At 44.0% G+C, this 115,343-nt stretch carries 102 protein-coding genes and 1 pseudogene (2 of these 103 running past the window's edge); 52 read left to right on the forward strand and 51 right to left on the reverse strand.

The genetic code is table 11. The features are described 5' to 3' along the window. On the reverse strand, positions 1-235 hold the 5' portion of the coding sequence (locus K7R10_RS01080) for an FAD-binding and (Fe-S)-binding domain-containing protein (protein WP_224482831.1). Its footprint begins 2,672 nt before the window's first position; only the first 235 of its 2,907 coding nucleotides appear in the window; it begins with the start codon at positions 233-235; its stop codon lies off the left edge, out of view. Between the two features lie 68 nt (positions 236-303). Here K7R10_RS01080 and K7R10_RS01085 point away from each other — a divergent pair, with 68 nt between their 5' ends. Continuing rightward, positions 304-804 (forward strand): porin family protein, encoded by a 501-nt coding sequence (locus tag K7R10_RS01085; RefSeq protein WP_224482832.1) that lies wholly within the window; start codon positions 304-306, stop codon positions 802-804. 117 nt (positions 805-921) lie between these two features. Next, on the forward strand, positions 922-2,031 hold the full coding sequence (locus tag K7R10_RS01090; RefSeq protein ID WP_224482833.1) for a TlpA disulfide reductase family protein: 1,110 nt from the start codon (positions 922-924) through the stop codon (positions 2,029-2,031). A 58-nt stretch (positions 2,032-2,089) separates the two neighbouring features. On the opposite strand, the gene K7R10_RS01095 is transcribed toward K7R10_RS01090, so the two are convergent. Both K7R10_RS01095 and K7R10_RS01100 read right to left on the reverse strand, forming a co-directional pair. After that, positions 2,090-2,776: an SIMPL domain-containing protein gene (locus K7R10_RS01095; protein ID WP_224482834.1), complete on the reverse strand. Its 687-nt coding sequence runs from the start codon at positions 2,774-2,776 to the stop codon at positions 2,090-2,092. Between the two features lie 53 nt (positions 2,777-2,829). Beyond that, the gene (locus K7R10_RS01100) at positions 2,830-3,477 is read right to left on the reverse strand and encodes a rhomboid family intramembrane serine protease (protein ID WP_224482835.1); all 648 of its coding nucleotides are present in this window, start codon (positions 3,475-3,477) and stop codon (positions 2,830-2,832) included. Positions 3,478-3,532: 55 nt separating this feature from the next. Here K7R10_RS01100 and K7R10_RS01105 point away from each other — a divergent pair, with 55 nt between their 5' ends. Then, positions 3,533-4,426 carry a lysophospholipid acyltransferase family protein gene (locus tag K7R10_RS01105; protein ID WP_224482836.1) on the forward strand — a complete coding sequence of 298 codons (894 nt, stop codon included), beginning with the start codon at positions 3,533-3,535 and terminating at the stop codon, positions 4,424-4,426. Positions 4,427-4,428: 2 nt separating this feature from the next. Here the strand turns inward: K7R10_RS01105 and glmM are convergent, their stop codons facing one another. Beyond that, entirely contained in the window at positions 4,429-5,820 is a 1,392-nt protein-coding gene (gene glmM, locus K7R10_RS01110; RefSeq protein ID WP_224482837.1) for a phosphoglucosamine mutase, read from the reverse strand. Positions 5,821-5,896: 76 nt separating this feature from the next. Between glmM and K7R10_RS01115 the strand changes: the two genes are divergently transcribed. The 7 genes from K7R10_RS01115 (at position 5,897) to K7R10_RS01145 (ending at position 16,052) form a co-directional block, all read left to right on the forward strand. Further along, a complete protein-coding gene (locus tag K7R10_RS01115; protein WP_224482838.1) occupies positions 5,897-6,481 on the forward strand; it encodes an acyl carrier protein phosphodiesterase in 585 nt (194 codons plus the stop codon). Positions 6,482-6,540: 59 nt separating this feature from the next. After that, positions 6,541-8,229 (forward strand): gamma-glutamyltransferase, encoded by a 1,689-nt coding sequence (gene ggt, locus K7R10_RS01120; RefSeq protein ID WP_224482839.1) that lies wholly within the window; start codon positions 6,541-6,543, stop codon positions 8,227-8,229. A 9-nt stretch (positions 8,230-8,238) separates the two neighbouring features. Next, positions 8,239-8,955, forward strand: a complete 717-nt coding sequence (locus tag K7R10_RS01125) for a hypothetical protein (RefSeq protein ID WP_224482840.1) — start codon at positions 8,239-8,241, stop codon at positions 8,953-8,955. Then, positions 8,952-9,857, forward strand: a complete 906-nt coding sequence (locus K7R10_RS01130) for an ATP-grasp domain-containing protein (RefSeq protein WP_224482841.1) — start codon at positions 8,952-8,954, stop codon at positions 9,855-9,857. The genes K7R10_RS01125 and K7R10_RS01130 overlap by 4 nt, the downstream gene beginning before the upstream one ends. A gap of 79 nt (positions 9,858-9,936) precedes the next feature. Then, a complete protein-coding gene (gene uvrA / locus K7R10_RS01135; protein ID WP_224482842.1) occupies positions 9,937-12,801 on the forward strand; it encodes an excinuclease ABC subunit UvrA in 2,865 nt (954 codons plus the stop codon). Between the two features lie 175 nt (positions 12,802-12,976). Further along, positions 12,977-15,163: an amino acid permease gene (locus tag K7R10_RS01140; RefSeq protein WP_224482843.1), complete on the forward strand. Its 2,187-nt coding sequence runs from the start codon at positions 12,977-12,979 to the stop codon at positions 15,161-15,163. Between the two features lie 199 nt (positions 15,164-15,362). After that, entirely contained in the window at positions 15,363-16,052 is a 690-nt protein-coding gene (locus K7R10_RS01145) for an LOG family protein (protein ID WP_224482844.1), read from the forward strand. A gap of 59 nt (positions 16,053-16,111) precedes the next feature. Here K7R10_RS01145 and K7R10_RS01150 read toward each other — a convergent pair whose 3' ends face one another. The 3 genes from K7R10_RS01150 to K7R10_RS01160 all read right to left on the reverse strand — a co-directional run bounded on the left by K7R10_RS01150 (position 16,112) and on the right by K7R10_RS01160 (position 20,483). Further along, positions 16,112-18,697, reverse strand: a complete 2,586-nt coding sequence (locus tag K7R10_RS01150; RefSeq protein WP_224482845.1) for a phosphoenolpyruvate carboxylase — start codon at positions 18,695-18,697, stop codon at positions 16,112-16,114. 81 nt (positions 18,698-18,778) lie between these two features. Next, entirely contained in the window at positions 18,779-19,258 is a 480-nt protein-coding gene (locus K7R10_RS01155; RefSeq protein ID WP_224482846.1) for an Lrp/AsnC family transcriptional regulator, read from the reverse strand. A gap of 76 nt (positions 19,259-19,334) precedes the next feature. Beyond that, entirely contained in the window at positions 19,335-20,483 is a 1,149-nt protein-coding gene (locus K7R10_RS01160; RefSeq protein ID WP_224482847.1) for a M14 family metallopeptidase, read from the reverse strand. 314 nt (positions 20,484-20,797) lie between these two features. Here K7R10_RS01160 and K7R10_RS01165 point away from each other — a divergent pair, with 314 nt between their 5' ends. The 3 genes from K7R10_RS01165 to K7R10_RS01175 are packed head-to-tail and all read left to right on the forward strand — an operon-like array spanning position 20,798 to position 22,439. Then, positions 20,798-21,232, forward strand: a complete 435-nt coding sequence (locus tag K7R10_RS01165; protein ID WP_224482848.1) for a helix-turn-helix domain-containing protein — start codon at positions 20,798-20,800, stop codon at positions 21,230-21,232. A gap of 5 nt (positions 21,233-21,237) precedes the next feature. Then, positions 21,238-21,618: a hypothetical protein gene (locus K7R10_RS01170; RefSeq protein WP_224482849.1), complete on the forward strand. Its 381-nt coding sequence runs from the start codon at positions 21,238-21,240 to the stop codon at positions 21,616-21,618. Between the two features lie 2 nt (positions 21,619-21,620). Next, positions 21,621-22,439, forward strand: coding sequence for a TerC family protein (locus K7R10_RS01175; protein ID WP_224482850.1), 819 nt, complete (start codon positions 21,621-21,623; stop codon positions 22,437-22,439). Between the two features lie 10 nt (positions 22,440-22,449). On the opposite strand, the gene K7R10_RS01180 is transcribed toward K7R10_RS01175, so the two are convergent. Continuing rightward, positions 22,450-24,555 carry an acylase gene (locus K7R10_RS01180; protein ID WP_224482851.1) on the reverse strand — a complete coding sequence of 702 codons (2,106 nt, stop codon included), beginning with the start codon at positions 24,553-24,555 and terminating at the stop codon, positions 22,450-22,452. A gap of 148 nt (positions 24,556-24,703) precedes the next feature. Here K7R10_RS01180 and K7R10_RS01185 point away from each other — a divergent pair, with 148 nt between their 5' ends. Genes K7R10_RS01185 through K7R10_RS01195 form a run of 3 tightly spaced genes read left to right on the forward strand, consistent with a single transcriptional unit; the run spans position 24,704 to position 28,287 of the window. Beyond that, complete coding sequence (locus K7R10_RS01185) at positions 24,704-25,150, forward strand: MgtC/SapB family protein (RefSeq protein ID WP_224482852.1); 447 nt, start codon at positions 24,704-24,706, stop codon at positions 25,148-25,150. A 9-nt stretch (positions 25,151-25,159) separates the two neighbouring features. Next, positions 25,160-25,879: a protein-L-isoaspartate(D-aspartate) O-methyltransferase gene (locus K7R10_RS01190; protein ID WP_224482853.1), complete on the forward strand. Its 720-nt coding sequence runs from the start codon at positions 25,160-25,162 to the stop codon at positions 25,877-25,879. A 59-nt stretch (positions 25,880-25,938) separates the two neighbouring features. Further along, the gene (locus K7R10_RS01195) at positions 25,939-28,287 is read left to right on the forward strand and encodes a spermidine synthase family protein (RefSeq protein ID WP_224482854.1); all 2,349 of its coding nucleotides are present in this window, start codon (positions 25,939-25,941) and stop codon (positions 28,285-28,287) included. An 11-nt stretch (positions 28,288-28,298) separates the two neighbouring features. On the opposite strand, the gene K7R10_RS01200 is transcribed toward K7R10_RS01195, so the two are convergent. The 4 genes from K7R10_RS01200 to K7R10_RS01215 form a co-directional block, all read right to left on the reverse strand. Further along, positions 28,299-30,914, reverse strand: a complete 2,616-nt coding sequence (locus K7R10_RS01200; protein WP_224482855.1) for a DNA gyrase/topoisomerase IV subunit A — start codon at positions 30,912-30,914, stop codon at positions 28,299-28,301. 40 nt (positions 30,915-30,954) lie between these two features. Further along, positions 30,955-32,808, reverse strand: coding sequence for a DNA topoisomerase IV subunit B (locus tag K7R10_RS01205; RefSeq protein ID WP_224482856.1), 1,854 nt, complete (start codon positions 32,806-32,808; stop codon positions 30,955-30,957). 202 nt (positions 32,809-33,010) lie between these two features. Further along, positions 33,011-34,102 (reverse strand): redox-regulated ATPase YchF, encoded by a 1,092-nt coding sequence (gene ychF, locus K7R10_RS01210; RefSeq protein ID WP_224482857.1) that lies wholly within the window; start codon positions 34,100-34,102, stop codon positions 33,011-33,013. Between the two features lie 89 nt (positions 34,103-34,191). Next, complete coding sequence (locus K7R10_RS01215; RefSeq protein ID WP_224482858.1) at positions 34,192-34,545, reverse strand: 4Fe-4S dicluster domain-containing protein; 354 nt, start codon at positions 34,543-34,545, stop codon at positions 34,192-34,194. 78 nt (positions 34,546-34,623) lie between these two features. Between K7R10_RS01215 and K7R10_RS01220 the strand changes: the two genes are divergently transcribed. From K7R10_RS01220 to K7R10_RS01270, 11 genes are all read left to right on the forward strand, one after another. Continuing rightward, a complete protein-coding gene (locus K7R10_RS01220; RefSeq protein WP_224482859.1) occupies positions 34,624-35,685 on the forward strand; it encodes an acyl-CoA reductase in 1,062 nt (353 codons plus the stop codon). A 266-nt stretch (positions 35,686-35,951) separates the two neighbouring features. After that, positions 35,952-37,913 (forward strand): helix-turn-helix domain-containing protein, encoded by a 1,962-nt coding sequence (locus K7R10_RS01225; RefSeq protein ID WP_224482860.1) that lies wholly within the window; start codon positions 35,952-35,954, stop codon positions 37,911-37,913. A 182-nt stretch (positions 37,914-38,095) separates the two neighbouring features. Further along, positions 38,096-40,084, forward strand: coding sequence for a helix-turn-helix domain-containing protein (locus K7R10_RS01230; RefSeq protein ID WP_224482861.1), 1,989 nt, complete (start codon positions 38,096-38,098; stop codon positions 40,082-40,084). 220 nt (positions 40,085-40,304) lie between these two features. Beyond that, on the forward strand, positions 40,305-40,808 hold the full coding sequence (locus K7R10_RS01235) for a hypothetical protein (protein WP_224482862.1): 504 nt from the start codon (positions 40,305-40,307) through the stop codon (positions 40,806-40,808). A 252-nt stretch (positions 40,809-41,060) separates the two neighbouring features. Continuing rightward, entirely contained in the window at positions 41,061-42,125 is a 1,065-nt protein-coding gene (serC, locus tag K7R10_RS01240; protein WP_224482863.1) for a 3-phosphoserine/phosphohydroxythreonine transaminase, read from the forward strand. 26 nt (positions 42,126-42,151) lie between these two features. Continuing rightward, positions 42,152-43,105, forward strand: coding sequence for a D-2-hydroxyacid dehydrogenase (locus K7R10_RS01245; RefSeq protein ID WP_224482864.1), 954 nt, complete (start codon positions 42,152-42,154; stop codon positions 43,103-43,105). 275 nt (positions 43,106-43,380) lie between these two features. Further along, positions 43,381-43,851 carry a DUF6146 family protein gene (locus tag K7R10_RS01250; RefSeq protein WP_224482865.1) on the forward strand — a complete coding sequence of 157 codons (471 nt, stop codon included), beginning with the start codon at positions 43,381-43,383 and terminating at the stop codon, positions 43,849-43,851. 26 nt (positions 43,852-43,877) lie between these two features. After that, positions 43,878-44,186: a DUF6787 family protein gene (locus tag K7R10_RS01255; RefSeq protein WP_224482866.1), complete on the forward strand. Its 309-nt coding sequence runs from the start codon at positions 43,878-43,880 to the stop codon at positions 44,184-44,186. Positions 44,187-44,237: 51 nt separating this feature from the next. Then, positions 44,238-44,540: a hypothetical protein gene (locus K7R10_RS01260; RefSeq protein WP_224482867.1), complete on the forward strand. Its 303-nt coding sequence runs from the start codon at positions 44,238-44,240 to the stop codon at positions 44,538-44,540. A gap of 57 nt (positions 44,541-44,597) precedes the next feature. Then, on the forward strand, positions 44,598-47,006 hold the full coding sequence (locus K7R10_RS01265) for a TonB-dependent receptor (protein ID WP_224482868.1): 2,409 nt from the start codon (positions 44,598-44,600) through the stop codon (positions 47,004-47,006). Positions 47,007-47,021: 15 nt separating this feature from the next. Further along, positions 47,022-47,561: a type 1 periplasmic binding fold superfamily protein gene (locus K7R10_RS01270; protein WP_224482869.1), complete on the forward strand. Its 540-nt coding sequence runs from the start codon at positions 47,022-47,024 to the stop codon at positions 47,559-47,561. Between the two features lie 55 nt (positions 47,562-47,616). Here K7R10_RS01270 and K7R10_RS01275 read toward each other — a convergent pair whose 3' ends face one another. The 3 genes from K7R10_RS01275 to msrA are packed head-to-tail and all read right to left on the reverse strand — an operon-like array spanning position 47,617 to position 49,109. Further along, positions 47,617-47,910 carry a hypothetical protein gene (locus tag K7R10_RS01275; protein ID WP_224482870.1) on the reverse strand — a complete coding sequence of 98 codons (294 nt, stop codon included), beginning with the start codon at positions 47,908-47,910 and terminating at the stop codon, positions 47,617-47,619. 49 nt (positions 47,911-47,959) lie between these two features. Continuing rightward, on the reverse strand, positions 47,960-48,556 hold the full coding sequence (folE, locus tag K7R10_RS01280) for a GTP cyclohydrolase I FolE (protein WP_224482871.1): 597 nt from the start codon (positions 48,554-48,556) through the stop codon (positions 47,960-47,962). Beyond that, positions 48,546-49,109: a peptide-methionine (S)-S-oxide reductase MsrA gene (msrA, locus tag K7R10_RS01285; RefSeq protein WP_224482872.1), complete on the reverse strand. Its 564-nt coding sequence runs from the start codon at positions 49,107-49,109 to the stop codon at positions 48,546-48,548. The genes folE and msrA overlap by 11 nt, the downstream gene beginning before the upstream one ends. A gap of 188 nt (positions 49,110-49,297) precedes the next feature. Here msrA and K7R10_RS01290 point away from each other — a divergent pair, with 188 nt between their 5' ends. Both K7R10_RS01290 and K7R10_RS01295 read left to right on the forward strand, forming a co-directional pair. Next, complete coding sequence (locus tag K7R10_RS01290) at positions 49,298-49,960, forward strand: ABC transporter ATP-binding protein (protein WP_224482873.1); 663 nt, start codon at positions 49,298-49,300, stop codon at positions 49,958-49,960. A gap of 13 nt (positions 49,961-49,973) precedes the next feature. Then, on the forward strand, positions 49,974-50,747 hold the full coding sequence (locus K7R10_RS01295) for a TIGR02757 family protein (protein ID WP_224482874.1): 774 nt from the start codon (positions 49,974-49,976) through the stop codon (positions 50,745-50,747). A gap of 9 nt (positions 50,748-50,756) precedes the next feature. On the opposite strand, the gene K7R10_RS01300 is transcribed toward K7R10_RS01295, so the two are convergent. Then, positions 50,757-52,556, reverse strand: a complete 1,800-nt coding sequence (locus K7R10_RS01300) for a cytochrome-c peroxidase (RefSeq protein WP_224482875.1) — start codon at positions 52,554-52,556, stop codon at positions 50,757-50,759. 79 nt (positions 52,557-52,635) lie between these two features. Continuing rightward, the gene (locus K7R10_RS01305; protein WP_224482876.1) at positions 52,636-54,189 is read right to left on the reverse strand and encodes a PhoX family protein; all 1,554 of its coding nucleotides are present in this window, start codon (positions 54,187-54,189) and stop codon (positions 52,636-52,638) included. A 300-nt stretch (positions 54,190-54,489) separates the two neighbouring features. Between K7R10_RS01305 and K7R10_RS01310 the strand changes: the two genes are divergently transcribed. From K7R10_RS01310 to K7R10_RS01340, 7 genes are all read left to right on the forward strand, one after another. Then, entirely contained in the window at positions 54,490-55,980 is a 1,491-nt protein-coding gene (locus K7R10_RS01310; protein ID WP_224482877.1) for a S10 family peptidase, read from the forward strand. 4 nt (positions 55,981-55,984) lie between these two features. Beyond that, entirely contained in the window at positions 55,985-56,824 is an 840-nt protein-coding gene (locus K7R10_RS01315) for a patatin-like phospholipase family protein (protein WP_224482878.1), read from the forward strand. Between the two features lie 32 nt (positions 56,825-56,856). Beyond that, entirely contained in the window at positions 56,857-58,788 is a 1,932-nt protein-coding gene (locus tag K7R10_RS01320; protein WP_224482879.1) for a BatA domain-containing protein, read from the forward strand. Then, complete coding sequence (locus tag K7R10_RS01325) at positions 58,785-60,044, forward strand: dihydroorotase (RefSeq protein WP_224482880.1); 1,260 nt, start codon at positions 58,785-58,787, stop codon at positions 60,042-60,044. The genes K7R10_RS01320 and K7R10_RS01325 overlap by 4 nt, the downstream gene beginning before the upstream one ends. Then, entirely contained in the window at positions 60,034-60,363 is a 330-nt protein-coding gene (locus K7R10_RS01330) for a DUF4870 domain-containing protein (protein WP_224482881.1), read from the forward strand. Before K7R10_RS01325 ends, K7R10_RS01330 begins: the two co-directional genes overlap by 11 nt. An 18-nt stretch (positions 60,364-60,381) precedes the next feature. Beyond that, positions 60,382-61,041 (forward strand): alpha/beta hydrolase, encoded by a 660-nt coding sequence (locus K7R10_RS01335; protein WP_224482882.1) that lies wholly within the window; start codon positions 60,382-60,384, stop codon positions 61,039-61,041. Between the two features lie 95 nt (positions 61,042-61,136). After that, positions 61,137-62,183, forward strand: a complete 1,047-nt coding sequence (locus K7R10_RS01340) for a lactonase family protein (protein ID WP_224482883.1) — start codon at positions 61,137-61,139, stop codon at positions 62,181-62,183. On the opposite strand, the gene K7R10_RS01345 is transcribed toward K7R10_RS01340, so the two are convergent. Next, a complete protein-coding gene (locus K7R10_RS01345; protein ID WP_224482884.1) occupies positions 62,184-63,101 on the reverse strand; it encodes an AraC family transcriptional regulator in 918 nt (305 codons plus the stop codon). A gap of 217 nt (positions 63,102-63,318) precedes the next feature. Between K7R10_RS01345 and K7R10_RS01350 the strand changes: the two genes are divergently transcribed. The 3 genes from K7R10_RS01350 (at position 63,319) to K7R10_RS01360 (ending at position 66,340) form a co-directional block, all read left to right on the forward strand. Further along, positions 63,319-64,842 carry an aldehyde dehydrogenase family protein gene (locus tag K7R10_RS01350; protein WP_224482885.1) on the forward strand — a complete coding sequence of 508 codons (1,524 nt, stop codon included), beginning with the start codon at positions 63,319-63,321 and terminating at the stop codon, positions 64,840-64,842. Between the two features lie 9 nt (positions 64,843-64,851). Continuing rightward, positions 64,852-65,232, forward strand: coding sequence for a DUF779 domain-containing protein (locus K7R10_RS01355; RefSeq protein ID WP_224482886.1), 381 nt, complete (start codon positions 64,852-64,854; stop codon positions 65,230-65,232). A gap of 124 nt (positions 65,233-65,356) precedes the next feature. Beyond that, positions 65,357-66,340 (forward strand): YitT family protein, encoded by a 984-nt coding sequence (locus K7R10_RS01360; RefSeq protein ID WP_224482887.1) that lies wholly within the window; start codon positions 65,357-65,359, stop codon positions 66,338-66,340. 6 nt (positions 66,341-66,346) lie between these two features. On the opposite strand, the gene K7R10_RS01365 is transcribed toward K7R10_RS01360, so the two are convergent. The 5 genes from K7R10_RS01365 to K7R10_RS01385 all read right to left on the reverse strand — a co-directional run bounded on the left by K7R10_RS01365 (position 66,347) and on the right by K7R10_RS01385 (position 71,464). Then, complete coding sequence (locus tag K7R10_RS01365; RefSeq protein WP_224482888.1) at positions 66,347-67,273, reverse strand: alpha/beta hydrolase family protein; 927 nt, start codon at positions 67,271-67,273, stop codon at positions 66,347-66,349. A 1-nt stretch (position 67,274) separates the two neighbouring features. Further along, the gene (locus K7R10_RS01370) at positions 67,275-68,972 is read right to left on the reverse strand and encodes an N-acyl-D-amino-acid deacylase family protein (protein WP_224482889.1); all 1,698 of its coding nucleotides are present in this window, start codon (positions 68,970-68,972) and stop codon (positions 67,275-67,277) included. 74 nt (positions 68,973-69,046) lie between these two features. Then, the gene (locus K7R10_RS01375; protein ID WP_224482890.1) at positions 69,047-70,447 is read right to left on the reverse strand and encodes a short-chain fatty acid transporter; all 1,401 of its coding nucleotides are present in this window, start codon (positions 70,445-70,447) and stop codon (positions 69,047-69,049) included. Then, positions 70,444-71,256, reverse strand: a complete 813-nt coding sequence (locus tag K7R10_RS01380; RefSeq protein WP_224482891.1) for a phosphodiester glycosidase family protein — start codon at positions 71,254-71,256, stop codon at positions 70,444-70,446. Before K7R10_RS01380 ends, K7R10_RS01375 begins: the two co-directional genes overlap by 4 nt. A 7-nt stretch (positions 71,257-71,263) precedes the next feature. Beyond that, on the reverse strand, positions 71,264-71,464 hold the full coding sequence (locus K7R10_RS01385) for a hypothetical protein (protein ID WP_224482892.1): 201 nt from the start codon (positions 71,462-71,464) through the stop codon (positions 71,264-71,266). 221 nt (positions 71,465-71,685) lie between these two features. On the opposite strand from K7R10_RS01385, the gene K7R10_RS01390 reads away from it, so the two are divergent. Beyond that, a complete protein-coding gene (locus K7R10_RS01390; RefSeq protein WP_224482893.1) occupies positions 71,686-71,943 on the forward strand; it encodes a hypothetical protein in 258 nt (85 codons plus the stop codon). A gap of 105 nt (positions 71,944-72,048) precedes the next feature. Here the strand turns inward: K7R10_RS01390 and K7R10_RS01395 are convergent, their stop codons facing one another. The 10 genes and pseudogenes from K7R10_RS01395 to K7R10_RS01435 form a co-directional block, all read right to left on the reverse strand. Further along, complete coding sequence (locus tag K7R10_RS01395) at positions 72,049-72,663, reverse strand: class I SAM-dependent methyltransferase (RefSeq protein WP_224482894.1); 615 nt, start codon at positions 72,661-72,663, stop codon at positions 72,049-72,051. Positions 72,664-72,712: 49 nt separating this feature from the next. Then, a complete protein-coding gene (locus K7R10_RS01400) occupies positions 72,713-73,954 on the reverse strand; it encodes a serine hydrolase domain-containing protein (protein ID WP_224482895.1) in 1,242 nt (413 codons plus the stop codon). Positions 73,955-74,101: 147 nt separating this feature from the next. Continuing rightward, positions 74,102-75,214 carry a lipid II:glycine glycyltransferase FemX gene (locus tag K7R10_RS01405; RefSeq protein ID WP_224482896.1) on the reverse strand — a complete coding sequence of 371 codons (1,113 nt, stop codon included), beginning with the start codon at positions 75,212-75,214 and terminating at the stop codon, positions 74,102-74,104. A gap of 244 nt (positions 75,215-75,458) precedes the next feature. Beyond that, a pseudogene (locus K7R10_RS01410) lies at positions 75,459-76,946 on the reverse strand (penicillin acylase family protein); the annotation flags it as partial. 15 nt (positions 76,947-76,961) lie between these two features. Continuing rightward, positions 76,962-77,624, reverse strand: coding sequence for a penicillin acylase family protein (locus K7R10_RS15310; RefSeq protein ID WP_370631290.1), 663 nt, complete (start codon positions 77,622-77,624; stop codon positions 76,962-76,964). A gap of 99 nt (positions 77,625-77,723) precedes the next feature. Then, a complete protein-coding gene (locus tag K7R10_RS01415) occupies positions 77,724-77,996 on the reverse strand; it encodes a DUF4242 domain-containing protein (RefSeq protein ID WP_224482897.1) in 273 nt (90 codons plus the stop codon). Positions 77,997-78,176: 180 nt separating this feature from the next. Further along, a complete protein-coding gene (locus K7R10_RS01420) occupies positions 78,177-78,866 on the reverse strand; it encodes a cyclase family protein (protein ID WP_224482898.1) in 690 nt (229 codons plus the stop codon). 13 nt (positions 78,867-78,879) lie between these two features. Continuing rightward, positions 78,880-80,619 carry a M14 family metallopeptidase gene (locus K7R10_RS01425; protein ID WP_224482899.1) on the reverse strand — a complete coding sequence of 580 codons (1,740 nt, stop codon included), beginning with the start codon at positions 80,617-80,619 and terminating at the stop codon, positions 78,880-78,882. A gap of 126 nt (positions 80,620-80,745) precedes the next feature. Then, positions 80,746-81,519 (reverse strand): zinc-dependent peptidase, encoded by a 774-nt coding sequence (locus K7R10_RS01430; RefSeq protein ID WP_224482900.1) that lies wholly within the window; start codon positions 81,517-81,519, stop codon positions 80,746-80,748. Between the two features lie 75 nt (positions 81,520-81,594). Continuing rightward, complete coding sequence (locus K7R10_RS01435) at positions 81,595-81,957, reverse strand: hypothetical protein (protein ID WP_224482901.1); 363 nt, start codon at positions 81,955-81,957, stop codon at positions 81,595-81,597. 261 nt (positions 81,958-82,218) lie between these two features. On the opposite strand from K7R10_RS01435, the gene K7R10_RS01440 reads away from it, so the two are divergent. Then, the gene (locus K7R10_RS01440; protein WP_224482902.1) at positions 82,219-84,195 is read left to right on the forward strand and encodes a hypothetical protein; all 1,977 of its coding nucleotides are present in this window, start codon (positions 82,219-82,221) and stop codon (positions 84,193-84,195) included. Between the two features lie 56 nt (positions 84,196-84,251). On the opposite strand, the gene K7R10_RS01445 is transcribed toward K7R10_RS01440, so the two are convergent. Together K7R10_RS01445 and K7R10_RS01450 are read right to left on the reverse strand one after the other, a co-directional pair. Beyond that, positions 84,252-84,653, reverse strand: coding sequence for a hypothetical protein (locus tag K7R10_RS01445; protein ID WP_224482903.1), 402 nt, complete (start codon positions 84,651-84,653; stop codon positions 84,252-84,254). 116 nt (positions 84,654-84,769) lie between these two features. Then, positions 84,770-85,171 carry a nuclear transport factor 2 family protein gene (locus K7R10_RS01450; RefSeq protein WP_224482904.1) on the reverse strand — a complete coding sequence of 134 codons (402 nt, stop codon included), beginning with the start codon at positions 85,169-85,171 and terminating at the stop codon, positions 84,770-84,772. 153 nt (positions 85,172-85,324) lie between these two features. Between K7R10_RS01450 and K7R10_RS01455 the strand changes: the two genes are divergently transcribed. From K7R10_RS01455 to K7R10_RS01470, 4 genes are all read left to right on the forward strand, one after another. Next, complete coding sequence (locus tag K7R10_RS01455; protein ID WP_224482905.1) at positions 85,325-87,298, forward strand: hypothetical protein; 1,974 nt, start codon at positions 85,325-85,327, stop codon at positions 87,296-87,298. Between the two features lie 492 nt (positions 87,299-87,790). After that, a complete protein-coding gene (locus K7R10_RS01460; protein WP_224482906.1) occupies positions 87,791-89,056 on the forward strand; it encodes an efflux transporter outer membrane subunit in 1,266 nt (421 codons plus the stop codon). Between the two features lie 10 nt (positions 89,057-89,066). Continuing rightward, positions 89,067-90,260: an efflux RND transporter periplasmic adaptor subunit gene (locus K7R10_RS01465; protein WP_224482907.1), complete on the forward strand. Its 1,194-nt coding sequence runs from the start codon at positions 89,067-89,069 to the stop codon at positions 90,258-90,260. Between the two features lie 9 nt (positions 90,261-90,269). Further along, on the forward strand, positions 90,270-93,410 hold the full coding sequence (locus tag K7R10_RS01470) for an efflux RND transporter permease subunit (RefSeq protein WP_224482908.1): 3,141 nt from the start codon (positions 90,270-90,272) through the stop codon (positions 93,408-93,410). Positions 93,411-93,450: 40 nt separating this feature from the next. Here the strand turns inward: K7R10_RS01470 and K7R10_RS01475 are convergent, their stop codons facing one another. Then, positions 93,451-94,092, reverse strand: a complete 642-nt coding sequence (locus K7R10_RS01475) for a class I SAM-dependent DNA methyltransferase (RefSeq protein WP_224482909.1) — start codon at positions 94,090-94,092, stop codon at positions 93,451-93,453. Between the two features lie 149 nt (positions 94,093-94,241). On the opposite strand from K7R10_RS01475, the gene K7R10_RS01480 reads away from it, so the two are divergent. Then, positions 94,242-94,748 carry a cupin domain-containing protein gene (locus K7R10_RS01480; RefSeq protein WP_224482910.1) on the forward strand — a complete coding sequence of 169 codons (507 nt, stop codon included), beginning with the start codon at positions 94,242-94,244 and terminating at the stop codon, positions 94,746-94,748. A gap of 16 nt (positions 94,749-94,764) precedes the next feature. On the opposite strand, the gene K7R10_RS01485 is transcribed toward K7R10_RS01480, so the two are convergent. The 4 genes from K7R10_RS01485 to K7R10_RS01500 all read right to left on the reverse strand — a co-directional run bounded on the left by K7R10_RS01485 (position 94,765) and on the right by K7R10_RS01500 (position 98,877). Further along, a complete protein-coding gene (locus K7R10_RS01485) occupies positions 94,765-96,087 on the reverse strand; it encodes an adenylate/guanylate cyclase domain-containing protein (RefSeq protein WP_224482911.1) in 1,323 nt (440 codons plus the stop codon). A gap of 225 nt (positions 96,088-96,312) precedes the next feature. After that, the gene (locus tag K7R10_RS01490; RefSeq protein WP_224482912.1) at positions 96,313-97,053 is read right to left on the reverse strand and encodes a DUF4397 domain-containing protein; all 741 of its coding nucleotides are present in this window, start codon (positions 97,051-97,053) and stop codon (positions 96,313-96,315) included. Continuing rightward, positions 97,050-98,309 carry an APC family permease gene (locus tag K7R10_RS01495; protein ID WP_224482913.1) on the reverse strand — a complete coding sequence of 420 codons (1,260 nt, stop codon included), beginning with the start codon at positions 98,307-98,309 and terminating at the stop codon, positions 97,050-97,052. The genes K7R10_RS01490 and K7R10_RS01495 overlap by 4 nt, the downstream gene beginning before the upstream one ends. A 139-nt stretch (positions 98,310-98,448) precedes the next feature. Further along, positions 98,449-98,877 carry an FKBP-type peptidyl-prolyl cis-trans isomerase gene (locus K7R10_RS01500; protein ID WP_224482914.1) on the reverse strand — a complete coding sequence of 143 codons (429 nt, stop codon included), beginning with the start codon at positions 98,875-98,877 and terminating at the stop codon, positions 98,449-98,451. A 186-nt stretch (positions 98,878-99,063) separates the two neighbouring features. Here K7R10_RS01500 and K7R10_RS01505 point away from each other — a divergent pair, with 186 nt between their 5' ends. Beyond that, positions 99,064-100,302 (forward strand): APC family permease, encoded by a 1,239-nt coding sequence (locus K7R10_RS01505; protein ID WP_224482915.1) that lies wholly within the window; start codon positions 99,064-99,066, stop codon positions 100,300-100,302. Positions 100,303-100,309: 7 nt separating this feature from the next. On the opposite strand, the gene K7R10_RS01510 is transcribed toward K7R10_RS01505, so the two are convergent. The 6 genes from K7R10_RS01510 to K7R10_RS01535 form a co-directional block, all read right to left on the reverse strand. Next, entirely contained in the window at positions 100,310-100,792 is a 483-nt protein-coding gene (locus K7R10_RS01510) for a GyrI-like domain-containing protein (RefSeq protein ID WP_224482916.1), read from the reverse strand. Positions 100,793-100,865: 73 nt separating this feature from the next. Continuing rightward, on the reverse strand, positions 100,866-101,636 hold the full coding sequence (locus K7R10_RS01515) for a hypothetical protein (RefSeq protein WP_224482917.1): 771 nt from the start codon (positions 101,634-101,636) through the stop codon (positions 100,866-100,868). A 101-nt stretch (positions 101,637-101,737) separates the two neighbouring features. Next, positions 101,738-102,484 (reverse strand): class I SAM-dependent methyltransferase, encoded by a 747-nt coding sequence (locus K7R10_RS01520; RefSeq protein WP_224482918.1) that lies wholly within the window; start codon positions 102,482-102,484, stop codon positions 101,738-101,740. A gap of 43 nt (positions 102,485-102,527) precedes the next feature. Next, on the reverse strand, positions 102,528-103,421 hold the full coding sequence (locus tag K7R10_RS01525) for a DUF808 domain-containing protein (RefSeq protein WP_224482919.1): 894 nt from the start codon (positions 103,419-103,421) through the stop codon (positions 102,528-102,530). Between the two features lie 71 nt (positions 103,422-103,492). After that, positions 103,493-104,473, reverse strand: a complete 981-nt coding sequence (locus K7R10_RS01530) for a metallophosphoesterase family protein (RefSeq protein ID WP_224482920.1) — start codon at positions 104,471-104,473, stop codon at positions 103,493-103,495. A 56-nt stretch (positions 104,474-104,529) separates the two neighbouring features. Beyond that, complete coding sequence (locus tag K7R10_RS01535) at positions 104,530-104,943, reverse strand: VOC family protein (protein WP_224482921.1); 414 nt, start codon at positions 104,941-104,943, stop codon at positions 104,530-104,532. A gap of 273 nt (positions 104,944-105,216) precedes the next feature. Between K7R10_RS01535 and K7R10_RS01540 the strand changes: the two genes are divergently transcribed. Continuing rightward, positions 105,217-105,702, forward strand: coding sequence for a hypothetical protein (locus tag K7R10_RS01540; protein WP_224482922.1), 486 nt, complete (start codon positions 105,217-105,219; stop codon positions 105,700-105,702). Between the two features lie 270 nt (positions 105,703-105,972). Continuing rightward, positions 105,973-107,058 (forward strand): SMP-30/gluconolactonase/LRE family protein, encoded by a 1,086-nt coding sequence (locus tag K7R10_RS01545; protein ID WP_224482923.1) that lies wholly within the window; start codon positions 105,973-105,975, stop codon positions 107,056-107,058. A gap of 77 nt (positions 107,059-107,135) precedes the next feature. On the opposite strand, the gene K7R10_RS01550 is transcribed toward K7R10_RS01545, so the two are convergent. Genes K7R10_RS01550 through K7R10_RS01560 form a run of 3 tightly spaced genes read right to left on the reverse strand, consistent with a single transcriptional unit; the run spans position 107,136 to position 108,883 of the window. After that, positions 107,136-107,579, reverse strand: a complete 444-nt coding sequence (locus K7R10_RS01550) for an SRPBCC family protein (RefSeq protein ID WP_224482924.1) — start codon at positions 107,577-107,579, stop codon at positions 107,136-107,138. A 26-nt stretch (positions 107,580-107,605) separates the two neighbouring features. Further along, on the reverse strand, positions 107,606-108,100 hold the full coding sequence (locus K7R10_RS01555) for a hydrolase (protein WP_224482925.1): 495 nt from the start codon (positions 108,098-108,100) through the stop codon (positions 107,606-107,608). Between the two features lie 18 nt (positions 108,101-108,118). Then, entirely contained in the window at positions 108,119-108,883 is a 765-nt protein-coding gene (locus K7R10_RS01560; protein WP_224482926.1) for an MBL fold metallo-hydrolase, read from the reverse strand. A gap of 83 nt (positions 108,884-108,966) precedes the next feature. Between K7R10_RS01560 and K7R10_RS01565 the strand changes: the two genes are divergently transcribed. Next, the gene (locus tag K7R10_RS01565) at positions 108,967-110,430 is read left to right on the forward strand and encodes a nucleotidyl transferase family protein (RefSeq protein WP_224482927.1); all 1,464 of its coding nucleotides are present in this window, start codon (positions 108,967-108,969) and stop codon (positions 110,428-110,430) included. A 74-nt stretch (positions 110,431-110,504) separates the two neighbouring features. On the opposite strand, the gene bcp is transcribed toward K7R10_RS01565, so the two are convergent. Next, a complete protein-coding gene (gene bcp, locus K7R10_RS01570; RefSeq protein WP_224482928.1) occupies positions 110,505-110,960 on the reverse strand; it encodes a thioredoxin-dependent thiol peroxidase in 456 nt (151 codons plus the stop codon). Positions 110,961-111,015: 55 nt separating this feature from the next. Here bcp and K7R10_RS01575 point away from each other — a divergent pair, with 55 nt between their 5' ends. Further along, complete coding sequence (locus K7R10_RS01575) at positions 111,016-111,678, forward strand: endonuclease III domain-containing protein (RefSeq protein WP_224482929.1); 663 nt, start codon at positions 111,016-111,018, stop codon at positions 111,676-111,678. 216 nt (positions 111,679-111,894) lie between these two features. On the opposite strand, the gene K7R10_RS01580 is transcribed toward K7R10_RS01575, so the two are convergent. Beyond that, positions 111,895-112,476: an RNA polymerase sigma factor gene (locus K7R10_RS01580; RefSeq protein WP_224482930.1), complete on the reverse strand. Its 582-nt coding sequence runs from the start codon at positions 112,474-112,476 to the stop codon at positions 111,895-111,897. Positions 112,477-112,711: 235 nt separating this feature from the next. On the opposite strand from K7R10_RS01580, the gene uvrA (K7R10_RS01585) reads away from it, so the two are divergent. Continuing rightward, positions 112,712-115,343, forward strand: the 5' portion of a protein-coding gene (gene uvrA / locus K7R10_RS01585; RefSeq protein WP_224482931.1) for an excinuclease ABC subunit UvrA. It continues 149 nt past the right edge of the window; the window shows 2,632 of its 2,781 coding nt (coding positions 1-2,632); it begins with the start codon at positions 112,712-112,714; the stop codon falls past the right edge of the window.

A 115,343-nucleotide genomic window follows, 5' to 3' on the forward strand; every position in this document is an offset into this window, starting at 1 on the left:
CCACCTGACCGGCCAGCGATGTACCGGCGGTTCTGGGAATGAGTGAAATACCGTTTTTTCGGGCAAAACCGATCAGCGATTTCAGGTCATTTCTGGATTTTGGAATAGCTACGGCGAGGGGAAGTTCGCGGTAAACTGAGGCGTCTGTGGCGTAAAGATTCTTATATAGGTCGTCGAAATATAACGCTCCCTCAAGGCGGGATTGTAGTACTTTTAGAGCTGCTTTATGATGCATTTAACAAGCAATAAAATAAATAATGTTAATTTTAGTTTCGAAAGTAAACAAATCTAAATCAAATCTACATGAAACGTTTTATTTTATTTGGCCTTCTACTGGTAGGCGCAACCATGGGTCTTAAAGCCCAGGATATTTCAAAGCATGCCTTGGGTCTTCGATTGGGAGACAGTGATGGATTCGGTGCAGAAATCTCCTATCAGCTGGGACTCAACCCGGCCAACAGACTGGAATTCGATCTGGGTTGGAGAGACAGTAATGATTATGACGCCTTTAAACTGACCGGTCTCTATCAATGGGTTTTCCCTCTTGATGGAAACTTTAACTGGTACGTAGGTGCCGGTGGTGGTCTGGGAAGCTACGATTATGATGATGATCGCTTTGACCCTGCTTTTGATTTTGACGACAGCGGTTCTTTTTTCTTTGCTGCAGGAGATATCGGGATAGAGTACAATTTCAACATTCCTCTTCTTTTATCACTTGACTTCCGTCCGGAACTTGGTTTCGGTGATTTCAATGATGATTTGGATTTCGATATCGCGTTGGGTATACGATACCAGTTCAATTGATCATAAATAATAATATGATGTTAAAGCCTTCGGTATTCCGGAGGCTTTTATGTTAATAGGCTTTTCCCTTTGACGGGAAATTTTAACTTTGTGCGAAATCATAAAATAAATTACTGAATGAAAAAAATTGCTAGTATTCTTTCGCTGGTCACCCTGATTGCCTGTGGTAAGGCCGAGAAAGATCAATATACGGTAAGCGTGAACGTTTCAGGTATCGAAGACGGTAAGAAGGCTTATCTCCAGAAGATGGGCGAAAACAATCAGCCCGTGATGGTCGATACTCTGGAAGTTACCAACGAAAGTTTCACCTTCTCAGGAAAAGCGACTCAGCCTGAAATGCACCTGCTTTATATCGAAGGTGTTCAGGGAGGGCTGCCCTTTATCATTGAAGAAGGAAATATTGCAGTAACGGCCTACAAAGACAGCATCAATATGTCTAAGATCGCCGGAACACCTTCAAATGAAGACCTGAGCAGTTTTATGGCCAACAACAGTTCAATCAGACAGAAGGTGTCAGATATTCGGGCTAAAGCCATGGAAGCACAAAGAGCTGGTGATACTGTAACGCTGAACGTTTTAAGCGAAACCTTCGCCGAAGTTCAGGAGGAAGCCAGAGAGTACGGAAATACTTTTGTTAAGGAGAATCCTGATTCTTATGTATCCCTGATACTTCTGCAACAGATCATTCAGCAAAAGAGTGCTGAAGCTGAAGAAATTCAAACTATGTATGAGGCCATCGATCCGGAGTTGAAGAAAACCACACTCGGACAACAGGTGGGAGAAACCATTGAAAATCTTTCGCGTCTTTCTGTAGGTGCAGAAGCACCCGATTTTTCCGGCCCTACACCTGATGGAGATACACTTTCTTTAAAGGCATCGCTTGGAAAGGTGACCATTCTTGATTTCTGGGCTGCCTGGTGTAAGCCATGCAGGGCAGAGAACCCGAACCTGGTTGCTTTGTATAAGGAATATCATGACAAAGGTCTGAACGTAGTCGGGGTTTCTCTTGACCGTACCAAGGAGGCCTGGGAAAAAGCGATAGAAGAAGATCAACTTCCCTGGAACCACGTATCAAACCTGCAGTTCTGGCAGGATCCCATAGCCAGGCTTTACAATATCACATCCATTCCGGCTACCTTTATTCTTGATGAAGAAGGGCGAATCATTGCCAAAGATCTGAGAGGAGAAGCCTTGAATGCGAAGATAGAAGAACTGTTGGGTTCTTAATCGTAACCATATAAGCGTAAAAAAAGCATCGGTTTTCCGATGCTTTTTTTTTTGGCTTTTAGGAACTATACGAAAATATCACCTCGATCTCTGCTCTTACCTCCAGTTCTCCGGGTGCTATCGACTCTTCAGATTTCCCCATAGCATCAGCCGAAGAACGCATCATGGCTTCCTGCCTTATGATAACGGGGGTACCATGATGAATTTCCTGAATATGAACAGGCTGCCCCAGCGTCAGACCGAATGATTCGGCATAGACTTCGGCTTTTTCCAATGCATTGTTCACAGCGGCCTTTCTGGCATTTCGTTGCAGTTCCTCCATTTTTGAACTCTCAAAACTCAACTGACTGATCTCATTCACACCATTTTCCAGCAGCACATCATTGAGGCGAACATATGTTCTGAGATCTTTCAAATGCAGGCGAAACTGTTGCTCGGCGATATACTGATATTCTTTTTCATTGTAGTCATATTGCTTACGCAATGCGACCCGGGTGGTGGCATAATCTTTTGCATCTATTCCGAGAGATTTGATTGCCGCTATGAGGTCGTTAGCCTGGGCATCGTTACTTTTCTTTACATTCCCGGGGTCTTTTCCGGATGTGATGATCGAAAAGCTCAGGCTGGCCTGGTCAGGTGCCGCTTTAATAGTAGCTTCCCCCCTAAGTTGTAATTTTCCCGGTTCCTGGGCAGCGACCGGCATGCACATTAAAAAGGAGATCAGCAAGAAATAGAATGGTTTCATAAAAACAGGATTTTTAAGTTACAGGGAACATGAAGTCAAATCCTGTGCCAAAATCAGATTTTACCTGTCTTTTCAAGTATGAAAAGTATTACGATCGGAATTGCCAATAATATCACCATCAATGGTTCTTCGGTAATCAGCGAGGGTCTGAAGAACAGGGTGGCGATATAACCGCCAACCGCGCCACCAAAATGAGCGGTATGACCAATATTCCCCAGGCGATTCTTCATTCCGTATATTGAGTAAAGCAGGTACCCGATACCAAAGATATAGGCAGGAATAGGGATCGGAATAAAAAAGAACATGAGTTTCATTCCCGGCTGAAGAAGGATAGCTGCATACAACACTCCCGTTACAGCACCGCTGGCGCCAACTGCGCTATAGTGGTATTCATCTTTATGAAAGAAAATAGCCAGCAGGCTGCCAAAAAGCAGGCTTATGATGTAGATGAGAACAAATTTGGGATCACCAAAATTCCTGACAACTATCGGGGCAAAGAAGTAAAGGGTGATCATGTTGAAAAGCAGGTGGGTGAAATCTACATGTAAAAAACCTGACGTAATTGTTCTGATCTGCTCTCCCCTTCTGATCGCTCCTATGTTGAACTTATAGCGTTCAAAAAAAGAAAAGTCGTTAAATCCTTTAAGTGAGGCAATAACATTGGCAGCTATTATTATGATCGTAGCAATGCTTAAATTCATGTTTGTTCAATGGTTTAGCCTCAAATATAGCTATATTTGCCCAAAAAATTCAGGCATGCAATTATTGGCTTATTTAGCGGTTTATCCCTTTATATGGTTTATCTCTATCTTACCTTTTCGCCTGCTGTATGCTCTTTCAGATTTTCTGTGCTTCCTTATATACAGGGTGATAGGTTACCGAACCAAGGTGGTCAGACGTAATCTTACCCTTACTTTCCCGGAAAAGACCGATGCTGAGATAAAAGAGATAGAAAAGCGATTCTATTCGCATATGTGCGATCTTTTCCTGGAAATGGTAAAAACCCTTACCATTTCTAAAAAAGAGATCAGCAAGCGATTCACCTTTAAAAATATCGACCTTTTTAAACAGTATGAAGATCAGAACCGGAGCATTATGCTGATGGCGGGTCATTACGCGAGTTATGAGTGGTTGGTATCCATGGCCAGCCAGATGAACCATGAAGGTTATGTGATCTATGCCCCCCTCTCAAATAAATATTTCGATAAACTGGTTCAGCGAATTCGAAAGAAGCATGGGGTACAGCTTGTTTCCCGCTATGACACTATGAAACTGATGAGAAAACATCAAAAGGAAGGTACGCTGGGGGTTTACGGTTTTGCCAATGATCAGTCACCACAACCCCATAAGACGCATTATTGGCGTAAATTTCTTGGAATAACTGTACCGGTGCATACCAACGCAGAGCGTATCGCAAAAGATATGAACCTGGTAGTCATGTTTATCGATATTCAAAAGGTGAAACGAGGATACTACCAGGCCACTTTCAAATTGATTACAGAGGCACCTGACCTTTACCCGGATTACGAGATCACCGATATCTTTACCGAAATGCTGGAAGAACAGATCAGAGAAAAGCCGGAATACTACCTCTGGACTCATAATCGGTTCAAGCACAGCGATAAGGTTCCGGCCAAATTCAAGTCTTAAGATCAGCCTTTGGCGGCAATCTCTTCGAGCTCCTTTATAAAACGATCAGCCAGCTCATCAGCTGCCTGCTGTGACTGAGCCTCCGTGTATACCCTTATGATGGGTTCGGTATTTGATTTTCTCAGATGCACCCAATTTTCGGGAAAGTCGATCTTGACTCCGTCTATCGTAGTAATATCCTCGTCTTTATACTTGTTTTTCAAACTCACCAGGATCGCATCCACGTCAAGTTCGGGTGTGAGCGTAACCTTTTTCTTGCTCATGTAATACGAAGGGTAACTTGCCCGTAATTCACTGACTTTGATCTTCTTCTCTGCCAGGTGCGTCAGAAACAAGGCTGTTCCAACCAGAGCATCCCTTCCATAGTGACTGTCGGGGTATATAATTCCGCCGTTTCCCTCACCTCCGATCACGGCCTGTACCTCTTTCATTTTGGCCACTACATTCACTTCTCCTACGGCTGCTGCGTGATAGGTACCTCCATGCTTCTCGGTAATATCTCTCAGAGCACGTGAAGAAGACAGGTTGGAAACCGTATTGCCAGGATTTTTGCCCAGGATATAATCTGCGCAGGCCACCAAAGTGTATTCTTCTCCGAACATTTCCCCGTTCTCGCTGATAAATGCAAGGCGATCCACATCAGGATCAACTACGATACCAAGATCGGCCTTTTCAGCCGGTACTTTCTCCATGATCGCGGTAAGGTGTTCTTTTAAGGGCTCTGGATTATGCGGGAAGTTCCCGTCGGGGTTGCAGTACAGTTTGACAACTTCCACCCCTAATGCCTTCAGCAGGGCCGGAATAGCGATCCCTCCAGAAGAGTTCACCCCATCGACCACAATTTTAAAGCCCGCTTCCCTGATCAGATCGGCATTCACCCATTCAAGATCCAATACTTCGTCAATGTGAATGTCGATATAAGCATCATTCTGATGTATCTCTCCCAGATCTTCTACCGGGGCAAAATCAAACTCTCCTGATTCGACCAGCTCAAGAATGCGTTCCCCCTGGGCGGCATTAAGAAATTCACCCTTTTCGTTCAGCAGTTTAAGAGCGTTCCACTGAACCGGGTTATGACTGGCAGTAAGAATAATTCCCCCGTCTGCTTTTTCCTGCGCAACAGCGATTTCCACCGTGGGAGTGGTCGAAAGACCGAGATCGGTTATATGAATGCCCATCCCGCTCAGGGTGGCAGACACCAATTGCTGTATCATGGGGCCCGAAGGCCTGGCATCTCGGCCAATAACAACGGTTAAATCATCCTTATCATGATATTCGCGGAGCCATTGACCATAGGCTGCAGCAAATTTAACGGCATCTGTGGGGGTCAGGTTCTCCCCTGCTTTTCCTCCGATGGTTCCCCGTATTCCGGAGATCGATTTTATTAAGGTCATTCTGAGATTTTATGGTTCCCTGCAAATATACGAAGCTGAGAAACCTATCTTACGTTTGATTTTGTAAATTTCAGCGATGAACTTTCTGGCCCATATCTATTTATCTGGTGATGACCCCGGAATTACCGTTGGTAATTTTATGGCAGACAGTATTCGTGGCAGAAAATATCTGAATTATCCGGAACCCATTAAAAATGGGATTCTTCTGCACAGGGCGATAGATACATACACCGATAAGCATCACGTTTTCAGGCAAAGCACCAAAAGGCTGCACGCAAATTACAGTCATTACAGCGGTGTGATTGTTGATATATATTACGATCATTTCCTGGCTGCCAACTGGTCCCGTTACAGCGAGATCCCGCTTGAAGAATTTGCCGGCTCTTTCTACCGTTTGCTTCAGGAGTATGAAGACTGGCTAACGAGCCAGGCAAAAAGAATGATGCCATATATGATCGCCGATGACTGGCTGAGCAGTTATGCCCATCTTGAAGGAATCGAAAAGGTTTTTCAGGGTCTGAACCGGCGTACCGCCTATAAATCAGGCATGAATCATGCTACAGAAGATCTCAGAGCCCATTACGATTTGTTCGAGCAGGAATTCTTTGAATTTTTTGAAGACCTGCAGGCCTACAGTCAGGAATTCAGGAAAAACCTTTAAGGCTTTTGAAAAGTTATTTATTTTAGAATTTCATAATTAAGAATACTACTATCAGAAATATGAGAAAAATCGGAATCTATCTTCTCGCAGCCACCCTTATGGTAAGCGGCTGCCGCCGTGAAAAGGAAAAGATTACAGGCCTGGTTGCAGAACAGGCGATGGTTGTGACGGCTCGTGAAGAAGCCTCGGCTATCGGTTTGAAAATGATTCAGAAGGGAGGAAATGCTTTTGATGCCATGGCTGCTACAGAATTGGCTCTAGCTGTTGCCTATCCTTTCGCCGGAACCCTGGGTGGAGGTGGCTTTATGGTTTATCGCATGGCCGATGGAGAGACCGGCGCTTTAGACTATAGGGAAAAGGCTCCTATGGCCGCCCACCGGGACATGTATCTCGATTCTCTGGGGAACGTGATCGATGGAATGAGTCGCACCGGTGCAACGGCAGCCGGAGTTCCTGGTGTTGTGGCCGGGGTGTTTGCTGCTCACGAAAAATTCGGAAGCCTGCCTATGTCTGTGATCATGGATGAAGTTATCGCCCTTGCCAAAAGAGGGGTGGTCGTAACAGAAAAACAGGAAAAAAGACTGGAGAATTACCGGGAGGAAATAATCGAAGTTAGCGGTGATACCGTGCTGTTCGCCCAAGCGTTCAAAGCAGGAGATACCATAAGATATGATGCACTGGCAAAAACTCTCTCTGTTATAAAGGAACAGGGTAAAGACGGTTTTTACCGGGGGGAAATTGCAGAAGAACTGGCTTCCTTTGTACAAAAAAACGGCGGCTTTATCACTGAAGAAGACCTGGCGGCCTATGAGGCTGTGTGGCGCGACCCGGTGAGCTTTCAGTATAAGAACCTGAAAGTGATATCCATGCCTCCTCCAAGCAGCGGAGGTATTACACTGGGGCAGATTATGGGAATGATTGAACCCTACGAGTTATCTGAAATGGGACATAATGAACCCGAAAGCATACAACTGATCGTTGAGGCCGAGCGAAGGGCTTACGCCGACAGGAATCATTACCTGGGCGACCCTGATTTTGTGACCATACCCAGGGAGGAACTGTTGAATAAAAACTACCTCAAAGACCGAATGGCCGGCTTCAGCCTGGAACGGGCAACGCCTTCCGAAGAAATAGAAGAAGGGAAGATCATGTTTGCTGAAAGCATGGAAACCACCCATTATTCGATCGTTGACAATCAGGGAAATGCGGTTTCTGTAACGACCACCCTTAACGGGGCCTATGGATCAAAGCTTTACCATGATGACCTGGGGATTTTTCTTAATAATGAAATGGATGATTTCAGCTCAAAGCCCGGAGTGCCGAATATGTTCGGACTCATTGGAGGCGAGGCCAACAGCATAGCCCCGGGAAAGCGAATGCTAAGCAGCATGACACCTACCATAGTTGAAAAAGACGATGATTTATTCATGGTGGTGGGATCACCGGGAGGTTCTACCATCATTACCACTGTCTTACAGGTAATCCTGAATGTCTATGAGTACGAAATGGGAATGCAGGAGGCAGTGAACCAGCCGAGATTTCACCACCAGTGGCTGCCTGATGTCGTGCTGTTCGAACCTGACAGTTTCGAACCTGAAACCTTAAGAACCCTTGAAAAACGGGGGTATCATATTAATGAAGATCGCTCACCCATTCTGGGAAAAGTGAATGCCATACTCGCCCTGCCCGACAACAGGCTTGAGGGAGGTGCTGATCCGCGTGGCGATGATAAAGCCGCAGGCTATTAACAATTGTCTATGAAAATTCTAAAAAAGATCGGAGTCGTACTCCTTCTGGTGCTCTTTGCAATGATCATTGGTTTCGTCATTTATAATGAACCCCTGCCGGAAGGAACCGAATCAGACCAGGCTGAAGTACTGGCACAGCGAATGTTACGCACACTCAATCATACCAACTATGAGAAAACCGGTACACTTACCTGGTCTTTCCCGGGAGGGCACCACTACAGATGGGATAAAACCCGGCAGCAGGCAGAGGTGGCCTGGGATGATAACCGGGTGATCCTGAACCTGAACAATTACGACAAAAGTGAAGTTTATCAGAATGAGGTTCGAATCTATACCGAGCCCAGAGAGGAACTCATAGAAACCGCGGTTTCCTATTTTAATAACGATTCTTTCTGGGTAGTGGCTCCTTTTAAGATCTATGATAAAGGGGTGGTGAGAAAGTATGTGACTCTTGATGACCCAGAGCTGGAAGGTTTATTGGTTACCTATACCACCGGGGGAAATACCCCGGGAGATTCGTATCTATGGATGATCGATCAAAACGGATTCCCGGTGGCTTATAAAATGTGGGTTCAGATCATACCCCTGGGCGGCCTTAAAGCCAGCTGGGATGATTGGAAGCTTATGGAGTCGGGAATATATCTCCCTCAATCACATAAGATAGGCCCCTTTTCCCTGAAGATAGATAACCTGAAAGCCTTTCCTGAAGAAAAGAATCGTTCATGAATCAGGGTGCCTGCACTTATGACGTGGTTATTCTCACAGATGATCGCTATGTCAATCCTGCCGAACTAAATGCGTACACCAACAACGTTCTGAAAGAAGACATGCTGGTGCAACAGGCCCTGGAGGCAAAAGGGTTGAAGGTGAGCAGAAAATCTTGGAGCGACCCTAATTTTAACTGGAACTCAGCCGGTAAATGCCTATTCAGATCGACCTGGGATTATTTTGAACGCTTCGATGAATTCAGTACCTGGCTGAAAAAGGTAAACGGGCAAACCGAATTATGCAATCCTGAACATATCATACGATGGAATCTTGACAAACACTATTTGAGAGACTTGGAAGGCAAGGGTATACGCATCGCTCCCACCCTCTTTCTGGAGCGTGGCAGAAAGGAAGGCATCAAGGATTTGATGCTTGCTGCCGGATGGGAAAAATGCGTGTTAAAGCCATGTATTTCAGGTGCCGGCAGACATACGTATCTCATAACGGAAGAAACAGCCTCAAATTATGATACCCTACTGCATTCGCTGCTGAAAAATGAATCCATGATGTTACAGGAATTTCAGCATCAGGTGGTCAGGCAGGGTGAAATATCCATTATAATTATCGATGGAAAGGTGACTCACGCAGTGCTTAAAAAGGCACGGCCCGGGGAGTTTCGCGTTCAGGATGATTTTGGGGGCACTGTCACCCTTTATGAACCTACTAAGCAAGAGATCGATTTTGCTCTGAAGGTAATGGAAGCTGTTGATCAGCCGCTTCTTTATGCACGGGTTGATATATTCAGGGATAACACAGGAGAACCGGCACTGGCAGAACTGGAATTGATCGAACCCGAACTGTGGTTCAGGCTTCATCCCGGGGCTGCAGAGACGCTGGCGATGGGAATCGACAAATTTTAATGTTTGATTAACAGGCTGGTCTCTTACCTCCTTTCTGATTTAAACAGCAATATCGTAACTTCGCAGTTTTCAGATTGCTATGACCAAATTCGAAGAAAATATAGAGGTTAAAGGTGCGAGAGTACATAACCTGAAAGATATAGATGTAACCATTCCGCGTGAAAAACTGGTAGTGATCACAGGGCTTTCAGGCAGCGGAAAGTCATCACTGGCGTTCGATACGATTTATGCAGAAGGCCAGCGAAGATACATCGAAACCTTTTCTGCTTATGCCAGGCAGTTCCTCGGCGGACTTGAAAGACCCGATGTTGATAAGATCGACGGTCTTTCTCCTGTAATCGCCATCGAACAAAAGACCACTTCAAAATCTCCACGCAGTACCGTAGGAACCATCACCGAGATCTATGACTTCCTGAGACTCTTGTATGCCAGAGCCGGCGATGCTTACTCATACAAGACCGGTGAAAAAATGGTGAGCTACAGCGATGAGGCGATCAGGAGCCTGATCCTCTCTGAATTCAGCGATAAAAGGGTCAATATATTGGCTCCGGTGATCAAAAGCCGTAAAGGGCATTATCGCGAACTCTTTGAACAGATCGCTAAACAAGGCTTTGTCAAGGTTCGGGTCGATGGTGAGATCAAAGACCTGGAACCGGGTATGAAACTTGACCGCTATAAAACCCACGATATTGAGATCGTGATCGATCGCCTGCAGGTGGGTAAGGGCGAGGAAACCGAAAAGCGCCTGAATGAAAGCATCAATACGGCTATGTATCACGGTGACGATGTGATGATGGTACTCGAACACGGTGCCGCTGAGCCCCGATATTTCAGCCGTAACCTTATGTGTCCCACCACGGGAATATCGTATCCCAACCCCGAGCCCAACACCTTTTCTTTCAATTCACCCAAAGGCATGTGTCCTGAGTGCAACGGCCTCGGAAAGATTCACGAAGTAAACCTGAACAAGATCATACCTGATGAAGGTCTGAGCATCAAATCAGGTGGTATTGCCCCCCTTGGTAATTATAAAAAATCATGGATCTTTAAACAGCTGGAGGTGATAGCTCAGAGATATGACTTCGATCTGGCTGATCCTATTGAGAAAATTCCTGAGGAAGCCATGAAGGTTATTTTGTATGGTGGAAAGGAAAAATTTTCAGTGCCTTCCAAAGCACTGGGTATTACCCGGGATTACAGTATTGATTTCGAAGGAATTATAAGTTTTATCAAGAATCAGTTCGATGAAAGCAAATCGACCTCCATCAGGCGCTGGGCAAAAGGCTTTATGGATCGTGTCAACTGTCCTTCCTGTGAAGGGTCAAGGCTGAAAAAATCATCTCTTTATTTCAGGATCGGTGAAAAGAATATCGCCGAACTGGCCGACATGGATATCGTAGAGTTATCTGAATTCTTCGAAGAACTGCCAGGGAGCATGAGCGAGAAGCAGTTTAAGATAGCAGAGGAGATTCTTAAAGAGATCAATGCACGAATTCAATTCCTCCTCGATGTTGGCCTGGACTACCTCTCTTTAAACAGAAGTTCAAAATCCCTTTCAGGAGGCGAGGCTCAGAGAATCAGGCTGGCTACTCAGATCGGCTCACAACTGGTGGGTGTACTGTACATACTCGATGAACCAAGTATAGGTCTGCACCAAAGAGATAATGATCGTTTAATCCGGTCACTGGAATCTTTAAGGGATATAGGAAACTCAGTGATCGTGGTGGAACACGACAAAGACATGATACTCAGGGCAAACCATGTGATCGATATAGGCCCCCAGGCCGGGCGACATGGCGGGGAAATTATTTATGAGGGAAGTCCGCAGGAAATGATTGACCGTGAAACTATGACAGCGGCCTATATTACTGGAAAGAAAAGCATTGAGATACCTGAAGAGAGAAGAAAAGGCAACGGGAAAACGCTTAGCCTGTATGGTTGTACCGGAAACAATTTAAAGAATATCGATGTCGATTTTCCCCTGGGGAAAATGATCGGTGTAACAGGAGTTTCGGGAAGCGGAAAGTCGACACTGATCAATGAAACCCTCTACCCTATTCTCAACACTCATTTTTTCAATGCTGTAAAAAAACCCATGCCGCATAAAAAGATCGAAGGGATGGAGCATATCGACAAGGTGATCGATATTAATCAGCAGCCTATCGGAAGAACTCCCAGGTCAAATCCTGCCACCTATACCGGGGTGTTCAGCGAGATCAGAACCCTTTTCACCAAAACACCTGAGGCTATGATCAGGGGATACAAGCCCGGACGCTTCAGCTTCAATGTCAAGGGAGGTCGCTGTGAAACCTGTCAGGGTGCAGGACTCAGGGTGATAGAAATGAATTTCCTGCCTGATGTTACGGTCGAATGTGAAACCTGCCAGGGGAAAAGATTCAACCGTGAAACCCTGGAAATACGATACAAAGGGAAATCGATAGCCGATGTGCTTGATATGACCATTAATGAAGCGGTACAATTCTTTGAAAATATTCCCAAGATATACCGGAAGCTTAAAACCATTCAGGATGTGGGACTGGGGTATATCACCCTGGGGCAACAATCCACAACGCTTTCCGGAGGTGAGGCTCAAAGGGTCAAACTGGCTACCGAACTATCGAAAAAAGACACAGGAAACACCTTTTATATTCTTGATGAACCCACAACAGGGCTGCACTTTGAAGATATCAGGGTGCTTATGAACGTGCTTAACAAACTCACCGATAAGGGGAACACGGTTCTTATAATAGAACACAATCTCGACGTGATCAAAATGGTAGATCACATTATCGATATCGGCCCTGAAGGTGGGAAAGGTGGCGGAGAGGTTATTACAACGGGAACACCCGAAGAAGTCGCTCAGTCAGAAGATAGCTTTACAGCCACGTATCTTCAGAAAGAACTGGAAAATGAAAACGCAGTCTCAAAATCATCTGCCTCCTGAGAGATTTGTATAGCGGGCAGCAATCTGACCGATTGCTCCAGGCAGATTTTGACGTCTTTGTATTCAGTTTTTGAGCAAAAGTGTCGTTTACAGAACCGCGCTGATTTACAGCGGTTTCCAATCTCAAAATCGGAAAATATTGGTTAAATTGTAGTTAAATCAAATTTCCGGAGTCTTGGCATCAAATAACGACCACCAAAAATTCAGCACTTTCAAAGGGGTATTCGTACCCACACTACTCACCATACTTGGTATCATCTTATTCTTAAGACTTCCCTGGGTGGTTGGTAATGCCGGGGTGGGCGGTGCGATCCTGATTATAGTGATATCGATACTGATCACTTTTCTGACCAGTCTTTCCCTGTCATCGATCATCTCAAACATACGCATAGGCTTTGGCGGAGCCTTTGCGATCATCTCCCGTTCGCTTGGCCTGGAGATCGGGGGAAGTATTGGGATCCCTCTGTATCTTTCACAAGCGATTGCAGTAGCCATGTATATTTTCGGTTTCAGGGAAGGATGGGTATGGATCTTCCCGGACCATAATCCCTTGCTGGTCGATTTGGCCGTCTTTATAGTGGTTTTTGTAGTGGCCTATCTGAGTACGGCCCTGGCCTTTAAAATCCAGTATTTCATACTTGCTGTCATAATTATAGCGCTGGCTTCTATAGTCATCGGTTTCTTCCAGGTGGAGAACCTCACCCAGCCCAAGATCATCGGAGACTTTGTGCAGGCTAAGGAAGGGAGAATGATCGGTGCTAATTTCTGGCTTGTTTTTGCGGTATTCTTCCCTGCTGTTACCGGGATCATGGCAGGATTGAACATGTCTGGTGATCTGAGAAATCCAAGACAGAGCATACCGCAGGGAACTCTCTGGGCCGTGGGTCTCACCGCCATAGTGTATATCGTACTGGCTATCATGGTGGGATATATGGGTGAAGTAGATGAATTGGTCAACAACTATACTTTTTTTGTAGATAATGCCTTTATTCCCACCCTTGTACTGATCGGGTTGCTGGGTGCCACCTTTTCTTCTGCCCTCACCTCTTTTGTGGGTGCCCCACGTATACTTGAGGCCATAGCCAGAAAGAATATTTTACCCTTCTCCGGAAAGCTTAAAAAAAGAAATAAGAAAGGAGAGCCCGCTGCAGCAATTGTTCTGAGTGGCGGGATCGTTCTCATCGGCCTGCTTATCAGGGAGCTGAATCTCATCGCCCCCCTGATCACCATGTTCTTTCTGATCACCTATGCGATGATCAACCTGGTGGTTCTAATCGAACAGAGCCTCTCGCTGCCGAGTTTCAGACCGACATTCAGTATTCCCATCATCATTCCTTTCCTGGGAACAGTTGGTTGTATTTTTGTAATGTTCGTGGTAAACCCTGTCTTTTCCCTGATAGCCATAGTGGCCGTCATAGCGATCTATATTTACCTGATGCGAAAACGCCTGAACTATGACGGAGGTTATGCCCGTAGCGGTTTGTTCACCGCTCTTGCAAAATGGGCCACCGAACGTTCGATCTCATATAGCGGAAAGAACGAGCCCCGATCCTGGCAACCCGATCTACTCGTACCGGTAAAAGAACCCAGGGAATTGAGATCTTCGTTCAGACTGCTGTATGCCATCATTCATCCCAAGGGTTCTCTGAAAGTAATCGGTATAGGGGTTGACCCCATGCTGAGACGTATGAAACGTGAGATCCCGAGAGTGATGCAGGAACTTAAGAATACCGGCGAAACGGTGAGTTATTCTTTTATCGAGAATGACCAGTTCGCTAAAAGTGTGACGATCGGGATAGAAGCTCTGGATGCCGGCTATTTCAAACCGAATTCGGTTTTTTTGAGAATCGACTCCCGGGTAAAGGAGTATGATTCTTATGCCACTATCATCAGAAAGGAAGTCTCCGAAAACAGGGGTGTATTGGTGTATATTCCTTTCGCACAGGTGGGTCTCGGACTGGAAAGAACCATCAATGTTTGGTTAAAGGAGGTGCCTGATAACTGGCAGGAAAGCAATGAACTGGGCAATAACGACCTTGCTGTTCTTATGGCGCTGTTGATCATTAAGAACTGGAATGGCGAACTGAACATCATATTGGAACAACGGGAGGAAGAAAATGAGGACGATGGTTATAAAATGCTCGAAACCCTGCAGGATAATGCCCGTTTACCTAAAAGGATCGACAGGTTCGTAATCAAAGAATCGGCAAAGGAAAAATGGCGAAAGGTACCAAGGGCCGATCTGAGCATTGCCCCCTTTCATACAGAAAGCGAACTTTCTGATCTGCTGACCGTAGTAAGAAACCATCGCTCCTCTTTTCTATTCACTGCTGATTCCGGAAAAGAAAACGTACAGTTATAATTGGGAGACACCTCACTCAGGTAACCATATAGATTCTGATCAATCTGCAGGATCAGCTAAACTCGCTCTTGATTTTTAGTATCTTTAACAGCCGGTCAGCAAGGTTACGAGAGTAAATTTCATCAAATAAAATGAGCCTCCAGACTTGATGTCGACCGTTATACTAATTTCGCATTAACCTTAAATAATTCAGTGATACGTGAGAAAAGAAAGCAGCCATAAAGGATGGAATGAGATAAAGACCAATGACTCATGGGCCATTTTTAAGATTATGGGAGAATTTGTCAGCGGCTATGAAAAATTGAGCGAGATCGGACCATGTGTGTCAATATTCGGTTCAGCCCGAACCAAATCAGATCATCCCAATTATAAACTTACCGAAGAGATCGCAAAGAAGATTGTCGAGTCCGGATATGGAGTCATTACCGGTGGTGGACCCGGCATTATGGAAGCCGGTAACAAAGGTGCACATTTAGCCGGAGGAACTTCGGTGGGCCTGAACATCGACCTGCCCTTCGAACAACATGACAATCCTTATATCGACCGCGATAAAAATCTGAATTTCGATTATTTTTTTGTGCGAAAGGTGATGTTTGTGAAATATTCTCAGGGCTTTGTAGTAATGCCAGGGGGCTTTGGTACCCTCGATGAACTGTTTGAAGCCATCACCCTGATACAGACCGACAAAATCGCTAAATTTCCCATCATTTTGGTTGGAACTGATTTCTGGACAGGCTTATTAGACTGGGTAAAGGTCACTCTGTTGAGTAAATACGCCAATATCAGTGAAGGAGATCTTGACCTGATCTCAATCGTTGATACGCCACAGGAAGTCATCGATATACTGAACAGTTTCTACAAAGAGTTCAACCTGGCTCCGAATTTCTAAAAAAAAAAGCCACAACCCTAATAAAAAAGGGTGTGGCTTAATTTATTTAAAGCAATACTTTAAGCAGAATTACGGCTGGCATTGATGTTTCCAAAGAGCGACCGGGTCACCATATTTTCAAAAACACGAATTTTTTCCGGATCTGCATCTTCAGATCTACGAAGGTGTTGCAGCTGGAGCAGCGCAAATTGCTGAATGGTAAGTAAGGGTAAAACGATCTTTTCTCTGACAGCGATCGAAGCTTTCATCGACCTCGAGTCTTCCATCAGTTCTTCGTAACCGGTTACCTTCAGTATCATTTCCTTACTGCGCTCGTATTCTTCATAGATGATCTGCCAGAATTCACCGAATTCCTTATCATCTTTCATATAAGCGGTGAGTTTGAAGAATGATTTTGTCAGGCTCATCATACTGTTCTCCAGGAGAGTTCTGAAAAAATCAGAATTCTGATAGAGATGTATGACCTTATCCAGTTCTCCCGCATCTTCGAACTCTTTGATAGCGGTACCCACGCCGTAGAATCCGGGCACGTTTTGTTTCAGCTGACTCCAGCTTCCTACAAAGGGGATGGCCCTTAGATCATCGAAATTCAGTTTATCTGATTTCCCTCTTTTTGAGGGACGGCTACCGATATTGGTCTTCGCATAGTACTGAAGGGTACTCATGCGTTCCAGATAAGGAAGGAATTTCGGGTGTTTTTTGAATTCTGTGTACTTTTCATAGCTGATCTCAGCCAGACGGGTCATGGTCTTTCGGTCATTTTTATCAAACTCCTGTTCCTTGTCTTTGAATACAGCATTGACCGCTCCCGAACTTATCAGTTGTTCCAGGTTGTACTGACAGGAATCCAGGGTTCCGAAATTAGAACTGATGGTTTGTCCCTGAATCGTAAGCTGCACCTCTTCGTTTTCAACAGTAGGGCCTAAGGACGCATAGAACTGGTGTGTCTTACCTCCTCCCCTGGCCGGTGGTCCGCCGCGACCGTCGAAGAATATTACTTTGATATCGTGCTTGCGGGATACCGTGGTAAGCGCTTCTTTTGCCTTAAAGATGCTCCAGTTGGCCATCAGGTACCCGCCGTCTTTCGTTCCATCTGAAAAACCAAGCATGATGGGTTGTTTATTCCCTCTTCTCTTCAGATGCGCTGCATACGTCTTGTCTGAATAGAGCGCTTCCATTACCTTATCGGCCCCCTGCAGGTCATCGACGGTTTCAAAAAGAGGCACCACATCAACATCAGGTTCTTTCCAGTCACACAGTCTGATCATGGCAAAGACCTCCATCACGTTGAGCATATCCCGGTTATTACTGATGATATACCGGTTACACCCCTGTTCTCCGTTGTTATTCTGAATGGTTTTGATCGCGTAGATCGACTCAAGGGTTTTCCGCGCCATTTCATGTTTGAAAAGATTCGGATTCAGCTTGCCCTCTACTTTGGCGAGAACCTTGATCTGTTTTTCCTTTGAAAGCTTTTCATAATCAGGCGGGAAAATATCCAGACCGAGATCCCTTGATTCCTTTACAATATTGGTGAACACATCATGATGCACCCTGGAATCCTGGCGTATATCGAGACTGGCGAAATAGAAACCGAAGAGTTTCATTTTATTCAGCAGGTCATCCACCTCACTTACGAAAAGCGACTGATGCCGCGTAACAAGTATTTCCCTGACCTCCTTCAGGGTATTGATCGACTCTTCAGCAGTAATAGTGGTTCTTCCGTTTTCAAGGAAAATATTTTCATAAAGTTTTGATTCCAGATCGGTGATCAGCTCTTCCACCATTTTGAAGGTCAGCCTGCGACGCAGTTTCCTGACATCTCGGTAATAGTTTTTCAAAATGGTACTTCTTAAACGATCGGCCACCTTTAGGGTGATCTCTGTTGTGACAAAAGGATTTCCGTCCCGATCACCTCCCGGCCAGAATCCCAGATTTAGCACCTGGTTTTCAAGTTCATCCCGCTGGAAAAGATTTTGATCGATATAGTTGTAAATAGTACTTATCGATTGATAGAACACATTTTCAAGATACCATATCAGGCTTACGGCTTCATCGTAGGGCGTTGGCTTTTCCTTCTTAAAAAAGGGGGTTTTGCCCAATTGAGCCAAAAGCTTTTTAATATAAACCAGGTCATTCTGGCGAATGGCTTCAGAAAGGTCTGTAATGATCCCCAGAACAGAACCGGGATAGAATTGGGTCGGGTGTGCCGTAAGCACCGGTCTCACCTTAAAATGACGAAAGAACTCTTTGAGTCGCTCCTGCTTATTGCTCCCTTCGGCCTCCTCCTTGATATTCCGGAGCGTTCCGCGGCCATCCATGTTATTAACCACAGGGAAAGCAGCATCTTCAATAGCATCAAAAAGTACAACCTGTCTTTCTATATACTGAATAAACCTGAATAACAGGTCATAGCGTTCTTCGTCATTGGGGTTTTCCAGATATTTCGAAAAGAACTGTTCTACGATCTCTTCAGGGTTATTATTGGCTTCATACCCCTTTTCACAGATCTCAGTGAACAATGGCAACATCACCCCTGTGTTGGTGATCTCATCGAAGGGAAGGGTGATGAAAATACTGTTGTATATCTGGTACTTAGAAAGCACATGTTCATTGAATCGTTCTATCTTTGGTTTTCGAAGCATAGTATATTTTTTAAAAATTAAAAAGCCCTCTCAGGCATATTAGCTGAGAGGGCTGAAATTCGTTAAAATTCCCAGTCAGCTTTATAAATTGCTGAAAATTGTATGCATGAGTCTTTTCTTATCGTTCAGACTCTCTTCAAGGGAAATCATTGTCTCTGTGCGACTTACGCCGTCAATGTCATCGATTTTGAAGATGATTTCTTTGGCATGTTTGGTGTCTTTAGCTCTGACCTTGCAGAAAATATTAAATTTCCCGGTTGTGATATGAGCTACGGTAATATAAGGAATCTCACTTAATCTCTCCAATACAAATTTGGTCTGGTGTGTCTTTTCCAGAAAGATACCTACATAGGCTATGAAAGAGTACCCCAGTTTCACATAATCAAGTGTCAGGGAAGATCCCTTGATGATGCCTGCATCTTCCATTTTTTTAACCCTTACGTGCACTGTACCGGCTGAGATCAGCAACTTCTTTGCTATATCTGTAAAAGGCGTTCGGGTGTTGTCGATTAACATGTCAAGGATCTGATGATCAACCTCGTCTAGTTTAAATTTCGCCATTATTTTTAATAATCTTTAATTAAAACACAAATTAACTAAGAAAATCGCAAATTATAACTAAATAAGCTGTGGTTTTTTACCGAAAACGATGTAGTAACATTGAATTATTCTCAAAAACCTCCTCTAGGAAGTCGGGAGTGATCTCTGCCGCCGCTCTGGATTCCATCCTGATCAAATCTGAAGAGACCTCAGAATGCCCGTATTTGTCATTCAAAGAACCAAAATCGGCCAGTTCGGGCCTAAAGATGATATTGTTGTTTTTCTTGACTTCTTTTAACTGTATTCCCAGGTTGACCTCCTCCCCCTCACTGAACCGGTATCCAGTGATGATCAGATCGTAGAATCGTTTTTCATTTTCGGGTATGGAAAAATAAGCTGTATGAGGAACCTGCAACGACTTTATCTCTATAAAGCCTTCCAGTAGCCGAACCAGGCTCATAGCTACATATTTGCGTGTATTTTCACGCATATAATCCCCGGGAAAATGACCTGCTTCGAACAAAATGGTGGGAATACCAAGAGACTGAAACTGGTCACCCACACAATTATCGTTAAATGCGTCGTCATATCTCCCTACGCATCCCGGGATAAATTTCTCAAGGTACTCTCTCATAAGTGCGATAAGCCTCATACTTTGCTTGCGAACCTCTGTTACACTTCTGTCAGGATCGACCGATGGCGAAAGAAATGATACAGTTGCCGGCTTGCGTGCACTACCTGCGCTAAAGATCGTACGCTGATCATGCAGGTTTAAACAAAGTTGCGGATTAACCAGGTCAAGGGCTTTTCTGAGAAACCGGCTTTCCGGCTGTGTCAGATCTTTGGCATCCCTGTTCAGATCTACTCCGTTTGCATTGAACCGTGTATAGGCATTGGCTCCGTCAGGGTTTAAAACGGGGATAAAATAAAAGCTGATGTTTGATTCGAAATAATCTCTGAAGGCCTCATTCTGACGTATAAAATACAAGAGATCAAGAAGCGCTTTCGTGGTGGTGCTTTCATTCCCGTGCATTTGAGACCAGGCCAGTATACGACGTTCACCAGAACCTATACGATAGAGATATAAGGGTTCATCCTCTACAGACTGTGCCTGCAATTCCGGGTTCAGGAAGTCAAAAATTTGAAGAGCCTTGTAGATTTCGGAAGATGGTAAATAACGCCCGTATACTTTCGGGTGTCTGAAATCATTCTCATATCCTTGTTCAAAGTATGTGGTGTGTGTCATATATGTTACAAAGGTAAACAAGCCTTCAGTTACAATTGTAAACGAAAGAAATTGACAAATGTAAACCTATTTAAAGCGTTGGTGATAATATTAAAACGGGGTACTGTTACATTCGTAAACACTTGAGCAGCAATGTCTTCGATATATCGCTAATTTTAGTTTATTAATTTGATAATCAATAAGTTAGGTGTGCTTATTTAAAGCTGCTATTCAAATATTTAACTAGTGTTTGTTAGTGATTTATCTACTATTTACAATTGTAATTATTTATTTTATTACATTTGTAACATACTAACGCGCTTAATTTGTTTACAATGGTGAACAGTGATGAATTTACAACCCGACTGGAAAAAATACTTGAATATTATGGCCTTACTGCCTCTGCCTTTGCAGACAGGATCGGTGTACAGCGATCTTCATTATCTCATCTTCTCTCAGGCAGAAATAAACCCAGCCTCGATTTCGTAATGAAAACCATTGATGAATTCAGAGAAGTAGATCTTTACTGGCTTTTAAATGGCAAAGGATCATTCCCGAAATCTCCGGCAACGGTGATTCAAAATAAGGCGGGCACTGATCTCTTTTCTGATAATACTGATGAGAAATATGATTCTGAAGCGAAAGATTCAAACGATCTTCCTCCTGCCGGGACTGCTGAAAATAATGCTTCCGGTGAGACTACTGAAAAACAGATAAGCCGCATTGTGATATTCTACAGTAATGGTACCTTTGAGGAGTTCAAAAAATAATTCTTATGAAGTATCTGTGGCTGCTTTTACCGGCAGTATCACTGTTGTTGACCGGTTGTTACCAAAATGAAAGGAATTGTACAAAATTCCATAACGGCACCTTTGAATTCTCTTACACCATAGAAGGGGAAAAACGAAGCAGTACCTTTGTTCGCAATGATTCCATGGAAATTGATTTCTATGAGAACCGCACTGATACCAACAGCGTTCGCTGGCTCAATGATTGCGAATTCATCGTTAAAAAACTCAATGCAAATTCTATCAGGGAAGAAAAGCCGATTCATATAAAAATTTTAAGTACCTCAGATAATTCCTATATTTTTGAATATTCCCTGGTGGGAGACAATAAGAACAAACAGAAAGGAAAAGCTACTAAAATCAATTGATCATGTTTGAGATCTTCGCGAGCGCAGATGCGTGGGTTGCCCTTCTTACACTTACCTTCTTAGAGATCGTTCTCGGTATTGACAATATCGTTTTCATATCGATCGCGGCCAATAAATTACCGAAGGAACAACAAAGAAAGGCTACCAATATCGGATTGTTGCTGGCAATGGTCCAACGTATACTGTTGTTAATGGCCGTCTCTTTTCTGGTAGGACTTAAGAATCCCTTCTGGTACATCGACAGTTCCTGGTTATCTGCGGGTATCAGCTGGCAAAGCGTCATCTTGTTCGCAGGAGGGTTATTTCTTCTATTCAAAAGCACCTCAGAAATACACGAAAAAGTAGAGCTACCCAGGCATGATGAGAAAGAACTAAAGAAAAAGAAGATTTCTTCCCTTTCCCATGCTATTTTTCAGATCATTATCATTGACTTCATTTTTTCGATAGACTCGATCCTAACAGCAGTGGGAATGACAAATGGAATCAGTCCTGATCCCGACGACGCCCTGGTGATCATGATTATAGCCGTTGTGATCTCTATCCTGGTAATGATGATATTCGCAAATGGTATCAGAAATTTTATCAACCGTCACCCATCTATGCAATTGCTGGCGCTGTCATTTCTGATCCTGATAGGATTTATGCTCATAGCTGAGGCAGCTCATCTTTCGCATACGGTCATTTTCGGACAGTCGATCGGGGCAATCCCAAAAGGTTACCTGTATTTTGCGATAGCCTTTTCTTTAGGGGTTGAAGTTTTAAACATGAGACTGTGCAAACGTACCGAGGTCTCTGGTGCTCTCGAGGAAGTCGATCATTAATCTGCTAACATCACTTTTCTCCCACATCAGGCTCAGTAAAAGATCCGTCTTTCAACACTTGTTTGGTGACCATATGATTTTTTACATCTTCGGGATAAAAATAAACCTTGCGCAATTGTTTTTTGGAGAACAGCTCCAGCTGATCACCGAAATGAGGAGAGTCTCTTTGTGTCGAGTTCCCGTAACTTAACAAGGCATTTGCTTTGATCTTTTCCCCGAACTCGATAACCGAAACCCAGGAATCTCCCCCGGTCACCCAGGCTTGTTTCTCATTAGAAGCTCCCGGCCAGGCGACCCGGTAAATGCCCAGGTACCCCGGGCTTCCATTTGCGGGCAGGTTCTTACCGGCGTATTCAATACGGTAATAATCTCCCCATGCTACGTCGATCTTTCCAAAATTCTCTTTCAGCTGAAGGGCAGCATTCTCCAGAACTTCCAGGGCTCTTGCAGGATCGGCGATTCCGTCAGGCGTATTTACAGGGTCATTCATGTTCCACGGTGTCGTGTAATTATTCGGGTCTTGTAAACCATAATTTCTTGCCCAATTGTAAAACAACAACATGCCTTTGCTATGCGTGTCTGCTTTCCTGTCCCATTTCTCAAGTACTGATACAGCCTCCTTTACTACGGGCGAGGTGGTTCCTGATGCTGCAAGGAAAAGATCATCTAAAAGCCGGTCAGCAGATTCAATATGGGTAGAATGTTTATAGTCAATCAGCTCTTCAAAGCTGATCTTTTCGTCGTTCATGATCATTTTGGCCGAACGCTGCGGTCTGAACCCCATGTAAACGGGGGCGAAATAGCCGGGGTAATCATCGGCATTTAGAACGGAAGGAATAGTGCTCGTCCACGGAGGGTCATTTGCATTCTGCAACCAACCGCTTACAGGATTTTTTAGTTTCGGCAATTCTTCATAGCTGTGATATCCTGTCCAGATATTTTCAGAGCTGTTCCCCGGCACGATACCAGACCAATAGTTCCAATCATTAATATTCCTTTTCGGGATTCGTCCATTATAGAGATAATATATATTTCCTTCCTTATCTGCGTATAGAATATTCCAGAAAGGAATCTGTGTTTTGCTTACCGCAGCCTCGAAATCCTGAAAATTTTCTGCCTGTCCCATTTCCCACCATTGCATTAGCATATTTTCTGCATCATACCCCGTTATCCTGATAGCCAGAGCCTTATCTCCCTCCTGCTTCACCACCGGACCGTGTCTCGAATTGAGCACAACAAATTCATGTTCTTTGGAGGATCCATCAGCCTGGCGTACTTCAACCGTTTTCACCTGCTTGTCGAAAGCAACTTCTTCCCCATCGATTACATAACCATTTTCCGTCAGCGTTAATTCATACAAATCGGCATTATCGATCGTGTTATTGGTATGTGTCCATCCCAGCTTGTCGTTGAACCCTATTCCGATACCCGGTAATCCCACCAGGATACTGCCGTAAAGATTGGTGTTGTCAAGATTCAGGTGATTTTCCCAGAACATGAATTCATCAGACCACGGGAGATGCGGGTTTTGTACCAGCATAGCATTACCGGTGGTTGTTCGATCAGGGCCTATTGCATACGCGTTTGACCCCAGTTCAGGCCATCTCTGACTGATCTGAAGCTCTCTTCCTGCAACAAACCTTGTGAAGATCACAAAGTGAGCATGCATAAGAATATCTTTCGGTGCTAGCGGAAGAATCCCTTTGTTTTCTTCCAGTATTGCCTCCGGATGCGAGCTCGCATAGTCGTTCAGACCCTTCACGAATGATTCGATCATTCTTTTCTGATCCGGATCCTGTGTTTTAAGCCATTGGTCTGCCAGTTCTGAAAAACCAAGCGTACTCACCATGATATCACCGGGCAGATATTCTGCACCCCAATGGCTGGCGGCCTCTCCTCTTGAATTCCCGAGTAATTTCAAAATGAGATTTGCGTGACTGTGCATCTGAGCCCAGCCCTGGGCATAAAACAATTCTTCAAAATCCTGTGCATAAATATGGGGTACTCCCCATTCATCCCATATGATATGCGTGCTCTTATCGTTCTGACCGAAAAGCGCCCCGGAAAAACACAACAAAGTGATGATCCCGAAACTAAAAATGAATAATTTCTTCATGATTTGGTGATTATTTACTATAAATATAGTAAATTATATTTGCTGTAATGGAGGTCGTATTAACCTCCTATATAATCTGGTTAACATATATCATATAAACTTATACTTTAATTAAAGCTTTACTTTAATATCAACCTATGCCACCGATATGATAGAGGAAATCACAATGGACTGGGTGTTAACGAAGGAATTTATTCTAAGGGCTCTGCTGGCCCTGCTTTCAGGATTGCTCATCGGATTGGAAAGAGAGTTTAAAGGGAAAAGTGCAGGTCTGAAGACCAATGCCCTGGTGGCGTTGGGGGCTGCCATATTTGTAACGGCCTCCCTGAAATTCGCCGGTGAGGATTATGTTGACATGACCAGGGTGCTCGGACAAGTCGTGGCAGGTATCGGTTTTCTGGGAGCCGGAACCATCATTCAGCAACAAGATAAGGTGAAGGGGCTTACCACAGCTGCCACCATCTGGTGCAGTGCAGCATCAGGTTGCCTGTCGGCTCTTGGTATGTATGCTGAACTTTTATTTATAACTGCTATCGTGGTTGTTTTTAATTTCATCTTTGGCATAATCGATAAAAAGATCGGCCCTAAAAACTGATAGAAGTATATGAGAACAAAAAGGATCGTTGCCAGCACGAAATATTTGATCTTTATTTTACTTAGTCTTGGCATGGTGTCGTTAACCGCAGGGCAGAACGATTATGCTGCTGAAAGAAATGAGATGGTTGAGGAACAAATTCGAAACAGGGGTATTGCTGATAAAGATATTCTACGCGCCATGAAAACAGTTGAGCGTCATAAACTGGTACCTCCGGAACAAAGACGTTTTGCCTATGATGACCGCCCCCTGCCCATTGGTCACGGTCAAACCATTTCACAACCCTATATAGTAGCTTTTATGACCGATGTTATCGATCCGCGATCAGATATGAAAGTACTGGAGGTGGGAACGGGATCAGGGTATCAGGCGGCCGTGCTGGCAGAAATCGTTTCTCACGTTTACACCATTGAAATTATAGAGCCTTTAGCAAAAAAAGCATCTGATAACCTTAGAGAGCTGGGGTATGATAATATCACAGTAAAACATGCCGACGGTTATTTTGGCTGGAAGGAACACGCACCATTTGATGCCATTATCGTAACAGCAGCAGCCTCTTACATTCCCCCGGAATTGTTCGCACAACTTAGAGATGATGGCAAAATGATCATTCCGGTTGGTGCAAATTTTGCTCCTCAGCAACTCGTTCTGGTCACTAAAAGAAAAAATGGTAAGATGAAAACAAAAAACCTGATGCCAGTAAGGTTTGTTCCCTTTACCAGGGATTAGAACAGATTATGAAAATTGCTTCCCGATTAACCATAAGCATTTTATTGCTTTCCATATCCATGATTGCATATCAGGTTACTCTTATGCGTCAGCTTTCTATTACCCAGTGGTACCACTTTGCTTATATGGTTATAGCCATTGCCATGCTGGGATTCGGTTTTTCCGGCACCTTCCTTGCCTTATTTAAAAGATGGTTATCGGCGACAGACCCGCAAAAGCAGTTATACGTGATCTCCATTATCATCATGATGTCGGGAATAAGTATGCCCCTCTGCGCAGAACTTTCAACACTTGAGCCAATACGTTTTGACAGTTATGAATTATTCGTCGATCGGGCTGTACCTCTGAAACTCGTCATAACCTGCCTGCTGCTAATGGTGCCGTTTTTCTTTACCGCGCTTGCCTTGGGACTCAGCTTTTACAGGTTCCCAAAAGATATTGGTAAACTGTATTTTGCCAACCTTTCCGGTTCAGGCCTGGGCGCGATAGCGGTGCTTTTTCTTCTTTCGCAATTGCCGGTACGCCCTATCATTTACTCCCTTGCATTGATTGCCTGGATTTCGGGCTTCTTATTGCTGCCATTTAATAAAAGATTCGTTATCAATAAAGGAGCTCTGTTCTCTTATTGTATCGCATTCATCACTTTCACCACGATATTCTGGTTGCCTTCCCGGTCGGTGAACTCTCCTTACAAAAGTATCGAAACAGTTCTGCAGCTTCCTGACTCAAAAAAAGTCTATAGTAAGAACAGTATTTACGGACTAATCGAAGCAGTAAGGGCTCCTTCCCTGCGTTATGCTCCGGGTATCAGTATGATTTACACAGATACTATACCAAGGGTAGAGGCTCTGTTCAACAATGGTAATTGGCAGGGAACTATTCCTCTGGAACCTGCTTATGCTAAAAGAGCGCTCAGGTATACCACGCCGTTTATCCCTTTTGAATTGGCCGGCAAAGACAGGGCTCTCATCTTAGGTGATGGCACCGGAAACCGCAGTCTTTTGGCACACGAAGTGAGATACATTGGTATTACCGGAGTAGAAAGCATGCGTCCTGTTACAGAGCGGTATCAGGCTATAGTCGGAATTGTCAATAATGAACAGCATGCGGTATTCACCCGACATTTTCTCAATAAGACGAAAAACTCATACAACCTTATCAGCTTTCCTACATGCGGGGTTCCCGGCGGTGGAAGCGGGTTGAATGCTATCCAGGAAAACTACCTGTATACACGCGAAACTTTTAAAGAAGCAGCCGAAAGGTTGACTGCTGATGGGGTCATAGAGGCAAGCAGCTATATAGATTATCCTTACAGGGTTCCCTTGCGGTTACTTTCAACCATGTTCGAAGGAATTAAGGGAGAAATACCTGAGAATACTGATCCTGAAGATTATCTTCTGGCGGTAAGGAGCTGGAATATGATCAGCTATTTCTTTAAAAAAAATGGTTTTTCTCCTCAGGAATTAACTTTCGTGCGGCAGGAATGTGAGCAAAAAGGGTTCGATCCCCTGATATTTCCTGATTTGACCGTTGAGGAGCGTAGCTACAATAACGAGTTGGAAGATGAAAGTCTTTTTCGGGCTACAGACGCTATTTTGAACGGGCGGCTGAAAGAGTTTCAAAAAAATTACCCTTTCAAGATAGAAGCGGTTACCGATAACCAACCCTATTTCGCTCAATTTCTCAAGATCGAAAACCTGAGAGCTCTTTTAAGTACCTTCGGATTTCAGGGCACAGGCTTTCTGGAATTGGGCTACCTCATTCTGCTGATCACGATATTACTGTTGATTTTCCTGGCTTTTTTAATGATCCTTCTCCCACTGATATGGAAAAGGTCGGCCGAGAAGTTACCCCTGTGGGTTGGGATCTATTTTCCGGCTATTGGCATCGGTTTTATGTTTACTGAGATCGTGCTCATACAACGCTTCATTCTCTTTCTTGAAGATCCGGTAATAAGTGTCTCAGTTGTAATAGGTTCCTTGCTCGCAGCATCTGGAGCAGGCAGTTATTTCTCAGAAACCGTCTCTTCTTTCGACAGAACAGGATATGGAGTCTTCCTGATCCTGGTATTGATTCTCTGCGTCTATCCCTGGCTGCTTTCAACGGGTTTCGAGGCTCTTCATATGCTTAACAGCTGGCAGAGATATGCGGTATCTGCCGTATTGATCAGTCTTCCCGGATTTTGCATGGGAATGATGTTTCCTAAGGGTATGAAACAGCTTACAGGTTCATCTGTAAACCATATTCCATGGGCCTGGGGACTGAATAATTATTTTTCGGTGATCGCTTCTTCTGTGGCGGTTTTATTGTCGATAAACACAGGTCTTACCACGGTGTTTTACCTTGGCGCCGTTTGTTATCTTCTGGCAGCTTTCGCAATAAATCATCTTCAAAAAACCTCCCGATGAGTCAGTCGCAATTAGTCAAGCTCCATACTGATTTGTGAATCTGCACCTCCTTTTTCATCACCCTGAGAATCGACTTCCTCTTCATCTACCACATCGTAATCGGCAGCCTCCTTTTTCTCCGGTTCCTCGTAGGGTATCGGATCCAGAAGATTGATGTTTTTCACCTTATCAGGTGTAAGCTGATTCCCCAATGCCTTAATTCCTTTCACAGCGATGAACTCTTCGAGATCTACCTCCAAATTAGGTTTCGGATCTTTTCCTCTTGGCTTGACGAACTCCACCTCAATACGAGGTTTCCAGTCTGTTGAAACCAATTCTAAAAAGGACTTGGGATGCTCTGATATTATTACTTCTTCCTTTCCTTCGTTCTCTATCAGGAATCGCTTAACATGATAGCGCTCCTTTTCACCTTCATAATGCACGGCTGAAACTGGCTTTTCAGGATTCCATTTCTCGAGAACAACCATATTATCGTCGAAATGGGTGGTCAGCTCAGGAACGATGGTCTTCACCAGTCCGTCAGAATTTATGACCAACAACCTGTCTTCGCCCTTGAAGGCTCCCAGTAATTCTCCCCTTCCGTCTACATTGAGACGTTTTACAGTCTCATCGAACCATATTTTACGAGGTTTAAGGGTTGACACGCCTTTCTCCTTCAGCTCTATGCGTTTAACGGGATACTTGGTCACTATATTACCCTTGGAGTTACGGCCTTTGATCATGATATCGGCAAAATCGATATCCCATTTCAGTTTCTTGATACTTCCTTTCTGTCTCAGGTGAACCGTTACCACCTCGGCCTCACCATTCGGATTGGCGGTAAAATACAGAACGCTGGAACCGGCTTTACCTGTGGTCAGATCATACTCCCGGTCACGGGTCATGCTGGACACATAAAATCTTTTGATATATGTGGCTCCGCCTTTACCATCTCTGTATATCATGTTGTAAATGGTGCGCTTGTCTTTCTTTTTAAAGACAGCCACATGAATAATATCCTTACCTACGAAGGTCTTGGAATCAACCTTGGTGACCATCATTTTACCGCTGGCGGTAAAAACTATAATATCATCTATATCGCTGCAATCACAGACATATTCGTCTTTTTTCAGAGAGGTTCCAATGAACCCTTCTTCCCGGTTCACATACAGCTTGCTGTTTCGTATCACTACCTTTGATGCCTCGATATCATCAAAGATTCTGATATCGGTCTTGCGCTCACGGCCACTGCCATAGTTCTTTTTCAGCTCCTTAAAATAATCTACGGCGTAATCGATCAGGTTATCGAGGTTAAACTTCACCTTTTCGATCTCTCCCTCCAGGGCTTCAATTTTCTGCTGGGCCTTATCGATATCGAATTTGGAGATACGTTTGATCCGTATCTCGGTAAGTCTAGCAATATCTTCTTCAGTGACTTCTCTTTTCAGATGGCCGATATAAGGCTTTAACCCTTTATCTATCGCTTGTATAACACCTTCCCAGGTTTCCTCTTCCTCGATATCGCGGTAAATACGGTTTTCTATAAAGATCCTTTCGAGAGAAGCAAAATGCCACTGCTCTTCCAGTTCCTGGAGCTGTATCTCCAGCTCTTTTTTAAGCAATTCCACCGTATAATCTGTTGACCTTCTGAGAATTTCAGAAACCCCGATGAACAGCGGTCTGTTATCTTCGATCACACAGGCAAGTGGTGATATAGAGGTTTCGCACGCTGTAAAGGCATACAGAGCATCGATGGTCTTATCAGGAGATAAACCTGAAGGCAAATGAACCAGGATCTCTACTTCGGCAGCGGTATTGTCTTCAATACGTTTTACCTTGATCTTCCCTTTGTCATTGGCTTTAAGAATAGAGTCGATCAGGGAGGATGTATTTGTTCCGAAAGGTATTTCGTTGATCACCAGGGTGTTTTTATCCATCTGGGAGATCTTGGCCCTGACGCGTATACGACCGCCACGGTTCCCGTCATTGTAATTGCTTACGTCCATCTCCCCTCCTGTCGGAAAGTCGGGATACAGTTTGAACCGTTTACCTCTTAAGTGTTTGATCGAGGCATCGATCAGTTCATTGAAATTATGCGGAAGAATTTTGGTGGAAAGACCTACAGCGATACCTTCAGCTCCCTGGGCCAGTAAGAGCGGGAATTTAACCGGCAGATTGATAGGTTCTTTCTTTCTCCCGTCGTAGCTCAACTGCCAGTCGGTGATCTTCGGACTATACACTACATCCAGGGCGAATTTTGATAGCCTGGCTTCGATATACCTGGATGCTGCGGCGCTGTCTCCGGTAAGAATATTACCCCAGTTTCCCTGAGTATCGATCAGCAGATCTTTCTGTCCGATCTGTACCATGGCGTCTCCGATACTGGCATCACCGTGAGGGTGGTATTGCATGGTATGCCCAACGATATTGGCTACTTTATTGTACCTGCCGTCGTCGAGTTCTTTCATAGAGTGCAGTATTCTTCGCTGCACGGGTTTAAATCCGTCTTCAATGGCTGGAACGGCTCTCTCCAGAATTACATAGGAGGCATAATCGAGAAACCAGTCCTTGTACATGCCACCAACTTTCGTAATGGTGTCTTGCTGATTATGATTTTCTTCGTTGTTCAGATTGTTTTCTTCAGACATTCGATCAGTAAGATTTTATGAACGGGTTTTTCGGGCAGAACTATTCCTCGATCACATCGAGCTCTACCTTCAGGTTTTCAATGATGAATTTTTGCCGGTCAGGGGTGTTCTTTCCCATATAGAATTCCAGCAGGCTTTCTATAGACATCGCTTTGTCGAGCATGACAGGATCCAGGCGGATATCGTCACCGATAAAATGCTGGAACTCATCAGGTGATATCTCACCAAGTCCCTTAAATCGCGTAATCTCCGGTTTTCCCTTGAGCTTTGCTATGGCAGCTCTTCGCTCTTCTTCACTGTAACAGTAAATGGTTTCTTTCTTATTACGCACCCTGAAAAGCGGGGTTTGAAGAATATACAAATGTCCTTCTTTGATCAGCTCGGGGAAGAATTGCAGAAAGAAGGTGATCAGCAGTAACCTGATGTGCATCCCGTCGACATCGGCATCGGTAGCGATCACGATATTGTTGTATCGCAGATCTTCCATCGATTCTTCGATGTTAAGTGCCGCCTGCAGCAGGTTGAACTCTTCGTTCTCATAGACGATCTTCTTGCTCATACCATAAGTATTGAGCGGTTTCCCCCTAAGACTGAACACGGCCTGAGTATTCACATCTCGCGACTTGGTGATCGATCCTGATGCTGAATCTCCCTCTGTGATGAAAAGGGTGGTGTCCAGCCTGCGATCTTTTTTCATATCGCCCAGGTGAATTCGGCAATCCCTTAATTTTTTATTGTGGAGACTCGCTTTTTTTGCTCTCTCCCTGGCCAGTTTCCGAATACCTGAGAGCTCTTTCCGCTCTTTCTCGGCCTGCATGATCTTACGTTGGATCTTCTCAGCCGTTTCAGGGTTTTTATGAAGGTAATTGTCCAGTTGAGTCCCAATGAAATCATTTACATAGGTTCGCACAGTAGGCAGGTTTCCTCCCATATCTGTAGACCCCAGCTTGGTCTTTGTCTGGCTCTCGAAAACAGGTTCCATTACCTTGATGGAAATGGCCGAAATGATCGACTTCCTGATATCGGAAGCGTCATAATTCTTACCAAAAAAGTCCCTGACCGTTTTTACCACCGCTTCTCTGAAAGCAGCCAGGTGCGTTCCTCCCTGGGTGGTGTTTTGCCCGTTCACAAAAGAATGATATTCTTCGCTGTACTGGGTCTTACTGTGTGTAATGGCCACCTCTATATCATCACCTCTCAGGTGTATGATAGGATACAGCATATCTTCAGCATTGGTACTGTCTTCAAGCAGGTCTTTCAGTCCGTTTTCTGAATAGAACTTTTCTCCGTTGAAGACAATGGTCAGGCCCGGATTGAGATACACATAATTCCTGATCATGCGTTCTATATACTCATTCCGGTATTTGTAGTTTTTGAAGATGCTTTCATCGGGAACGAAGGTAACCTTGGTCCCTCTTCTTCTGGAGGTTTCATCAAGTTGCTCTTCGTTCACCAGGTTCCCCTGCTCGAATTCAGCAGCTCTTGATTTACTATCACGGTTTGATTCGACTCTGAAGTAGCTCGACAAGGCATTGACCGCCTTGGTACCCACCCCGTTGAGTCCGACAGACTTTTTAAAGGCCCGGGTATCGTATTTCCCCCCGGTGTTCATTTTCGATACTACGTCGACTACCTTTCCCAGCGGGATACCCCGGCCATAGTCTCTCACCGTTACCCGTTCGCCCTGTACAGAGATCTCGATGGTTTTCCCTGCTCCCATGACGAACTCATCGATACAGTTATCCAATACTTCCTTTACGAGAATATAGATCCCGTCATCGGCAGAAGAACCATCACCCAGTTTCCCGATATACATACCGGGACGCATTCGTATGTGTTCCTTCCAATCGAGCGATCGGATATTCTCTTCGGTATACTGTGTCGTTTCAGCCATAGTTCTTTCGAAATGGGTTTGTGCTAATATACTGTTTCGTAGTATAAAATAAAATACACCTTAAACAAAGTAATTAACAAGGAAATGCTGATTCCTGTTAAGAACCTGACAAAAAGTTGGTTAAAATAACAGAAAGCTGATAATATCCTAAAACAAGAGATCCGTAATCCGGAAATCAGGCGCTGAAATGACCTTCTGAAGATCAGACGTTAAAACGGAAATGCATCACGTCGCCGTCTTTGACGATATACTCCTTCCCTTCTACCCGCATCTTTCCGGCTTCTTTCACTTTGGCCTCACTGCCATAAGAAGAATAATCGGCAAAGCTGATTACTTCGGCACGAATAAAGCCCTTTTCAAAGTCGGTGTGTATCACCCCTGCCGCCTGTGGAGCTGTCGACCCTACAGGAACCGTCCAGGCCCTGACCTCCTTTTCACCGGCCGTGAAATAAGTCTGCAGATCCAGCAGCTTATATGCAGCCCGAATCAGTTTTGAAACCCCTGCTTCTTCCAGGCCGATATCTTCAAGAAACATCTGTCTTTCTTCGTAGCTTTCCAATTCTGCGATATCTGCTTCTGTAGCGACTGCCAGCACGAGTATCTCAGCATCTTCATCTTTCACTGCCTCACGAACCTGGTCGACATGGGCATTGCCTGATTTTGCTGAAGCCTCATCGACATTGCAAACATATAGTATTGGCTTTGCGGTAAGAAGCTGCAGACCTTCAACGAAAGGCTCCTCTTCTTCGGTCACCTCCACTGCTCTTGCAGAAATACCGCTTTCGAGGGCTTTTTTAAATTTGTCGAGTACGGCCTTTTCCTTCTGGGCTTCCTTATCTCCGGTCTTTGCAGCACGATTCACTTTATCCAGTCGTTTTTCAACCGTTTCAAGGTCTTTCAACTGCAATTCGATATCGATGGTTTCTTTATCTCTTACGGGATTCACATTTCCATCAACGTGTACAATATTGTCATTTTCAAAACAGCGAAGCACATGAATAATTGCATGACATTCGCGAATATTCCCAAGGAACTGGTTTCCGAGGCCCTCTCCTTTCGAAGCTCCTTTTACCAGTCCTGCAATATCAACAATTTCAACGGTGGCAGGAACCACTTTCTGAGGATTTACCAACGATTCCAGTTCTTCCAGACGGGTATCGGGAACGTTCACCACTCCCAGGTTGGGTTCAATGGTACAAAAAGGGAAGTTGGCACTCTGTGCTTTTGCGTTCGATAAACAATTGAACAGCGTTGATTTACCTACATTGGGCAGTCCTACGATACCGGCTTTCATATATTCTGATTATTTGGCCGCAAAAATAACATTATTACATAAAAAAATCCCCGGGACTCCGGGGATTTTAGAATTATTTAGTATACAACTTATTCGTCGGGATGCATAAAGCTTTGTTTGGCGAGCAGTTCCTCCTCTGTTTCCACATGATCATCATCTGGCACACAGCAGTCTACCGGACAAACGGCGGCACACTGAGGCTCTTCATGAAAGCCCTTACATTCGGTGCATTTATCCGGAACGATATAATAGATCTCGTCGCTTACGGGAGTTTGTGCTTCATCGGCATCTACCTCTTTCCCATCGGGCAGCACCACCTTTCCATTCAGGGAAGTCCCGTCGCTGTAGCGCCAGTCATCTGCACCCTCATAAATAGCAGTATTCGGGCATTCAGGCTCACAGGCGCCACAATTTATACATTCATCGGTTATGATAATCGCCATATTTTTTCTTTTTCACTGTTTCTAATGCGTAAATTTGCTCATTCAAAAATAAAGAGCACCTTATATATACGCAAATTTATGGATGATATTCACGGCAGAATAGAAGCTTTTGTCAGATTGGGGAAATTTATGTCGCAATTTTCACAACCAACTCCTGAGAAAACCGATGATATTGCTGCTAACGACGAATTCTTTGAACGTTTTGACCAGGCAATAGAAGCTGCCTTCCACGCCAACTCCTGGTTTACCCGTGAAAATGTGGCGCACGCCTTGAAATCATGGTCTTCGGTTTTAACCGAAAAAGAACTCAAATCATGGATGTCATCTTACTTGCTGGAAGATTCAGAGCCTAAAAAGGTGGCCCTGATCATGGCCGGAAACATTCCTCTGGTGGGGTTTCATGATCTTTTATGTGTGCTTATTACCGGTAATACAGCGCTTATCAAACCTTCATCAAATGATGAAAAGCTGCTTCCGGTACTTTTGGAGTATCTGCAGGAAGTATACCCTCCCTTCAGGAAGCGTATAATTATACAAAAGGAGAACCTCAAGGATTTCGATGCCGTTATTGCGACGGGAAGCGATAATACCGCCAGATATTTTGAATATTACTTCGGAAGTAAACCCAATATCATCAGAAAGAACCGCAATTCTGTAGCCGTGCTCGACGGAAGCGAATCTGCAGAACAGCTGGAAGCACTCGGAGAAGACATCTTCAGGTATTATGGCCTGGGTTGCCGCAGTGTATCAAAACTCTTTGTACCGGAAGGGTATGACTTCGATCCTCTTTTTCAGGCTGTTTATAAATTCAGGTATCTCATCGAAGAAGATAAATATGCCAATAATTACGACTACAATAAGGCCGTCTACCTCATGAGCCTCTTCTCTCTCACTGAGAACGGATTTTTGATGCTGAAGGAAGATGAGTCATATGCCTCACCCATCGCCAGTGTCTTTTACGAAACTTACACAGATAAGAACAGCCTCAAAGAAAAGATCAGACAAGATGCTGATAAGATACAGTGCGTGGTCAGTAATGACTTTATCGAGGGAGAGGTGGCCTTCGGGCAAACCCAGCAACCCGGATTAAAAGATTATGCAGATGGGGTTGATGTGGTTCGATTTCTTTTAAGCGTGTAAATCAACAGAATCCTGCTATAATGTATTTGAGAACATTATGCATGAGTGATCTGTAATTCGAAGTGTATTAAAGCCCAAAATCCATTCATGTCAGAATTCCTCCAAGAAGAATTCTGAGTATTCACAGACTCTCCGAAGTCAATTTCCTGTTAAGTTATAGCTTTTTGAATTATACGGTGCAATGACCTTAATTTGCTATTTTAAATGTGGTTTTAACGTCTGATTTTCAGTAACTTTAATAGTCATCTGATCAAAAAATAATCATTATGGATACTGTTTCAGTTTCCATATCGTCAAACCCCATTATTGACAAACTCTCCAGGATTGTAATTGAGAATTTGGATCGTGAAGATTTTGATGTACATACCTTCGCCCGATTATCGGGAATGTGCAGGTCAGGCTTATATCGAAAAATTAAGAAGTCTACCGGAAAATCGGTAACTGAATTTATACGGGATATCCGTTTGAAAAAGGCCCTTGAATATTTAAGAACCAGACAATTCACCGTCTGTGAGGTATCTTATATGGTAGGGTTTCACAGTCCGACATATTTTAATAAGTGCTTTAAAGACAAGTATGGTTTCACCCCGGGAGAAACTGTATTACATGAAATGGAGGTCGATGAACTACTCTGTCACGAAGAAGTAAGCGCTCCTCATACAGTGACCATTCGATCAACTCCATGGGAACACCTATGGTGGTGGGTAGCTATCATCATTCTGCCTTTGGGAGCCTGGTATAACCTAAAAGCTCCGAATAAGTCATTACCGGTAAGCGAAGCGGTTTCGCAAAATATCAATAACCGGTCGATTGCGGTATTACCCATAAAGAACTGGACAGGGAATGAAAAGCTCGATTATATCTGTTATGGTGCAACCAATGCAATAATTTCTGAGTTGAGCCGAACCGGTTATTTTGAAAATATCTCTTCCATGCATAATGTTTTAAGCCTTAAAGATTCTGTTACCAGCAGTCGGGAAATTTCAGAAAAGCTTGGAGTAGCAAACATTCTTCAGGGAAGCCTGGAACAATCAGGGAATAAACTGAAGTTTTCTGTTCAGTCAGTAATTCCTTCCACGGAAGAGATACAGTGGACCCACGATTATATCATCGATTGGGAGCCGGATGAAACTTTTGCCATGCAGAAACATATAGCTGAGGAGGTGATCAAATCGCTGGGAGCAAAAAAATATGCGCGAGATTTTTGGGTGCCTGAGCCCTATCTGCCTGAAACAACCTCCGCTAAGGCCTACGAGCTAAGAACCAGAGCCCTGTTTCAGGTTAGCAAATTTACAAAGCGCGGGTGGAAAAACGGGATAGCCTTATATGAAAAGGCCATAGAAGAAGATCCTGATTATTACCAGGCATATCGCGATCTGGCCTATGCCTGGAAATACGGAGGACTGATCTGGGCTTATTGCAAGCAAGATGTCGCCTGGAGGAATTTAAAAAAATACCTGGCCAAGGCCATGACATATAATCCCGATAATGAAGAGTTCCTGATTCTATTAAAGGAGGGTTATTTTTATTTTGAATTAAACTCTGATCCTGATCACAGAGACTATCCCCGTCTGAAGGAAATAAGGCTCGAAGATCATATAAACGATTTCGCCAAAAAAATGGGCCAGTATCACAGGTCTATCGCGGTATTGGAAAGATCTTTGGAATTAGACCCTACCCTTTCGGCAAATAAAGCCTACCTGGCCATCAATTACCTCCTGTCAGGAGAGGAAGAAAAAGCAAGAAAATTAATCGATGAAAATTTTGAGTTTGGCAAAGATCAGATCGACTTTTTAAGAGAAGCTGCAAAGGTATATTTTTTGTTAGGTGATTACTCGAAAATGAGTCACGCAGTAGACACTTTCTACGCTACCTTCGAAGAACGTCCTCCTGCCATACAGTTCCTGAAGGCAATTAGCGCCGATAACAACCGAAATCCTCTTGAAAGAGATCAGGTTATCGGTGCCTTGCGTCAAGCATATCTGGATAAAGAATCAGGTAGTCCGGCCTGGTTTTTGGCACTCTATTATGCTCATAACAATAATATAACCGAAACCTTGGTATGGTTGCAACGATCTTACAAAGCGAGAGAGGTTGAAATGACCTGGCTGGCTCAGGAACCCTTACTTGAAATAGTCGGAAATCACCCGCGTTATATCGCATTACTTGACAGCATGAATTTCCCGAGAACCGCACGAAGATTCGTTTCTAATAATAATTCCCTTTAGTTAATAAATCTTGATCTGATCAGGTTGAATTTTGTGAGCTGCGTTTTAAAGAATTTTCAGCTATAATTCTAAAACAGGAACTCATCAAAACTATTGATTTACAGTGTATTAGAAGCTTATCAGGGCCGATTTTAAGCAAATTTTCAGTAACTTTAAGGTTCATCAATCAAAAATCTATCGCTATGGGTAATCGGCCGGTTTCCATGCAATCTGATGTCTTAATAAAAACCCTTTCAAGAATTGTAAACGAGAATCTGGACAGGGAAGAATTTAACGTGGAAACTTTTGCCCAACTCTCAGGTATGTGTCGGTCTGAATTATACCGCAAAATAAAAAAGCATACCGGAAAATCTGTAACTGCGTTCGTGAGGGATATTCGCCTGAAGAAATCTCTTGAATACCTTTCCCAGGGAAATCTGACCGCTTCTGAAGTTGCTTACAAAGTCGGATTCAGCAGTCCGACCTACTTTAACACTTGTTTTAAACAAAAATATGGCTTTACCCCCGGAGAGGCTACCCACCACCCCAAAGAGGTAAAAGAAATTCTAAGGAAAAGTCCCTTAGAAAAAGGTAACAATTCCAGTCTGGCTATTTTGAGGCTGCCAGAAATAGTCATAGCGGTTATTTCAGCGCTTACCCTGGCATCGATTCTTTTACTTGTACACAAATACAGCTCAGAACAAAATCAGACCGACATCCCGGGTTCTGCCGTTTCTTCTGAGATAAACATGAATAAATCCATTGCGGTATTACCCCTGAAGAACTGGACCGGGGAAGAAGATCATGAATACATCGCATACGGGATCACCAATGCATTGATTACCGAACTAGTTCAAACAGGATACTTTGAAAGAGTCGCTCCCATCGGCTATGTCATGGCTTATAAAGATTCTCTGTTAGATATCAGCCGAATAGCCAACAGTCTTAAGGTTGAAAATATTTTGCACGGTAGCGTTGAAAAGGCTGGTGATCAACTGAAATTTTCACTGGAATTCATACACCCTGAATCGAACCATGTATTTTGGACAGATCAATTCATTATAGACTGGAAACCTGAAGAAACCTTCGAAATGCAAAATATCATCACTTCCAGTGTTCTTATTGCTTTAAATCAAGATCAGGAATATCAACAATCCCCAATGTTTCCTGACGAAAGAAGAATCCCTGAAACCCCTTCTTCCAAGGCTTATGACTTAAGAGCCAGAGGCATCTATCAGACCACTAAGTTCACCAAAAGCGGATGGGAGAACGGGATACAACTACTTAAAAAGGCCGTAGAGGAAGATCCTGATTATTTACAAGCCTATCGAGATCTGGCCTATGCCTGGATGTATGGCGGATTTATATGGGCCTATGCCACTCAGGAAGAAAGTTGGTTGAATGCCAAAAAATATGCTTACGAGGCATTGTCCCTCAACCCTGATTTTACAGATATCCTGGTCCTTCTGAAAGAGGGTAGTTTTTATTTTGACCTGAAGGTTGATGCAATATCTGATGAATTCCCCGCTATGAATCAGATCAAACTGGAAAAATTTAATTTTGATGTAGCCTATAAACTGGGATATTTCGAGGATACAAAGAGAGCTCTTGAGAACTCTTTAAAGGTTAACCCTAATTTATCTACCAATTATGCCATCCTGGCCCTTACCTATTACCTTGAGGGAAATGATCAAACAGCCACCATGATACTTGATAACAATTACGAACTTCATAAAGACGATATTAATTTTCTCAGGGAATCATCGAAAACCTATTATTATTTAGGCGCCTACGATAAAATGCAGATCGCGGTAGATGATTTTTACCAGACCTTCGTAGAAAGACCGTCTATTATTTTATGGTTAAAAGCCATACTATCAGACCGAAATGGTGATCATCTCGACGTTCGGAAGATAATAGAAGAACTTAGAACGCGCTTTGAAATGAAACAACCCGGAAGCCCGGGCTGGTTTCTCGCTTTATACTATGCTTATAAAGGTAACCGAGAGCTTACCATTGATTGGTTACAAAAATCGTATAAGAGAAGAGAGGTCGAAATGACATGGCTGGCACAAGAGCCTCAGCTTCGTTTCCTGAAAAATGATCCTGATTACAATGCGCTGCTCGACAGCATGAATTTTCCTGATTATGCCAGAAGACCTGAAACAATCAGGAAACCTGTCATAGACTGAGATTATTTTTTAGTTGAAGGCAGAGTATGCGCTGAGCTTGTAAATAGGCTATACTTCATAAGTACTTTTTCACAAAAGCAACATAATTTAAAGGTTTCAATAAAATCTTGAAGTCCTTAGTTTATGTCTGCAATGATAATCAACTTAATTGATATGCAGGCACTTACTTAATATCGCAACTTTGTTTCTCAATCATTTATTAATCAAAAAACCAATTATTATGAAGACTTTAATGACAGCAGTTATCGCTTTCCTGTTAACAGGAGCGATCTATGCACAGGAAACGGCAGTAGAGCTGGAGGATGTAACCGTCTCAGCAATAAACGACCAATTCCTTCGCCTTGTGAACGATGATTACACTCCTGAGGTAGCCAAGGAGGTTCAGCTACAGGCTGCCATGTACGACCTTTTCAGAAATGCCCAGTACAGGATTTCGGCCAGGCCTTTGACATTTGCTGAGTTCACCTGTTCAAACGGAAGTATGTATACCAATTTTAACCATGACGGTAAAATTGTAAGCTGCAGGGAACGTTACAAAGATGTTGTTCTTCCCTTATCAATTCGCGAAATGGTATTCGAAGATCATGACGGATGGAGCCTTGAAAAAAATCAGTACCAGAGCTTCTTTAAGAATGATGAACTGATTAAAAGGGAATATCAGGTTAGTCTGGTCAGAGGCAAGGAAAAGAAAACCATGACCATCGATCTCAAAAACGAACAGTAATGAACAGAACTCTTTTTATGTTACCTGTAAACAGATCCGGGGAGCTTTTCAAATCTCCGGATTTTTTTATTTCTTAAAACTCAATAATTCTGTTAAAGATTTCATTTAATTCGATTGTCGTCGGTTTCTGATAAAAATCTGTCAATACCGGAACGGAAAACAGGGTGAAAATTATGAATTTCTTACACCGCTATTCCCATATTTATTACCAAATTTGTAGATGAGAGTAAACACAAAACCGACCTCGATTTTATGAAAAAACACAACTTTAGCGCAGGACCCTGCATTCTTCCGCAGGAGGTCTTTAAAAAAGCCTCTGAAGCCATCATCGATTTTAACGGATCAGGCTTGTCCCTGATAGAGATCTCACACCGCTCAAAAGATTTCGTAGCCGTCATGGAAGAAGCCATGGACCTTGCCATTGAGCTGCTCGGCCTGCAGGGAAAAGGTTACAAAGCCCTGTTTCTTCAGGGAGGCGCCAGCCAGCAATTCCTGAATGTCGCCTATAATCTGCTGGAAAACAAAGCCGCTTACCTAAATACAGGAACCTGGTCATCAAAGGCCATTAAAGAGGCAAAATTATTTGGTGACATAGTAGAGGTGGCAAGCTCGAAAGACAAAAATTTCAATTATATCCCAAAGGGTTATTCCATACCCAAAGATGCCGATTATTTTCACTGCACCTCGAATAATACTATTTTCGGGACACAGATCAAGGATTTTCCTGATACAGAAATCCCCATGATTTGCGATATGAGCTCAGACATTTTTTCAAGGGAACTTGATTTCAGTAAGTTTTCGCTGATCTACGCCGGTGCTCAAAAGAATATGGGCCCTGCAGGTACTGTTCTTGTGGTGGTTAAAGAATCCATTCTCGGAAAAGTTAGCAGGACCATCCCATCCATGCTTGATTACCGGGTTCATATCGAAAAAGAGAGCATGTTCAACACCCCTCCGGTTTTCGCTGTCTACACCTCTATGTTGACCCTTCAATGGCTGAAAAACCTGGGAGGTATCGCTGCTATCGAAAAGAAGAACGATGAAAAAGCTTCTCTCATCTATAATGAAATAGACAGAAACCCTCTTTTCAAAGGTTTTGCTGCAACAGAAGACCGTTCGGTCATGAACGCGACCTTCAACCTGACCGATGAAAGCCTTAAGCCGAAATTTGATACCATGGCTAAAGAAGCCGGTTTAAACGGAATTAATGGCCATAGAAGCGTAGGAGGCTATCGGGCTTCCATGTACAATGCCCTACCCCTGGAAAGTGTCGAGGCCTTGGTTTCGGTCATGCAGGAACTTGAAAAACAAGCATAAATCATAACATCAGAAATATTTTTTACATGAAAGTTTTAGCTAATGACGGAATTTCTGCCAGTGGAATAAAAGCGCTGGAAGATGCCGGATTTGAAGTGATCACCACCAAGGTTGCCCAGGAGCAACTGGCCAATTATATCAATGAAAACAACGTAGACGCCCTGCTTGTTCGCAGTGCCACCAAAGTGAGAAAAGACCTGATAGATGCCTGTCCTGATCTGAAACTGATCGGTCGCGGCGGGGTCGGAATGGATAATATCGATGTGGAATATGCCAAAGAAAAGGGCCTGCATGTGATCAACACTCCCGCAGCTTCATCGGCTTCTGTGGCAGAGTTGGTGTTTGCCCACCTGTATGGCGGGGTACGCTATCTTTTTGATGCCAACCGAAATATGCCTCTTGAGGGAGAAAGCAAATTCGGACAGTTGAAGAAATCATATGCCGGCGGAACCGAATTACGCGGAAAAACCCTTGGTATTATTGGTATTGGCCGAATCGGTCAAGAAACAGCCAAGATCGCGATTGGTGTGGGAATGAAGGTGGTTGCCTATGATCCTTTTATAGAAAGCATCGACATCCCACTGCATTTCTTTGACGGAAGATCGATGACCTTCAAGATCGACACCATCAGTAAGGAAGATCTGCTGAAACAAGCTGATTTTATCAGTGTACACGTTCCTGCACAAAAAGATTACGTGATCGGTAAAAAGGAACTTGAAATCGCTAAAGAAGGTGTAGGTATCATCAATGCTGCCCGTGGCGGAGTAGTTGATGAGGAAGCCCTGCTTGAAGCCCTTGAAAAAGGAAAGGTCGGATTTGCAGGTCTGGATGTTTTTGAAAACGAGCCAAACCCGGCGATCAAGGTACTTATGAATAATAAGGTATCTCTTACTCCTCATATTGGTGCTGCCACCAAAGAGGCCCAGGATCGAATCGGACTGGAACTCGCCGACCAGATCGTTAGCCTGCTTAAAAAGTAAGTATTCCTTTATTTAAAAAGTTGGGAGGCCGTCGGTTTTAAGACGGCCTTTTTTATTGGCTAATCTTATCATTACCAGAAAATAGCCCTGATTTTGATCTATCTTTAAATATCAGCCCACTGGTAATTACATCTATGCACACTACTCCATCTTAGCGCTTTCATCAACCACCTGTTGGCAGACTCTATTTTCATTGAAAATCAAGAGCTTATATGGCATTATTATTGATCCTCTTCCAAATGATTCGTATATTATAATAAACAGCAATTAATCAAATGAAATACATACAAACAATAATCCTCTTACTGTTAGTCATCATCATAGGCTGTGATACACAGAAAAGCGCTGTGAATGCCGATTCTGCAGATCTGGCCATCAGTGAGAAAGAAAAAGAAATTTTCCGGAGCAAGGAGCAGGATACCGTCACTATTGCAAACGATAGTGTCGAGTATGAGATAACCATAATAGAGCCGGGGTTTTACGCCTGGTTAAACAGTATCGCACAACCCAGGGGTTATTATTCTAAGGAATTCATGGAAAACAGGAACGATGTCTATGTGACAAACTGGAATATCAGGGCAACCCAACCCACCATCTACAATACCGACCTGTACCTGTGGCCCATAAATTACGACCCGTCAATCGATTACGGATACGAGGTTAACTACCAGTTATACAATTACTTCCTGTATTTTCAACGTAAATACAATCAACGCCTGGGGCCCTTTTTACCTAGAATTAATTGATTATCTTTGCAGCGAAATTTGATCAGATGAAAAAATTGAAAGCACGCTGGGGAGTTGAATCCAACTTCCAATTAGTCATCATTTTTATCGTTTTTGCCATTACCGGATCAACTGCTGCGAAGTTCGCCACGCCCGTAACCGAATTATTCGGGCTGCATGCCGACAGCGCTTCCCCATGGGTATACTGGCCGGTGCGTATTCTGGCTATTTTTCCACTTTACCAGATTCTTCTGGTGTTCTTCGGCTGGGTGTTCGGTCAATTTGCTTTCTTTTGGGATTTCGAAAAGAAAATGCTTTCCCGACTTGGCCTCGGATTCATTGTGAATAAAAAATAATTTGTTTTTTTTTAACATTTACAAACCGTTTAAATACATAGGTTTGTAGTGATGAAAACTGTACCAACCATTCGGTTTTATGCTTCATTGCTCCTGTTGCTGTTTATTTTCACTAAAACAGCAGGAGTTCATGGCTTTACGCATCCTTCCGATGAAGATGGTACGGAACAATGTTTTGTCTGTGAATATGCGGTTATTCAAGCCGTGACTCCTTGCGATCATGAAGGAGAACAGGATTACCTCTCACAGCCGCTCACGACTATAGTTTCTATTGAAAAGACCTTCCATCGTTTTTTCTTTGTACGCAAATCCACTGAGAACAGACTTTTCAGTCGCCCTCCCCCTGTCGGATGATCTAACCTGATCTGCGCTGACAATTAATAATTCCGAACCGGAAACCCTTTAACTTTTATGAGATCAATTTTGTTATCTGTCATCAGTATGTTGACAGGATTAACCCTATACGCACAGGATTGCGATGCCATCCTGATCGGAGATGTGGTAGATTTTCACGACGGTGATCCACTTGTCGGGGCTGTGGTTATTGCCATAGGAACCGACAAACAGGCCGTTACCGATTTTTACGGGAAATTTACCATAGACGGGGTGTGCAATGGAAAACTCAGCCTGCAGGTCTCCCATCCCCTTTGCAAAACCATTATTAAGGAAGTCATGATCGAAGGAAACAGCTATACAGAGATCAGGCTGGAGCACCATCTGGAGGAGCTTGGAGAGGTCGTTGTTACCGGGGAGTCTCTTGATACCGAAACCCGTACGGCCCAGGAAGCCGTATTGAAAACCGAAACCATCGAAAAGTACAGTGCAGGAAACCTGGGGCAGGCTCTTAAGGAAGTGAGCGGCGTCTCATCTCTGAGTACGGGAAGTACCATCGTCAAACCCGTTATTCAAGGCCTGCACAGCAGTCGTATTATCATTATGAATAACGGAACCCGCCTTCAAGACCAGGAATGGGGTATCGACCATGCTCCAAACATAGATGTGAATACGGCAGGTCGTATTTCTGTGATCAAGGGAGCAGCAGCTCTTCAATATGGAGGTGATGCTGTAGGAGGCACAATCGTGGTTGAACCCGGGAGAATAAATATGAACGATTCGATCTATGGAAAGACCATACTCACAGGAGCCAGCAATGGACGCGGTGGCGGATTGACCAGTCAGATCACCAAAAGCTACGACAATGGCTGGTTCGTGAACCTGCAGGGAACCCTCAATCGCTACGGTGATTTCAGATCTCCCGATTATTACCTGACCAATACCGGTTTTTACGAAAAAAACTTCTCCATTCGAACCGGTTTGAATAAGTTCACATACGGGTTTTCTGCCAACTATTCTTACTTTGATAACAAGATCGGCATTTTAAGAGCGTCTCATATAGGGAACCTCCAAGACCTGGAAAGAGCTATCAACAGCGATCAGCCACTGAGAATCGATCCTTTCTCTTATGATATCAATGCTCCTCGTCAACGGGTGATACACCGCCTGTTCAAGCTGGATTTCTTCAAGAGGTTCAGCGGCCTTGGCAAACTGGAATTACAATATGATTATCAACAGAACAATCGCCTGGAGTTCGATATCAGAAGGGGTGATGACAGCAATAAACCTTCGATCGATCTGGAGCTGACCACTCATACATTCATGGCCGACCTCGATTTTGATTCCGGAAGGAACGTACATATGAAAACCGGGATACTTCTCAGGTATCAGGAGAACTTTCCCGATCCTGACACAGGGGTGCGAAGACTCATACCCGATTACGAAAAATACGAAGCGGGAGTGTATCTCACCGGATTGTGGAACCTGAGTTCAGACCTTCTCCTGGAAGCCGGAGGGCGTTACGATTTTGTAAGAATGGATGCCCTTAAATTTTATGAGACCAGCCGTTGGAACCAGCAAAATTACCAAAGTGATTTTGCAGGGATCATCATTGAAGACCTCGGAGACCAATTGCTAACAAACCCCGTTTTTGATTACCATAACCTGGCAGCCTCAGCAGGAGCCCGGTATCATTTTTCTAATGAAGGGCAGCTTTCTCTGAACTATACCCTCTCACAAAGAGCCCCCAACCCGTCGGAACTTTTCAGCGACGGTCTGCACCACTCCAACGCGACCATCGAGCTTGGCGACCTGAGAATAGATCAGGAAGTTTCTCATAAAGTTTCTCTGACAGTGGAAAAGAATATTGGAAAACTTTCCTTCAGTGTGGCTCCCTACCTGAATTATATCAATGATTACATATTTCTTGAACCTACCGGAGCTGAGCAAACCATACGCGGAGCTTTCCCGGTTTGGTCTTATAAACAGACCAATGCCCGGTTTTTAGGGGTTGATCTCGATGCCGCCTATAGCTTTAACGAACACTGGAGTCTGTCGAATAAAACCGCCTTTCTGAAGGCCAAAGATGTAGGTCAGAACAGAGCTCTGATCGATATTCCTGCAGTGAATACCAGCACAACCCTGAGCTTCACCAAAAGATCATGGAAAGATCTGAGCATTAACCTGACAAGTGATTATGTATTCCGTCAAAATGAATTTCCTGATAACAATTTTACTATAGAAGTTATTGAAAACGGCTCACTGGTTGAGAAGGAAGTAGATATCAGTACTCCTCCCGATGCCTATCACCTACTGGGTATCGACGCCAGGACCCGTTTTGAACTGGGGAATAACAGCGATCTCACACTCGGATTGATCGCTACCAACCTGTTCGATACAAACTACCGTGATTATCTGAACCGATTGCGATATTATGCAGATGATCTCGGAAGAAACGTTCAATTACAAATTAAATTCACCTATTAATTAAATTCAATCACTATGAAAAACAGCAAATTATTAGCACTTATGTTCCTTGGAACAAGCCTGTTCACCTCCTGTTCAGATGACGATACCCCTGAGGTAATCAACGAAGAAGAGCTGATCACTCAGGTAACTCTTGACCTGACAGAAGTCGGTACCGGAACCACCCAAAGCGTGGTTTGGAATGTGGGCGAAGCCGCTCCAAACATTACCATAAACAGCGGTAGTTCATACGAGGTCGAAGTCGGATTTTTCGATGCCTCTACCCCCAGCGATGTGGAAAACATCACCGAGGAGGTCATTGCAGAGGCCGATGAGCACCAGGTTTTCTACGAGATTGCAAACGCAAGCCTGGAAATCGATCCCGCTACAGATGATTTCGAAGACAGCAGTAATAATCCCGTGGGGATTCGTACCGTATGGACAGGATCAGGAACAACTGCGGGTGTGGTTCGCGTATACCTGATTCATGAGCCGGTAAGTAAAACAGGAAATACGCGTGGAGATTTCGGCGGAGAAACCGACGTTGAAGCCGATTTTAATATCATCATCAACTAACTCCCGGAAAGCATAAAAAAGAAGATCCCCATTTCCCGGCGAAATGGGGATTTTTTTATGTAGTTGCCGCTTTGGCGGTCTTTTTACTGAAAACATAGGTATAAAACCACATCAGGGTAAAAGTGGGAATGATATCCAAACCAGGCACCAATTCTTCAACAAAACTGACTATCCCGGCTATCTGCCCTTTTCTGCTTTTGTACATTCTGGTCATAAGCCAGCCTGCTACGGGGGCCCAAAGAAAATCTGCAAACTCTCCTATTCCGGGATAGAGGTAAGAAGCCATTCCTACCAGGTCGAAAAGGATTCCCAGTACAAGGAGGGAGTATTTTTTTCTTTTAGAATCCATTTATCAAATGTAAAAAAAGCAGGGGGTATTTAAAAACCCTGTGAACAGTCTATCCGAGATCTGAGCTGATCAATTTCAGGAACTCATTACGGGTTTCCTGCTTCTCGAATTGTCCTCTGAAACCTGAAGTGGTGGTTACCGAATTCTGCTTTTGAACACCGCGCATCATCATACACATATGAGAAGCTTCGATTACCACAGCCACCCCTTTTGGTTTTAGCGTCTTATTGATACATTCAAGTATGTCATGGGTAAGGCGCTCCTGAACCTGCAGACGACGGGCAAAAACATCTACAATACGAGGCAACTTGCTCAAACCCACAATATATCCATCAGGAATGTAGGCGATGTGAGCCTTTCCAAAAAAAGGAAGCATATGATGCTCACATAAGGAATATAATTCGATGTCTTTAACGATTACCATCTCGTTGTAATCTTCACGAAACATGGCGCTCTTCAATATGGCAGAAGCATCCTGATAATATCCCTGGGTAAGAAACTGCATGGCTTTTGCCGCTCTTTCCGGCGTCTTTACGAGTCCTTCCCTTTCAGTGTCTTCTCCGAGTTCCTCTATGATTTGCTTGTACCGATTTCTTACTTCATCGGTTATTTTGATATTGTATTCTTCGAAGGTTTTATACGGCATTAGTGGTGTTCTTTAGTTTTGATTTGTATAAGGTACGTAGTTTTTCCAATTTAGGATCGATGATCACCTGGCAGTAAGGCTGTGATCTGTTGTGTTTATAATAATCCTGGTGGAAGTCTTCAGCAGGATAAAACGGACCCGCAGGACTTAGTTCTGTTACGATCTTACCGTTAAAGATGCGCTCCTCCTCCAACATCTCTATGAATGAACGGGCCTGCCGGCGTTCCTCCTCGGTATGATAAAATATCGCTGAACGGTACTGACTTCCGATGTCATTGCCCTGCCTGTTCAATGTGGTCGGATCATGCGTGGCAAAAAAGATTTCGAGTAAACCCCTGAAGCTTATCACATCAGGATCATAGGTGATTTTAACTCCCTCGGCATGTCCCGTTCTTCCGGTACATATCTCCCGGTAAGCAGGATTCTTTATGCTTCCGCCCGTATATCCCGAGACCACTTCGTGCACTCCTTCCAGGCGTTCGAAAACCGCCTCAGTGCACCAAAAGCAGCCGCCGGCCAGTAAGGCTGTTCTTAAATTGCTTTCTTCCTTCATAGCATTTTTCCAGTTTTGTTTAACAAATTTATCAAATTGATAAACATTATAAGTCTTTTTAACTAAGTATTGGCAATTCCCTTAAACCAGGCCGCTTTTAGTCGTGCAATCAACAAGGGTATTTCAAAAAACATGCCTTTTGTTTAATACTCAGGGTTTGCTTATTTTCACGGGCTATTACATACTACATGATCCAAGCCACTAATATACATAAGTCGTACGGCGATTTAGAAGTTTTAAAGGGTGTTGACATCAACATCGGGAAAGGAGAAATCGTCTCTATTGTAGGTGCTTCAGGAGCCGGTAAAACAACGCTTTTACAAATTTTAGGCACTCTTGATAAACCCGATGACCCTGCCGGTTGTTCCATACGTATCAACAAACAGGAAGTAAACAGACTCAATGATAAACAGCTGGCGAGATTCAGGAATGACCATATAGGTTTCATTTTTCAGTTCCACCAGTTGCTCCCTGAGTTTACAGCCCTTGAGAATGTTTGCCTCCCGGCTTATATTCAAAAGAAAAGCAAAGCTGAAGCAGAGGCTCGTGCAAAAGAACTTTTGGAGTTCCTGGGGTTGGCAAACAGAATAGATCACAAGCCAGATGCCCTTTCAGGAGGGGAACAACAACGGGTAGCCGTTGCCAGGGCCCTGATGAATAAACCCGATGTGGTGTTCGCAGACGAGCCCAGTGGTAACCTTGATTCTGAGGGAGCTGAAAAACTGCACCGCCTGTTCTTCGATCTGAGAGAGCAGTTCGGACAAACCTTTGTCATCGTTACTCATAACCGCGAACTGGCTGATATGGCCGACAGAAAACTGGTTATGGTCGATGGGCTGATCGAACAATAAAAAGGTTGCCAATATGTCAATACCCAAGGGGAAGGATTTAAAGTTATTTTTAGACCAAAAAGCCGATTTTTACAACCGTCCGGATTTTATTGATACTGATCCTATTCAGATACCCCGCTCCTTTTCTCAGAAGGAAGATATAGAGATCTCCGGATTCCTGGCAGCTACCATCGCCTGGGGAAACCGAACCAGCATTATCAATAATGCTAAAAAAATGATGGAGCTGATGGATGGAGCTCCCTTTGATTTTATTTCCAACCACACAGACGATGAGCTTCAGAAGCTTGTACCTTTTGTGCACCGCACCTTTAACGGTTATGATTTCATACAGTTCGCTCAAAGTCTTCAGCATATTTACCGGGAGCATGGAGGCCTTGAAACCGTATTTGCCTCTGCAGCCTCAGGTCAAAACCTCCAGCCGGCGATCAGTACATTTAAAGCCATATTTTTTGAAAAGGAACACCTCCCCAGAACGCGTAAACACATCTCAGACCCCGTAAGGGGATCAGCTGCCAAGCGAATCAATATGTTTCTCAGGTGGATGGTAAGAAAGGATGACAAGGGCGTCGACCTTGGTATTTGGAACTCCCTTTCCCCTTCACAGCTGTCTTGTCCGCTTGACGTGCATTCAGGTAAGGTTGCACGAAAGCTAGGTCTTCTCAAGCGCAAACAGAACGATGCCAAGGCAGTGATTGAACTTGATAAGGCCCTGAGAAAATTAAACCCCGAAGATCCGGTAGTTTATGATTTTGCACTCTTCGGTCTCGGGGTATTTGAAAAGTTCTGACAACAGGCTTTACAATTGCTTTACCGGCACGTCTGTGAGGGATTTCATAAATGCCACCAGGGCCTTTTGTTCTTCTTCGGTTAAGTCAAGTTTATCAAAGGGAAGGGTTTGATGAGGCAGGTCCATTCCCAGTCCGGCTCCCCCACCCTGATTGTAAAAATCAACTACCTGTTCAAGGCTGTCATAGACCCCATTGTGCATGTAAGGTGCCGTCAATGCCACATTTCTTACGCCTGGGGTTTTGAACATACCCTTATGTATCGGCTGTTCGAATTTCCAGAAAAACCCGAGATCGGTATCAAGACTGTTATTCGCTGCAGTAGCCGGCACTCCTATCACCTCTTTTTCGGTTTCCTTATAAAAAGGCGGTACCGTTCCGTTGGTCAGGGGTATGAAATGACAGGTAGCACAAAGAGCTTTTCCGGTAAACAGATTGAAGCCCTTCTTTTCCAGTTCGGTGTAAGTATCAGCTTCACCCCTGATATTACGATCAAACTTTGAATTGAATCCGTTCAGGGTACTTATGTAGGAAGCTATAGCCTTTACCACCTCTGTGTTTCTCGCAGATACCCCTCCATAGGCTTCTTCGAATAATCTGATATAAGCGGTATCCTTAAGAATTTCATCAGAAAAACGATGTACAGGAGTGTCGAATTCCTTTTCGTTGGTAAATACCATCCCCACCTGATCGATAATATTTTCGGCCCTTCCGTCCCAGAAGAAATTTTGCTGAAATGCAGCATTCACCAGCGTTGGAGTATTTCTTTGAAGAAGCTCTCCGCGATTATCAAAATTGACCCTCAGTTGGTCGGTCCACGCTTTCGACGGGAGGTGACAGGTGGCACAAGACATCTTTCCGTCTTGTGATAAGTTCTTTTCGAAAAAGAGTTTTTCTCCAAGGGCAATCTGTTTTTCGTTTGGATCAGCATTTCTTGCAGGCGTAAAATACTTCAGGTTAAACGAATTGCTCTCAAAGAAAGTTGGTGCGTCAAAATTAAAAGGAAAGTCATCTCTTCCTTTCCATAATCCTGAACGCTTTCTCATCTCTACCCAACTACGAGTTAGAGGGTTCATATATTCCCTTATGAATTCATAACGATCGAAATTTTCAAAATCGTCTGATTTTTCAAGATATGTGACTGCCCTGGCGATAGTTTCTTTTAGTTTACCATCAAGTTCAGGATCTTTCTCTTCCATTAAAGGCGAAAGGCTGGCACTGTAAACATCATTTAGAGAACGCAACGATTCGGCAGATTCGGTTATTCCGGCCTGACTTACCGGGGTATCAAATCCCGTAATGCCATGTGTGATGATACGCAATAATTGCTGATGTGTGCTTATAAAAAAACGCTCAGCATTGACTTCTCTCTTTTTTACCTGCCTCAGCAGGTTCTGCATCAAACCTCTGGTCACAAATACCTCATGCCTGAATAACCGATCATCATCGATGCCTTCATAGATACTTTCCTCTATTTTTTGAAGTCCGACGGGAGGCATGGTTCTGAGATTATCTTCCTTGAAAACAGGCAGTGCCGGTCCGTTTACACGATGTCCTACCTCCGGGTTCAGATAAGCTATAAAAGGCTCTGCCCGCTTAAAATTTATTCTTACCCGATGAAAGAGCTCCCTGGAATTCGAATGACTTGCAGTCATCTTTTCAAGGCTTTCAAGATCTTTAATTGCCTGTTCGAGGCTGGATTGGTAGTAGTCGTGTGCCGCAGTCCAATCGGGACCCAGCATAGTCTGAGGATTATTTCGGCATCCCGCGATGAGAACAGATAGCAGTAACAGTAAATAGGCTTTATTCATGACGATTTCTTTTAATAAAGAGATCCCCGTATCATACGGGGATCCCTGGTTGGTTGATTGGTTGGTGGTGGTGAGTCACCTAGCGGGGTAACCCCTGCAGGATCACGATCTGTGATGCCTGGTCGTCTTCATAAACTGATGAGAAATCGTGCCCGTCAAGACTTTTAAAACTTTCATCTTCCCAGTAATGCGGCTGCAGAGCCAGAACGAAGGTATCGGGCTGACCGATTTTATCGCTGATATCTACAAGAGACCCGAATTCACCGCTGAAGCCGGTACTGAAATCATTAGCCAGGTCTTGTCTTACTACCAGCTCAAGCACCTTCTGAGCGTTATTGCCATTCAGGTCTGTCTGGTAGATGTACGCAGCATGACCTCTGCTGAAACTGTTCGGATCTTCCTGTATGTAAACAAAGTTTTCAGTAACACAGATATTATCGGGACTTTGCAGCAAAGGCAGGTTTCCGTCCATATTATTGGTGTCGGTATTTCCGCTTACCACCTGGGTAAGCTTGCCCGTCAACGGAGCATCGGCATCCAGCTGAAGCCTGTAAACAGTGCCCCAGTCGTTATAAGTACCGCGCCCGGGCCCTCTTCCGGTTACGGCGAAGTAGACATTTCTTCCGTTAGCATCGCTTCCTTTTTGATAGTCAACATCTTCTACCCTCATAAAATGAGAAGCAAAAACCGCTTCTGAAGCATTTTCCATTTCTTCCTTGGTCAGGTCCTTTCCGTTAGGAATCTCAACAAATTCCACATCATAGGTACTTCCGAAATCGAGATGTTCTTCGGTATAAGTAGTATTGGCAGTAGCATCAGTAACACCCCCGTTACCATCTGAAACCTGCTTCAGACGTAATACATAGATCTTCCCGTTCTCCAGGTCATCATCTCCGTTTTCTGAGTAATAAAGGGTTACCTGCCCTTCAGAACCTGAAGAATCATCATCACCTCCAATAATCACGGTTTTCCCGGCATAGGCATTTTGAGGAAGCGGAACGGCATTCTCCCACGAAAACTCACCTAAGGCATCAAGGCCAAAATCAGCATTCGGCCTAGGGTTTTCTACAAAAGGATCGATACCCTTTACATCGTAATTAATACTTTCTGAGGCAGAAAGGAACAGGTCCTTAGATCCTCCGTGAACGGCTGCTTCCCACATAGTACCGGAACATTGGCGCGCGTAGTCTGCTACTCCTGAATTCAGAAGGTAGTCTCCTGAGACCGGATTCATAAATTCATCGAAACGAATGCGGGCTACGGCATAGCTGTCTTCACAGTTCACCACGTACATATACCCGTCACCATCTTTCAAAAAACCGGCTCCGTCTGCTGAACCCGCAAGCTGAAAATCCTCTCCGATGATATCAGGTGTACTGACCAGTGAAAAAGCTTTTACATAATTGAATTGGGGTGCAATGGCTACCAGGGGATCAAATCCTGATTTATTCTCGAAAATGGTCGGTTGGGGTTCAAAATCTTTCCCGTCGGCTCCGTCCTGTCCGTCAAGACCGTCAATACCGTCACGACCGTCACGGCCATCAACACCGTCTTCAGGGCTACAGCTGAGCACCATTAAACCTGCTGTTAGCAACAGCCCGGCTTTCATAAAATTGGTAACATTCAAAGTCATTTGATTAGTTTTTTGGTTTTATGCTGCCAAAATTATGTCACCTCCCCCTAAAGGGTGTTAAGGGGTTTTAGTCAATACATTATGTAAAGCTTATTCTAATGTTAAAACGTTAAGCCGAGGTTAGTATTTAGACTCATTCCTGATTGTAAGAGCATATTCTGTCGATGTTTTCAAATCTCATACAACTGTAATCAATTGACCTTCAGCACATAAGTGTTTTGCCGGAAATCATAATCATCGCAGCACTCATGAAATGCCGCATAATTGGTTATTTTTAGCTGAGAATAAAATCAAAAACATATGAAGCATACTTTATTTACGCTCGTTCTGGCATTCTTATGTACGGGTCTGCTGGGCGCGCAGGAACGAAAAATTCCTGTTGACACCATGGTTGTTACCAGTCATGAGGTCAATATCAAGGGAAACAGTGTCAAATACAACGCAGCTACCGGTACTCTTCCTGTATGGGATGAGGACGGAAAGCCCATTGCAACCCTTTTCCACACTTATTATTATCGCACCGATGTGAAGGATCGTACAGAAAGACCGCTTATCATTTCCTTTAACGGAGGCCCCGGTTCAGGTTCTGTCTGGATGCACATTGCCTATACAGGTCCGAAAGTGCTGAAAATAGATGAGGAAGGATATCCGATACAGCCTTACGGAATAAAAGATAATCCCCACTCCATATTGGATGTGGCAGATATCGTTTTCGTGAACCCTGTCAATACCGGATATTCGAGAATGATCGCAGATAAAGAAGGTAAGTACCCGGACAGGGAGAAGTTCTTCGGGATACGGCCTGATATCAAATACCTGGCAGAATGGATCAATACTTTTGTAACCCGAAACAATCGCTGGCGTTCACCTAAATATATTATCGGTGAAAGCTATGGGGGCACACGGGTGGCCGGACTTGCACTGGAATTACAAAACAGCCAGTGGATGTATCTCAATGGGGTGATCATGGTATCGCCGGCTGATTATACGGTCTTACGCCGTGGCGGACCGGTGGCAGAAGCGATGAACCTCCCCTATTATACCGCTGCTGCATGGCACCATAAGGCACTCCCTTCAGAATTACAACAGAAGGACCTGCTGGACATCCTTCCTGAATCAGAAGAGTTTACCATAAACACCCTTATTCCTGCTCTGGCCAAAGGTGGGTTCATCTCACAGGGAGAAAAAGAAGCTGTAGCCGAGAAGATGTCATATTATTCTGGTATCTCGAAAGAAGTCATTTTACAGCAACACCTTTCTGTACCCAACCGGTTTTTCTGGAAAGAACTTCTGAGAGATAAGGGATATACCATTGGAAGATTGGATTCAAGGTACCTGGGAATTGATCGTAAAGAAACCGGAGACGGACCCGATTACAGTGCTGAGCTGACCTCATGGTTACATTCGTTCACGCCTGCGATTAATTATTACACGCAGGAAGTGCTGAAGTTCAGGACAGATGTGAAATACAATATGTTCGGACCTGTAAGACCGTGGAACAACGACGACGACAACACAAGGGAAGACCTGCGCCAGGCGATGGCTCAAAACCCATACCTGAATGTTCTTTTCCAGTCAGGGTATTACGATGGGGCCACCACTTATTTCAATGCGAAATATACCATGTGGCAGCTTGACCCCTCCGGTAAGATGAAAGAAAGACTTTCATTTGAAGGATACCGTAGCGGTCATATGATGTATCTCAGAAACGAAGATCTAGAAAAGGCCAATGACGATCTGAGAGCTTTTATCGAAAAGACCAAAACAGAAGGAGAACCGGCAAAGTATTAAGACCTTGAATGATTATTCCAAATACCGCTATGGTTTTGTGCTCAGCGGTGGCGGGGCCAGAGGTTTTGCTCACCTGGGTGTTGCAAAAGCCCTGGAAGAAAAAGGGATAAGGCCCTCAGTGATCTCCGGCGTCAGTGCCGGAGCCATCTTCGGGGCTTATCTCGCCTCCGGAACCCCGATCGAGGAAACGATGGAGATTCTCAAATCCCATCGTTTTCTTGATATAAGCAGACCCCAGCTGCCAAAAACCGGCCTCTTCAATATGGATAAACTGGAAGGAGTACTGCAGTCGACTCTTGGGAATATCAATCTGGAAGAATTACCGGTTCCTCTGGTGATCGCTGCAACAGATATTCGAAAGGCCAGAATCAGATATTTTACAGAAGGAAGACTGTCCCGGTGTGTGGTTGCTTCGGCCTCCATACCGGTGGTTTTCACCCCGGTAAATATCGAAGGTGAATTCTATGTCGACGGCGGGGTCTTCACCAATCTTCCGGTGGCCCCGATCAAAGATAAGGTCGATTACATTATTGGTTGTAATGTAAGTCCTGTCGAGCAAGTAAATAAACTCGGAAATATTATCGACATCGCTGCACGTACTTTTCAGCTTAGTGTTAATGCCAATACCGAAAACATCAGTAAGCTATGCGATTTATACCTGGAGCCTGAAGGACTTGCTTCCTTTCCGCTTTTCGACACCTCAAAGGCCGATGAATTGTTTAAGATAGGTTATGATTACACCAAAGCTCAGCTGGAGCATACAGAACCCGTACCAAATACCGGTTTCTGGGAGCGATTAAAGAAATGGTTTAATTTCACCTCTCTTACCATACCGGAACGATAAAACATAGTATCTTTAAGTGCTAATCGATCACCATGCAATTTAAACATCCTGAACTATTGTGGGCCCTGCTTTTGTTGGTCATTCCCCTGTTGGTTCACCTGTTTCAATTACGAAAATTCAGGAAAATTCCCTTTACCAATGTAGCCTTCCTGAAAAAGATCAGTATACAGACCCGTAAAAGCTCGCAGCTGAAGAAGTGGCTTGTACTCTTCTGTCGCATGGGGCTGCTTGCTTCTCTCATATTCGCATTTGCTCAACCCTATACCGGAGTTCCTGCTGATGAAGCAACTGAAAATTCGGTGGTGATATACCTCGATAACTCCTTCAGTATGCAGTTACCCGATGAAAACGGCAGCGAATTGCTTACCACCGCTGTCAATCAATTGATCGGCACCTACCCTGAAGATGTACCTGTGGTGGTCTTTACCAATGAAGAGACCTACCGGGGAAATGACATATCTGCGATTCAGAATGAACTGATCGATCTTCCCTACAGCCAGAAACAGCTTAGCCCTGAGGCCATAAAACTGAAAGCGCAAAGTCTGTACAGTCAGGAAAAAGATCGCAAGAGGGTCGTTCTTATTTCAGATTTTCAGAATAAGCACGGCGAAAAAAACCGATTTAACGACTCTCTGGCCAGTACCTCATTTATACGAATGATCCCTGCCAACAGGAACAACATAAGTATTGACAGTGTTTATATCAAACAGAGAACTCCTGAAAATATAAGCCTGGCAGTACAATTAACCGGAACAGGTGAGAATCCGGGGCTTACTCCCATCTCTCTTTACAATGGCGATCAGCTGATTGCCAAAAACGGTATTGATATGAGCGAACGCCTTACTGCCGAAACCACTTTTATCATTCCGGTATCAGAGGAATTTAAAGGGAAAGTGCTCATAGAAGACAGTGGCCTGAAGTATGATAATGAACTCTTTTTCTCATTCAGCAGCCCGGAAACCATTCATGTAACAGCCATAAGCGAAAAGGATTCCGTAAGTTTCCTGTCGAGAATCTTCACAGCTGATGAATTCAGCTTTACCCGCGTACAACCGGGCAAGATCGACTTTGACGAACTTTCCAGGCAAGATCTTATCATACTGAACGAACCGGAGCAAATCTCAGTCGCCCTTCGTAACAGGCTTGTAGAATTAAAGGAAAACGGGGCCTCAGTGGTTATAATTCCTTCAGTGAACCCCGACTTGCCAAGTTATAATGCGTTGCTTACCGAACTCGGCCTCCCGGTGTTTGATAATAAAGGCCAGACCGTAAAAGTCATTACCTCCATTGCCTATGACCATCCCTTATTCGATGGTGTATTCGACGAGCGCACCGACAATTTTGAGTATCCTGAGGTTAGCATCAGCTACACGCTTTCAGCTTCTGCCATTACGGCTCTTGATTTTTCTGACCGCAGCCCTTTTCTGGTGTCTGATGAGAGAAGCTATCTCTTCACGGCTCCCCTGAATCAGGAAAACAGTAATTTTCAGCGTTCACCCCTTGTGGTCCCGGTTTTTTACAATATGGGCATACAAAGTATACAATTGCCGAGACTATATTACTTAACCGGACGACAGAACACCTTTGATGTGGCTACCACCCTGGAAGAAGACCAAATACTGAGCATGCAGTCTGACCAGGCTTCTTTCATACCCCTTCAGCAAAGTTTCTCCAACAAGGTTACCGTTATCACTGAAGAGAGACCCGAGAGCGATGGTCATTTCTACGTCACAAGTGACGATCAACCCTTGCAAACGATAAGCTATAATTTTCCCAGAGACGAAAGCATCCTGGAATACTCTGATGCAGATGCTCTTATCTCGCAGTCTGTTGAAACCTCAGTCGCAGGTGTATTTACCCAGTTACAATACGATTACAGGGAAGGTGCGCTTTGGAAATGGTTTGTTATTTTTGCATTGATATTCTTAGCAACCGAAATGCTTGTTTTAAAATTTTATAAATGAATCTTCACTTAAAATCAGCCAAATTAATCGAAGCCGGACATCCTCAGAACGGGGAAAAGGTAGATATCCTGATCACTTCAGGTAAGATCTCTTCGATAAAAAAGAATATTGAAACCCCTGATGGTTACGAGGTGTATGAACATGAAGATCTGCACGTTTCGAGTGGTTGGTTTGACAGCAGTGTAAGTTTTGGGGAGCCGGGATACGAAGAGCGCGAAACACTGAACAACGGTTTACGAACCGCTGCCCTCAGCGGATTCACCGCAGTGGCCGTGAATCCCGAAACCAACCCGGTCACTGACCATAATGCTGCCGTTAATTTCCTGAAAAGCCATTCGGGCCTTCATGGAGTATCCTTATATCCGGTAGGTGCACTTACTATGAAAAGTGAAGCGATCGATCTGGCTGAACTTTTTGATATGAAAAATGCAGGTGCGGTTGCCTTTGGAGATTACAAAGTACCTGTTAGCAATGCGAATCTGTTAAAGATTGCCCTGCAATATGCCTTGGGCTTTGATGCCCTTGTCATGTCATTTCCGCATGACCTGTCTATTGCAGGAAAAGGTGTGGTAAATGAAGATGCCTCCTCTACCCGTCTCGGTCTCAAGGGTATCCCGGCACTTGCCGAGGAACTCAGAATAAGCAGAGATCTCTTTATTCTGGATTATACCGGAGGGAAACTCCATATTCCCACTATTACCACAGCGAGATCGGTTCAGTTAATCAGAGATGCTAAAAAACAAGGATTGAATGTTAGCTGCAGCGCAGCGGTACATCACCTTTTCCATACCGATACCAAACTGGAAGAATTCGATACCCGTTACAAGGTTTTACCACCACTTCGAAATGAAGACGATCGTAAAGCACTTATAGAAGGGGTAAAAGATGGTACCATCGACTTTATCACCAGCGATCACCGACCAATCGATATCGAAAATAAAAAAGTCGAATTTGACCATGCCCTTTACGGTACCGTAGGGCTGGAATCGGCATTCGGGGCTTTGAACACCTTGTTGCCGGCAGAAACCTGTGTGGCAAAATTGACTGCAGGGAGAGAAAGATTTACCGGAAACAGCCTCTCGATTCAGGAAGGAAATGAAGCAGATCTGACCCTTTTTGAAACCAAATCAGAATATACATTCGATAAGGATCATATCTTATCTTCATCATTAAACAGTGCCTTTCTCGGGGAATCGCTAAAAGGTCGTGCCCTCGGTATTATCGCCAATCAAAAATTCACCGCCTATGACCGTTAAAGACGCCGCTGCCGGGAAAACCACGGCTATAATAGCCTATTGCACCCTCATCGGTACACTGATAGCACTTTTTATGAATCTGGAAACCAAAAACGATTTTGCCCGCTTTCACATCCGGCAGGCTTTCGGTATTCATTTGCTGTTCTGGCTTTTAGGATATGTTGTCGGGAATTTCGATTCGCTCATGGTCTCAACAGCATTCTGGTTAGGCATCTTTGTGCTTTGGCTCTATGGATTTATAGGTGCCGTACAGGAAAAGGAAAATCAGATACCTGTTATAGGAGAGTATTTTCAGCGATGGTTCACCTTCATTAAATAATTAAAAACAATTTACATTTTGACCCAAAAATCTCTGAGTCTCGAACATCTTGTAAGACCTTCATCTATCACAGATCAAAAACCTCCGGTACTTTTTATGCTGCACGGATATGGCAGCAATGAAGAGGACCTCTTTTCTTTCTCCGGCGAATTACCTGATGAACTTTTCATCATCTCGGTAAGAGCTCCCTATGACCTCATGCCTTTTGGACATGCCTGGTACTCTATCAATTTCGATGCAGCTGAAGGGAAATGGAGCGATGATGAGGAAGCCAGGAAATCACGAGATTTGATCCTCCAATTCATTGAAGAAGCTTGTGAAGCCTATGGCCTTGATACAGACCGGGTCAGCCTGCTGGGTTTCAGTCAGGGAACCATACTCAGTTATGCCGTAGCTCTCAGCTATCCGGAAAAGATCAGAAATGTTATAGGTCTGAGCGGATACGTGAACGAGCGTATCTTGTCACCCGGTTACGAGAACAAAGATCACAGTCATCTGCAGGTATACGCCTCTCACGGTTCGGTTGACCAGGTGATTCCCGTGGAATGGGCACGCAGAGTACCTGGTATCATGAAAGATCTGAATATTTCCCATGAATATGAAGAATTCCCCGTGGGTCACGGTGTGGCTCCACAGAATTTCTATTCCCTTAAAAACTGGTTAACAAAGAAGATCTGAACATGCACAAAACACACCTTCTGCTCGTATGTATGATTTTGACGGCTTTTTCGGCTTGCCGAAATGAAGACTCGTCTGATAAAACAGCTAAGAATATGTATAAAGGATTTGAATTCTACGTAGGCACTTATACCGAAGGAGAGAGCAAGAGCGAGGGGATCTATAAATACCGGATAGATGCAGAAGGTCAACTGGACAGCATGGGTCTTTGGGCAGCAACACCCAACCCTTCCTTTCTGAGCCTGGCTGGAAACGGACCTTTTTTACTGGCCGTAAATGAAATGGCTAATGCTGAAGGACAGGGCACCGTTACCGCATTTAGAATTACTGACAGCAGTCTTGTGGCCACATCGTCTGTGAGAAGTGGCGGGGCTCATCCCTGTTATATACAAACGCGCGGCACCCTGGTTCTGGTGGCAAACTATACCGGTGGAAATATCATGGCTGCCCGGCTTGATGAAAAGGGCGTGCTTACTGAAGCCCTTTCAACCGTGGATTTTGAAGGCTCCGGAACGCATGAAAGGCAAGAATCTCCGCATGCGCACAGCATTCAGTTTCTCGGTGCTACTGATACCATTTTAACAGCTGACCTGGGAACAGACAAAATATGGTTGCATAAACTGGAAGATCAGAAATTAGAACCGCTTTTTGATTCTCAAAGTTACATCAGTCTTAATTCTGAATCAGGCCCGAGACATCTCGATCGTCATTCAAACGGTCAAATCTATGTATTGAATGAACTCAGTAATACCATAAACGTATTGCAGGAAGCCTCTTCAGGCCGTTTTGAGATTACGAGTTCACATGAGCTGCTCAGGGAGACAGATACGGTTAACTCCTTAAGTGCAGATATTCACCTGAGCCGTGATGAAAGATTTTTATACGCCAGTACGCGTGGAGCCAATACCATTACTGCTTTTGAAGTAAAAAACGACGGAGATCTTTTTAAAATCGCCACCTATGATTTGCCCGGAGACTGGCCGAGGAATTTTGCCATCACCCCTGATAACAACTTTATCGTGGTAGCCCATCAGAACAGCAATGATCTGGTGAGTTATCGCAGAGACACAAATACAGGTGAATTGACCCTGGTTGACCAAATCCATGCCCCCGCCCCCGTTTGTATTCGATTCAGTGAATGATCAGGTATATCGGGAAGTTCGAAATTGCTGCTGATAAGCTCCCGGAGAAAGCTCTTTGATTCTTTTGAAAACCCGGTTGAAATAGGACCGGTTTTCGAAACCACATCGCATAAATACCTCTTTCACCTTCACTTTGGGATCTTTCAACAGGCTTGCTGCGAGTTTAATACGTTCGTTATTTATGAAATCGGTGGGCGACAGACCAAGCTCATTTTTAAACACCCTGTAAAAGTTTGAAGCACTCATACAGGCCTTCTCACTCAGGTATTCAATGCTCAGGGATAAATGAAGGTTATTGCGAATATGATCGACAATAAAGGCCATGCGATTCGAACTGCTTAGCTGCAATGCCTTTTCATCATAAATCTTTCGCGTATTTGTCTGCATGATCCTTATGATCAGTTCCTGAAGCATATTATTGACAAAGAAATCTTTAGAGGGATGGTTTTCGGCAAACAAAAACAATAAACGCTGAAGTATCTGGTAGATACCGGCGTCATTGGTAAAATGAAAGTTGTAATCGACCATGCTCCATTCCTGCTTTTCTGCCATTGGCATGTTCTCATTCATAAGTCTGATCACTTTTGCGATCTTTTCCTTGCTTACCGCCATTGCCAGACAACGCGTCGGATCATCCTGACGGGCCTCCGGAAAATCAATACACATAACTTCTCCTGAAGGAAGAATGAGTGATTCCCCTGGCAGAAAATCGAAACTGTTATGATCTCTCAGGTGCATGACCTTTTTACCTCTGATCATACTTGCCAGTACAGGCTCGTCGAATTGTAACATAACACGCTCTGCCCTCTTATGCGTTTCGAATATATGCATGGCAGCATTCTCGAGTGTGTAAGAGGTTTGATTTTCAACCAGGTGCTCCAGCTTCCTGTTTTTAAAAAATCCTTCAGGTAATTCCATTGTAAGAATCTATCATAATAAAATATGCGTATTAAATATGGGTAATATTTGAGATATTATAAATAAAATAAGGCGATAATTATGAATATCTCGACTTATAATACGATTGTTCACAAAATTGATAGAATAGTTCACATATGATATGCTATATATGGGTAATTTCCACAGTAGTCATAATTGACTTATAACCAGACATTAACAATTAAAATCAAACATTATGAGCAATGTTAAAACACGGGAAGCCGGTACAATCAGCAAACCAGAATTTAAGCCCAGGTACGACAATTATATCGGAGGGGAATGGAAAGCTCCGGTAAAAGGAAATTATTTTGATAATATTTCACCGGTAGACGGAAATGCTTTTACCAAAGTTGCCAGATCCACTGCTGAAGATATAGAACTGGCTCTCGACGCAGCATGGAAGGCGGCTCCTTCATGGAACACTTCTTCTGCTACAGAACGCAGTAACATGTTGTTAAAAATCGCAGACGTAATCGAAAGAAACCAGGAAGGACTGGCGCGTGCCGAGACCTGGGATAATGGTAAACCCTTCAGAGAAACCATGAATGCTGATATTCCTCTTGCTGCTGATCATTTCAGGTATTTTGCAGGGGTTATTCGCGCTGAGGAAGGAACAGCCAGTGAACTGGATCATAATACCGTTTCGATAAACATTCCTGAACCCCTGGGTGTTGTTGCCCAGATCATTCCATGGAACTTTCCGATTCTGATGGCAGCCTGGAAGATCGCTCCGGCACTGGCTGCAGGAAATTGTGTGATTCTTAAACCTGCCGAACAGACCCCTACGAGCATTCTGGTTCTTGTGGAACTTATCGAAGGAATACTCCCTGCAGGAGTCTTGAATGTGGTAAACGGATTTGGTACCGAAGCCGGTAAGCCCCTTGCCTCGAATCCCCGTGTCAATAAAGTGGCCTTCACGGGTGAAACCACTACCGGACAGTTGATCATGCAGTATGCATCAAAGAATATCGTTCCGGTTACCCTGGAACTTGGTGGGAAATCACCTAATGTGTTTTTCGAAAGTATTATGGAGGCTGATGATGAATACTTTGACAAGTGTCTGGAAGGAGCTGTCATGTTTGCATTTAATCAAGGTGAGGTATGCACCTGCCCCTCCAGAATGCTGGTACAGGAAAGCATTTTTGATCAGTTCATGGAGCGGGTGGTAAAAAGAACCAAAGCCATTAAACTTGGTCACCCTATGGAACAGGATACCATGATGGGAGCTCAGGCATCTAATGATCAGTACGAGAAAATTCTCAATTATATCAATATAGGTAAGGAAGAGGGATGTGAGGTACTCACCGGCGGCGAGGCAGCCTACATAGAAGGCCTCGAAGGAGGATATTATATACAACCCACCATCCTGAAAGGAAACAATAAGATGCGGGTCTTTCAGGAAGAAATCTTCGGACCCGTCGTATGCGTGACCTCCTTTAAAGATGAAGAAGAAGCCATTGCGATCGCTAACGATACTCTTTATGGTCTTGGTGCAGGTGTATGGACCAGAGACACTCATCAGGCATATCAGATATCGAGAGCCATCAAGGCCGGCAGGGTTTGGGTGAATTGCTATCATGCCTATCCTGCGCATGCACCTTTCGGTGGCTATAAAAAATCCGGTATTGGTCGGGAGACGCACAAAATGATGCTAAATCATTATCGTCAGACCAAGAATATGCTAATCTCCTATGACAAAAAAGCCCTTGGCTTTTTCTGAAACCATCTAATGACAGAAAGAGTTCTGATAAGCAAAGAGGCCGAAGAGGTTGTAAACCGGCTCAGAGAAGAATATGGTGAACTCATGTTCCATCAAAGCGGTGGGTGTTGTGACGGCTCCTCTCCTATGTGTTTCCAAAAAGGAGAATTACTGCTCGATGACAGTGATGTATGGCTGGGAACCATTGCCGGTTGTGATTTCTTTATATCCAAAGACCAGTTCGAGTACTGGAAACATACTCAACTAACCGTTGATATCACTCAAGGAAGGGGCTCAAGCTTCAGCCTTGAAATCCCCCTGGGCCTGAGATTTGTAATCAAGTCCCGCTTATATCACAAGGAGGAATCAAATAATTTGACTCCTGTAAAGAGTGCTACTGAAATAAATTAACATTGGTTTGGTGTTTGGTAAGAAGACCTGTCCCGGGTAAAAAGGACAGGTCTTCTTTAATTTATTACTATCTCCCTAGGTGATAGTTAATTGATATATCTTTAATGTTAGAAATCTGAGCACAATGAATCCCATCCTCAAGCAGTATATCATAGAAAGACTCCGAAAGAAACACCTGGCTGAAAAAGACCGGAATAAAGCAAGCGAGGAACGGATTCGCAAAAGAGCCAGAGAGCTGGAGATCGAGATCTCTCATGAATTCACTGATTTTATCTATGGTATGATCGGGATACTGTCGGCAGCCTTCGGACTCAAAGGGTTTCTCATACCCAACAAATTCATCGATGGCGGGGTCATGGGTATCTCACTGATCGTAAGTACGGCAGGTGATCTGTCCTTACCCATACTGATCTTTCTTTTCAACCTGCCCTTCCTAATACTAGCCTATTATGCGATTGGTAAACGCTTTGCCATTAAAAGTATTCTTGGGATACTGCTGCTGTCATTGCTGGTGTACCTGCTTCCGGTACCCATGATCACAGATGATAAGGTGCTGGTAAGTACATTCGGAGGGTTCTTCCTGGGGCTTGGTATCGGTATGGCCATTCGGGGGGGTGCCATTATCGATGGGACCGAAGTACTCGCCATCTACCTGAGCCGAAAATCGTCGTTAACCGTTGGTAATATCATTCTGATTTTTAACCTGTTCATTTTTTTGAGCGCGGCCTATATTTTATCCATCGAAATCGCCCTGTATGCCATACTCACCTATTTTGCAGCTTCGAAAACCATCGATTTCGTTATTGACGGGATTGAAGAATACACCGGAGTTTCCATCATTACCGACAACTGGGAAGAGATGCGACGAACCATTGTTGAGAAGATGGGGCGTGGGTGTACCCTGATAAGCGGTAAGAGAGGTTACGCGCCTGAGGGCTACCCTCTGAAAAACACCATGATCGTCTATACAGTAATCTCCCGGCTGGAATTGTCACGGCTTAAAACCGAGATCGACAAGGTCGACAAGAAAGCCTTCGTCGTGATGACCACGGTAAAAGATACGGTAGGTGGCCTCGTCAGAAGAAAACCCATCGAGAAGATTAAATAAATATAATCATAGCTTTTTATTGCATTGCTTTGAAATGAAGCCCTTAAGATCTTCTTTAAAACTTTGATTTAAACCGGTTCCTTCTGGGTTCAATAATGCATGTCCTGCCTCCGGATAAACATGTACCTGCAGGTCTTGCAGCCCTTCTTCCCTGATCCTTTCCAAGCTTCGCTCCACCGGGCAATTGGTATCACCTCCTCCGTAGGCAATAAATACGGGTGAGGGTACTTCTTTCCAGTAAGGAAGCGGATCAAAATCGATCAGAACAGAAATATCTTCCCTGTTTTTTAGTTTTTCAACAGTAAGAGGCGCCAGAGCTTCAGCCACAAACTCCCATGTATATTGTCCGATATTATGCACTTCTTCAAAGTGTAACTGGTATTTGGCCGTACTCAGAGTACCCGAAAGATCGATAACAAAATCTACTCCCGGTCTTTGCAAAGCTGCAACCGGAGCAACCCACCCCCCCTGGCTCACTCCCATAAACCCCACACAATTAAACTGGTCTTTATAGTTCTTCATTATAAAATCGTAAGCTGCGGTAGTATCACCGGCAAGCTCTTCAATACTGCTGCCTTGCCAGCGACCCTCTGATCTCTCACTGCCACGTTTATCAGGAAGTAATACAGATATTCCTGAAGATTGCAAAAGCTGAACCAGGCTGAGGTACCAGCTATTGTCACGATGGCTGCTACCCGAACCATGTACCATTATCACAAGAGGACCATTTTCAAAGCCATTATCAGCTTCAAACAGCATCCCTCCAAGACTGAGATCCGACTCATAATTTCGAAATTGTACCTCTGAAAAAGTTAAAGAATCAAGCGAGGTACCTTTAAAATATTTAAGAGGCTCTTCCGCACCTTTAATAATTAATGGGAGAATTAGAAAGATAAAAATGACGGCTCCAAAAATCCATACCCATTTCTTCATCTTAAAGTGCTGATTTTTCCAGGTTCCGGCGATAACCCGGTCCCTTGACAAAGCGACCCGGTGTTTTTCCGGTATGCGAACCGTTATCAAGCACCTGCGTACCGTTGACAAAAACATGGATCATTCCTTCCGCCAGTTGATGAGGATCCTCAAAGGTGGCTTTATCAGTAATTTTTTCAGGATCAAAAACCACAACATCGGCATAATAACCGGGCTTGAGAACTCCACGGCGTGATATATTGAGTTTGGAAGCAGGCAGCGCAGTTAGCTTATAGATCGCTTCCTCCATGGGGATCACCTGTTCATCTCTCACATATTTTCCCAGCAGACGGGCAAAATTCCCGTATGCCCTCGGGTGGGTACTGGATTTTAAAAATACTCCTTCAGGTGCCATGGAACCGGCATCTGATCCAAAGGTCATATAAGGCAGTTGAATCTGTCGCTTCACATTGTCTTCGTTCATAAGAAAATAGACGGTTCCTACCCTGCTACCATCTTCTATAACGAGGTCCATGGCCGTCTCTTCAGGACTCATGCCTCGCATTTCTGCTACTTCGGCCAGCGTTTTCCCAGTCAGATGTTTAAGGCTGTCATTCTTAAAACCAACCAGCAGTAATTTGTCGGCACTGCCCGCTGCATGATAGAGGTTTTCCCAATCGGTTGCCTTGGTTTCCATTTCGGCTTTTACTTTTTTCCTGATCTCAGGGTCTTTTAGTCTTTCTGCCCAGGCCTCATACCCGCCTTCCTGCACCCAGGGAGGCATGGAAGCATCAAGGCCGGTCGCACCGGCTGTATAGTTATACATATTTGCAGCTACCTCCAGTCCGGCGTTTCTGGCCGAATCGATCTTTTCAATGACCGCATCCAGCTTATTCCAGTTTGATTTTCCTCCCTGCTTCAGGTGATAGATCTCTGCAGGTATCCCGGCTTCATGAGCGATCTGTATCAGTTCGTCTATGCTCTCGAGCAGCTTTTCGCCCTCACTCCTTATATGCGAAATATACATCCCGTCGTAGGCTGCTGCCTCTTTCGAAAGTGCGATCAGTTCTTCTGTATCAGAATAGAATGCAGGGGCGTAGATCAGTGATGAGCCTATCCCGAGTGCTCCTTCTTCCATGGCCTGCCTCACGAGTAGCTTCATGCTGTCCAGCTCTATTGCGGTAGGTTTACGATCTTCGAAACCAACAGTATGAATACGAAGGGTGGTGGCTCCGACAAAGGAAGCCACATTGGTGGCTATGCCTTTATCTTCCAGATACTGCAGGTACTCCCCCAGAGTGGTCCATTCGATATCGAACTGAATATCACCCTGCTCTTTCTTTTGCTGCTTTTTCATCTTTTCAGTCAAAGGGCCCATAGACCATCCTTCACCGAATACCTCCAGTGTCACCCCTTGTTTTATATCTCCCATAGAACGACCATCTTCGATCAGAGATATGGTGGCCCAGCTCAGCATATTGATAAAGCCCGGGGCCACAATATTCCCCTGGGCATCGATCACCTTTTCACCGGAACCTCCACCGGGCTCACCTATATAGGCAATGGTGTCGGCGTTTATCCCGATCTCGCCCGAAAAAGGTTCCCGTCCTGAACCATCATAAACAGTGGCATTGGTAATAAGTATATCGTATGTGTCCTGCTCCCCACATGCAGTGAGCAATGTTGCTGATAAAAGACAGAGAATAATAAGGTCTCGCATGGTTGGTCGTTTTTATAATGACCCTTAAATATACAAAACCGCCGCGATCTTATGAGAAATTTTCTACATAAGCCTCAGAGGGGCCAGAACATAACCAACGAAAACTGAATGATAAAGAACAACAAAAATGGTACGATCAGGTACCCCATGATATCCCTGGCCTGTATGCTGATCCCTTTAGCCATCACAGGAATTACCAGAAGAAGAAAAAATGGCTGGAGCAGGTTGCTCAGCGATTCTCCATATGCAATCGCCATGGCAGACCGCGCAATCATTGCATTGGCCGAAGGGCCGCCCTGTGCTTCGGCCATGGCTTTTACCGCATTAAGAATACTGGGGCCTATAACGGCAAATTCACCCCCGGCCGAGGGAATGGCAAAATTCACCAGCCCCCCGGTGACAAAGGCATAACCGGCGAAATTTTCCTGGCTGGCGAAAGTTGCCAGTAACTGAGCAAAGCGGTCGGCCAGACCTGTATTGATCATAATTCCCATGATTCCCGCATAGAAAGGAAATTGAAAGAGTATAGCTGAAACATTACTGCTGGCTCTTTTCATCGCAATTCCGTAACGCAAGGGCGTTTGATGCAAGAGCATTCCTAACATGAGGAAAATAAAAATCATAATATTCAGGTTCAGATCGGCCCCACGATTATAAAAATGCCAACTGATATAACTAAGACCTGCCAGGGCTATAAGTGCCTGTAATAAAATACTGTTATTCAGTCTGTCTGAAAATACCGGTTCGGGCATACTCATCGCATCTGCTTCTTCTCTGATACTTGTTTCCTTTAGTGCCCCCTGTCGTTTATCAAGTAATTCGGGAAGCTCCTTTCCCCTGCTCTGTCGCGGCCTGAGCAAAAACATAATGGCAGGAGTCAGCAGAACGATAAGAATGATCATCACCAGATTTAAGCCGCTACCGAGTGTAAGGCCCGTATCAACCGTTTCTTCCAGAATGCCTGCCTCGATTATAAAGTTGCCTTCTGTATTGAGCAATAAGGGTATACTGCTCGAAAGGCCTGTCACCCATCCTATGAATGAACAATAAACGCATGCTATGAGATAGGGATAATGAACTCCTTTTACCCGTAAGGCCAGCTCTCTACCTATAACGGCCGGAATAATGATCCAACCCCAGCTCACCATGCACAATAAGGTTCCGGACAGGGTTACGAATAAATAGACCTGCCAGGGTTTGCTCACGGCTCTGCCCAGGCGATCGATCTGTTGGCTCAGAAACGGAGAGAGAGCGATGCTGTAACCCGTAATGACCAGAAGCACCATCTGCATCCCGAATTCCAGTAACAGCCAGAAACCGTCGTACCAGCCTTTCAAAATATCGATCATATCTACCGGCATGGCCCATAAGGCTGCCACTGCGGTTATGATAGTTAGTAATAAGGCGAAAACGAAAGCATCAGGCATGCTTTTACGGTAAATGTCAGTAAAGAGGTTGCCGATTCGTTCAATCATAATCCTTTAACTTTCAGGGGTTGCTTTTCAACAAGTATAAGAGCATTGGCCACCGGCCTCTCCCCTTCACTGTCACTGGGTTTGTTCAGCACCCCTCTGTGTTGCATCCAAAGGGTGGTTGACCCTCCTCCATCAAGATTAAGAGCATCTTTGCATCCCAGCCCAATCATAAAGCCCTGCAGCTCTTTAAGGCTCATTCCGGCAGCTCCCGGTTGCCTTCCGTCAACAGCCACCAAATACACAAACTGCCCGTCACTTCCTATGGCAGATCGCGGATGCCTCTTATCGACAAATGCCGGTCTTTTCGGCAGACCGATGAATTTTCCTTCCTGCAATAAACGTGGGCCTGAAGCAAGCACGGCTTTTTCCTTCGCAGACTGCCTGTAATACGAATCGGGTTGTTTCTCTTCCAGCCATACCTCTCCTTCCTTACCAATGACCACAGAGGCATTTATAAGATCATTTTCCCTCGGGGGAAGAGAACGACCAAAAAACTCGTCGTTACGCTCTGCATAGGTAACGAGCTGAAAGGTTTTTGTATTAAAAAAGCTTCCGTTTATAGCAGCCAATGCTCCGGCTGACTTCGCAAACTGAGAAGTGGTCCTGGGTTGCAGGGTGTCAAAAACCACCTGGAATTCATAGTCCCTCAAAAGATCGGTATCTATGATCAAAGCGGTAATCTGCTGGGGGGACCCGTACAAAGAATCATTGAAACGATACATTTGAATCTGATCAGAGCCTTGTGCCCGTAACAGATCAAATACAAATACGACAAATAGTGGTAGCAGCTTATATTTCAGATAAGGCATATTTCGATTAAAATGCTTGGGTTCGGTATAAAAAATAGAAAACGGCTATCAGAACAAACAGTATGATACCGGTTACGGTAAACTTCTTCATGTCTTTCGGTTTCATTTCCTTTCCTTCAGCCCTTGATTTGGCTCTTTGCTGCAGAAATACAAACAAGAGTACGACTGCGAGTACGATCAGTGCGTATATCAAGTATAATACATTCATAAGTCTGCGTACTTTCTTTTCAAAATGAGTAAGTTAAAAATCTGATATTAAGCGTGTTATTCACGCTTAAACAAATTGATCTGCCGTATCTTTATCAAGCTCTACACCTTTCTTAGGCACCATCTGACTAAAGCCTGCTTACAAAGAACCGGCCAATGCAGACTAAAGATATATTTTTTTGCTTATTTCTGATCCTGAGCACAGGATTAATCGCGCAAACGATGAATGAAAAGCCTGAAGTAGATATTCATAATGATGAAGGCCTTACCCTTTCAATTCTGGGTAATCTCGCGATGGAACATCAGGATATGAAAAGAGCTCACATGCTTTTTCAGCAAAATATCGCTGTCGACCAGAACGATCTGCTGGCGATCGATGATCTTCTTTGTTATTACAGAATAAAAGCTTTAAAGGCTCAGATCAGCTATTACGAGAAAAGAAAAAGGTCTGCAGAAGGCCCTGGTTTCTATTTCAGGTAATAATTTGAGTTATCTAAATGGCCGGCGTATTTTATTTTTCTCCTGTAGAAAGGGAACCAAGGCCCGTAAACTCAACTTGCTGTAATCAAGAGAAGAGCCTCAGCGTTACGCTTTTCTTTTCATCACTACAAAAGTGAACTCCTGAAGACTTCCGGAAGGAGTCTGGTGTTTTACCACTTCTTCAGAGAGGGGAGAAAAGTTTTCCTGAAAGAGCGAAAAAAGCTGTTCCGGGCCGTATCGTCGAATGGTCAATCCGCTGCATTTTTCCGGACCGTTCACCCCGAAGGTTCCCAATATGAGATATCCACCTGGAAGTATATGTGCTGTTGCTCCATCCCGATAAGCGGTGATAGCATCATCATCTGTAAGGAAATGAAAGGAAGCCCGGTCATGCCAGACCATGAATCGCTTTTCTGTGGTGAATTCACTGGAGTCTGCCCGGAGATAAGTGATCTTATCACCCAGACGCTCCCTGACCCTCTTCAAAGCCGTTTCTGAAATATCGAGCAGGGTGATATCGGTATAACCCTTGTTAATCAAATGGTCAACAAGGCGGCTGTCTCCGCCACCCACATCCAGTATAGAGGCGTTTTTTGCAATGCCGGTATTCTCTATAAGCGCCATAGACTTTTCAGGCAATGCCTCGTACCAACTTACCCGTGTGGTATCCTTAGTCTGGAAAACCTCTTCCCAGTGTTCCTTCCTTTCATTTGGTTTCATGAAAAAAATAATTTTTAAGACGCTAAAGGTAATTTAAATCAACCGAACATCATTCTCCGGTCATACGGGAAATATATTGCCACATCCGGTCATGCAGTTCCAAAGGAACCTCGGAACCATCGGGAGAATCACCCAACCGTATCACCACCAGATTCTGACTTGGAACCACGTCGATGTATTGTCCGTTCAGCCCCGCAGCAACGATCATATCTGCAGGACCTGAAGGGGAAAGAGAGCTTTGAAATACATTATTGGAACCCGGTAGCTTGATTTCCTCTTTCCCATTGAGCCACCAGAGATACCCATATGAAGGATTCAGTTCCTGAGAGGTACTGATCATTTGCTGAAAATATTGAGAATCACTCATGATCACCTGTTCTTCCCAGTTCCCTTCATTCAGGATCAGGAGTCCGAAACGGGCTGCATCCCTGGCAGTGCTCCAATAAACATTGTTATAACCAAAAGGCTCCCAATACCCCTCCATCCCAATTCTGGATTCCAACTGGGTTTCAGACCAAGTTTCGAATTCTGTTCCCGTGGCGGCACTGATAACCGCGTCAAGTAAGGTATAGGGAGCATTGTGATAGTACCATTGTGAACCGGCATCTGTACGATATTCCAGGCACTCAGGGTCGGTGCAGAAAGGATCCTGTACCCGATAATCCAGTCCGGTAGTCATGGTAAGTTGATTTTCTACGGTTATGAGAGATTCCTTATCTGGTTCCATACTTGTCCATCCCTCGCCCAGATAATCAGAGGTTGGATCCTGAATGGAAAGATATCCCTGCTCCTGAGCCAGTCCTGTAAGAAAAGATGTGATGCCCTTTCCTGCCGAAGCCCAGTACCATACGGTCTGGCTGTCAAAGGTATCATTCCCGCCAAAGTTTTGCCCCCAATATTCTTCTATCACGATACGACCGTCTTTGATCAAAAGGAAAGCACTACTTTGCTCTTGTTCCATAAAGTCTAACAATTCGTCCCGCGCGTTAAGGTCCCATCCCAGTGATTCAGGGCTCAGGGTTTCCCACGCTTCCGAACCAAGAGGCGGAAAATAAAGGGTTGCCGTATCAGGTGAGTCATCATTATCCTGATCAGGCGGCGTTTCCGGTGTTTCGGGAGTTTCTTCATCTACCGGGACTTCAGGAGAGATAAATGCCTCATCTACAGATTCTGTGCTGCAGGACGATAAAGAAAAGAACAGAATACTGATAATATAAAATGTAAAAGGGAAATGTGGTGTTCTCACGAATAATGATGCTTCTGTAAAATAATACTTCTTATCTAACTTCAAATCTATTAATTAATTGTCTTTCAGACCGTTAAAAAGAAGTGAATTACTCTGAATCATATTAGAAAACCATCATCCAAACCCGTTCTTACCCGCTCTCAGGTACCGCTATTTCATGGTTTATCGGGGTGATATACCCTTCAAACCTACCTAATTTACGTGATAGCTCTGAGCCATGGTTTCCCTGGCCCTGAAAATGGTATATCTTTTCTGATCGAGAGGATAGTCCCAGCATCCCATACGGTGATGCATTTCTCCACCGAAGCCGTTTTTGAAACGATACAGACCATACATAGGGTGTTGCGGATCATTGTTTGGTGCCGTTCCAAACATATCATATTCCGTACATCCATGTGCCTTAGCTTTCTTTATACCCTCCCATTGTACCGCATAACTGGCCATCAGATTTCTTTTTTGACCGGAAGTTGCTCCAAAAAGATACGTTCCCCTGTTACGTGAAAGGAGCAGAAACATGGCCGCAAGGGGATCTCCCTCATGTTCTGCAATGAGAAGACTGACATCGACGCACGATTGTTTTTCCGATTCGAACACCTGTTCAAAACCTTCTTTTCCATGCAGGGTAATTCCGTTGCGTCTGGCTGTTTCCCGGTACAGGTCATACCAGGTATCGAGTTGTTCTTCACCGTATGAACGAACTTCCACGCCCTTTCGTTGAGAAACGCGAACGTTGTAGCGGGTTTTGGCCTTCATTCGCTTGAGCAGCTGTTCTTCGCTCTTATGCAGATCCAGAAAGAAAGTGTTAACAGGTAGGTTATCACTTTGACATTTAACCAGATTCCAGTTTTCGGTATTGAAGTTTAACCTGAACTCCTGGCTTCGGGATTCGGGTGGCCCCATCCACTGGCCTTCTTCATTATAATAATCTTCTTCCCTGCTCCATTGGTTTTCCCACGGCAGGTCATAACGTATTAGAAAACATTCCGCAGGCAAATGTTCTTTCAGCACTTCTGAAAATTCCTCCAGAAAATAGCCATGGTTTTCTGCATCAGGTTCCAGCTTGGGTCCGTAAGGCACATATGCAACACAATGATCTTTATGGGTATACTGCAATAAGACCAGAATATCTTCGGTCGCCTTGTTACCATCGGCATTTACCTTTAGCAATCTTTCATCGGCTTCATAATGAAAAGCCAGGGGACGAATACCCTGCCTGCTTTTCAGATTCGCCCAAAAAGATGTTTGCTGAGGCACGTTCGAAGATCTTAATTCCTGAACAGGCTTTTCAAGGAAACTACAACTCATGTTTAATTGTTTTCAAAGAGCGCCAAACTAAATTTATTAACGAGAACCGCAATGAAAAATCATCGTCACAGCTTATCGATTTATAGACAAGACTTATATCCATCAGCTTTGCAGCTGATCAAACGTTTGAAATATGAGCTGGCAACCGCATCAGTTCCTTGAAACGGTCATTGATTGTTCTTATGAAAACTGTTCAAAACATAAAGATGGATAATGTCTGCAAAGAATCGTTAAGGCCAACTTTTTATTGAACATTCTTTATGAAATCAGAGGGCCTGTAGCTTTTGGTTTTGTTCATTAGAAGGCTGTCTTTTACAAAAGGGACATTTCTGAACTTTTCTTCCACAAAAGTTTCCATCTGGTCATTATAATGTGGTGAGTTTCTCTCATTGGTGGCAGCCCCGTACTGATGTATGGCCTCTGAGCTTACAAGTCCGTTATCATCCCAGCTAACGACCATGGTGAATCCATCTCCTGCCTGGTCTGCTCGTGTTCCCTCTTCGGTCATAACACCGGGATATACGGCTCTGAGAACATCGGGACCTCCTGCTATCGGCAAACTTTTTGTGCCTCTCTCCAATCTGCTTATCCTCCCATATGCTACTTCTGTAGTACCATAATGATCAAATAAGAGAGACACACCCTTTTCAAAGGCCCGGCTCATCTCTTCGTACGTGGCACGATTTCCTTTGCTTTGAACCGGTTCAAGAATAAACAGGGCAAGGGCAGCGTTTTTATTATCCTTATCGAAACTGAGATCCCACTGTTTCAGCTGCTCAACAGCTTTTAAATATACGCTGTCTGTAAACTCATTTTGCGGCTGTGTTTGCAACCATTTTGAGAGCATCGTTGCCTGTACCGATTCCTGGTGATACCTTTTATCAAACTTTACCCTGATCAGGTCTTCCCTGCTTATATGCTGCTGCTTTCTCAATAAGGCTTCGATCTGTATCGACCGGTTGGTTTGATTTAGTTCTATACCCATCGAAGACGGGAAATCATCTGCATCAGGCTCGTCTGTTCCATCGGTGGCATGAAAGGGGGTGTTATTGGCATTAAATACCAGGCCGCTCTCCGGATTAACGGTTTTAGGCATTTGCCCGAATGACCTGTAATTTTTCCAGATCAGTTCCTCTCGATCTCCCGGCAGATGTTTTTGCCATTCCCACTGCCCGACTCGTTCAGGAAACATCGCATTGTAATAATGGGCTATATTCCCTTCTTTATCGGCATAAATATAATTGATACTGGGCATGGCCTGCATTTTCAAAGCCTCTTCGAACTCCTGCATATTGCTGGCTTTGTTAAGACGATACATAAACTCCAAAGTTCTAACTTCTCCTTTCCCGGCCCATTTTATGGCAAAGTTCCCTGCATCGGTTTGCAAAACGGGACCATGACGGCTGATCTTGATATCTTTTTTGAATGTCCAACGTAACGGACCCAAAAACCGGATCAGTATGGGTACGGTGCGATGATCAAAATCCAGCCATTTTCCTTCAAAGAGATATTGGTTTTCGTTTTCCGGATTCAATTCCAACCTGTATATATCTACCAGGTCAGGCTTGTTTACCGTATTTGCCCACCCCAGTTGATCGTTATGTCCGTGTATGATAACCGGGGAACCCGGAAAGGTTCCGCCTGCCATATTCCAGCCTTCTTCAGAGTGCAGCCTTGCTTCATACCAGGAAACAGGACCGCTGAGAGGTTGATGAGAATTGATAAGTAAATGGGTTTGTCCCTCTTTTCAGCGGTGCGGTGCGATCGCGATTCCCTGACTTCCTAACTGTAAATCCTGAGTTTCTCTCCACTGAAAGCTTAGCGGTGGTGTTTTCGCCAGCTCGTGTGTTTTGCGCTGGTCATTTAGTTCACCAAGTATCTTATCAAAACCATAAAACATGGGTGTTTTAAAGGTGAAGCCGGCAACGATGTCTTTCCCGGTGACAGGAAAAAGAAATCTGGAAAATTCATCTGCACGGGTGGCGGCATAGAGATTTACACCATCTGCGTAGGCGTCAGCTATCGCCTTAATTTCAGCAGGAACCTGTTCATCATAATTCGTTTCTATGGCCTCCCACACCCCCATAAACCCCACCACGTAATCGGTTTTAGCCGCACTGTAGCCATATTCAGATGCCAGTAAGCCCCGGGTGGCAAGAAGTACATCGTGAATGGTGGCAAAATCATCTTCACTATGTGCAAAACCCAGCCCAAAGGCTACATCTGTATCGGTTTCTCCGTATATATGTGGTATTCCCAGTGAGTCACGGATGATCTCAACACGGTAGTCGGAAGCTTTCTCAGTATAATAACTCAGATCTGCTGAGGCAGGAAGCGTAATCCAGGCAATGCCTAAGCACAACCCAAAAGATGCTGCAATAAATAGAAAAAATCGGGTGATAATTCTCATCAGGCTTTATTAGAAATGCCTAATATCTGAAAAATATTATGAAGCTTACGGTACAACTAACACCTGAAAATGATTTTTTCTTTATCTGAGCTAAAAGGTTTAATCTGCAGTAGTGGGATCAATCACCGAACTGACACGGTTTATAGCATTTGCTGGGAAACCACCTTTTTGTGCATGTTCCTTGATATGTGCCTCGTCGGGTGCTATATACACACAGTAGACCTTGTCACCTGTGACGAAACTTTGTACCCATTGAATCTCGGGTCCCATTTCACGCAATACTCCGCATGATTTCTGTGAGATACCCTGAAGTTCTTCCTGAGAAAGATATCCGGCTCCCTGGAGTTCTCTTTCGATAATAAATTTTGGCATGATGAACGTTGTTTATTGGTATTGGGCTATGTAATTCCTTTAGCCTTTTGGCGCATGTAATCACACGGCTCCGTACCTGATTATTGGTTTTCCTAAAGTTACAATAATCTGTTCAAATAAACCGAATCAAACAATTGAATAACAATTAGTTAAGCAGGATACGTCACTTAAACTAAAACTTTAATCAAAGACAGCAATTGCTCTGACCGGTGAACCTGTTCCTCCTCTCAGTTTTAATGGAAGTCCGATGAATTGAAAAGTCCCTCTTCCCAGAAGAAGTTCAAGGTTGATCAGGTTCTCATAATGGGTAAATTTACGATCCCCGCAGATTCGGTGCACCTCCTTGTTCGATACTCCAGAAACCCCCGGGGCCATGGTTTCCACTCCAAAAGAAACGATCTCCCGGTCGGCGAGCCAGTGTGTGGCCGCAGCACTAAGTCCGGGTCCGTTTATCCAGTTTTCTGTATGAAAATATTTGGCATAATGCCCGGTACATATCAATACGATACTGCCGGGAACTATTTTTTGGCCGCTTTTTCTGAGCGCCTCCTCCAGATCGCCGGGCTCGATAAGTTCTTTAAGCCCCTTATGCCTTAGGTCCAGACAGATTGCCTTATTATAAAACGTACGCAAAGGCATTGAATCTATCGAAATTCCTGAATTCTCTTTAGTCATGTGATTGAGGGCATCTACATGACTTCCGGTGTGTTCTCCCATTTCAAGACGATAAACGCTGGGTGTCTTTCCGGCAGATTCATCTTCTCCTGCCCATTCTTCGTGAGTGGCGTGTACCTGTATTTTTACTTCGGGCAATCCTTTATAAACCGGCATTCCGTCGTAGATCTCCTGGCTGAGGTCGATTATTTCCATGTTCAGATATTTTTTACCATTCCCTGTACACCGGAATAAGATTCCATTCTTTATCCATATAAGGCGTTTGCGTATAGAACCAGCGAAAGATCGCATCAGGATCATTGGCGAAGCTTGAATCTTTCTCCTTCTTTTCCAGAAATCGTGTTTTCAGGTCTTCGTTGTTCTTCAGCATTTTTGCTGCCATCGGTTCCATGATGTATGATTCGATATATTCCGTACGCGAAAGCACCTGATGCAAATACCCCCACTGGAAAAAACTGTCAGGCGACCCGGGCTCAAGCAGCAGGGCTGCCAGTTCCCCTAAGGGCTGGTCAGCGGGTACCCGAACCGATCCTGCAGGTAACCTCACCTTCCTTTTTACCGGTGTTATCTCAAAGTCGCTATATCGCACACGGCCTTCGTAAGGGGACGTAGCAAGGGCAAATCTTTGAATGCTGTCCTGCTCCAGTTCCTTTTCGACCATGGTTTCTGTCGTTTCCATCTTAATACCGTGGGTTTTAAGCTTGTTTATGATATCCTGCCATTGAGCCGGGATCCAGTAGGCCTTTGGAACGCTAACCTCCTTCATAGGCTTGTTCATCCTGAAAACCGGTATTTCTTTTTGCATGGGCTCTCCCAGCCATTCCACATACGACCTGCCGGTTATGTCTGAAATCCTCGCTCTGCTCTTTATTCCTCTGAAAAGAATAGTATCTGAAGCCGTCGGGTTGTAGCCATATTCCAGTACCAATGACTGAGGCCTTAGATTTTTATCACTCTCGATGGCAGCACGGAGTTGCTCTTTTTCTGCTGTCAGTAATCTGAGGCTTCCTTCGATGAGCACGTAAGTGCCCAGTACCCTTCTTCTGAATGGCTTCAGACTGTGATTTTCAATGAGAACGGTGGGAAGGTGACGGGCATCTCCATAGGCATTGGAAAACCTGGGTGAAAAGGCAAACTCCACATTACCGTCACTGAAATCTTTTCCGTTTCTGGCAAACAGCAAAGGTCCCGGGATATGACCATGATCAGCAAGCACCCGGTCTATCTCTGTTCGGTAGCTTTTCTCAAGCCATTCTTCAACAGCAGGTGAATACCCGGTATCGCCTGTATAACCGTAGGTGATGTCGTATTGATAGTCAGCCCCGTCGGTTACATGAACATCGATATACAGATCAGGATCATACTGGTTGATAACCCCGATCACGGCCTGAATCCCTTCGGTTTCCATTTTACTGTAATCCCTATTCAAATTCAGATTCCTTGAATTCGTACGCCAGCCCATTTCCCTGGGACCGCGCTGGTTCACACGACCATAACGGCTTCTTCTCTCATGACCGTCGGTATTGAGAATGGGAATAAAGAGCAGTCGGCTGTTTTCTAAAATTTCCTTTTTGTTTCCGTGAGCCATGTCTCTCAACAGCATCATGCCGGCATCTTTTCCGTCGATCTCTCCCGAATGTATACCAGCCTGAACCAGCAGAACAGGCACTTCAGATGCTGCGATCTCTTCCGCAGAGAAAAGACCGTCACCTGAAGCTATAATCATTCTGATCTCTCTTCCCTGGGCACTCTTGCCTATCACTACAGATCTCAGAATTTCTGAACTTTCACAAAGCTCATTCAGCCAATTCATGGTTTTCTGGTAATCGGGCGATTCGATATATCCCGATATTTCGAAAGGAGTGGCCCATTCAGCATCGGCTGTTTTGAGAAGTTTCTCGCTTTCTCCCTCCCAATTTCCCAACGGAGGCATCACGTCTTGAGCCAAAACCGGGCTGGATATTAGTACACAAAAGAGGTATATGAATAAAAAAGTGACGAACGTAAGAAACCGGGATAGCATGTAAGTATTTTTCTGAATTTCGGCTAAAAGTACGATAAATTGAAAAATGAATCAGATCACGTACATTCTGCTTAATATTCCTCGTGGGCGTGAAAGAGCAGGGTTAGCTACAATGCGGGGATCCTGGTTCAGCAACGAACATAGTGCTTTAAACAATTTCTTTTCTTTGGAAATGAAGTCATGAGGCTCTTCAAAAAAGCTTTCAAGTGAAACAGCAAATAACTCCATCAGATTGGTTCCTGCATATTTACGCAATACCTGATGATCTTTTTGTCTTACCTCCTCCAGCTGAACACGGGCTTCTTCCAGCCAGTCATATAATTTGCTGTCGCTAAAGAATTTCAGAAATCCTGCACGCTTGGCATTTTCAATGACCAGGCAATGCCCGAATTCATGTATTGCCAGGTTGATCGCATCAGAGGTATACCTGAATCCATGTGCCACCTCCGGCCAGGTCATTGTAACCTTTTTGAACCTTGCATTTACGTCGCCCGTGAAATAGTGGGGAATATTCGCATATGAATATTCTTTGGGAGTCACCACTATGGTTTTAAAGCTCAGAAGTCGAAAATTACTGTATCCGAAGGTTAGTTGTACAAAAGCACTGGATATCACAAATTGAATCTCATTGGTCAGTCTGAGTCCGGGAAGAGCAACGAAATTCATATTCTTATTGAACAGAAGTGTACGAACAATAAAAACCTGTTGATTGGGCACAGAAAGCATGCGAAAATAATGATTGTATTTTCGCAATACCCGGTGGCATTCTTCCTTTTCAGAAACCGTAAAGAAGGAACTGAACAATCTGTAACCCAATGACCCCATGATAATTACCTGATCGGATTCTCTATAAAACTACGGTTTTTTATTCTTACCTGGTGTTAAGCCCGTTCTAAAGCATCAGCAACGGAGCAAAAGCAGATCGCCGTAAAACAACAACAATAACACTAAAAGTACACAGGGAAGAAAAGTCGTCGATATCATGGTCATTATTCCGGTGGTAAAGATCAGAACCAGTGAACAAATAATCAGTCCCGTACCAAATTTCAGCACTCTCTCTGTTCTGTTCATTTCGCGAAACATGCTTGATATGAAGAAGGGAACCAGATAAGCCAATAAAAATGCCCCTGCGCGACTGTTGAGATTGGCATTTGCATCCAAGGTCAAAAATGCAAAAACACCTGTAATGAGAGAATTAAGAATAATTAGAAATGAATAATGGGCGATATAACTCAGGAAGTTTTTGGAATAAAGAAAATTCATAGATTATTTCTTTCCCCTATCATGCTTTCAGCGTACCTGAAGATACGGGCATTATCTCAAATGTAGGAAATTCTGACTTCAACTACATATGGATATCCGTAAAGGAAGCCCGTTTTCATTTTGTGGTAATTGCTAAAAGTTAAAGGTATCCTGAATTGGCGCCGGCAAAAATTTGATAACGCATTAATAATCATTATATTATTAAGTAAAGATTTCTATAAGTAAGAAATCCCGCTAACCAAAAACTAAAAAATAAATTTTATGAAAAATCTTATTTTCTATGTAGGATTATCGATTATACTTCTGATATCCTGTAAGGAAGAGGCACAGATCACCTCAGGTGATGAATCAGAGGTGCCATCTGTAACCCGTATAACGAACAACAGTGATAATGAGACGAATGTCTCGTATTCTCCAGACGGAAGGCTCCTGGCTTATGTATCAGATAAAAACGGCAAAGAAGCCATCTATGTGCAGAATCTGGAAACCGGGGAAACCCGTCAAATCAGTGACCCTGCGAATTGGATAGGGTCCATCGACTGGTCGCCTGATGCTACCAAAATAGCCTATTCTGCCGACCTGGGTGATATACCGGATATCTATGTAAGCTCAGTGACCGGGGATGCCAGTTCAAAAATGATATCCTCTCCCGGGCTTGATATGGATCCCAATTGGTCGCCTAACGGGCGCTACCTGGCCTACATCAGTAATTCAGGGGGGCGATTCAACATCTGGGTGGCTAATACCGAGGGAGGAGACCCCATACAGTTGACCCGGTCAAAAACGCAGGCTGTAGATCCGGAATGGTCTCCTGACAGTGATCGTATTGCTTATGCTTCAGAGGACAACGGAAACTGGGATGTTCATATTGTGAATATAGATGATGCCAGTCTTATTGATCTTACTGATTCAGCCATCGATGAGAATCGCCCGAAATGGTCTTCTGATGGTGATCAGATAGCTTATTTTGCCAATATCGACGGCAACTGGGAATTGATGGTCACAGAACTTCGGGATGAAACCACCAAGCAACTGACAGAATTCGAAGAAAACGCTTTTGGTCATCAATGGTCTCCCGATGGTGAATTAATCGCCTTTCTAAGTGATGAAGGCGGTAAAAGAGATATTTGGCTTGTTCCCGCTATTGGCGGAGAAGCCACCCGCCTGACCAATACAAAAGAGATGGAATCATTTCTCGACTGGTCGCCCGACGGACAAAAACTCGCTTACAGAACCGTCGAAGGGAATTCACACATTTACAGGGTACCGGCAGCCGGTGGCGAAGCGGTAAAACTTACAGATGGCCTTACGAATGAAGGAGCACTGGACCTTTCATCAGACAATAAATATCTGGTTTATGCCATGGAAAAAGACCGGAACTACAATATTTACAAAATGAACCTTGAAACCGGAAACAGTTCAGTGGTTTTCGAACATTCGAATGATGCCTATGACCCTGTTCTTTCCCCCGACGGAAGCAAAGTCGCTTTTACCGTCTACAGCGGAAGTCAAGGAAATATTTATACAGCACCCCTTGAAGATGGAGAAGCCACCATGCTCACAGATTCGACCCTCAATGCATTCTCTCCACGTTGGGCACCTGACGGAGAGCACCTCGCATTCATTGCCGATACAGAGAATGGAAATGATGAAATATTTGTGATAAACTCATCAAACGGCGAAGCGGAACAATTAACGGAGGGGCGGAACGCCTTTGATCCCCACTGGAGTCCCGATGGAAAAATGATCTACTTCAATTCTTTACAAGACGGTGGTGACGTGGCTCAGGTATGGGCGGTTAATGTCGATACAGGTGCTATAAAGCGTATTACAGAAACCGAAAGGTATACGGTAATCGATGAAGTCTCCAAAGATGGAAAGACCATTTGGGTAAATATTCATGAAGGAGACGGATTTAACATTGGGAAAGTAAGCTCCGCCGGAGGTCCTGTTGAAAGTGTTATCCAGTCTGAAGGATGGGATACCCAGGCAACCATGGCTGAAGCAGGAGACAGGATCGCCTTTGTTTCCAACCGGGAATCGAAAAACCCGGAATTATATACTTCTGACGCCAAGGGAGCAGCCCTGGTTCGTCTCAGTACTGACGGTAATATATCTGAACCGGTATGGTCGAAAGACGGTGAATATATCTACTATATTCATACAGACGAGACAGCAGATATCGAAACCATCGATATGAGCATGGCGTTCACTGATAAGAATAAGGATTCAGAATAAATTCAGTTGTAATATAAAAATCTGAAAACGGCAGAAGTTGTGATTCTGCCGTTTTTTTAATTATTGGATTTCGCCGAGGAATAGGATATCCTGTGAAGGCTCCCACCCCATTCTGCTTTAGCACCCCGGTGCATGGCATTGAAGTATCCTTTGACGATAACCCTTTTTTTCAGGTTCCTTTTTACGAATAATTTCCAGGGCTCATCATACTCAGGATAAATCAATACAGCCTCCTTACGTTCTGCACCCTTTAAAGGCTCCAGATATAAAGCGTATTCCTCACCGGCTTTTATCAGGAAGGCTTCGACGGTCACTTTTTGTCCGTGATATCGTTCAGGATTTGAGGTGATCTTTTTAATACTCACCTTATTGGTTTCGTTGTGATCGGTCAGACCCGAGATCTGTGAAAGGGAATTAATGCTGAGTAACAGCAATAAGATACTGACATAAGATTTCATGGTTGGTATTATTAATGGGCTACCACAATAAACGAAATTTATTTGAAAGTATTGTACTACAATTATATTAAAATAATATGAATATAATGCAAAATGAGGGTTAAGCGAAGAGAAAGCTAAGGTCTGATTACATGAATTCGTTCGATCAGATCATTTTGAACCTCGTAAATTAAAACGAGTTCTACCGGATCAGTATTCCCGTTACGTCCGGTTATATACTCATGATCAATGACTTTATTTTGAAATACGATCCTTTTTAAGATTTCAGAATGCAGATCGGGAGAATTGGCAAACAAACGTGAATAAAGCTCTCTGATCTCCTCCTTTCCCCTGGCTACGGCCTCACCCCCATTAAAATTCAATATCACCGCATTCTGGGATATCGTTTTGAGAAAACCCTCGATATCTCTTTGATTATAATGGTCAAGATTATTCTGTACCACTGTCTCTGCCTTTGGTTGCGCTTTGCTGTTCATAGAGAAGAAAATCAGGAGTAAAAAAGGGATATATACCTTCATATCGATAGCTTGATGTCTGTAAAAATAAACAAAACCCTACATAAACAACTCATTTTCAGAGACAAACATATATTTCAATTAATTTCTTTACTATCTTTAATATTCTCCTTCCTTACCTGCCAAAATAATATCACTAATTTAAATCAACCAATCATGAAATTCAAAATTTCGCTTTTATGCATGTTAGCCCTTGCATTTTCCTGTAAGCAGGAGCAGAAATCAACCCCTGCTGAAGAGGAGACCACCGAGGTTTCAATAACAGAGACCGACCAGGGAGAGGGCCTTTTTGATGAAGAAGGTATCGAAACAAATCCTGAATACTCCCCTGACGGAAATTTCCTTGCCTATATTTCTGATAAGGAAGGAAAACGAGCAATTTTCAAAAAGAACCTTGAGACCGGAGAAACGATACGATTAACCGAGCCTGTAAACTGGCTGGGAAACCTCTCATGGTCTCCCGACGGTACCAAAATCGCTTTTTCCTCAGATGAAGGAGCCATTCCTGATATATTCATCGTGAACAGTGACGGAAGCGAAAAAAAGCGAATTGTTGACCTGGAGGGCCTGGAGTTCAATCCGAAATGGTCTCCTGACGGCTCGAAAATAGCATTTAACAGCAATAAGGGCGGGACTATGAATGTATGGATGATCGATCTGAATGGCGGCGAACCCCTGCAATTAACTGAGGTGAGCACCCGTGTAAACCGCTTCTCATGGTCTCCCGACGGGACTTCTATTCTATTTGATTCAAAGGATGGAGGAGACTGGAATGTTCATATGCTGAACATTGCCGACGGAACCATCACCACGCTCACCCAGTCATCTGAAGATGAGAACCGACCTTCATGGTCTCCGGATGGGAATCAGATCAGTTATTACTCGAAAAAGGACAGTGTCTGGAACCTGGTCATTCAACCACTCCGGGCAGGAGAGCCGAGGTTTATTACCAGCCTTGAGAGAAATGTTTTCGGGGAGCAATGGTCTCCCAAGGGAGATCAGATCGCATTCATCTCACATGATGAGGAAAACAGGGATATATGGACGGTAAGACTTACTGATGGCAATCTGACAAGACTCACCGATGACATGGAAGAAGAATACGATCTTACCTGGTCTCCTGACGGAAACACCATCGTTTACCGGAAACAAAGCAGCGATGAGAATCTTTATAAGTACACCCTGGCAGACAATCAGTTAAGCCCATTGACAACCACAGCGAATGATGAGTTTGATGCGCAGTTGACCCCTGCAGGAGACAAACTCGTTTTTACAAGGGAAGAAAACGGTCGTGAAGATCTAATGGTTATGAGCCTTGAATCGGAAGATATCCAGACGCTGGTAGACACTGAAGATGATGTTTATGACCCACAGATCTCTCCTGACGGGTCACAGGTGGCTTATGTCAAGATATCAGGAAATATTCCCAATGTTTGGGTGGTTCCTATTGATGGCGGACAGTCTGTACAGCTCACTGCCTCCCTGAAAGGAGCCTTTTATCCAAGATGGTCTCCCGACGGAAATTATATGGCATATATCGGAGTCACGCCTGACGGACATGAAGAACTCTTCACCGTCGAAATGAATGGTGGGCTGCCCATCAAGATCACCAATGCCAGAATGGTATTCGGTGCCGTATGGAGCAATGACAGTTCCACCCTGTATTACAATACCGGGTCTGCGGAAAACAGTAAGAGCCAGGTCTGGAAAGTTCCCCGTAATGGTGGTATTACCACCCAATTGTCAACAACCGATGATTATGTGGTGGTTGAAGGGGTCTCTGATGATGGTTCTACCCTTTACCTTACCCTTCATAATGGTGAAGCTTTCAATATAGGTACCATGCCTGCTTCAGGCGGACCGATCAGCACCCTGGTGGGCTCTCCGCATTGGGATGTGGATCCCCTGCTCTCTCCGGGAGGTGAAAAACTGGCCTTCGCATCAAATCGGGGTGGGGCGTTTTTTGACCTTTATCTCATGCATATGGAAGGAGAATCACCTGTAAAAGTAACCGATGGCACCGGAAATATCAGTGAACATGTTTGGTCTGAAGACGGGAATTTTATCGTTTTCACAAAACAGAATATTTCGGCAGACCTCAATGCGATCAATCTCTCTGCTTCCTTATAATATTTTTCACAGAACAATTTAAAACAGCCGGTTTAATCCGGCTGTTTTTTTATATCTGTTCTGCCAAAGATGGAAGATTCACAAAACATTGTAAGTATTTAACTATTATTTAAGAAGAATCTGCGGCAGCCCTGATAGTGCAGGATATGGCACTAAACTACAGGTTTACAGCCCGTTTCAACTCCTTCTGAACCTATCTCACTATTGATTGAGAAGGTAAAATACGCTATCTTTAAGAGACAACGATAACTGCTTACTGATTACAGGTTACGCCTTCATAACTAATCATTAAGAGAGATCTCTGTGCCAATTGAAAAAGTTCATATCAAAGAATTACCAATCACCCCGACAGTTTTTGAAGTAAGAACGATATTCGTTCCACACTTCATATCCTTCTCGCTTTTGATCATCTTATCACTTTTATTATTGGGGTCTTGTGTTCCCAAAATGCAGCAGGTAGAACCGCCTGGAGAACCGCCGGAATCCTTTTCCGTGAATGGGAACGAGGCCATACCTGATCAATGGTGGAAAGCTTTTAAAGATGAACAACTCAATTTTCTGATCGACAGTGCGCTGTCAGGCAACCTTGATCTTAAAGCTTCTTACCAACAGATCCTGGCTGCAGAAGCCGTTTTAAAACAAAGGGCCTCCTTTTTATGGCCTGAATTCAATTTTTCAGCACGGAGTGCCGTTAGCAGGCCTGAGCCTGACTTCGCGGGTGGTGAGAACCTTCAGTTAGGAGTTTCAACCAACTATGAGATCGACCTGTGGGGACGTATTAAATCGGCCAGGGAAGCCGCCGGATTCAGAACCGAAGCCTCCTTGTATGATTACCAGGCAGCGGCTCTAAGTCTCTCCTCCCAGATCGCCATTAGCTGGTATCAGTTATTGACGGCTAGGCAGCAGATCGCTTTACTTAATGAACAGATCGCAACCAATGAAAATATTGTCAGGCTTATTCGGGCCCGTTTTGGAGGGGGACAGACAGGAGCTGTCGATATATTAAGGCAGATGCAATTACTGGAGAGCACCAGAAACCAAAAAATAACAATCGAAAGAGACCTCGCACTGATTGAAAATCAATTATCGGTCTTACTGGGGCGTTATCCGGGTAAATCACTGGATGTGGCTTATGATAGTTTACCTGAATTACCCCCTCTCCCCGATGCCGGATTGCCTTTGGAGCTCATAAGAAGACGGCCTGACGTTAAGCGCGCATACAGCCTGGTGCTGGCTGCTGACCGTGATATGGCTGAGGCGGTACGAAATAAATTCCCCAGACTCTCCTTTAACCTGTCTGCTCAGATGCGCTCAAACAACTATGAATCCTTGTTTCAGGATTGGGCCTATACCCTGGCGGGAAATATTTTTTCACCACTGTTCTATGCCGGGCGATTAAGAGCGGAGGTAGATCGAACCGAAGCCGTAAAAAACCAGTTATTACATCAATACGGCCAAACAGTACTCATCGCGTTCAGGGAAGTCGAAGACGCCCTTATCAGTGAGCAAAAGCAAATAGAACGCATCGATAACCTGAAAAGGCAGCTGAAACTGGCACGACAAACCAATCGGCAGCTCAGGCTTTCGTTTATCAACGGCCTGGTGAATTATCTCGATGTACTTGTAGCTCTCGATCAGGAACAACAGCTCAGAAGAGACCTTTTATCGGCTCGCAGACAACAGCTGGAGATCAGGATCAACCTCTACCGGGCACTTTCAGGTGCCTTTGATGATGAAAGGATCGCTGAAGAATCTTAAAAACAAAAGCATGACAACAAAGAAGACCATATTGATCAGTGTAGGAATCCTTGCAGCTGCTGCTATAACAGTTCTGACCATATTTCTAACAGAACCTGAGGCACAACGGGAGGGGGCGACCAAACAAACCGCCATGCTGGTCGATGTGATCAGGGCAGAACACGGAGATTTCTACCCGGTCATACGCGCTACGGGAACCGTGTCACCTGTAGAAGACGTTTTGCTTAGTCCCCTGGTCGGCGGACAGGTGATCCGGAGATCGCCTGCGTTCATTCCAGGTGGGTATGTGAAGAAAGGAGAACTGTTATTGCAGATAGATCCTTCTGATTACCGCAATACCCTTGAGCTTCGCAAAAGTGATCTGATGCAGGCCCAAACCCAGTTGAAGGTTGAAATGGGAAGACAGCAGGTAGCCGAACAGGATCTGCAACTTATAGGAGGCGACACCTTATCAGATGAAGAGCGCGCCCTTGTCCTGAGACAACCCCAGTTAGAAGCGGTAAAGGCTACTATAAAAGCTGCCGGGGCAAGTGTACAGCAGGCAGAGTTAGACCTGCAAAGAACCAGGGTAACGGCTCCATTCGATGCTCATATTCTTACACAGAACGTCACTCTCGGAAGCCAGATAGCACCGGGCGATAATCTGGGAAGATTGGTAGGAACCGATTATTACTGGGTTACAGTGAATATACCTGTTTCCAAACTGCGATGGCTAATTTTTCCTGATGACCGGAACGAACAAGGTTCCCCGGTACGCATCAGGAATACCTCTGCCTGGGGTGAACAGGCATCTAGGAAGGGCTATATCGACAAACAGGTGGGAGCTCTAGATAATCAAACCCGCCTGGCAAGTGTTCTGGTGCGCGTTCCCGATCCCCTGGCCAAAGAACCGGAAAACGAAGGGCAACCCCGTGTAATGATCGGTTCCTTTGTAGAAGTAGATATGGAAGGTGAAAAGGTAAAGAACGTTATTCGAATCGACAGGAGCCTGATCAGAACAAACCAGACCGTTTGGGTGATGAAAGAAGGCAAACTGGATATCAGGGACGTTGAAATCGCACTTACAGATGCTGAGCATGCCTATATCAGAAGCGGCATCGAAAAAGACGAATCTATCGTTACCACCAACCTCAGTACCGTTACAGATGGCATAGCACTGCGCACAGCAGATGATGCCATCTCAAATGAAACGGCAAAAAAATAAGGAAAGCATATGAGCCAGTCAGAAGGAGATAAAAAGCCACGCAAAGAAGGAGCTATTGCTTATATGGCGCGGAACAGTATTGCCGCTAACCTTCTCATGATCATACTTCTTGGTGGAGGAATCTGGACCATGTTCAACATTCAGAAGGAGGTTTTCCCCCAATTCCAGCTGGATTTCGTGGATGTAAGAGTTGTATATCCCGGGGCCTCGCCTGCCGAAGTGGAACAGGGTATATTGTTACCCATAGAAGAGGCCGTCAGGGGTGTTCAGGGTATAAAGGAGATCGTATCGACCGCCAATGAAGGCTCCGGACAGGTAGCCATAGAGCTCGTTGCAGGCGCTGATAAAATGAAAGCCTTTCAGGATATCGATCAGGAAGTGAACCGTATCAGAACCTTCCCCGACGATATCGAACAACCGGAAGTCAGGTTGAGAGACCAGCAAAGGGATGTCATGGAAATAGGTATCTACGGGAGTGTGGATATATGGACCCTCAGGAAACTGGCAGAACGCATGAGAACCCTTTTGCTGAGCAATCCGGAGATCACACAGGTCGAGATCGGGAATGTTCCCGAATATGTTACTCATGTTGAGATCCCCGCAAATACCCTCAGAAAATATAATCTCACCCTCGGTCAGGTCGCCTCGATCATTTCACAATCAAGCCAGGATGTCCCTGCCGGAGCTGTGGAGACAAAATCAGGTGAAATTCTGTTGCGAATGCAGGAAAGAAAGCAATGGGCCGAAGAATTCGGAAATATTACCATTCTCTCCTCCCCTTCTGGTGCTAAAGTGGTGCTGGCCGACCTTGCTAAGATCACCGATGGATTTGAAGAGACAGGGTTTCACGGTCAATTTAATAAGACTCCCTCAGTAGAACTCTCGATCTATCGTATCGGTGACCAGTCGCCTTTAGTTATTGCAGAAACGGTTGAAAAAATAATGGAAGACTTTCAGCTTCCCCCCGGGGTAAAGTTCCGGGTCGACAGCAACAGGGCCGAAGATTACCGGGAACGCTTGTCTCTGTTGACTGAGAACGGTATACTGGCGATCATTATCGTACTGGTGATACTTACGCTTTTTTTAGAGTACAGGCTTGCCTTTTGGGTAATGATGGGCATGGCCATATCATTTATAGGTGGTATGGTGTTTCTTCCAATGATCGGAGTTAGCATTAACATGATATCCATGTTTGGATTTTTGGTGGTTCTGGGAATCGTTGTAGATGATGCCATAGTGGTGGGTGAAAACATTTATGAATTCAGGCAACAGGGCATGAGTTTTATGGATGCGGCAATAGCCGGTACCAAAGATGTTTCTAAACCTGTGATTTTCAGTATTACCACTACGATCATCGCCTTTGTACCCCTGCTTTTTATGCCCGGCGAAACCGGAAAGTTCTGGTGGCCCCTCCCCGCCGTGGTTATTGTAATCCTGGCTGTATCGTTGCTGGAAGCCCTGTTCATACTTCCTGCCCACCTGGGTCATATCAAAAAGAAGAAAAAGAGAAATGCAGTGGTCGAGAGACTGGAAAAATGGCAAAAAAGCTTTGCCAACGGTTTTGATTTTCTGATCGAACGCTATTACCGGCCGTTTTTAGACCTTTGTTTAAAACATCGCTATATCACACTAAGTCTGGCAGTGGCGCTGCTCATCATGGTAGGTGGATATGGTTACAGCGACCATATGGGAATGATCATGATGCCAGAAGTCGCAGCAGATGAAATAGAGGCCGGTGTTATGCTCCCTGTTGGAACGACCCCGGACCAGGCTGCCAAGGTTGCTGAAGATATTACCCTTGCCACCCAGAAAATGTTCGAAGAGCACGACCTGTATAAAGTAGCCGAGGGTATCAAGACCAATGTAAGAGGTCAGAACTTTATCGATGTCGAGATCGTTATGTTGCCTCCTGACCAGAGAGACGTTACCGCCAGAGAAGTGATAGAATTATGGCGGGATAATATAGGTGATATAGAAGGTGTTGATCAGATTACATTTGAGGCAGAACGAGGCCCCGGAGGTTACCAACAGGATATAAGTGTCGACCTGAGTCATGCTGATATCGCCGTGCTGGAAAGAGCCAGCCAGGATTTTTTCAACCGTATGGAATCGTTCGAAAATACCCGCGATGTCAACGATAATTATAACAAAGGCAAGCTGCAATACGATTTTAAGCTGTTACCCGAAGGACGTAATCTCGGACTGACTTCCAATGATGTGGGACGACAGGTGAGAAATGCTTTTTTCGGTGCTTTGGCCTTACGCCAATTAAGAGGAACCAATGAAATAGAGATACGGGTGAAATTGCCCAGGGAAGAACGGAAAGACATTCAGAATCTCGAAGATTTTCTGATAAGAACCGACAATGGTGTTGAGGTTCCCCTGCTCGACGTGGTAGAAGTGGTACCCCGTGAAGCCTTTACCAGCATCAACCGGAGAGATGGCAGGCGGGTGGTGAATGTAGGTATGGATGTCGAACCTGCCAATGCCGTATCCAGGGTTCTGGCTTCCATTCAGGAGGAAATTCTTCCACAGTTACGAGCTGACTATCCGGGTATCACCTGGACTTTTGAAGGAAGCCAGGCCGATATGAGAGAGTCTACCCAAACCCTGTGGGGAGGATTTTCTATGGCGATGCTTATCATTTACGCCTTGCTTGCTATCGCTTTCAGCAGCTATACGCAGCCACTGATCGTAATGACAGCGATTCCTTTTGGTATTGTGGGAGCTGTTATCGGACATATTCTTTTAGGTTACGACCTGTCGCTGGTCAGCCTGATGGGGGTAATAGCCCTTTCAGGGGTGGTGGTCAACGACTCGCTGATCATGATCGATTATGCCAATAAAAAACGTAATTCTCTGGGCATATATGAATCCATTCACGAAGCAGGTCTGCGAAGGTTCAGACCTATTATGCTGACCACCCTGACCACTTTTGGCGGGTTAACCCCTATCATACTGGAGACCTCTACCCAGGCGATGTACCTGATTCCAATGGCTATATCTCTGGGATTCGGGATCGTTTTCGCTACTTCGATCATCCTGGTGATCGTTCCCTGTCTCTATTTGGCACTGGAAGATCTGAAAATGTTGTTTCAGAAAGGTGAAACCGTTGACCGGGAACCCGAAGTGCTGGAGGTAGAAACCTGATCAGCAGTATTTCCCGGATAAAAAGCCTGTACCTGAAGTCTCATTTATTCCGTACGTATAATGAATGTGCTTCCAGAGAAGTACTATGATATGGATTTTCAAGCGGGTGATTTTCGTATGCCAACAAACGGAATCCGGCGCGGGTCATTAAAGCAAGAATATCTTCCCTGCGATAATAATGCACATATAATCCCTCTGAATCATCAGATGATCGTTTTTCAAAGCCCGATCTTGAGGGGTCATCCTCTATAAAGCTCAGATAAAGCAAGGCCTCTCTTTCCATCAGTTCAGAAAGGGATGTAACGGTTTCCTCAAATACGGCCGGTGACAAATAGGGAGTACAAAATGACATGACGACCCCCTTATAATTCGTTTTAAGAAGGCTGATGTCCCGACAATTAAGAACCCGAAAGTCACCATCAGGAATATTTGATTTGGCTAAACTGATCATCCCGGGAGCCAGGTCGATACCCGTATAACGAATCTCAGGTGATCGTGACTTCAGGTAAATCCCGTTGATTCCCGGTCCGCATCCTATATCCAGGACAGAAGCGTCATGCGGCAAGGCCTCAATAAGACGGTCCAGGTAGGGTGAAGCAGTTCCCGGATCGCGGTATTTCTCTAAATACTTCTCAGCGTATTTACCGAAGATATATGCTGTATTTTCAAAACTATCATTCATCTTTTTTTAGCAGGCACCCCCTTTTTTATGATTTTTTGAAGATCAGCAGCCTCGATTTAAAACCTTCGCTTCTTATAAAACCGGCTTGCTGAGCTTCTAAAGTTAGCACATTAAAAGCTTAAAATCAGTATCTTTAATAAAAACACAACATGGCAATAGTAGACAAATTCAATTATGTTCCTCTTTCTGAACTGGAGGATCCTGATGATTTCAGACCTAAGTCAAAACTGGCCCTTATCACTGATCCCGGAGATGCTGAAAACGGTCACGTAGCAGATATGGTAGTCTTTCAGGAGCAGATCGCACCCGGCGATTCCATTCCGTTGCACAAACACACCATAGAAGAGGTCATGGTGGTTGTTCAGGGGCAACTGGAAGTCAGATTGGGAAGCATTAAAAAAACAGCTGAAAAGGGAGCTGTGATCTTTATTCCCGCCAAAACGGCTCATGGTTTTAAAAATACAGGTTCTGATCCGGCTCAGATCACAGCGGTATTTCCTTCACACAATGTTGATATACGATACCTGGAGCGCAATCCCGCCCCGGGAACCGAGAAGAACTTTCCGGGAGCGCCTGTCTCTATCGACGTGAGAGAATTTGTTCACGGCAATATGGCTGAGGCAGTAAAACCCCTATCACCTGAGGCTTTTGATTAAAAGATTTTGAAGCCTTTCATTCAGGAAGGGGTTTCATGGCTTCCAGCACCACATTGAGGGCTTCAGACCAGGCTGATAACACCTTAGAATTACCATCTTCCTCTTCTCCCAAAACTTCTTGTATTGTGGAAATTAAAACAGTTTTCACTATCGGATAATGCTCCGGTTTTACCCCGTATTTCTGGTGATTAATTCCGAGGTTCTTTAATCCGCTATGAAAATAGTCAGGCCTTGACATGGAATAGACCAGCCCTCCAAGCATATGTGTCAATAAACGACCCTGCTCGGTCATATCCCTTTTAAATAAAGCTCTGACCGAAGGTGCGGTCTGGAACAACTTTTCATAAAATAAGGATGCAAATCTTTCCTGGTCTTCTAAAAGCTGATGGAGCGAAGCCTGCAATTCCAGTTTCATGTCCATTTCTTTAAAGCCCAAAACCTCAAAAAGGTTACAGATGTTCTCCTTCCCGCTTAATAAGGTCTTGAAGGATCTTGCGATTTCCACATCCTGCTCCCTGATACCCTTCAGCACCGATTCAGAAATAAGAATGCGTGCATTATGAACTTTGGTTTGTTCCTGAATTCTGCTGGCGACGTTCACCGGGTCTCCGATTACCGAAAACTGTCGGTGAGTGGGATGACCTAAATGACCCACATAAGCTTTTCCAAAATTGATCCCTATACCTGATTTTAATTCTACTTTAAAATCTTCCAATTCCATCTTGTTCAATCTGCTCAGGGCAAACTGCATTCCGAGGGCAGCCCGTATGGCATCGGTGCAGTTCTTTTCCCTGTTTCCCCCGGTAGTTCCGAAAACCCCTACAATCTCATCCCCCACGTATTGATAAATAATTCCGTTATTCATAAGTATGGGCTCTCCCAATGCCGTATAAAATTTGTTTAGCATAAAAGCGAGGTCAAAATTGAGGTTCGCTGAAGATAATGAAGTGAAATTTCGCAGATCGCAGAACAAAATGGCAATGCTTCGCTCTTCTGCCTTACCTTCAGGTGCAAGTTCCTTCTGCAGCTGATTAACCTCCCCCATAGACCAGATTAGTCTTTGCAAACTTACATTGCCTTTTAAATAGGTCTGACAGGCCAGCCTGATGGTAGGATCCCAGTTTCGACTTTGGGCCATCTCCTGTTCAGCGCGGTTTCTGCGACTCAGGTTCTGAGAGCCTTCAACGATTCGTACCCTGCAGGTAGTACAACGGCCGTAACCCCCGCACTCATGCATATGAGGGATTTGATTATCTAATGATATATCGAGTAATGAACTGGCATCATCTTCCACCAACACCGTACGGTTTAAACCCATATAAGTTACAGAAGCATTCATTACAAACCACCTGGATTAAATAAATACAGCAATAAATAGTTATGCCGTATATAAATGTACGAATAGTTTGCAACTATCTGGCAAACAATTAATTATATGCTTTTTGATTGTTGGTTGTATTGTCGAACTTCATGATAGCTGTGATATCGGTTTTCAAGAAATGATTAAAGCATGTTGCAAAAGTTTTATTTCTCTTAATCCATTCACCAGCTAATCCACATTCCCTTATTTACCGACCTTGTCAAATTCTAATGTAATATGTAAAAATCCTCCCTTTATATCGGGAAAAAGATAACCCGTAATTAGTTCTTTAGTTCCTATTTCCAGGCTGTGTGTTTTAAGTATCTTTTTGGTTCCCCTCAATTTCACCTCAATGTGCCAGTTTCCACTTTCCAAACTTTTTGATGCGGTTAAATGTGGATATTTGAGATGGTTGTACCTGAGGGTATCTTTACTAACCGCATTCACCAGTGTTATATCCACAGGGTAAACACCGGGAATAAGATTTCTAAATCTCAGCTTCGACTTTTTATCTGCTACAGTGAAGAAGTTGTTTTCTATCAATAGTTGCGGACGAAAATTATTTGCCGTTAGAGCTTCTGCCCCTTCGACTATATGGAGAAGCCGGTTCGAAGTGGTCTCTTGATATCTACCATCTGAAAAGCCTGAAAGAACAAGATTATATGAACCATCATTGGCAACACCATATCGTTTGCTTAATAACTGCCCGTTTTTGTCCCGATATGAAAAAGTATAAAGTCCGGGTTCAAGGTAAACGGGCGTACCTACTGATCCATATGCGCAATAAAGGGTTTCCGTTAATTCTTCCCCCTTCATGATTCTTATATTGACAGAATCGTTAAAGACCAGAAACTGGGAAACCTTTATAACAGGTAATTGTTTTTGTTTCTCTTTGCATCCGGCAATGATTACAAGAACCGCTATGATGACCGCAAAATATTTCATGAGATACGCTTTAAGATATAAGGCCTAACGAAGATGATGATGAACATGAGAGCCAACAGGAAAGCCAGTGACCAGGGTCGGGCGATCAGTAACCGGAACAACAGTGCGATGGCCGTTATAGCACCGAACGCTATCCCGATTATCGGTATCCACTTCTTTGAGCCTTCTTCTTTATAAGCCAACCAGTTAACAATCCCAAAGGTGATAAGAAATACAAGACTGGCAGCTTCGACCAGAGAGCTCAAAGACCCTATAACGGCAAAAACAGCCGCAAGGGTGCCCCACATGATAACAGCCCGGTCGGGAACATCATGACTATTGGTATGATCGAACCACTTGGGAAGTTCATTTTTGTCTGCGATTTTCCTGGAAAGATTGGAGGTGGAAAACAAGGTTGAGTTAATAGCCGCTGCTGTGGCCAGGCCCGCTGCTATGGTCATTACGATGATGCCAGGGGTGCCTATGGCTTTCATAGCCGCAACCGATAAGGCGATCTGTTTGAAATTGATCATGTTAGCTGCTCCTCCTAAAAAGGTGGCTCCCAAGGCTACTAAAATATAAACAAGGATCACGAAAGTCACAGCAAGCAGCAATACCGGCATAAAGTATTTCCCGGGTTCCTTGATTTTATCATATTCATAACTCAGCAACTGAAAACCTTCAAAAGCCATAAAAATAGCGGCGCCGCCAAAAATGCCAGACCAAAATGGTCTTGGTTCCATACCCGCGATCAGTTGAGGTTGATCCCAGTTCGAGACTCCATATATTCCAAGAATCAGCAGTACCAGTAAGTTCAGGCTCACAATAACGATCTCAACCCGGGTCAGTTTTCCCACTCCCAGCAGGTTCAGCCCGATCAGCAGAAGAAGTATTGCTGCGGCCAGGATTCTTATTATAAGCGTACTACCGTGAAATGAAAATGAAATATAGTGCCCGAAGGCATAGGCATATACCGAGATGGTAAGAATATAACCCAGGATCAGCAACCAGCTTAAACCTCCTGCTAATGATTCGTTTTCGACCTTTTCAAGGAAGGCGAAGGCGCCGCCGCTTTTAGAAAATTTATTGGAAAGAAATACATAACTGTATGCGGAACAAAGAGCGATGATGCCCGTAAATAGAAATGAAAACCAGGTCCATTGCCCGGCTACAGCTATGGCTACCCCCAAAACTGTATAAATACCACCACCTACCATTCCTCCTGCTGCTAATGCCCATACCCCTGCTGGTGATAATTGTCCGTTCGATTTGCTCATTCCTTAAATCCTTTGGTAAAAGAAGGCTGAACATGGGTCACTTAAAGAGCATTAATAATTTACTGAATTTTCGGCAAAATCGGAAGCGCATAAAAAAACCCGGCGCCAGGCCGGGTTTTTACTATTCAGAGGCAGAAGCTTAGGCTACTTCTACCAATTCGATATCAAATACAAGGTCTTTCCCTGCAAGAGGATGATTAGCATCCAGTACCACGTCTTCTTCTTTAACTTCTTGGATCAGTAAGATCTGTCTTCTTCCATCTTGCTGACGTGCTTCCAGCTGCATACCAACTTGAGGCTCCATTCCTTCAGGGAGTTGGGTTTTAGGCACGGTAAAAATAGCTTCATCCACACGAGGTCCATAGGCCTTATCTGCGGGAATGGTCACTTTTTTAGATTCACCTACCTTCATTCCGTTAACGGCTACATCAAAACCTTCAATCATCTGTCCGGCACCTACTTCAAACTCTATCGGCTCGCGTTCTCTGGAGCTGTCAAAAACGGTGTCATCAGTTAATTTTCCGGTATAATGAACCTTTACTTTACTTCCTTTTTTTGCTTCAGACATAATGTCTTAAAATTTTGATTATTAATTATTTTGTGCAAAGGTAGCCCGAATTTATGGCGCATCCCAATGATAGCACTCTTTTTTCCCATTCCCTGCCAACTGCATTTATCAAAACCACCCCCTTTTACCCCAATTCTTTTTACGGTTTAAAGAATCTTCTATCTTTAGGAGACCTACAGCTTTATTATGTCAAAAAACAACAACAGTCTGAAACGCACCCTTGGATTTTGGGATGTCTTATTCTTTGGCATCGGAGGTATAATCGGTGCCGGAATCTATGCTATTATAGGCGAGGCAGCTGCCCTGGGTGGAAATCTGCTCTGGCTGAGTTTTTTAATTGCCGCGGTGATCGCTCTGCTTACAGGACTTACCTACGCCGAATTCGTAAGCAGGTTTCCCGACGCCGGTGGTAGTTACGAATATATAAAACAAGGTATGGGTGAACGAACAGCTTTGTTCATGTCTTTCTTCATGACTTTTACAGGTGTGGTGGCAGCTGCCGCCATAGCCATCAGTTTTGCAGATTACCTGGGCAGACTTCTTGATATACCGCTTCGGTTAACCATCACAGGCATTATAGCCCTGATGGCATTGTTCAATATAGTCGGAGCAAAATACAGTTCGAATTTTAATCGTTTGGCCACTGTCATAACCGTACTGGGACTCCTGCTGGTGATCATTGTTTGCATACCCGATATTGGAGATACCGACCTTTTAAAAACTCCCGAAGAAGGGATAACCGGAATCTTCGCGGGCTCGGCTCTAATCTTTTTCAGTTATATCGGTTTTGAAGACCTTGTTAAACTGGCTGAAGAAACAAAAAAACCACGAAAGAATCTTCCGAAGGCAATATTGCTCAGCGGGCTGATAGTTCTGGGAATCTATGTGCTTATCGCCATCAGTGCTGTAAGCAGCCTTGGAGCCGAAAGACTTGCTTCATCTCCAGGTCCCCTCGCAGCGGTCATCGAAAAAAAGCTGGGGAAAACAGGTGCCATCATTCTGGTGGTGGTAGCGCTTTTTGCCACCAGCAAGACCATACTCAGCAATATACTCGGTACTTCAAGGTTATTGTTCGATGTGGCTCGTGACACCGGTATCAGATGGCTTGAAAAATTTACAACCCTTGAAGGGATGGGTGAAAAGACTCCTAATTACGCAATCGTGGCTATAGCTCTGATTGCCATCGGCTTCGGACTGATCGGGAATCTGAAGATCGTTGCTTCCATCAGCAATATCTTTATATTTATAGTCTTTGGCATGGTCAATATCGCTTTGATACGATACAGGTATAAGAACAAGAACGCCGAAAACTCTCATAGAGGGTTTCGTATTCCATTAAACATTTCCAATGTACCTATTCCAACCATACTGGCCCTGGGAAGCCTGGCGGGTCTAATGGCTTATAATATCTACAATATGTTGTAGGTATGACCTATTCGGTCTTTTTCTTAACGGGTATGAGAATCGTTTCTTCTGAAAGGGGATCTTCTCCGCGATACTCTTTTCCCATTACTGCTAGATGCGGTCTGTTATCCAGAAGGTATTTACTGCGGGGTAACCAATCACTAAAGATCTCCCTGTAAAATGCTGCAGCTTCACTGGCTTTACCCTGGTACAAAAACTCAGCATAGTATCCTGCAGGAATGTGCAACAGGTCCAGATCAGAATCTTTGGCTGTCTTTTCAGAAGCCTGAACCCCTGCCCATTTAGTAAACTCCAGGGTGGGGTCAAAACCTTCAAAATAGTTTTCAGGATAGATATCTACTGAATACAACATATCAGGCCGTCGGCCTGACAAACTGAGACCGGTCATGAACGAATTCCACAAAGTCCGTGTATTGTTCTGAACGAAAGAAGTGCCGGTCGAAATGCCCTTAATCTGTATCGAATCGAGGTATTTTATACTAGGTGTCATAACAGTCTGCCTGAATGGGTTTAAATAAAAAAGCATGGGGCTAACCCATGCTTCTAACTGGTGAAAATATTATTTACAAGCCGTTCTTAAGATGCTCTCTCATCCAGAGATAGAAACCATCAAAAGCCGGATGGAGTCTGATATAAGTCCCTTCGGCCAGGCTTACACGACCCATGGCTCTCAGCCTTTCCTGGGTCACCTCATACTCTGTTGCCATGAATTCGGCTAGGGCTCCTGCCCTTCTGGCAAGGATCTCCTGATTGTCGAGTCCTTTGGTCTCAATGGTTACAGACAATGACTGGTATTTCTTGATGATCTCAGAGATCTTCTGAAGATATGCCTTTTGAGATTCAGCGATCTTAGCCTCTGCATTATTAGTCCCGAAAAGATCCTCGTTTTCGATCTTGATAGAGATCTTTCCGTTCTCTACCCCCATCTGAGCATCTTCTCCCAGTGTTTTTTTGAGGTCTGTAAGCACTTTAAACGCCAGTGAATCATGACTGCTGAACTTGTCTCTGATAGCTTTCAGTTGTGCTTCTTTCTGCTGCAACGACTCCAGGGTTTGTCCGATATTATTCGTTCTTTCTGTAGAAGACTGAATAAAATTATTCAGGTTATCCAGTAATCCCTGGTTGGTTTCCCTCAGCTGTTCCATTTGCATTTCAAGGGTAGACACCCTGGTTTGTGCTCCGGCCAGCTTTCGTTCGCTTTCGGCCAATTCAGATTTGGTGGTACGCAATTCTGCATTCAGTGTATCTATTCTTGCAAAGAGCTCGCTTTTTCTCTGAGCCATCACAGAAGTAGTGATCAGTAGGAGCATTAAAACCGGTAAGATTCGTTTCATAATTTTCAGTATTGATAAGTGCTGTATTTTCTAAGGGCGCAAGATATTAATTTTTATCAATCATCCCATCCCGAAACGGATTCCCCTTTCTTGTTTCAAAGTCATAGGTTTTTCGTTCTGCTGGCTTTGAGCGTATATACCATCGGCAATATACCCTCATACCCTTTGATTTGATATTTTCCGGCTGCTGTTTCCCTTAAACCTTTAAAGCAATTATATGGTGAGTAGTCGTATTCGTGAAAGCCATCGATCTGAAGATCATTCTTTAAAAGGCTGTCAAATACTTCTCCCAGTCCATGATTCCAGCAGACATATTCCTGAGTGATCGCAGCCTCTGGATCGGCGTAGGTCCCGGTCTCTGATTCCTGAATGGGACCCTTATTGAAATAGCTGTAATTCAACTGCTGGAAATCATCGTCGAACATCCAGAGCACAGGATGAAATTCTGCCATGATAAAAACCCCGGAAGGTCGAAGAAAGTTTCGTATCAGCCCTGCCCATTTATTCAGGTCATTCAACCATGGCAGGGCACCGTAGCTTGTGAAGATCACATCGAAACGTTCATCCAGCACTTCTTCCAAAGCATAAACATCACTTTGTATAAAACGGGCAGAAAGATCACTCTTTATCGCCAAATCTCTGGCGGCGGCAATTGCCTTGTCAGAGAGATCAATGCCGGTAACTTCGGCTCCAAGACGGGCAAGGGATAAGGTGTCAAGTCCGAAATGACACTGCAAATGAAGCACCTTTTTACCTGAAAGGTTGTTTTTCAGCAGTGGTAGTTCTATATCCTTTAATGAAGTCTTGCCAGATAAGAAACCGGCCACATCATAAAATTCAGATGCCATATGCGCCTGCAGTCTGTTATTCCATGATCTCCGATTTATTTCCTTATAATCCATTTTTATCCTTTCCGGAAGACTTCCCTATGAATTTTTTTACTGCTTTAACCAGCAGCAGGACTATTATACCGGCAACTAATCCGAAAAGCAGATCCTTCAGTAATGCGGGAAGCTGCGGAAACAAATGATGTAGCGCGTCGATATTGTGAGTGAAGATTCCACCTGAAACAAGCAATAAGGCAATGGTACCGATCACGCTGAGCGATTTGACAACCCAGGGTAATGCATTTACAAGTACCTTCCCTATGCTATCACTGATCGAATTGGTTTCCTCGTTCATATTGATCAGACGGTATCCGAAATCGTCCATGCGAATGATCAATGCCACGATCCCATACACCCCTACTGTTGCTACCAATGCGATAAGGGTTACCACCGGGATCTGTATTCCTATGGTTTGATCAGAAACGGTGCCAAGGGCAATAATGATAATCTCCACCGATAGAATAAAATCGGTGATCACGGCAGAACGTATCTTATCTTTTTCAAGCTTCAGCAGTTCTTCTTTTGAAAGACCGGTTTTTTTAACCTTCACTTTATCATCGTCGTGGGGTACCAGATACTCATAGACCTTTTCCGCCCCTTCATAAGCCAGGTAAAAACCACCTAAAATCAGAATGATCGTCACCACAGACGGCAGGAAATAACTCAGCAGAAAAGCCAGTGGAAGTATAATCACCTTATTGAGAAAAGAACCCTTAGTAATGGCCCACAAGACGGGAAGTTCTCTCGAGGAAACGAATCCCATCGCCTTTTCTGCATTGACAGCGAGGTCGTCACCGAGAATCCCGGCGGTTTTTTTTCCTGCGATCTTACTCATGCTGGCAACATCATCCATGAGTGTTGCTACGTCATCTAAAAGGGCAAAAAATCCTGAAGCCATTTGTGTTCTTTAAATTGATCAGTGTTGATTAAGTTGTAAAAATAGCGTTAATATAAATGGTAAAACCCTGCTTAATTTCTCAGTATCTCCGGTGCAACCCCGTTCTCATGTAATATGCCATTCATTTTGAGAGGAGTTAACAGTGGTTTTTCTTTCATCCGCACCAAAGTTAAATGGTCAAAGGCCATGGAATCTGCAGGATTCTGATACCCGCCGGTGGTTCCCATGACATAATAGTCCTTTTCGTTGCGCACCCGGTGTGAATAAGAGTGCAGATGACCATTGATGACCGTATAATTTCGTGAAGCAAGGGCTTGTTCCAACGAACCGAGACCTTTTTCATCATCTCTTTCCCAAAGTGGCTTATGCATGAATACAAAGGTCCACCTCGGATCAGGGAAACTGTCCAGCACTTTTTTGAAATATTCTGTTTGCTGCTGACTTATAGCTCCTGTTCGGCTTTCTTTCATTTGAGCATAAGGTGTTTCTTCAAAAACCCCCGGCGCTTCTCCCCTGATAATCTTCATCGCTTTTTCCCGTTCCCGGTTGATCTCCAGAAGCTTTTGCTCTTCAAAATCTTCTGAATCCAGCATGAGAAATAAAACATTACGGTAGAGAAAATAATAATAGGTGGCTCCATACCTCTCTTTCCATACTTGACGCATAACTGGATTCGTCAGGTCATGATTTCCCCCAAGGTAGAAAAATGGCATTTCCAGATGCCGGGTTCGACTATCAAAAGATTCCCATTGATTTTGCAATGTGTCACGGTTATTGGTTCCTCCTTCTATCAGGTCTCCCACACTAACCACAAATGCCGGATCGAGATGGTTGAGCTGTTCAACTGCTGTACTGTATATTCCTTTGCGTTCTCCCCCGGTAAGATCCCCTATAACAGCAAATGTAAAATCATCATTCGTTTCTGAAAATGATGTATGGGTCCACGGTCGCGAGCCGGTATCCATACCATGTTGAAAAAACCGTGGCTCTGTTCCCTGCCCACAGGCGTGTAACAGCAAAATCGCCGGGATAAAAACTAATCGGAACAACATTTCTGCTTTTTATATTGATCGGTCATGCAAAATAAAACAATGCTTTACATTAAGCACTATTGCTGCGGGTAAAACTCGCTCTCCTCTACCGTTAAGGTTGTAAGTTCGACGGTATGACCATCAGGGTCACTGGTATAAACAGACTTAAAATAATGATGATTCTGAATATTAAAATCAAGTTCCAGCTCTTTAAAATGAGCTATGGCCAAACTGAACTGCTCATTGTTCAGGTTAAAGGCAAAGTGATCGATCTTCACATTTTTTGATTTCTTATCGAGTTTCGGGTCATCTTTTCTTGCCGGAAACAGGGCGACCCCAGAGCGTTTTGAAAGCATGAAAACAGGAAACGACCCCCACTTGGGCGGCTGGTGTCTTTTCAGGCCCAAAACCTCCTCATACCAAGCAGCAGACCGTTCCATATCACTGACCCGAAGGGCCACATGATCCACAAAATCAATAGTAAATGCCATAGATAATTTTCTTTTCTTGAGATACGTCATCAAATTAGGATTTTCCCGGCAGATAATAAAACCCTGAAAACCTTATCGTCTTTGGTAGCGGCAAATTCATTATCAATCAACATCATAACCTTCTGATAGTTATCCGGTTGAAAAATCTCATCAATTCTCATTAAAAATTCAGCCCTGTTAAGGGTGATATTTCATCAAGTGATATAACAGGTCTTGTTTTTGGCATTCCCTTAAATTTTTGGTATATTATTTATAAACCATAAGAAAAAAACTATGATACGATTCACCACCATATGCTGCATGCTGTTATTCCTGTCATGCCAGCCGGATAATAAAGAAAAGATAGCCACCTTACAGGCTGATCACCAACAAATGAAAACCGTACACGCTGAAATGCAGCAGTACCACGACAGTGTAGCCAGAGAACATCAACAATGGATGGAAGAACACAAGGAAATGGTAAACGAAGAGAACGATTCTGTTTTCCAGCTGATCAACAACCAACATCAGGAGTACATGGATAAACATCAGGAATTATTGGATCTTCATGCTTCCACCCTCGATAAACACGCTGCCATGCTGGCCGATGAAGAAATACAATCCTTATCAAATGAAGAGCTGGATACACGCTTTAAAGACTTTAATGATCAGCATCAGGAAATGACCATTCAACATGAGGAGATGATGAATGAGCATCAACGAATCATGGAAGAACACAACCGCATGATGCAAAAAGAAGATGACGGCGAAATGGAATAGCGGTTTTTTCGATAAATCGGTCCCTTAAAAAAAACACCTGGTACCGATGAATAGCTTCTCATGCAGTGCCTTGTAAGAGCTATAAATCATACCGGTTATTAAAGAACTATCTATTGTGGCTTTACTTCTAGGTTAAATCAGTAGTATTCCAAATCAAGCATTGACCCTGGCAGGAAACTGCCCGGGTTTGTTTATCACTTTCAAAAGAGGCTCAGAAAATTCTGTCATTTTTTTCATCTCATTTATCTTTATCAACAGAACATTTTAAATATGCTGAAAATCTCCCTAAACTCCCCTTTTACAATTGTCTGTTCCGTATTTTTTCTTTCGCTTTCTACCTGCAAAGAAAAAAACGATTTTCAGGATCAATCAGGTCAGACCATACCACCCGGCTTCACTGAGATTTCCTATTCCTATAACCCCGATCAGATCTATCCTAAAGCGAAAGGGTTGAGACTTCCTGAAGACGGGTTTGCCCTCTCAACCGATTCGATCGTGGTAGCCGATGACAGCCTGGGATTATTATTGGTAACGGATGACGGAGTAAAAAGGCAGTTTGCGAATCTAACAGCAGCAGGTTACCGTAATGACGGAGCCAGAGGGGTTTATTTAAATTCACAAGACCAAAAGGCATATGTAAGTTGCATGAATACCGGTAAGATTTTTGAAGTTGACATACGTAAAGAAACAGCTCGCTTGATTTACCAACATTCCCACGGTGTAAATAATATCTATGTTGACAAGCGAAATTTTTTATGGTTTACGCAATCATTTGAAAAAACATATGGTGACCACCGGGATCAGGATAGTGCCTTTGCTACACCGGTCCCTTCAGGAATGCTATACCGCCTGGATCTGTCTGAAAAGAATAAACAGGCAAAAGTAATGGCAGACAGCCTTTATTTTGCTAACGGGATCACCATGAATAAGGAAGAAAACAAAGTATTTGTTTCTGAATTCAGGATGAACAGGGTAATCGTCTTTGATTTGGACGAAACTTGGATTCCCACAGCCAAAAAATTATTTGTTAGCGTAATATCGCCTGATAACTTGGAAAGAGGTCCTAACGATGGTATATGGATCGCTTCTTTGGTCTCTAATTCTGTTTTTAAGATTCATGAATCAGGTAATCACCAACAAAAGATATTCACAGCACCATCTGTAGTGAATAATGAGGTCCAGCTGGAATGGTCTGATAAAGGTCAAAGGGGGTTGTCAGTGATCGACGTGGCCCGCCCGGGAATGTTTGACCCGGTTGGAATGCCCATTACTGGAATGTTCTTTTCACCAGAACACCTTTATATCACCGGTTTATCAGATCATTTATTACGAATAAAAATGACTGAAAAACTCTAATTAACTGGTTTTTAAAACATTGACCATGAATCAGCAATTAAGAAAAGCCCCTGCTTAATTGAAAAATAAATGCTTTATCAGCTTCTGAGATAATCGTACAGCCTTTTCTGAATGAAATATTCCCATCCCCGCCTACAGCTTTCAGGATGAAACTCCGGAATGTGCTGGGGAAAATTCTGCACTCCGTAATGCTTCACCACTAATTCGGTTTTTGAATTATTCCGCAGTATAAAATGTACGAATGAGTGACCGCTATAACCCTGATAATCCCATCGATAAACAATTTCTTCGGCAGGTTCTACCTTTAGCAGTTCCCATTGATGAAAGAACCGCCTTTGTCCGGCATCTACCATAAAACCGGTAGAAAACCCCACTTCAGCCTTGAAATCGGGAATTTCGGGAAAAAACCATTGTTTCATCTCCTCCAAGCGGGTAAGGGCTTTCCAGAGCCTTTTAGCGGAAACATGAAATTCCTGGCTAACTTCAATAGCCTCTTCTTCTTCTTTTTCGCTGTAATTCATCTCCTTTGTTTTGAGTGACAGCGGTACTAGTTTCGGGTATAAAGCAAGTGATCGAGCACTGTAAAATCAACGCTCAGATCATCATTTAATTGATATTCGATCATCAATTCCCCCCAATATTTTCCATCGGAGAAATCTGCGATGAGCCATTTATGATTAAGTATCTTGATCTTATTGATCTTCATGGGAGCCCCTGACATGCCATCGTAGGGAACCAGCGGATTATTCCCGCTGTTCTCATTGCTTTCGATCAGCTTATCCCGCACATAAGCAGCCGGATCGGCTATTTCGAGGTGCTCGTAATAAGCCAGGGCATCATCGTTTGTTTTGAGGTCAAAATACCTCAGGTCCATATTTTCAAGCCTGAGTGCTTGTATGGTATCGTTCAGCTGTGCAAGCTCAGCTTCTTTGCTTTCCATTTTTTGTTTTTCGCTTTCGAAATATTTCTCAGCACTTACATACTGGTAAAGTATAAATAGTACCGAAAAAAAGAAGAGATACATAAAAATCTTATTCTTCATGTAAAGGATGATTTAGGGTTAAATATTCAAAATCAGGTTATCATAGGCCAAAAATACGTTTTCCGGAAGGTTTTTCTGTACCTCGCTATGAAAACCCATCATATGACTAATATGGGTAAAATAGGTTTCTTTGGGACCGATCTTCTCTGAAAGTTCAATGGCTTCCCTGATATTGAGATGCGAATGATGCGGCTCTTCCCTGAGTGCATTAAGAACCAGATATTCCACTCCGTCCAGTTTTTCCAGCTCTTCGTTGTCTATGGTCTTGATATCTGTAAGATAGGCGAAATTCTCAAACCTGAATCCCAGTACAGGCAGGCGGTTATGGTGTGCCTCGATCGGTATTACGGTCATCCCGTCTAACAGCAGGGGTTCATGCTTATCGATCCGGTACTCTTTAACCGCAGGGGCTCCCGGGTACCTGTTCTCAGTAGCAAAGACGTAATCGAACTTTTTTCTCAGAGACTGCAAAACGCGCTCCTGGGCATAGATGGGTATGTCTCCCTGCCTGAAAAAGAAGGGGCGTATATCATCTAATCCCATAATATGATCGGCATGCTCATGAGTGAATAGAATACCATCGATTCGGTCAACCTGATGGGTAAGCATTTGTTGTCTGAAGTCTGGACCGCAATCAACGATATAACGGTGCTTACCCCATTCTACCATGATAGAAACGCGTAATCTTTTGTCTTTAGGGTCGGTGCTTCTGCAAACAGGATGATCACTTCCTATAACAGGGATGCCTTGCGAAGTACCGGTACCCAGAAATGTGATTTTCAAACCTCTTTTTTTATCAAATTTATCATTTATTATCCGAATCGCTTCATGAAACTTTTTTAACTTTGCTCTAAAGAAAATTGACTATGCCTGTTGTTGTAAAAGGTGACAAGAATTTTGAAAATGTCCCTTCCCTCAAAGCGAAAGCTTTACGAATCAATCTAAACGAGAACATCTACGGTACCTTTGCTGAGATCGGAGCCGGGCAGGAAACGGTCAGGCATTTTTTCAGGGCCGGTGGTGCTTCGGGTACCATCGCCAAGGCTATGAGTGCCTACGATAAGGCTTTCAGTGACGCGATTTATGGTACGGAAGACGATGGACGGTATGTAACTGAGGCAAGATTGAAGAAGATGCTTACCCATGAGATGCAACTTATGGAACAGCGGATCGACCGGAAAGAGAATCCAAATAAAATATTCTTTTCTTATGCCAATACGGTCGCAACCATAGACTTTGCCAAAAAGTATAAAGGTCACGGCTGGTTGGGGATACGCTTTCAGCTGGAGCCCGATGAAGACTACAATGAGATCATTCTTCATATTCGCTTTAAGCAAACGGAAGCCAGGCTGCAGCAGGAAACTCTCGGGATAGTCGGGGTAAACCTGATCTACGGAGCCTTTTATAAACATCATAAGCCAAAGAAATTACTGAAATATCTCTATGACCATATCGATAAGGATACCATAGAGATAGATATGATGAACTTTTCAGGTCCGCGCTTTGAAGAGGTTGATAACCGCCTGATGAGTTTGCAACTGGTTAAGAACGGAATGACCGAAGCGGTTATGTTTGGTCCTGACGGGAACAACATCCTGCCGGCGGCCATTCTCTACAAAAAGAACATCCTTGCCTTAAGAGGAAGTTTTCGCCCGGTGACCCTGGTGAATATGGACATGTTCAAGAAATCATATGAGATCTTCATCAGAGAAAACAAGGTCGATGTCGATAATGCGGTGGTGATCTTCGAGATCACCCTGTCTAACCTCAGGGCTGAGGGAGAGATCGATGAGGAAGATTTCATGGACAGAGCCAGACTGCTGTGCTCCCTGGGTCAGACTGTTATGATCTCCAATTTCCAGGAATATTACAAACTGGTCGAATACTTCTCAAACTATTCACGAGAGCGTATGGCACTGACCATGGGTGTGAATAACCTGGTAGATATCTTTGATGAGAAATATTATCGTCATCTGAGCGGTGGTATACTCGAAGCCTTCGGAAAATTGTTCTACAAAGACCTGAAGGTATACCTGTATCCTATGATCGATCCGGAAACCGGCCTATTGGTAACCAGCAACAACCTGAAAGTACACCCAAGAATGAAGGAACTCTACAAGTTCTTCAAATATAACGGGAAGGTGGTTGATATTTTCGATTACGACCAGGAGATTCTTCACATCTTCTCGAGAGAAGTACTCAAGAAGATCGCAGAAGGAGAAGAAGGTTGGGAAGAGATGCTTCCCGCCGGTATTGCTGACCTTATTAAAGAAAAGCAGTTGTTTGAATACCGTTCAAAGGTTGCTGAAAAGGAAAATTCCAACTCCTGATATTCAGAAAATATAAATAATAAAAACTCCGTGACACCTCAGTATCACGGAGTTTTTTTATACGTTTCACCGAATTACGAATTCAGTATCTGAGAAGCATGGTCTTTGGTTTTTACCTTTGAGATCACCTTCTCTACCTTACCTTCCTCATCGATGATAAAGGTGGTTCTGTGTATGCCATCATATTCCTTACCCATGAATTTTTTAGGTCCCCATACCCCGAATTTTTCGATTACATCTTTATCTTCATCGGCGAGCAAAGGAAAAGGGAAATCATATTTTTCCTTGAAATTCGATTGCTTTTTCATGGAATCGGCACTGACCCCCAGCAATTCATATCCCTCTAATTGTAATTCTTTATAGTGATCCCTTAAATTGCAAGCCTCTGCCGTACAACCTGGAGTATTTGCCTTCGGATAAAAGAAAACAACGAGTTTCTTTCCTTTATAATCTGAAAGACTTATTTCATTACCATCCTGATCTTTGGCTTTAAATTCCGGCACTTTATCTCCGGGCTTAAGTGTGTTCATAGTCAATTTTTTTAGTTTAATTTGTTCTTCATTTTCAGATTAAAATTACACAAAAATGACCAAAGCAGAAAAGGTTGAGTTCGTCATAAACAGTCTTGAAGAGTTATATCCCAAAACACCGATCCCGCTGGACCATACCGATCCCTACACCCTGCTGATCGCTGTGCTTCTTTCTGCTCAGAGCACAGACGCCAAAGTAAATCAGATCACGCCTTTATTGTTTGAAAGGGCCAGCACCCCCTGGCAAATGGTGAGATTGAGCGTTGATGAGATCAGGGAAATAATTAAACCCGTAGGACTGTCTCCGATGAAATCGAAGGGAATTTATAAGCTATCACATATACTTATTGATAAATATAATGGAAAGGTGCCTGAAAGTTTCGAAGCCCTTGAAGAACTGCCAGCCGTTGGTCATAAAACCGCCAGCGTGGTCATGTCTCAGGCCTTTGGAGTTCCTGCCTTCCCGGTAGACACACATATTCACCGGCTCATGTACCGCTGGAATCTTTCAAGCGGAAAAAATGTGGTTCAGACCGAAAAAGATGCCAAAAGACTCTTCCCGAAGGAAAAATGGAACAAGCTGCATCTTCAGATCATTTATTACGGAAGAGAGTACAGCCCTGCCAGAGGGTGGGACCTCGAAAAGGATTTTATCACCAGAGAGATCGGGAGGAAATCGGTTATTAAGGAATACGAGAAAAAAAAGACCGGTAAATAAACCGGTCTTTGCTAATTACTATTAATTAATAATCGTCTCAAAAGCTTTGTCTTTCACTTTTGTTACCCTTAAAGCCCTTGAATAGTCTAAAAGGAACCGTATGGTCTCCTTTTTAGGCTTCAGTTTTTTAGTTTCAGAAGAATTCGTAGCGTAAAGATTTGCCATGTTGTTAGTATTGATTATAAACCTATAACGCTGCGAATCAGACTTTATTATTTAATTCGTTAGTATAATCTTGTTTTTCTCTATGATTTTACGAAGGTTAATGATGGCGTAGCGCATCCGGCCCAAAGCTGTATTAATACTTACATCGGTCTTTGCGGCTATTTCCTTAAAACTCATATCCTTGTAGATACGCATGATAAGCACCTCCCTTTGATCTTCAGGCAGTTCCTTTATGAGTTCCCTCACATCATTTTCCACCTGATCTTTGATCAGCTGTTTTTCTGCATTCAGCGAAGGGTCTCCCAACACGGTAAAGATATTGAAGTCGTCTGTTCCCTGGAATTTCGGCATTCTGGCATTTTTCCGGAAATGGTCGATAACCAGGTTATGTGCGATCCGCATGACCCAGGGTAAAAACTTCCCTTCTTCGTTATACGAACCGGCCTTGAGCGTACGAATCACTTTGATAAACGTATCCTGGAAAATATCTTCGGCCACATCACGGTCATAGACCTTTGAATAAATAAAACTGTAAATTCGGTGAGAGTGTCGGTTAATGAGTTGTTCTAGTGCCTGTTCATCACCCTGTATATACTTGGATACCAGGGTCGCATCCTGTAGTGTGTTGTCCATAGAAATTACTTTTAATAACATCAGGCCGCTTAATAGCAGCAGGTTGTATTTTCAATAAATTATTAAAAGTAATTGTGCGGAATAGGCGCGATATTTTAAGTCTGGTTGAATCAAATATAAGATTATTCTTTAGAGATGGACAAAAAATTTTTAGCATTTTTTTATAATTATCGATAAGCTGCACGGCTTCGTCGTGCTTGATTAACTTCTTATCTTTGTGGTTTGTAGAATTGCTATGACCACAATAACCACCTTAGACCCAAAATCATACATCCTTATAAAAGGAGCCAAACTGCACAATCTGAAGAATATCGATGTGGCCATTCCCCGGAACAAACTGGTGGTGATCACCGGGCTTTCGGGAAGTGGGAAATCAAGCCTTGCTTTTGACACCCTTTATGCTGAAGGACAGCGCAGATATGTAGAAAGCCTTTCCTCCTATGCCCGTCAGTTCCTGGGAAGACTCGACAAACCAAAAGTCGAATATATCAAGGGGATAGCTCCGGCTATCGCCATTGAGCAGAAAGTGAATTCAACCAATCCCAGGTCGACCGTTGGTACTTCTACAGAGATCTATGATTACCTCAAATTACTGTTTGCCAGAGTTGGAAAAACCTTTTCTCCTGTTTCAGGAAAGGAGGTGAAAAAACACACGGTTACCGATGTTATCCAATATGTAAAATCTTTTGAGGAACGCACCAAGTTATTACTGCTGGCTCCCGTTCACATTCCGGAAGATCGCAGCGTGATAAAAACCCTTGAAATACTGCAACAACAGGGATATGCCCGTATAAAATACAGGGGAGAGGTGCTTCGTATCGATCAGATCAAAGATGAGATCGGTCACGATTTCTTTCTCGTGGTAGACCGGGTGATCGTTAAAGATGATGAAGATTTTTATAACCGGCTTGCAGATGCGGTCGATACTGCATTTTTTGAGGGTAAGGGAAGTTGTATCATCGAAAAACTGGATGATGGCAGTCAAAAGCATTTCAGCAATCGCTTTGAGCTCGACGGTATGAGCTTCATGGAGCCCAATACTCACCTTTTCAGTTTTAACAATCCCTACGGGGCCTGCCCGAAATGTGAAGGTTACGGTGATGTGATCGGGCTTGACGAAAGTCTGATTGTTCCCAACACTTCTCTTTCAGTCTATGAGAATGCCATTTTTGCCTGGCGGGGTGAAAAGCTAAGCTGGTATCGCGATCAGCTGGTAGACAATGCTTATAAATTCGATTTCCCCATCCATAAACCCTGGTTTGAACTTTCTGAAGAACAAAAACAACTGGTATGGGATGGTAACCGCTATTTTACCGGGCTGACCGATTTTTTTAGTGAACTGGAGGAAAAGAGCTATAAGATACAGAACAGGGTTATGCTCTCAAGATATCGCGGCAAGACACGCTGTTCGGTTTGTAAGGGAAAAAGACTCAGGAAAGAGGCCGATTATGTAAAAATTGGCGGAAAGACCATCACCGATATGGTTGACCTTCCTATCACTGACCTTCAGCAATTCTTCCATTCTTTGTCTTTCAGCGACCACGACAAGAAGATTGCCGCCAGGTTGCTGAAAGAGATCAATACCAGGCTGCAATTCCTGCTCGATGTAGGCCTGGGATACCTGACCCTGAACCGTAAATCGAATACCCTTTCCGGAGGAGAATCCCAGCGTATAAACCTGGCCACCTCTCTGGGAAGCAGCCTGGTGGGCTCGATGTATATACTTGATGAGCCCAGCATCGGCCTCCACCCCAGAGATACCCAGAATCTGATCAGGGTACTGCTGTCTTTACGTGATCTGGGCAATACCGTGATCGTGGTGGAACACGATGAAGATATCATGAAAGCAGCCGATGAAATCATCGATATCGGCCCTGAAGCAGGAACTCAGGGTGGAAACGTAGTAGCCACGGGATCTTATGAGGCCATTCTTGAGCAGGACAGCCTCACGGCTCATTATCTCAGGGGAACAGAGGAGATCACAGTTCCTCAAAAAAGGCGTGGCAGTCACAAGGAAATAAGGATCATCGGGGCACGCGAACACAATCTGAAAAATATAGATGTTACCTTCCCTCTTAACACATTAACCGTGGTTACCGGAGTATCCGGAAGTGGAAAAAGCACCCTGATACGAGACATACTGTACCCGGCTGTTTTAAAGGAAACAGGGGGATATGGCGAAAAGGCCGGGCAATTTACGCGCATCGAAGGAGATACCAAGGCGGTTTCCAGTGTTGAGTTCGTAGATCAAAACCCGATAGGTCGCAGCTCACGCTCGAACCCTGTCACCTACATAAAAGCATATGACGATATTCGCTCCCTTTATGCTTCGCAGAAGATCGCCAAAATAAGAGGCTATAAGGCTAAACATTTCTCATTCAATGTAGACGGAGGCCGTTGCGAAACCTGTAAGGGAGAGGGTGAAGTCACCATCGAAATGCAGTTCATGGCCGATGTACATCTCGAATGTGAAACCTGCCAGGGAAAACGGTTTAAGAAAGAGGTACTGGAAGTGAAATTTCAGGATCGTAATATCGATGACATCCTGAACATGACAGTTGACGATGCCGTTGATTTCTTTCAAAAACATAAAGAAAAGAAGATCATCAGCAAACTTAAGCAACTTCAGGACGTAGGATTGGGATATGTGACCCTGGGGCAGTCTTCTTCTACCCTGTCGGGCGGGGAAGCGCAACGTATTAAGCTGGCATCATTCCTTGTTAAGGGGAGTACAAAAGAAAAAGCCTTGTTTATTTTTGACGAACCCACTACCGGTCTTCATTTCCACGATATTAAAAAACTGCTTAAATCTTTTGACGCCCTTCTTGACAAAGGCCATTCGATCATTGTGATCGAGCATAATATTG

This window comes from Robertkochia aurantiaca (genome assembly GCF_020166495.1).
Classification (GTDB): Bacteria; Bacteroidota; Bacteroidia; order Flavobacteriales; family Flavobacteriaceae; genus Robertkochia; species Robertkochia aurantiaca.

Coding starts and splice junctions, on each gene's coding strand:
- K7R10_RS01505 (WP_224482915.1), top strand. CDS start 99,064: ATGTCAAAAAACAACAACAGTCTGAAACGCACCCTTGGATTTTGGGAT.
- K7R10_RS01260 (WP_224482867.1), top strand. CDS start 44,238: ATGAAAACTGTACCAACCATTCGGTTTTATGCTTCATTGCTCCTGTTG.
- K7R10_RS01095 (WP_224482834.1), bottom strand. CDS start 2,776: ATGAAACCATTCTATTTCTTGCTGATCTCCTTTTTAATGTGCATGCCG.
- K7R10_RS01150 (WP_224482845.1), bottom strand. CDS start 18,697: ATGCTTCGAAAACCAAAGATAGAACGATTCAATGAACATGTGCTTTCT.
- K7R10_RS01430 (WP_224482900.1), bottom strand. CDS start 81,519: ATGGGGTCATTGGGTTACAGATTGTTCAGTTCCTTCTTTACGGTTTCT.
- K7R10_RS01515 (WP_224482917.1), bottom strand. CDS start 101,636: ATGAAACGAATCTTACCGGTTTTAATGCTCCTACTGATCACTACTTCT.
- folE (WP_224482871.1), bottom strand. CDS start 48,556: ATGCCGTATAAAACCTTCGAAGAATACAATATCAAAATAACCGATGAA.
- K7R10_RS01305 (WP_224482876.1), bottom strand. CDS start 54,189: ATGACTTTGAATGTTACCAATTTTATGAAAGCCGGGCTGTTGCTAACA.
- K7R10_RS01495 (WP_224482913.1), bottom strand. CDS start 98,309: ATGAGCAAATCGAACGGACAATTATCACCAGCAGGGGTATGGGCATTA.
- K7R10_RS01160 (WP_224482847.1), bottom strand. CDS start 20,483: ATGACACACACCACATACTTTGAACAAGGATATGAGAATGATTTCAGA.
- K7R10_RS01510 (WP_224482916.1), bottom strand. CDS start 100,792: ATGACACCTAGTATAAAATACCTCGATTCGATACAGATTAAGGGCATT.
- K7R10_RS01525 (WP_224482919.1), bottom strand. CDS start 103,421: ATGGCTTCAGGATTTTTTGCCCTTTTAGATGACGTAGCAACACTCATG.
- bcp (WP_224482928.1), bottom strand. CDS start 110,960: ATGAACACACTTAAGCCCGGAGATAAAGTGCCGGAATTTAAAGCCAAA.
- K7R10_RS01180 (WP_224482851.1), bottom strand. CDS start 24,555: ATGAAGAAATTATTCATTTTTAGTTTCGGGATCATCACTTTGTTGTGT.
- K7R10_RS01535 (WP_224482921.1), bottom strand. CDS start 104,943: ATGGCATTTACTATTGATTTTGTGGATCATGTGGCCCTTCGGGTCAGT.
- K7R10_RS01200 (WP_224482855.1), bottom strand. CDS start 30,914: ATGTCTGAAGAAAACAATCTGAACAACGAAGAAAATCATAATCAGCAA.
- K7R10_RS01420 (WP_224482898.1), bottom strand. CDS start 78,866: ATGGAAATAATCGACCTCAGCCAGGAGATCTACGACGGAATGCCGGTT.
- K7R10_RS01250 (WP_224482865.1), top strand. CDS start 43,381: ATGAAATACATACAAACAATAATCCTCTTACTGTTAGTCATCATCATA.
- K7R10_RS01175 (WP_224482850.1), top strand. CDS start 21,621: ATGTTTGAGATCTTCGCGAGCGCAGATGCGTGGGTTGCCCTTCTTACA.
- K7R10_RS01265 (WP_224482868.1), top strand. CDS start 44,598: ATGAGATCAATTTTGTTATCTGTCATCAGTATGTTGACAGGATTAACC.
- K7R10_RS01530 (WP_224482920.1), bottom strand. CDS start 104,473: ATGTTGTTCCGATTAGTTTTTATCCCGGCGATTTTGCTGTTACACGCC.
- serC (WP_224482863.1), top strand. CDS start 41,061: ATGAAAAAACACAACTTTAGCGCAGGACCCTGCATTCTTCCGCAGGAG.
- K7R10_RS01365 (WP_224482888.1), bottom strand. CDS start 67,273: ATGAAGAAATGGGTATGGATTTTTGGAGCCGTCATTTTTATCTTTCTA.
- K7R10_RS01550 (WP_224482924.1), bottom strand. CDS start 107,579: ATGAATTACAGCGAAAAAGAAGAAGAAGAGGCTATTGAAGTTAGCCAG.
- K7R10_RS15310 (WP_370631290.1), bottom strand. CDS start 77,624: ATGAGAATTATCACCCGATTTTTTCTATTTATTGCAGCATCTTTTGGG.
- glmM (WP_224482837.1), bottom strand. CDS start 5,820: ATGACCTTAATAAAATCGATCTCCGGAATACGGGGAACCATCGGAGGA.
- K7R10_RS01390 (WP_224482893.1), top strand. CDS start 71,686: ATGAATGAAAAGCCTGAAGTAGATATTCATAATGATGAAGGCCTTACC.
- K7R10_RS01440 (WP_224482902.1), top strand. CDS start 82,219: ATGAAAAATCTTATTTTCTATGTAGGATTATCGATTATACTTCTGATA.
- K7R10_RS01230 (WP_224482861.1), top strand. CDS start 38,096: ATGGGTAATCGGCCGGTTTCCATGCAATCTGATGTCTTAATAAAAACC.
- K7R10_RS01220 (WP_224482859.1), top strand. CDS start 34,624: ATGGATGATATTCACGGCAGAATAGAAGCTTTTGTCAGATTGGGGAAA.
- K7R10_RS01360 (WP_224482887.1), top strand. CDS start 65,357: ATGAATCCCATCCTCAAGCAGTATATCATAGAAAGACTCCGAAAGAAA.
- K7R10_RS01090 (WP_224482833.1), top strand. CDS start 922: ATGAAAAAAATTGCTAGTATTCTTTCGCTGGTCACCCTGATTGCCTGT.
- K7R10_RS01330 (WP_224482881.1), top strand. CDS start 60,034: ATGACCGTTAAAGACGCCGCTGCCGGGAAAACCACGGCTATAATAGCC.
- K7R10_RS01375 (WP_224482890.1), bottom strand. CDS start 70,447: ATGATTGAACGAATCGGCAACCTCTTTACTGACATTTACCGTAAAAGC.
- K7R10_RS01340 (WP_224482883.1), top strand. CDS start 61,137: ATGTATAAAGGATTTGAATTCTACGTAGGCACTTATACCGAAGGAGAG.
- K7R10_RS01485 (WP_224482911.1), bottom strand. CDS start 96,087: ATGAATGCTTCTGTAACTTATATGGGTTTAAACCGTACGGTGTTGGTG.
- K7R10_RS01520 (WP_224482918.1), bottom strand. CDS start 102,484: ATGGCATCTGAATTTTATGATGTGGCCGGTTTCTTATCTGGCAAGACT.
- K7R10_RS01450 (WP_224482904.1), bottom strand. CDS start 85,171: ATGAAGGTATATATCCCTTTTTTACTCCTGATTTTCTTCTCTATGAAC.
- K7R10_RS01165 (WP_224482848.1), top strand. CDS start 20,798: ATGGTGAACAGTGATGAATTTACAACCCGACTGGAAAAAATACTTGAA.
- K7R10_RS01395 (WP_224482894.1), bottom strand. CDS start 72,663: ATGAAACCAAATGAAAGGAAGGAACACTGGGAAGAGGTTTTCCAGACT.
- K7R10_RS01100 (WP_224482835.1), bottom strand. CDS start 3,477: ATGAATTTAAGCATTGCTACGATCATAATAATAGCTGCCAATGTTATT.
- K7R10_RS01475 (WP_224482909.1), bottom strand. CDS start 94,092: ATGAATGATAGTTTTGAAAATACAGCATATATCTTCGGTAAATACGCT.
- K7R10_RS01085 (WP_224482832.1), top strand. CDS start 304: ATGAAACGTTTTATTTTATTTGGCCTTCTACTGGTAGGCGCAACCATG.
- K7R10_RS01465 (WP_224482907.1), top strand. CDS start 89,067: ATGACAACAAAGAAGACCATATTGATCAGTGTAGGAATCCTTGCAGCT.
- K7R10_RS01490 (WP_224482912.1), bottom strand. CDS start 97,053: ATGAAATATTTTGCGGTCATCATAGCGGTTCTTGTAATCATTGCCGGA.
- K7R10_RS01295 (WP_224482874.1), top strand. CDS start 49,974: ATGTCAATACCCAAGGGGAAGGATTTAAAGTTATTTTTAGACCAAAAA.
- K7R10_RS01130 (WP_224482841.1), top strand. CDS start 8,952: ATGAATCAGGGTGCCTGCACTTATGACGTGGTTATTCTCACAGATGAT.
- K7R10_RS01290 (WP_224482873.1), top strand. CDS start 49,298: ATGATCCAAGCCACTAATATACATAAGTCGTACGGCGATTTAGAAGTT.
- K7R10_RS01275 (WP_224482870.1), bottom strand. CDS start 47,910: ATGGATTCTAAAAGAAAAAAATACTCCCTCCTTGTACTGGGAATCCTT.
- K7R10_RS01300 (WP_224482875.1), bottom strand. CDS start 52,556: ATGAATAAAGCCTATTTACTGTTACTGCTATCTGTTCTCATCGCGGGA.
- K7R10_RS01350 (WP_224482885.1), top strand. CDS start 63,319: ATGAGCAATGTTAAAACACGGGAAGCCGGTACAATCAGCAAACCAGAA.
- K7R10_RS01370 (WP_224482889.1), bottom strand. CDS start 68,972: ATGCGAGACCTTATTATTCTCTGTCTTTTATCAGCAACATTGCTCACT.
- K7R10_RS01380 (WP_224482891.1), bottom strand. CDS start 71,256: ATGCCTTATCTGAAATATAAGCTGCTACCACTATTTGTCGTATTTGTA.
- K7R10_RS01190 (WP_224482853.1), top strand. CDS start 25,160: ATGAGAACAAAAAGGATCGTTGCCAGCACGAAATATTTGATCTTTATT.
- K7R10_RS01540 (WP_224482922.1), top strand. CDS start 105,217: ATGATACGATTCACCACCATATGCTGCATGCTGTTATTCCTGTCATGC.
- K7R10_RS01445 (WP_224482903.1), bottom strand. CDS start 84,653: ATGAAATCTTATGTCAGTATCTTATTGCTGTTACTCAGCATTAATTCC.
- K7R10_RS01545 (WP_224482923.1), top strand. CDS start 105,973: ATGCTGAAAATCTCCCTAAACTCCCCTTTTACAATTGTCTGTTCCGTA.
- K7R10_RS01205 (WP_224482856.1), bottom strand. CDS start 32,808: ATGGCTGAAACGACACAGTATACCGAAGAGAATATCCGATCGCTCGAT.
- K7R10_RS01170 (WP_224482849.1), top strand. CDS start 21,238: ATGAAGTATCTGTGGCTGCTTTTACCGGCAGTATCACTGTTGTTGACC.
- K7R10_RS01500 (WP_224482914.1), bottom strand. CDS start 98,877: ATGTCTGAAGCAAAAAAAGGAAGTAAAGTAAAGGTTCATTATACCGGA.
- K7R10_RS01185 (WP_224482852.1), top strand. CDS start 24,704: ATGATAGAGGAAATCACAATGGACTGGGTGTTAACGAAGGAATTTATT.
- uvrA (WP_224482842.1), top strand. CDS start 9,937: ATGACCAAATTCGAAGAAAATATAGAGGTTAAAGGTGCGAGAGTACAT.
- K7R10_RS01195 (WP_224482854.1), top strand. CDS start 25,939: ATGATTGCATATCAGGTTACTCTTATGCGTCAGCTTTCTATTACCCAG.
- K7R10_RS01580 (WP_224482930.1), bottom strand. CDS start 112,476: ATGGACAACACACTACAGGATGCGACCCTGGTATCCAAGTATATACAG.
- msrA (WP_224482872.1), bottom strand. CDS start 49,109: ATGAAGGAAGAAAGCAATTTAAGAACAGCCTTACTGGCCGGCGGCTGC.
- K7R10_RS01355 (WP_224482886.1), top strand. CDS start 64,852: ATGACAGAAAGAGTTCTGATAAGCAAAGAGGCCGAAGAGGTTGTAAAC.
- K7R10_RS01310 (WP_224482877.1), top strand. CDS start 54,490: ATGAAGCATACTTTATTTACGCTCGTTCTGGCATTCTTATGTACGGGT.
- K7R10_RS01125 (WP_224482840.1), top strand. CDS start 8,239: ATGAAAATTCTAAAAAAGATCGGAGTCGTACTCCTTCTGGTGCTCTTT.
- K7R10_RS01575 (WP_224482929.1), top strand. CDS start 111,016: ATGACCAAAGCAGAAAAGGTTGAGTTCGTCATAAACAGTCTTGAAGAG.
- K7R10_RS01270 (WP_224482869.1), top strand. CDS start 47,022: ATGAAAAACAGCAAATTATTAGCACTTATGTTCCTTGGAACAAGCCTG.
- K7R10_RS01415 (WP_224482897.1), bottom strand. CDS start 77,996: ATGCCAAAATTTATTATCGAAAGAGAACTCCAGGGAGCCGGATATCTT.
- K7R10_RS01225 (WP_224482860.1), top strand. CDS start 35,952: ATGGATACTGTTTCAGTTTCCATATCGTCAAACCCCATTATTGACAAA.
- K7R10_RS01255 (WP_224482866.1), top strand. CDS start 43,878: ATGAAAAAATTGAAAGCACGCTGGGGAGTTGAATCCAACTTCCAATTA.
- K7R10_RS01480 (WP_224482910.1), top strand. CDS start 94,242: ATGGCAATAGTAGACAAATTCAATTATGTTCCTCTTTCTGAACTGGAG.
- ggt (WP_224482839.1), top strand. CDS start 6,541: ATGAGAAAAATCGGAATCTATCTTCTCGCAGCCACCCTTATGGTAAGC.
- K7R10_RS01345 (WP_224482884.1), bottom strand. CDS start 63,101: ATGGAATTACCTGAAGGATTTTTTAAAAACAGGAAGCTGGAGCACCTG.
- K7R10_RS01105 (WP_224482836.1), top strand. CDS start 3,533: ATGCAATTATTGGCTTATTTAGCGGTTTATCCCTTTATATGGTTTATC.
- K7R10_RS01325 (WP_224482880.1), top strand. CDS start 58,785: ATGAATCTTCACTTAAAATCAGCCAAATTAATCGAAGCCGGACATCCT.
- K7R10_RS01455 (WP_224482905.1), top strand. CDS start 85,325: ATGAAATTCAAAATTTCGCTTTTATGCATGTTAGCCCTTGCATTTTCC.
- K7R10_RS01245 (WP_224482864.1), top strand. CDS start 42,152: ATGAAAGTTTTAGCTAATGACGGAATTTCTGCCAGTGGAATAAAAGCG.
- K7R10_RS01215 (WP_224482858.1), bottom strand. CDS start 34,545: ATGGCGATTATCATAACCGATGAATGTATAAATTGTGGCGCCTGTGAG.
- K7R10_RS01235 (WP_224482862.1), top strand. CDS start 40,305: ATGAAGACTTTAATGACAGCAGTTATCGCTTTCCTGTTAACAGGAGCG.
- K7R10_RS01155 (WP_224482846.1), bottom strand. CDS start 19,258: ATGGCGAAATTTAAACTAGACGAGGTTGATCATCAGATCCTTGACATG.
- K7R10_RS01565 (WP_224482927.1), top strand. CDS start 108,967: ATGCCTGTTGTTGTAAAAGGTGACAAGAATTTTGAAAATGTCCCTTCC.
- K7R10_RS01555 (WP_224482925.1), bottom strand. CDS start 108,100: ATGAAGAATAAGATTTTTATGTATCTCTTCTTTTTTTCGGTACTATTT.
- K7R10_RS01435 (WP_224482901.1), bottom strand. CDS start 81,957: ATGAATTTTCTTTATTCCAAAAACTTCCTGAGTTATATCGCCCATTAT.
- K7R10_RS01405 (WP_224482896.1), bottom strand. CDS start 75,214: ATGAGTTGTAGTTTCCTTGAAAAGCCTGTTCAGGAATTAAGATCTTCG.
- K7R10_RS01320 (WP_224482879.1), top strand. CDS start 56,857: ATGCAATTTAAACATCCTGAACTATTGTGGGCCCTGCTTTTGTTGGTC.
- ychF (WP_224482857.1), bottom strand. CDS start 34,102: ATGAAAGCCGGTATCGTAGGACTGCCCAATGTAGGTAAATCAACGCTG.
- K7R10_RS01115 (WP_224482838.1), top strand. CDS start 5,897: ATGAACTTTCTGGCCCATATCTATTTATCTGGTGATGACCCCGGAATT.
- K7R10_RS01385 (WP_224482892.1), bottom strand. CDS start 71,464: ATGAATGTATTATACTTGATATACGCACTGATCGTACTCGCAGTCGTA.
- K7R10_RS01470 (WP_224482908.1), top strand. CDS start 90,270: ATGAGCCAGTCAGAAGGAGATAAAAAGCCACGCAAAGAAGGAGCTATT.